Origin of the sequence: Aquisalimonas lutea (genome assembly GCF_030409225.1) — a bacterium.
Classification (GTDB): domain Bacteria; phylum Pseudomonadota; class Gammaproteobacteria; order Nitrococcales; family Aquisalimonadaceae; genus Aquisalimonas; species Aquisalimonas lutea.
The window spans coordinates 430,191-541,841 of record NZ_JAUFPK010000001.1 but is presented as its reverse complement, the minus strand read 5'-3'; the positions used below and the strand labels follow the sequence as shown (position 1 = coordinate 541,841).

The 111,651-nt window shown below is 70.6% G+C and carries 107 protein-coding genes, 1 tRNA gene and 1 riboswitch (1 of these 109 cut by a window edge); of the genes, 66 read left to right on the top strand and 42 right to left on the bottom strand.

Annotated features, from left to right (window positions below; genetic code table 11):
• The 5 genes from QWY84_RS02650 to QWY84_RS02630 all read left to right on the top strand — a co-directional run.
• On the top strand, positions 1–166 hold the end of the coding sequence (locus tag QWY84_RS02650; protein WP_290200898.1) for a c-type cytochrome. The gene continues 458 nt to the left of window position 1, outside the view; the window shows 166 of its 624 coding nt (coding positions 459–624); its start codon lies beyond the left edge, outside the window; its stop codon occupies positions 164–166.
• A gap of 133 nt (positions 167–299) precedes the next feature.
• A complete protein-coding gene (locus QWY84_RS02645; RefSeq protein ID WP_290200897.1) occupies positions 300–2,342 on the top strand; it encodes a cytochrome c biogenesis protein ResB in 2,043 nt (680 codons plus the stop codon).
• Positions 2,339–3,502, top strand: a complete 1,164-nt coding sequence (ccsB, locus tag QWY84_RS02640; RefSeq protein ID WP_290200896.1) for a c-type cytochrome biogenesis protein CcsB — start codon at positions 2,339–2,341, stop codon at positions 3,500–3,502. Before QWY84_RS02645 ends, ccsB begins: the two co-directional genes overlap by 4 nt.
• A 52-nt stretch (positions 3,503–3,554) precedes the next feature.
• Positions 3,555–4,184, top strand: a complete 630-nt coding sequence (locus QWY84_RS02635; RefSeq protein WP_290200895.1) for a thiol:disulfide interchange protein DsbA/DsbL — start codon at positions 3,555–3,557, stop codon at positions 4,182–4,184.
• Positions 4,181–4,996 (top strand): endonuclease/exonuclease/phosphatase family protein, encoded by an 816-nt coding sequence (locus tag QWY84_RS02630; RefSeq protein ID WP_290200894.1) that lies wholly within the window; start codon positions 4,181–4,183, stop codon positions 4,994–4,996. Before QWY84_RS02635 ends, QWY84_RS02630 begins: the two co-directional genes overlap by 4 nt.
• Before the next feature lie 20 nt (positions 4,997–5,016).
• On the opposite strand, the gene QWY84_RS02625 is transcribed toward QWY84_RS02630, so the two are convergent.
• Positions 5,017–7,254: a putative bifunctional diguanylate cyclase/phosphodiesterase gene (locus QWY84_RS02625; RefSeq protein ID WP_290200893.1), complete on the bottom strand. Its 2,238-nt coding sequence runs from the start codon at positions 7,252–7,254 to the stop codon at positions 5,017–5,019.
• Positions 7,255–7,491: 237 nt separating this feature from the next.
• Between QWY84_RS02625 and QWY84_RS02620 the strand changes: the two genes are divergently transcribed.
• Complete coding sequence (locus QWY84_RS02620) at positions 7,492–8,790, top strand: ATP-grasp domain-containing protein (protein ID WP_290200892.1); 1,299 nt, start codon at positions 7,492–7,494, stop codon at positions 8,788–8,790.
• A gap of 170 nt (positions 8,791–8,960) precedes the next feature.
• On the opposite strand, the gene QWY84_RS02615 is transcribed toward QWY84_RS02620, so the two are convergent.
• Complete coding sequence (locus QWY84_RS02615; protein WP_290200891.1) at positions 8,961–9,494, bottom strand: GNAT family N-acetyltransferase; 534 nt, start codon at positions 9,492–9,494, stop codon at positions 8,961–8,963.
• 114 nt (positions 9,495–9,608) lie between these two features.
• Between QWY84_RS02615 and QWY84_RS02610 the strand changes: the two genes are divergently transcribed.
• The gene (locus QWY84_RS02610; RefSeq protein ID WP_290200890.1) at positions 9,609–10,904 is read left to right on the top strand and encodes an ArgE/DapE family deacylase; all 1,296 of its coding nucleotides are present in this window, start codon (positions 9,609–9,611) and stop codon (positions 10,902–10,904) included.
• 100 nt (positions 10,905–11,004) lie between these two features.
• Entirely contained in the window at positions 11,005–13,038 is a 2,034-nt protein-coding gene (locus QWY84_RS02605) for a CocE/NonD family hydrolase (protein WP_290200889.1), read from the top strand.
• 435 nt (positions 13,039–13,473) lie between these two features.
• Here QWY84_RS02605 and QWY84_RS02600 read toward each other — a convergent pair whose 3' ends face one another.
• The 7 genes from QWY84_RS02600 to QWY84_RS02570 form a co-directional block, all read right to left on the bottom strand.
• Positions 13,474–14,499 carry a D-alanine--D-alanine ligase family protein gene (locus QWY84_RS02600; RefSeq protein WP_290200888.1) on the bottom strand — a complete coding sequence of 342 codons (1,026 nt, stop codon included), beginning with the start codon at positions 14,497–14,499 and terminating at the stop codon, positions 13,474–13,476.
• Positions 14,500–16,524, bottom strand: a complete 2,025-nt coding sequence (locus QWY84_RS02595; protein ID WP_290200887.1) for a CocE/NonD family hydrolase — start codon at positions 16,522–16,524, stop codon at positions 14,500–14,502.
• 10 nt (positions 16,525–16,534) lie between these two features.
• The gene (locus QWY84_RS02590) at positions 16,535–17,419 is read right to left on the bottom strand and encodes a transglutaminase family protein (RefSeq protein ID WP_290200886.1); all 885 of its coding nucleotides are present in this window, start codon (positions 17,417–17,419) and stop codon (positions 16,535–16,537) included.
• A complete protein-coding gene (locus QWY84_RS02585; protein ID WP_290200885.1) occupies positions 17,416–19,965 on the bottom strand; it encodes a circularly permuted type 2 ATP-grasp protein in 2,550 nt (849 codons plus the stop codon). Before QWY84_RS02585 ends, QWY84_RS02590 begins: the two co-directional genes overlap by 4 nt.
• Positions 19,966–20,030: 65 nt before the next feature.
• Positions 20,031–20,981: an alpha-E domain-containing protein gene (locus tag QWY84_RS02580; RefSeq protein ID WP_290202665.1), complete on the bottom strand. Its 951-nt coding sequence runs from the start codon at positions 20,979–20,981 to the stop codon at positions 20,031–20,033.
• Entirely contained in the window at positions 20,981–22,441 is a 1,461-nt protein-coding gene (locus tag QWY84_RS02575) for a circularly permuted type 2 ATP-grasp protein (protein WP_290200884.1), read from the bottom strand. Before QWY84_RS02575 ends, QWY84_RS02580 begins: the two co-directional genes overlap by 1 nt.
• Positions 22,442–22,910: 469 nt before the next feature.
• On the bottom strand, positions 22,911–24,545 hold the full coding sequence (locus tag QWY84_RS02570) for a 3-(methylthio)propionyl-CoA ligase (protein WP_290200883.1): 1,635 nt from the start codon (positions 24,543–24,545) through the stop codon (positions 22,911–22,913).
• Positions 24,546–24,765: 220 nt separating this feature from the next.
• Here QWY84_RS02570 and QWY84_RS02565 point away from each other — a divergent pair, with 220 nt between their 5' ends.
• The 8 genes from QWY84_RS02565 (at position 24,766) to yihU (ending at position 32,718) form a co-directional block, all read left to right on the top strand.
• Positions 24,766–25,941, top strand: coding sequence for an acyl-CoA dehydrogenase family protein (locus QWY84_RS02565; protein ID WP_290200882.1), 1,176 nt, complete (start codon positions 24,766–24,768; stop codon positions 25,939–25,941).
• Between the two features lie 9 nt (positions 25,942–25,950).
• Positions 25,951–27,093 (top strand): acyl-CoA dehydrogenase family protein, encoded by a 1,143-nt coding sequence (locus QWY84_RS02560; RefSeq protein ID WP_290200881.1) that lies wholly within the window; start codon positions 25,951–25,953, stop codon positions 27,091–27,093.
• A 29-nt stretch (positions 27,094–27,122) separates the two neighbouring features.
• Positions 27,123–27,977, top strand: a complete 855-nt coding sequence (locus QWY84_RS02555) for a crotonase/enoyl-CoA hydratase family protein (RefSeq protein WP_290200880.1) — start codon at positions 27,123–27,125, stop codon at positions 27,975–27,977.
• Positions 27,978–27,988: 11 nt separating this feature from the next.
• The gene (gene pcaD / locus QWY84_RS02550) at positions 27,989–28,771 is read left to right on the top strand and encodes a 3-oxoadipate enol-lactonase (RefSeq protein WP_290200879.1); all 783 of its coding nucleotides are present in this window, start codon (positions 27,989–27,991) and stop codon (positions 28,769–28,771) included.
• A 225-nt stretch (positions 28,772–28,996) separates the two neighbouring features.
• Positions 28,997–29,851 carry an ABC transporter permease gene (locus QWY84_RS02545; RefSeq protein WP_290200878.1) on the top strand — a complete coding sequence of 285 codons (855 nt, stop codon included), beginning with the start codon at positions 28,997–28,999 and terminating at the stop codon, positions 29,849–29,851.
• A 10-nt stretch (positions 29,852–29,861) separates the two neighbouring features.
• Complete coding sequence (locus QWY84_RS02540; RefSeq protein ID WP_290200877.1) at positions 29,862–30,692, top strand: ABC transporter ATP-binding protein; 831 nt, start codon at positions 29,862–29,864, stop codon at positions 30,690–30,692.
• Positions 30,693–30,721: 29 nt separating this feature from the next.
• Positions 30,722–31,738, top strand: coding sequence for an ABC transporter substrate-binding protein (locus QWY84_RS02535; RefSeq protein ID WP_290200876.1), 1,017 nt, complete (start codon positions 30,722–30,724; stop codon positions 31,736–31,738).
• A 77-nt stretch (positions 31,739–31,815) separates the two neighbouring features.
• Positions 31,816–32,718 (top strand): sulfolactaldehyde 3-reductase, encoded by a 903-nt coding sequence (yihU, locus tag QWY84_RS02530; RefSeq protein ID WP_290200875.1) that lies wholly within the window; start codon positions 31,816–31,818, stop codon positions 32,716–32,718.
• Between the two features lie 37 nt (positions 32,719–32,755).
• On the opposite strand, the gene QWY84_RS02525 is transcribed toward yihU, so the two are convergent.
• The gene (locus QWY84_RS02525; protein ID WP_290200874.1) at positions 32,756–33,787 is read right to left on the bottom strand and encodes a LacI family DNA-binding transcriptional regulator; all 1,032 of its coding nucleotides are present in this window, start codon (positions 33,785–33,787) and stop codon (positions 32,756–32,758) included.
• 99 nt (positions 33,788–33,886) lie between these two features.
• Here QWY84_RS02525 and QWY84_RS02520 point away from each other — a divergent pair, with 99 nt between their 5' ends.
• From QWY84_RS02520 to QWY84_RS02510, 3 genes are read left to right on the top strand one after another with little or no spacing between them, the layout of a single operon-like run.
• On the top strand, positions 33,887–35,332 hold the full coding sequence (locus QWY84_RS02520; RefSeq protein ID WP_290200873.1) for an aldehyde dehydrogenase family protein: 1,446 nt from the start codon (positions 33,887–33,889) through the stop codon (positions 35,330–35,332).
• A 3-nt stretch (positions 35,333–35,335) separates the two neighbouring features.
• Entirely contained in the window at positions 35,336–36,589 is a 1,254-nt protein-coding gene (locus tag QWY84_RS02515) for a mandelate racemase/muconate lactonizing enzyme family protein (RefSeq protein ID WP_290200872.1), read from the top strand.
• A gap of 6 nt (positions 36,590–36,595) precedes the next feature.
• Positions 36,596–38,371: a SulP family inorganic anion transporter gene (locus tag QWY84_RS02510; protein ID WP_290200871.1), complete on the top strand. Its 1,776-nt coding sequence runs from the start codon at positions 36,596–36,598 to the stop codon at positions 38,369–38,371.
• 10 nt (positions 38,372–38,381) lie between these two features.
• On the opposite strand, the gene QWY84_RS02505 is transcribed toward QWY84_RS02510, so the two are convergent.
• From QWY84_RS02505 to QWY84_RS02495, 3 genes are all read right to left on the bottom strand, one after another.
• Positions 38,382–39,653, bottom strand: coding sequence for an MFS transporter (locus QWY84_RS02505; RefSeq protein WP_290200870.1), 1,272 nt, complete (start codon positions 39,651–39,653; stop codon positions 38,382–38,384).
• An 86-nt stretch (positions 39,654–39,739) separates the two neighbouring features.
• Positions 39,740–40,984, bottom strand: a complete 1,245-nt coding sequence (locus tag QWY84_RS02500) for a flavin monoamine oxidase family protein (protein ID WP_290200869.1) — start codon at positions 40,982–40,984, stop codon at positions 39,740–39,742.
• The gene (locus QWY84_RS02495) at positions 40,981–41,724 is read right to left on the bottom strand and encodes an SDR family oxidoreductase (protein ID WP_290200868.1); all 744 of its coding nucleotides are present in this window, start codon (positions 41,722–41,724) and stop codon (positions 40,981–40,983) included. The genes QWY84_RS02500 and QWY84_RS02495 overlap by 4 nt, the downstream gene beginning before the upstream one ends.
• Positions 41,725–41,782: 58 nt before the next feature.
• A riboswitch (cobalamin riboswitch) is annotated at positions 41,783–42,001 on the top strand.
• A gap of 141 nt (positions 42,002–42,142) precedes the next feature.
• Between QWY84_RS02495 and QWY84_RS02490 the strand changes: the two genes are divergently transcribed.
• From QWY84_RS02490 to cobJ, 7 genes are read left to right on the top strand one after another with little or no spacing between them, the layout of a single operon-like run.
• Positions 42,143–43,246: a cobalt-precorrin-5B (C(1))-methyltransferase gene (locus QWY84_RS02490; protein WP_290202664.1), complete on the top strand. Its 1,104-nt coding sequence runs from the start codon at positions 42,143–42,145 to the stop codon at positions 43,244–43,246.
• Positions 43,243–44,178 (top strand): ABC transporter ATP-binding protein, encoded by a 936-nt coding sequence (locus QWY84_RS02485; protein WP_290200867.1) that lies wholly within the window; start codon positions 43,243–43,245, stop codon positions 44,176–44,178. The genes QWY84_RS02490 and QWY84_RS02485 overlap by 4 nt, the downstream gene beginning before the upstream one ends.
• Before the next feature lie 29 nt (positions 44,179–44,207).
• Positions 44,208–44,945, top strand: a complete 738-nt coding sequence (locus QWY84_RS02480; protein WP_435372979.1) for an ABC transporter permease — start codon at positions 44,208–44,210, stop codon at positions 44,943–44,945.
• A complete protein-coding gene (gene cobG, locus QWY84_RS02475) occupies positions 44,942–46,342 on the top strand; it encodes a precorrin-3B synthase (protein ID WP_290200865.1) in 1,401 nt (466 codons plus the stop codon). Before QWY84_RS02480 ends, cobG begins: the two co-directional genes overlap by 4 nt.
• On the top strand, positions 46,335–46,970 hold the full coding sequence (locus QWY84_RS02470; RefSeq protein ID WP_290200864.1) for a precorrin-8X methylmutase: 636 nt from the start codon (positions 46,335–46,337) through the stop codon (positions 46,968–46,970). The genes cobG and QWY84_RS02470 overlap by 8 nt, the downstream gene beginning before the upstream one ends.
• Before the next feature lie 3 nt (positions 46,971–46,973).
• Entirely contained in the window at positions 46,974–47,720 is a 747-nt protein-coding gene (locus tag QWY84_RS02465) for a precorrin-2 C(20)-methyltransferase (protein WP_290200863.1), read from the top strand.
• Positions 47,717–48,487: a precorrin-3B C(17)-methyltransferase gene (cobJ, locus tag QWY84_RS02460; RefSeq protein ID WP_290200862.1), complete on the top strand. Its 771-nt coding sequence runs from the start codon at positions 47,717–47,719 to the stop codon at positions 48,485–48,487. The genes QWY84_RS02465 and cobJ overlap by 4 nt, the downstream gene beginning before the upstream one ends.
• Before the next feature lie 176 nt (positions 48,488–48,663).
• Here cobJ and QWY84_RS02455 read toward each other — a convergent pair whose 3' ends face one another.
• A complete protein-coding gene (locus QWY84_RS02455) occupies positions 48,664–49,407 on the bottom strand; it encodes a cobalt-precorrin-6A reductase (RefSeq protein ID WP_290200861.1) in 744 nt (247 codons plus the stop codon).
• A gap of 164 nt (positions 49,408–49,571) precedes the next feature.
• On the opposite strand from QWY84_RS02455, the gene cbiE reads away from it, so the two are divergent.
• The 11 genes from cbiE to QWY84_RS02400 all read left to right on the top strand — a co-directional run bounded on the left by cbiE (position 49,572) and on the right by QWY84_RS02400 (position 58,667).
• Positions 49,572–50,795 carry a precorrin-6y C5,15-methyltransferase (decarboxylating) subunit CbiE gene (gene cbiE, locus QWY84_RS02450; RefSeq protein ID WP_290200860.1) on the top strand — a complete coding sequence of 408 codons (1,224 nt, stop codon included), beginning with the start codon at positions 49,572–49,574 and terminating at the stop codon, positions 50,793–50,795.
• The gene (locus tag QWY84_RS02445) at positions 50,792–51,205 is read left to right on the top strand and encodes a cobalamin biosynthesis protein (RefSeq protein WP_290200859.1); all 414 of its coding nucleotides are present in this window, start codon (positions 50,792–50,794) and stop codon (positions 51,203–51,205) included. Before cbiE ends, QWY84_RS02445 begins: the two co-directional genes overlap by 4 nt.
• Positions 51,202–51,957, top strand: a complete 756-nt coding sequence (gene cobM, locus QWY84_RS02440; RefSeq protein WP_290200858.1) for a precorrin-4 C(11)-methyltransferase — start codon at positions 51,202–51,204, stop codon at positions 51,955–51,957. The genes QWY84_RS02445 and cobM overlap by 4 nt, the downstream gene beginning before the upstream one ends.
• 133 nt (positions 51,958–52,090) lie before the next feature.
• Positions 52,091–53,104 (top strand): GTP 3',8-cyclase MoaA, encoded by a 1,014-nt coding sequence (moaA, locus tag QWY84_RS02435; protein ID WP_290200857.1) that lies wholly within the window; start codon positions 52,091–52,093, stop codon positions 53,102–53,104.
• Positions 53,105–53,199: 95 nt separating this feature from the next.
• Positions 53,200–53,907: a DUF3581 family protein gene (locus QWY84_RS02430; RefSeq protein WP_290200856.1), complete on the top strand. Its 708-nt coding sequence runs from the start codon at positions 53,200–53,202 to the stop codon at positions 53,905–53,907.
• Between the two features lie 21 nt (positions 53,908–53,928).
• Positions 53,929–54,480: a DUF84 family protein gene (locus QWY84_RS02425; protein WP_290200855.1), complete on the top strand. Its 552-nt coding sequence runs from the start codon at positions 53,929–53,931 to the stop codon at positions 54,478–54,480.
• A 121-nt stretch (positions 54,481–54,601) separates the two neighbouring features.
• Positions 54,602–55,093 (top strand): beta-class carbonic anhydrase, encoded by a 492-nt coding sequence (locus QWY84_RS02420; protein WP_290200854.1) that lies wholly within the window; start codon positions 54,602–54,604, stop codon positions 55,091–55,093.
• A 46-nt stretch (positions 55,094–55,139) separates the two neighbouring features.
• Complete coding sequence (locus QWY84_RS02415) at positions 55,140–56,099, top strand: arsenic resistance protein (RefSeq protein ID WP_290202663.1); 960 nt, start codon at positions 55,140–55,142, stop codon at positions 56,097–56,099.
• Positions 56,100–56,205: 106 nt separating this feature from the next.
• Positions 56,206–57,228, top strand: coding sequence for a DUF3179 domain-containing protein (locus QWY84_RS02410; protein ID WP_290200853.1), 1,023 nt, complete (start codon positions 56,206–56,208; stop codon positions 57,226–57,228).
• Positions 57,228–57,734, top strand: coding sequence for a hypothetical protein (locus tag QWY84_RS02405; RefSeq protein ID WP_290200852.1), 507 nt, complete (start codon positions 57,228–57,230; stop codon positions 57,732–57,734). Before QWY84_RS02410 ends, QWY84_RS02405 begins: the two co-directional genes overlap by 1 nt.
• 387 nt (positions 57,735–58,121) lie before the next feature.
• Positions 58,122–58,667 (top strand): DinB family protein, encoded by a 546-nt coding sequence (locus tag QWY84_RS02400; RefSeq protein WP_290200851.1) that lies wholly within the window; start codon positions 58,122–58,124, stop codon positions 58,665–58,667.
• A gap of 19 nt (positions 58,668–58,686) precedes the next feature.
• On the opposite strand, the gene QWY84_RS02395 is transcribed toward QWY84_RS02400, so the two are convergent.
• The 3 genes from QWY84_RS02395 to QWY84_RS02385 form a co-directional block, all read right to left on the bottom strand.
• A complete protein-coding gene (locus QWY84_RS02395; RefSeq protein ID WP_290200850.1) occupies positions 58,687–59,436 on the bottom strand; it encodes a C40 family peptidase in 750 nt (249 codons plus the stop codon).
• 313 nt (positions 59,437–59,749) lie between these two features.
• Positions 59,750–60,682 (bottom strand): sulfurtransferase, encoded by a 933-nt coding sequence (locus QWY84_RS02390; RefSeq protein WP_290200849.1) that lies wholly within the window; start codon positions 60,680–60,682, stop codon positions 59,750–59,752.
• Positions 60,683–60,817: 135 nt separating this feature from the next.
• Complete coding sequence (locus QWY84_RS02385) at positions 60,818–63,235, bottom strand: hypothetical protein (RefSeq protein WP_290200848.1); 2,418 nt, start codon at positions 63,233–63,235, stop codon at positions 60,818–60,820.
• A 206-nt stretch (positions 63,236–63,441) separates the two neighbouring features.
• Here QWY84_RS02385 and QWY84_RS02380 point away from each other — a divergent pair, with 206 nt between their 5' ends.
• Positions 63,442–63,684, top strand: coding sequence for a hypothetical protein (locus QWY84_RS02380; RefSeq protein ID WP_290200847.1), 243 nt, complete (start codon positions 63,442–63,444; stop codon positions 63,682–63,684).
• A gap of 90 nt (positions 63,685–63,774) precedes the next feature.
• Here the strand turns inward: QWY84_RS02380 and QWY84_RS02375 are convergent, their stop codons facing one another.
• The 5 genes from QWY84_RS02375 to QWY84_RS02355 all read right to left on the bottom strand — a co-directional run bounded on the left by QWY84_RS02375 (position 63,775) and on the right by QWY84_RS02355 (position 67,184).
• The gene (locus QWY84_RS02375; RefSeq protein WP_290200846.1) at positions 63,775–64,101 is read right to left on the bottom strand and encodes a hypothetical protein; all 327 of its coding nucleotides are present in this window, start codon (positions 64,099–64,101) and stop codon (positions 63,775–63,777) included.
• A gap of 14 nt (positions 64,102–64,115) precedes the next feature.
• Complete coding sequence (locus QWY84_RS02370; RefSeq protein ID WP_290200845.1) at positions 64,116–64,535, bottom strand: DoxX family protein; 420 nt, start codon at positions 64,533–64,535, stop codon at positions 64,116–64,118.
• A 203-nt stretch (positions 64,536–64,738) separates the two neighbouring features.
• Positions 64,739–65,974 (bottom strand): bifunctional alpha/beta hydrolase/OsmC family protein, encoded by a 1,236-nt coding sequence (locus QWY84_RS02365; RefSeq protein ID WP_290200844.1) that lies wholly within the window; start codon positions 65,972–65,974, stop codon positions 64,739–64,741.
• A 98-nt stretch (positions 65,975–66,072) separates the two neighbouring features.
• Positions 66,073–66,552, bottom strand: a complete 480-nt coding sequence (locus QWY84_RS02360; protein WP_290200843.1) for a YbhB/YbcL family Raf kinase inhibitor-like protein — start codon at positions 66,550–66,552, stop codon at positions 66,073–66,075.
• Between the two features lie 266 nt (positions 66,553–66,818).
• Positions 66,819–67,184 carry a hypothetical protein gene (locus QWY84_RS02355; protein ID WP_290200842.1) on the bottom strand — a complete coding sequence of 122 codons (366 nt, stop codon included), beginning with the start codon at positions 67,182–67,184 and terminating at the stop codon, positions 66,819–66,821.
• Between the two features lie 232 nt (positions 67,185–67,416).
• Here QWY84_RS02355 and QWY84_RS02350 point away from each other — a divergent pair, with 232 nt between their 5' ends.
• The 4 genes from QWY84_RS02350 to QWY84_RS02335 are packed head-to-tail and all read left to right on the top strand — an operon-like array spanning position 67,417 to position 70,836.
• Positions 67,417–67,863, top strand: a complete 447-nt coding sequence (locus tag QWY84_RS02350; protein WP_290200841.1) for a GtrA family protein — start codon at positions 67,417–67,419, stop codon at positions 67,861–67,863.
• Entirely contained in the window at positions 67,857–69,032 is a 1,176-nt protein-coding gene (locus QWY84_RS02345; protein ID WP_290200840.1) for a sulfotransferase, read from the top strand. Before QWY84_RS02350 ends, QWY84_RS02345 begins: the two co-directional genes overlap by 7 nt.
• A complete protein-coding gene (locus QWY84_RS02340; protein ID WP_290200839.1) occupies positions 69,029–70,156 on the top strand; it encodes a glycosyltransferase in 1,128 nt (375 codons plus the stop codon). Before QWY84_RS02345 ends, QWY84_RS02340 begins: the two co-directional genes overlap by 4 nt.
• A complete protein-coding gene (locus QWY84_RS02335) occupies positions 70,144–70,836 on the top strand; it encodes a polysaccharide deacetylase family protein (RefSeq protein ID WP_290200838.1) in 693 nt (230 codons plus the stop codon). The genes QWY84_RS02340 and QWY84_RS02335 overlap by 13 nt, the downstream gene beginning before the upstream one ends.
• A 9-nt stretch (positions 70,837–70,845) precedes the next feature.
• Here the strand turns inward: QWY84_RS02335 and QWY84_RS02330 are convergent, their stop codons facing one another.
• The 3 genes from QWY84_RS02330 to QWY84_RS02320 form a co-directional block, all read right to left on the bottom strand.
• Positions 70,846–71,829: a D-Ala-D-Ala carboxypeptidase family metallohydrolase gene (locus tag QWY84_RS02330; protein ID WP_290200837.1), complete on the bottom strand. Its 984-nt coding sequence runs from the start codon at positions 71,827–71,829 to the stop codon at positions 70,846–70,848.
• Positions 71,830–71,919: 90 nt separating this feature from the next.
• On the bottom strand, positions 71,920–73,593 hold the full coding sequence (locus QWY84_RS02325) for a L,D-transpeptidase family protein (protein ID WP_290200836.1): 1,674 nt from the start codon (positions 73,591–73,593) through the stop codon (positions 71,920–71,922).
• 63 nt (positions 73,594–73,656) lie between these two features.
• Positions 73,657–74,850, bottom strand: a complete 1,194-nt coding sequence (locus QWY84_RS02320) for a YbfB/YjiJ family MFS transporter (RefSeq protein WP_290200835.1) — start codon at positions 74,848–74,850, stop codon at positions 73,657–73,659.
• A 286-nt stretch (positions 74,851–75,136) separates the two neighbouring features.
• Between QWY84_RS02320 and QWY84_RS02315 the strand changes: the two genes are divergently transcribed.
• The 3 genes from QWY84_RS02315 to QWY84_RS02305 all read left to right on the top strand — a co-directional run bounded on the left by QWY84_RS02315 (position 75,137) and on the right by QWY84_RS02305 (position 76,194).
• On the top strand, positions 75,137–75,325 hold the full coding sequence (locus QWY84_RS02315) for a hypothetical protein (protein ID WP_290200834.1): 189 nt from the start codon (positions 75,137–75,139) through the stop codon (positions 75,323–75,325).
• A 46-nt stretch (positions 75,326–75,371) separates the two neighbouring features.
• Positions 75,372–75,545, top strand: a complete 174-nt coding sequence (locus tag QWY84_RS02310; RefSeq protein WP_290200833.1) for a DUF1328 domain-containing protein — start codon at positions 75,372–75,374, stop codon at positions 75,543–75,545.
• A 91-nt stretch (positions 75,546–75,636) separates the two neighbouring features.
• Entirely contained in the window at positions 75,637–76,194 is a 558-nt protein-coding gene (locus QWY84_RS02305; protein WP_290200832.1) for an outer membrane beta-barrel protein, read from the top strand.
• 64 nt (positions 76,195–76,258) lie between these two features.
• Here the strand turns inward: QWY84_RS02305 and phnL are convergent, their stop codons facing one another.
• From phnL to phnG, 6 genes are read right to left on the bottom strand one after another with little or no spacing between them, the layout of a single operon-like run.
• Positions 76,259–76,969: a phosphonate C-P lyase system protein PhnL gene (phnL, locus tag QWY84_RS02300; RefSeq protein ID WP_290200831.1), complete on the bottom strand. Its 711-nt coding sequence runs from the start codon at positions 76,967–76,969 to the stop codon at positions 76,259–76,261.
• 2 nt (positions 76,970–76,971) lie between these two features.
• Positions 76,972–77,748 (bottom strand): phosphonate C-P lyase system protein PhnK, encoded by a 777-nt coding sequence (gene phnK / locus QWY84_RS02295; protein WP_290200830.1) that lies wholly within the window; start codon positions 77,746–77,748, stop codon positions 76,972–76,974.
• Entirely contained in the window at positions 77,741–78,613 is an 873-nt protein-coding gene (locus QWY84_RS02290) for an alpha-D-ribose 1-methylphosphonate 5-phosphate C-P-lyase PhnJ (protein WP_290200829.1), read from the bottom strand. Before QWY84_RS02290 ends, phnK begins: the two co-directional genes overlap by 8 nt.
• Positions 78,610–79,701: a carbon-phosphorus lyase complex subunit gene (locus tag QWY84_RS02285; protein WP_290200828.1), complete on the bottom strand. Its 1,092-nt coding sequence runs from the start codon at positions 79,699–79,701 to the stop codon at positions 78,610–78,612. The genes QWY84_RS02290 and QWY84_RS02285 overlap by 4 nt, the downstream gene beginning before the upstream one ends.
• On the bottom strand, positions 79,686–80,282 hold the full coding sequence (phnH, locus tag QWY84_RS02280; RefSeq protein WP_290200827.1) for a phosphonate C-P lyase system protein PhnH: 597 nt from the start codon (positions 80,280–80,282) through the stop codon (positions 79,686–79,688). The genes QWY84_RS02285 and phnH overlap by 16 nt, the downstream gene beginning before the upstream one ends.
• On the bottom strand, positions 80,282–80,749 hold the full coding sequence (gene phnG / locus QWY84_RS02275; protein ID WP_290200826.1) for a phosphonate C-P lyase system protein PhnG: 468 nt from the start codon (positions 80,747–80,749) through the stop codon (positions 80,282–80,284). The genes phnH and phnG overlap by 1 nt, the downstream gene beginning before the upstream one ends.
• 111 nt (positions 80,750–80,860) lie before the next feature.
• Here phnG and phnF point away from each other — a divergent pair, with 111 nt between their 5' ends.
• Positions 80,861–81,595, top strand: coding sequence for a phosphonate metabolism transcriptional regulator PhnF (gene phnF, locus QWY84_RS02270; RefSeq protein ID WP_290200825.1), 735 nt, complete (start codon positions 80,861–80,863; stop codon positions 81,593–81,595).
• Between the two features lie 46 nt (positions 81,596–81,641).
• Here phnF and QWY84_RS02265 read toward each other — a convergent pair whose 3' ends face one another.
• Entirely contained in the window at positions 81,642–82,853 is a 1,212-nt protein-coding gene (locus QWY84_RS02265; protein WP_290200824.1) for an alpha-D-ribose 1-methylphosphonate 5-triphosphate diphosphatase, read from the bottom strand.
• A 211-nt stretch (positions 82,854–83,064) separates the two neighbouring features.
• Here QWY84_RS02265 and QWY84_RS02260 point away from each other — a divergent pair, with 211 nt between their 5' ends.
• The 6 genes from QWY84_RS02260 (at position 83,065) to QWY84_RS02235 (ending at position 87,829) form a co-directional block, all read left to right on the top strand.
• The gene (locus QWY84_RS02260; RefSeq protein ID WP_290200823.1) at positions 83,065–83,964 is read left to right on the top strand and encodes a phosphate/phosphite/phosphonate ABC transporter substrate-binding protein; all 900 of its coding nucleotides are present in this window, start codon (positions 83,065–83,067) and stop codon (positions 83,962–83,964) included.
• Positions 83,965–83,969: 5 nt separating this feature from the next.
• Positions 83,970–84,791, top strand: coding sequence for a phosphonate ABC transporter ATP-binding protein (locus QWY84_RS02255; RefSeq protein WP_290200822.1), 822 nt, complete (start codon positions 83,970–83,972; stop codon positions 84,789–84,791).
• Between the two features lie 2 nt (positions 84,792–84,793).
• Positions 84,794–85,594 (top strand): phosphonate ABC transporter, permease protein PhnE, encoded by an 801-nt coding sequence (gene phnE / locus QWY84_RS02250; protein ID WP_290200821.1) that lies wholly within the window; start codon positions 84,794–84,796, stop codon positions 85,592–85,594.
• Between the two features lie 2 nt (positions 85,595–85,596).
• Entirely contained in the window at positions 85,597–86,187 is a 591-nt protein-coding gene (gene phnN / locus QWY84_RS02245) for a phosphonate metabolism protein/1,5-bisphosphokinase (PRPP-forming) PhnN (protein WP_290200820.1), read from the top strand.
• Entirely contained in the window at positions 86,178–86,930 is a 753-nt protein-coding gene (gene phnP, locus QWY84_RS02240) for a phosphonate metabolism protein PhnP (protein WP_290200819.1), read from the top strand. Before phnN ends, phnP begins: the two co-directional genes overlap by 10 nt.
• 101 nt (positions 86,931–87,031) lie before the next feature.
• Positions 87,032–87,829 carry a dienelactone hydrolase family protein gene (locus QWY84_RS02235; protein ID WP_290200818.1) on the top strand — a complete coding sequence of 266 codons (798 nt, stop codon included), beginning with the start codon at positions 87,032–87,034 and terminating at the stop codon, positions 87,827–87,829.
• A 47-nt stretch (positions 87,830–87,876) separates the two neighbouring features.
• On the opposite strand, the gene fghA is transcribed toward QWY84_RS02235, so the two are convergent.
• Positions 87,877–88,725, bottom strand: a complete 849-nt coding sequence (fghA, locus tag QWY84_RS02230; RefSeq protein ID WP_353959865.1) for an S-formylglutathione hydrolase — start codon at positions 88,723–88,725, stop codon at positions 87,877–87,879.
• A gap of 11 nt (positions 88,726–88,736) precedes the next feature.
• A complete protein-coding gene (locus tag QWY84_RS02225; RefSeq protein WP_290200817.1) occupies positions 88,737–89,846 on the bottom strand; it encodes an S-(hydroxymethyl)glutathione dehydrogenase/class III alcohol dehydrogenase in 1,110 nt (369 codons plus the stop codon).
• A 198-nt stretch (positions 89,847–90,044) separates the two neighbouring features.
• On the opposite strand from QWY84_RS02225, the gene QWY84_RS02220 reads away from it, so the two are divergent.
• Complete coding sequence (locus QWY84_RS02220) at positions 90,045–90,971, top strand: LysR family transcriptional regulator (RefSeq protein WP_290200816.1); 927 nt, start codon at positions 90,045–90,047, stop codon at positions 90,969–90,971.
• Here the strand turns inward: QWY84_RS02220 and QWY84_RS02215 are convergent.
• Positions 90,948–91,754 carry a hypothetical protein gene (locus tag QWY84_RS02215; protein WP_290200815.1) on the bottom strand — a complete coding sequence of 269 codons (807 nt, stop codon included), beginning with the start codon at positions 91,752–91,754 and terminating at the stop codon, positions 90,948–90,950. The genes QWY84_RS02220 and QWY84_RS02215 overlap by 24 nt on opposite strands.
• Before the next feature lie 264 nt (positions 91,755–92,018).
• On the opposite strand from QWY84_RS02215, the gene QWY84_RS02210 reads away from it, so the two are divergent.
• From QWY84_RS02210 to QWY84_RS02200, 3 genes are all read left to right on the top strand, one after another.
• Positions 92,019–93,338: an NAD(P)/FAD-dependent oxidoreductase gene (locus tag QWY84_RS02210; protein WP_290200814.1), complete on the top strand. Its 1,320-nt coding sequence runs from the start codon at positions 92,019–92,021 to the stop codon at positions 93,336–93,338.
• A 115-nt stretch (positions 93,339–93,453) separates the two neighbouring features.
• Complete coding sequence (locus QWY84_RS02205; RefSeq protein ID WP_290200813.1) at positions 93,454–94,974, top strand: protein adenylyltransferase SelO; 1,521 nt, start codon at positions 93,454–93,456, stop codon at positions 94,972–94,974.
• 73 nt (positions 94,975–95,047) lie between these two features.
• Entirely contained in the window at positions 95,048–95,371 is a 324-nt protein-coding gene (locus QWY84_RS02200) for a HesB/IscA family protein (RefSeq protein ID WP_290200812.1), read from the top strand.
• Between the two features lie 34 nt (positions 95,372–95,405).
• Here the strand turns inward: QWY84_RS02200 and QWY84_RS02195 are convergent, their stop codons facing one another.
• From QWY84_RS02195 to QWY84_RS02165, 7 genes are all read right to left on the bottom strand, one after another.
• Positions 95,406–95,783: a DUF2237 family protein gene (locus tag QWY84_RS02195; RefSeq protein WP_290200811.1), complete on the bottom strand. Its 378-nt coding sequence runs from the start codon at positions 95,781–95,783 to the stop codon at positions 95,406–95,408.
• A 215-nt stretch (positions 95,784–95,998) separates the two neighbouring features.
• Positions 95,999–97,540: a cation:proton antiporter family protein gene (locus QWY84_RS02190; protein ID WP_290200810.1), complete on the bottom strand. Its 1,542-nt coding sequence runs from the start codon at positions 97,538–97,540 to the stop codon at positions 95,999–96,001.
• Between the two features lie 244 nt (positions 97,541–97,784).
• The gene (locus QWY84_RS02185) at positions 97,785–99,503 is read right to left on the bottom strand and encodes an NADPH-dependent assimilatory sulfite reductase hemoprotein subunit (RefSeq protein WP_290200809.1); all 1,719 of its coding nucleotides are present in this window, start codon (positions 99,501–99,503) and stop codon (positions 97,785–97,787) included.
• A gap of 57 nt (positions 99,504–99,560) precedes the next feature.
• A complete protein-coding gene (locus QWY84_RS02180; protein WP_290200808.1) occupies positions 99,561–101,363 on the bottom strand; it encodes an assimilatory sulfite reductase (NADPH) flavoprotein subunit in 1,803 nt (600 codons plus the stop codon).
• Between the two features lie 224 nt (positions 101,364–101,587).
• Positions 101,588–102,106 carry a DUF2721 domain-containing protein gene (locus tag QWY84_RS02175; protein ID WP_290200807.1) on the bottom strand — a complete coding sequence of 173 codons (519 nt, stop codon included), beginning with the start codon at positions 102,104–102,106 and terminating at the stop codon, positions 101,588–101,590.
• Between the two features lie 44 nt (positions 102,107–102,150).
• On the bottom strand, positions 102,151–102,822 hold the full coding sequence (locus QWY84_RS02170) for a phospholipase A (RefSeq protein WP_290200806.1): 672 nt from the start codon (positions 102,820–102,822) through the stop codon (positions 102,151–102,153).
• A 197-nt stretch (positions 102,823–103,019) separates the two neighbouring features.
• A tRNA-Arg gene (locus QWY84_RS02165) sits at positions 103,020–103,096 on the bottom strand.
• Between the two features lie 163 nt (positions 103,097–103,259).
• On the opposite strand from QWY84_RS02165, the gene QWY84_RS02160 reads away from it, so the two are divergent.
• The 10 genes from QWY84_RS02160 to urtA all read left to right on the top strand — a co-directional run bounded on the left by QWY84_RS02160 (position 103,260) and on the right by urtA (position 111,619).
• Positions 103,260–103,784 (top strand): c-type cytochrome, encoded by a 525-nt coding sequence (locus QWY84_RS02160; protein ID WP_290200805.1) that lies wholly within the window; start codon positions 103,260–103,262, stop codon positions 103,782–103,784.
• A 424-nt stretch (positions 103,785–104,208) separates the two neighbouring features.
• Positions 104,209–104,787: a HupE/UreJ family protein gene (locus tag QWY84_RS02155; protein ID WP_290200804.1), complete on the top strand. Its 579-nt coding sequence runs from the start codon at positions 104,209–104,211 to the stop codon at positions 104,785–104,787.
• A complete protein-coding gene (locus tag QWY84_RS02150) occupies positions 104,788–105,651 on the top strand; it encodes an urease accessory protein UreD (RefSeq protein WP_290200803.1) in 864 nt (287 codons plus the stop codon).
• A 10-nt stretch (positions 105,652–105,661) separates the two neighbouring features.
• On the top strand, positions 105,662–105,964 hold the full coding sequence (locus QWY84_RS02145; RefSeq protein ID WP_290200802.1) for an urease subunit gamma: 303 nt from the start codon (positions 105,662–105,664) through the stop codon (positions 105,962–105,964).
• Between the two features lie 13 nt (positions 105,965–105,977).
• Positions 105,978–106,295, top strand: coding sequence for an urease subunit beta (locus tag QWY84_RS02140; protein ID WP_290200801.1), 318 nt, complete (start codon positions 105,978–105,980; stop codon positions 106,293–106,295).
• Position 106,296: 1 nt separating this feature from the next.
• Positions 106,297–108,003, top strand: coding sequence for an urease subunit alpha (gene ureC / locus QWY84_RS02135; protein WP_290200800.1), 1,707 nt, complete (start codon positions 106,297–106,299; stop codon positions 108,001–108,003).
• A gap of 10 nt (positions 108,004–108,013) precedes the next feature.
• Positions 108,014–108,463 (top strand): urease accessory protein UreE, encoded by a 450-nt coding sequence (ureE, locus tag QWY84_RS02130; protein ID WP_290200799.1) that lies wholly within the window; start codon positions 108,014–108,016, stop codon positions 108,461–108,463.
• Positions 108,447–109,133 carry an urease accessory protein UreF gene (locus tag QWY84_RS02125; RefSeq protein WP_290200798.1) on the top strand — a complete coding sequence of 229 codons (687 nt, stop codon included), beginning with the start codon at positions 108,447–108,449 and terminating at the stop codon, positions 109,131–109,133. Before ureE ends, QWY84_RS02125 begins: the two co-directional genes overlap by 17 nt.
• A gap of 278 nt (positions 109,134–109,411) precedes the next feature.
• Positions 109,412–110,044: an urease accessory protein UreG gene (gene ureG / locus QWY84_RS02120; RefSeq protein ID WP_290200797.1), complete on the top strand. Its 633-nt coding sequence runs from the start codon at positions 109,412–109,414 to the stop codon at positions 110,042–110,044.
• A 303-nt stretch (positions 110,045–110,347) separates the two neighbouring features.
• Positions 110,348–111,619 carry an urea ABC transporter substrate-binding protein gene (urtA, locus tag QWY84_RS02115; protein ID WP_290202661.1) on the top strand — a complete coding sequence of 424 codons (1,272 nt, stop codon included), beginning with the start codon at positions 110,348–110,350 and terminating at the stop codon, positions 111,617–111,619.
• Positions 111,620–111,651: the final 32 nt, after the last annotated feature.

Below are 111,651 nucleotides of genomic sequence, written 5' to 3'. Positions count from 1 at the left end.
CGGTCAGCACGCCCAGTACGTCGCGACACAGCTGCGCGCCTATCGCAGCGGTGAGCGGGACACGGATCGCAACGCCATGATGCGCACGGTGGCCGAGCAGCTCTCCGACGAGGAGATCCAGGCGGTTTCGTCCTACGTTTCCGGGCTCTACAGGGCTCGCGACTGACTCCCGCAGGGTGCGCGGGCGTGCCGCCGGCGCAATAATCGCCGTGATCCGGTGAAGCAGTCCATGCATCACCCGCCTCCGGGGCGGGTGCCTCAAGCAGCCGGGTTCCCCGGCACCGGGTGATCCACGAGGTATGGCCACAGCCGCACAGTCCGTACGCAGGGAGCGGCGACCGCGCAGGGGCACGGCATCCATCCTGCTGACGTTCCTGGGGTCGATGAACCTCGCCATCACCCTGCTGGTGGCGCTGGCTGTCGCCTCGGTGATCGGGACCGTGCTGCAGCAGGGCCAGCCCTACCCGGACTACCTGCTCAAGTTCGGCCCCTTCTGGTTCGAAGTCTACAAGGCGCTGGGGCTGTACGACGTCTACTCCGCGCCCTGGTTCCTGTTCATCCTGTCGTTCCTGGTGGTGTCCACCTCCGTGTGCCTGGTGCGCCATACCCCGTTCATGTGGAAGGAGATGACGCGCTTCCGGGAGCACCAGCAGGAGCGCTCGCTGCGCGCGCTGTCCCATCGCAGCGAGTGGGACGTGGCCATGGACCCGGGCGCGGCCGCGGATACCGCCGAAGCGGCGCTGCGCCGCCACGGCTTTCGCGTGCGCCGCAAGCCCCGGAAGCGCGGCGAGCTGGTGGCCGCCATGAGTGGTGCGGCCAACCGGCTGGGCTACGTGTTCACCCACCTGGGGATCGTCGTCATCTGCGTCGGCGGGCTGATCGACGGCAACGTCCTGCTGCAGTGGCAGTACTGGACCGGCGATCTGACGGTGGAGACCCGGGATATACCGGTCTCGCAGGTGGACGAGAGCAGCCGGCTGCCGCCGCGGCCCGGTGCCTTCCGCGGCAATGTCACCATCCCCGAGGGCGGCAGTGCCGGGGTCGCGTTCCTGCGGATGGGGGAAGGCTACGTGGTCCAGGAGCTGCCGTTCCGCCTGAAGGTGGAGGACTTCCGTATCGAGCACTACGACACGGGCCAGCCGCAGTCCTTCGAGAGCGACGTCGTCCTGCAGGCGCCCGGCCTCGAGGAGCCCATCGAGCAGACCATCCGCGTGAACGAGCCGCTGGAGTACAACGGCTACGCCATCTATCAGGCCAATTTCGGCGACGGCGGCTCGCGGCTGGACCTGCGCCTGTGGCCCCTCGACGGCGGCGAGCCCGCCACCATGGAGGCGCGGGTCAACGGCGAGGCCCCTCTGCCCGATAGCGGCCCCCGCCTGGAGGTCACGGACTTCAGCGTATTCAACATCCATCCGCGCCCCGATGCCGTAAACAACCGGGACGTGCGCAACGTGGGCCCCAGCTTCACGTTCCGCCTGCGCCGGGAGACCGGTGAGGCCGTCGAGTACCGGAACTACATGCAGCCGGTGGCCATGGACGGCGGTCGGTACTATCTCAGCGGCATGCGCCGTTCGCCGGCCGACGAGTTCCGCTATCTCCACATCCCGGCGGATCCCGACGGCGAGCTGGACCGGTTCATGGCCTTGCTGGAGCAGCTGCGCGGCGAGGAGTCGGTGGCTGCGGCGGCGGACCGGGCCATGCAGGACATCGGCGTGGAGCAGGAGCAGGTGCGCCGGCAGGTAGCCCGGGAGGCCCACGGCATGATCGACACCCTGCTGGAGTCCGGCTTCGATGCCGTGCTGGAGCAGCAGCGGCAACGGGCCGAGGCGCGTGCGGGCGAGGCGCCGGAGCGGCTCATGGACTTCTATCGCTTGGTGCTGGAACGGACCCTGTGGGAGGCTTATGCTCGGGTGCTGACCCGGGAGGGCAGCGACCCGGCGGAACCCACGGAGGAGGATCTTGTCTTCTACCGTGACGCCATCACGGCGATGACGGCGCTGGCGGACTACGGCGCTCCGGTTTTCCTGGAGCTGACGAACTTCGATCATCGCCAGGCGACGGGGCTGCAGATCGCGCGCGCGCCCGGGCAAAATGTCGTCTACACCGGGGCGCTGATGCTCACCGTCGGGGTGTTCCTGCTCTTCTACGTGGCGCATCGGCGCATGTGGTGCTGGGTCCGTCCCGGCGCGAACGGCGCCCACGTGCTGCTGGCGGGCTCGAGCCATCGCGATCCCATCGGCTTCGCGCGGGTGTTCGAGCGCCTGCAGGCGGACCTGGCGCAGCGGTTCCGGCCCCACGGGCCGGCCGATTCAACCGGAGCGAGACCCGGAGAGAGACAATGAGCACGCAGCAGGTCCTGGGGCAGGACACCTACGATGACCGCAGCTTCCTGGCGCGCCTGTCGTGGTTCGACTGGGCCTGGGCGCTGGCCCTGATCGCCGGCACCGTCTATGCCAGCGTGCAGTACTCGCCGTGGATGGATGTCTACAACCAGGGCATTCTCTACATGGCCTGCGGCATGGTCCTGCTGGTGGGCTGGCTGTGGAAGCCCGCCCGCGTGTTCGTCCTGGCGGTGGCCGCGGCGTCGCTGTTCGCGGTGTTCCGCTATCCGGCGCTGGAGGCGGCGGAGACGGATTTCTTCCTGAACTACCTCCTGTCCAGCCAGGCCGCCATCATGTGGATGTGCGCGCTCTTCCCCGCTGCGACACTGGCCTACCTGGGCGGTCTCGTGGCGCGTGCCCCCTTCCCGCAGCAGGTGGGCTCGGCGCTCGCCTGGGTTGCCTGCGGCGCCGGCCTGGTGGGGCTTCTGGTGCGCTGGTGGGAGTCGTACCTGATCGGTCCCGAGGTGGGCCGTATCCCGGTGACGAACCTCTACGAGGTGTTCGTCCTGTTCGCCTTCACCACCGGGCTGATCTACCTCTACTACGAGTACCGCTACGGCACGCGTGCGCTGGGCGGCTTCGTCGGCCTGGTGATCAGTGCGGCCATCGGCTTCCTGCTCTGGTACCACTTCGCCCAGGATGCCCATCACATCGACCCCTTGATCCCGGCGCTCCAGAGCTGGTGGATGAAGATCCACGTGCCCGCCAATTTCATCGGCTATGGCTCCTTCGCCATTTCCGCCATGATGGGGGTGGCGTATCTCATCCGCGCCCGCAATCCGGGGGGCTGGGAGCGCCACGGGCTGCCGTCGGCCGAGCTGCTGGACGACCTCATGTACAAGACGGTGGCCCTCGGGTTCGCCTTCTTCACCGTGGCGACCATCCTCGGTGCGCTCTGGGCGGCCGAGGCCTGGGGCGGGTACTGGAGCTGGGACCCCAAGGAGACCTGGTCCCTGATCACCTGGCTGAACTATGCGGCCTGGCTGCACCTGCGCTTCAGCAAGGGCTGGCGCGGCACGCCCATGGCGTGGTGGGCCGTGGCCGGGCTGTTCGTGGTGACGTTCACCTTCCTGGGCGTCAATATCTTCCTCAGCGGCCTGCACTCCTACGGCGAGCTGTAACGCCGCCGGGCCGGTGCCGTGCTGCAACCGACGGGTTCAACGGAGGCAATCCATGCAAGGCATCCACAAACTGCTCGCGACGCTGCTGCTTGTCGTTCCCGCCCTGGCCTGGGGGCAGTCGTTCCAGGCGGGCGAGGACTACCGCGAGCTGGACGAGCCGGTATCCATGGATACCGGAGAAGTTGTCCAGGTGCGCGAGTTCTTCTCCTACGCCTGCCCGCACTGCAACAGCTTCAACCCCCGCATGCATTCGCTCATGGAGGACCTGGGGGAGCGCGCCGAGCTGGTGCGTACGCCGGTGGTGTTCAACCGCAGCTGGGAGCCGGTGGCGCGCGCCTATCACGCCACCGCCGCGCTGGACGCCGTCGAGGCGACGCACGATGCCCTGTTCCGGGCGATCCACGACGAGGGGCGCCGCCTGCAATCCGTCGATGCCGTCGCCGACGTGGTGGCCGAGCAGGGCGTGGACCCCGAGGCGTTCAAGGAGGCCTGGGATTCGTTTACCGTGGATGCGAGCATGCGCCGCGCCCAGCGCGTCGCCCGGACCTACGGCGTGCGGAGCACGCCCACCGTGGCGGTTGCCGGCAAGTATGTGGTGGACGTCCGCCAGGCCGGAGGCCAGCAGCGCATGACGGAGGTGATCCGGTACCTGGTGGATCGGGAATACGATGACGCCCAGTGACTGACGACGCCGCACCGGAGGCCAGGGAGCAGACTGCCGCAGCCGGCGACGTGCCGGGCCGGTTGCGCCTGCTCAGCTACAACATCCAGACCGGCATCCAGAGCAGCCACTACGGGCACTACCTGACCCGCAGCTGGCAGCACCTGTTCCCGCACGCCGATCGTCCGCGAACCCTGGAGCGCGTGGCGCGCCTGACCCGGCCCTACGATCTCGTCGGATTGCAGGAAGTCGACGGCGGCAGCCTCCGCAGCGGCTTCGTCAACCAGACGGAGTTCGTCAGCCGCGCCGGCGGCTTCCCGTACTGGCACGATCAGACCAATCGCCGTATCGGGCGCATCGCCCGCCACAGCAACGGCATGTTGAGCCGATTCCGGCCGCTGGCGATCCGCGAGCACGCGCTGCCGGGCATGATCCCGGGGCGCGGTGCGCTGCACATGACCTTCGGCGGCCCCGGCGAGCCCCTGCACGTCATCCTCCTGCACCTGGCCCTGGGGCCGCGCACCCGCATGCGGCAGCTCGGATACGTCGCCGACCTGATCGCTCCCCTGGAGCACGTGGTGGTCATGGGGGATCTCAACTGCACCGCGGACAGCCCGGAAATCCGGGCCCTTCTGGACCGGACCAGCCTCAGCGAGCCCGCGCTGACGCGGCCGACGTATCCGAGCTGGCGTCCCATGCGGCCGCTGGATCACATCCTGGTGTCGTCATCGCTGACCGTGGAACGGGCCGAGGTGGTGGACTACCCGGTCTCCGATCACCTGCCCGTGGCCATGGAGGTGCGCCTGCCGGAGTCCGTGATCCTGGTGCCCTGAGACCCGACAAGGCCTCAAGGTCAGGAGCACTTCTCTCCGGCGGCGTCGCGCAGCCGCTGCTCCAGAACCGCGGCGGTATCCGCTGCGCCGTGCAGATGGCCCTGGACCATGTCGCATCCCTGTTCCTGCAGGAACCGGAGCTGCTCGCGGCTCTCGACGCCCTCGGCGACCACCGGCAGGCCGAGCTGGTGCGCCATGGCGATAATGGCCGTGACGATGGCGCGATCGTCGGCATCCCGGAGGAGATCCTGGATGAAGGAACGATCGATCTTGAGCTTGGATACCGGAAGATGCTTGATCTGGCTGAGCGAGGAATAGCCGGTGCCGAAGTCGTCCACGGCGATGCCGACGCCCAGGGCGCGCAGCTGGTGCAGCAGCGCCACGGCCCCGTCGTCGCGGTCCATGAGCGCGCTCTCGGTGATCTCCAGCTCCAGCGCGCCGGGCGCGAGCCGGTGGCGACGCAGCTCCTCTTCCAGAACGGCCGGAAGGTGATCGCCCAGCAGCTGCTGGCCGGAGATGTTGATGGCCACCTGCGGAACGTCCAGTCCCTGGTGGTGCCAGCGCGCCAGCTCCGCACAGGCGCGCCGTGCCAGCCACTCGCCGATGGGCAGAATCAGGCCCGTGTCCTCGGCGAGCTCGATGAAGCGGTCCGGGGCGACATGGCCGAGCTCGGCATCGTGCCAGCGAATCAGGGCTTCCACGCCCAGCAGCCGGCCCGAGCGCATGCAGACCTGGGGTTGATAGTGCAGGTCGAAGGCCTCGGTCTCCACCGCCCGCCGCAGGCGATGCTCCATCCGTGACCGCTGCGCGGCCCGCTGCTGCATCTCCGTGGTGAACACGACCAGCGAATCCCGGCCCTGCTGTTTCGCCTGCCCCAGTGCCAGCTCGGCGAACCGGATCATCTCGTCGACGCTGCTGGTATCCCGGGGGTGGCGGGCCATGCCCATGCAGCACGACACGCGCAGCTCGCTGTGGTCGACCCGTACGGGCGCGGTCAGGGCCCGGCGAATGGCAGCGAGCGCCGCGGCCGTGTGCTCGCGCTCGTCTTCCTCCAGGGGCAGCGTCAGCATGAACGCGTCGCCGCCCCAGCGGGCCAGGATCTCGCCGTCGCCGACCAGCTCCTGCAGGCGCGCGCTGATGCTCTGCAGCAGCAGATCGCCCACGTCATGACCCATGAGATCGTTGAGGGTGCTGGCGTCGTCCAGATCGATGAGGACCAGGGCGAAGGGGCGGCGCCGATGGCGCAGCAGGGTGTGCAGATGGCTGCGCAGCAGCAGGCGATTGGGAAGCCCGGTCAGCTGGTCGTAGTAGGCCAGCCGGAAGATCCGCTGCTCGGACAGCTTGCGCTGCAGGGCGCTGGCCATGAGCTCGCCGACCCGGCCGGCCAGGTGCAGCGTATCCGCCGGCCATTGCAACGGCTCGCGGACGGTGTCGAAGCCGAGCATGCCCTGGAGCTGCCCGGAGTAGACGACGGGCACCAGGAGAGCCGACTGCACCTGCCGATCGGCCAGCATGCGCTTCTCGGCGTCCGCGGCCCCGGGCAGCGAGTCCGGATCGTCGATGCGCAGCGTCCGTCCCTGGCGCAGCGCGTCCATGAACCAGGGGATGTCCTGCACCGCGAGCCGTTGCAGCGGGCGGCCTCCCTGGCTCGCCCCCTTGCGGCGCCAGCCGTGGGTGTAGAGGAGTTGCTGATGCCCCTCGGCGAGCTCGTACAGATAGGCGCGGTCGGCACCGCAGTACCGGGCGGCCTGGGCGAGGGCGGCATCCACGGCGGCATCGATGCGGTCCGGGGCGACGTTGATGAACTCGCCGGAGACCCGGCCGATGAGGCGCTCCACGGCGTAGCGCGTCGCCAGCGCCGCCTGGGCGGAGCCGTGATTCGCGGCCTCGCCGATGGTCATCAGGGCGCGATCCGCATCGATGCGGCGCAGGCGGGCGGTCATGCGGCGCTGTCCCGCGGCGTGCTGCACGCGATAGTCGACCTGCCCGGGGGTTCCGTGCTGCAGGCAGGTGGCGATGGCGTCGACGAGCTGCTGCCGGTCCGCGAGGGGGACGGCGGTGTCCGTGGCGGGGGCAGGTGCGTCATCCCCGGGGCGGTACTTGCGGATGTGCCCTGCTGCGTCGACAACCAGGACGCGCTCGCTGGTGTCGGCGAGCAGCGCATCGAGCTCGTCGGCGTCGAAATCGGTGCCGGACGCCGTGTCACGATTCGATTGATCCGGTGATCCCATCCCCGACGCGCGGGATGCATCGTGCATAGGGTTGAGCGCTCCGTACCCGGTTTGTCGTTATGGGGCGTCGGCGTTCCACGGGAGTAGCCCGCGATGCCCTCTTGTTGATGGAGGACGCTACCGCAACTGGGGCGTTCTGTCGACTTGTTGCGCGCCCTTCGGTGTACGACACGTTCTGGTAACCGCCCCGGATGAATGTATGCTGGGACAGCGAAATCCATTCGGGCGCCTCCGGGCAACCGCAAGCGTCGGGAGCCAGCCAGCATGACCAAGCACATCTTCGTGATCGGCCTGGACGACTTCAATCTCGGTGAGCTCAAGACGGTCCACAACGCCGGCGAGTACACGTTCCACGGGCTGGTGGACTACGACACCATGGTCAACCCGCCGTCCTACCCCATGGACGCCATCATGGCCGAGGCCCGGGAGACGCTGAACAACGCTCCCGCTGTGGACGGCATCATCGGCCACTGGGACTTTCCGACGACGTCCATGCTGCCGATCCTGCGGCGGGAATGGGGGCTGCCGACACCGACCCTGGAGAGCGTGCTGTACTGCGAGAGCAAGTACTGGAACCGTCTCGCCGGGGAGCAGGCGCTGCCGGAGTGCACCCCGGACTTCCAGGGCCTGGACCCCTACAGCGACGACCCGCTGGGTGACCTGGACATGGCGTACCCGTTCTGGCTCAAGCCCTGCGTGGCGTTCTCCTCCTATCTCGGCTTCCGCATCGAGAACGAGGAGCAGTACCTCAAGGCCATGGCGACGATCCGGGACAAGATCCACGTCTTCGCCGAGCCCTTCGACAACATCCTGCAGTACTGCAACAACCGCCAGGCCCTGCCGGATCGCGGCAGCGGCGCCACCTGCATCGCCGAGGGGCTGATCAGCGGACGGCTGTGCACGCTGGAAGGCTACGTCTACAACGGCGAGGTGGTGGTCTACGCCATCATCGACTCCCTGCGCGCCTCCAACCAGGTGAGTTTCTTCAGCTACCAGTACCCGTCGCACCTGCCCGACGGCGTGCAGAACCGCATGGTCGCGAACGCGGAGAAGATCCTCGATCACATCGGCATGGATCACACTCCGTTCAACATGGAGTTCTTCTGGGACGAGGCCACGGACAAGCTCTGGCTGCTGGAGATCAATCCGCGCATCTCCAAGTCCCACTGCCCCATCTTCCAGATCGCCACCGGCGCCTCCCATCACGAGGTGGCCATCGATATCGCCCTGGGCCGCCGCCCGGATTTCCCGCGCAAGGAGGGGCGTTTCCGCATGGCGGGCAAGTTCATGCCGCGGGTGTTCGGCGACACGGTGGTCACCCGGGTGCCGCCGCCCGAGGAGATCGAGGCCCTGCACAAGCAGCATCCCGAGCTCATCGTCAACGTCGGCGTGGAAGAGGGCATGCGCCTGTCGGATCTGCGCGCCCAGGACAGCTACAGCTTCGAGATCGCCGATCTCTTCATGGGCGCTGATACCGAGGAAGAGCTCCACGAGAAGTTCCGCAACATCATGGAAATCCTCGACTTCCAGTTCGCCGACGTGGTGCCGACGAACTATAGTTAAAAGTTTTCAGTGTTCAGTTTTCGGTTTGCAGTTGCCGGTGCCGGTGCGCCGGTGTCGGTTGACGGGACCGAGGCGCGATCCATAGGGCCGTAGGAGCGGCCTCGGCCGCGACCTTCCAGGGCATTAGGTTCTCTGGAAAGTCGCGGCTGAAGCCGCTCCTACACCTGCCGTTACCGACGCGGCAGGGCCCGGTATTCCGGCTCCAAAAGGGACATCACGCACATGGACACGAAGCGCTCGCCCTTCTTGACGCTCTCGCGGGCGATACCCTCCTCGACGAAGCCGATGCGGCGGTAGAGGTTGTAGGCGCGGCGGTTGTCCCGGGCGACGTTCAGCCACAGGCGGTGGAAGCCCAGCACGTCGAAGCAGTAGCGCGCCACCAGCAGGACGCCGGCGCGGCCGTGCCCCCGGCCCTTGCTGAACAGCGCGATGCGGCGCAGCAGGAGGCTCTCGTTGGGGTCGTCGGCGTCCTCCAGCAGGGCGTAGCCCACCGCGTGTCCGCGGCTCTCGATGATCCAGTGAACCGAGCCCGGCCGCTCCAGGGAGCGGCGGTGCTGCCGCTCGCTCCAGTGCTCCACGTGGGCGGCGTTGTCCGGGTGGCGCTCCACCGCGACGACGAACGCGCAGTCCGCGGGCGTGGTGGGGCGCAGCGTCAGCCCATGGCCGGTGATCACCGGCCGGGGTGGGGCCTCGCGGGGATCCATGTCATGCATGTCCGCAAGGATACATTCCCCGGTGGCACATGACATCGGATGCTGAAGGCGTCATATTGGGGGAACCGGGCCACACCGCCCGCAGGCAGCCGAGGAAAGCGAGTCATGGCACGACGAACCTCGTATGTTGATATCGACCGCATCCGGGATCGACTGGTCTCGCTGATCCGCATCCCGTCCGTGACCGGCGAGGAGGACGCGGTGGTGTCGCACATCGCCACGTGGATGCAGCAGTTCGACGCCGAGATCGACTACTGGAACGACGGCATCGCCGCCCTGCAGCGTGATCCCCGCTATCCGGGCCACGAGGTCGAGCGCGCCTGGGCCCCGGTGGTTGTGGGCGTGCTGCGCGGTGAGCAGCCCGGGCCGACGGTCCTGCTGACCGGGCACGTGGACGTTGTGCCCCCCGGCGACTACTCGCGCTGGCGCGACGAGCCGTTCTCCGGCGTCACCCGGGGCGACCGCGTGTACGGCTGCGGAGCCTCGGACATGAAGGGCGGCATGGTCGCGGCCATGGCCTGTTTCGAGGCGTTCGCCGAGAGCGGGCGGAACTTCCCCGGGCGGATCATCCTGGCCGCCGTGCCCGCCGAGGAGGACAGCGGGCTGGGGACGCTGGCGGCCATCCGCGGCGGCTGGCAGGCGGACGCCTGCATCATTCCCGAGCCCACCACCGGGGCCAGCGGTGTCCCGGAACTGGTCGTCGCCCACGCCGGCGCCATGTCGCTGAAGATCAAGGTGCCCGGCAAGTCGGCCCACGCCAGCAAGCGGCTCCAGGGCGAGAGCGCCCTGGATCATTTCCTGACCATCTACCAGGCCATGCGCGAAGACGAGCGGGCGCTCAACGAGCGCGAGAATCATCCGCTCATGAAAGTCCATCCGCTGCCCTACGCCACCAACGTGGGCACCATCCACGGGGGGCTGTGGTCGTCCAGCGTCATGGACCAGCTGGAGGCCCAGGTGCGCGTGGGCGTGGCCCTGGACGAGACCATCGACCAGGCCGAGGAGCGCTTCCGCAACACCATCATGGAGTACATCAAGGACGACCCCTGGCTGCGGGACAATCCCCCCGTCATCACCCGGCTGGCGTCCGGCTTCGGCTCGGCCCAGACCCGCGAGGACCATCCCCTGGTTGCCGCACTGGCCGAGTCCGCCGAGGAGGAGTTCCGCGCGAGCCCCGGCATCGCCGCCGCGCCGTACGGTTGCGACATGTCCGGCTGGGTCCGGCTGGCGGGTGTGCCCACGGTGGTCTACGGCCCCGGCGAGATCGATCTGGCCCATGCGCCCAACGAGTCCATCTCGCTGGAGGCCACCTACAAGACGGCGCGCACCCTGGTGAAGACCACCGAGCGTCTGCTCGACATGGACCGCGAGTCGCTGAGCCTGCTCAAGAGCGAGGCGTGAGCCGGCCCGCTCCGTTGTCAGACAGTCGCTGCCGTGGGCTCCCCGGGATGTCCCGGCGGGGTCCGGTTCCGCCAAGGCAGCATTTCCGGGAAGGTGAGCAATGAAGGTAGTGGACTCGTTCCGCGAGGACGTGGAGGTCATCGAGAACGTCTGGATTCCCATGCGCGACGGCGTCCACCTGGCCGCGCGCATCTGGATGCCCGCGGACGCGGAGGCCCATCCGGTGCCGGCGGTGCTGGAGTACATGCCCTACCGCAAGCGCGACTTCACGCGCCTGCGGGACGAGCCCCTGCACCACTACTTCGCCGGCCACGGCTACATCGGGGTGCGCCTGGACGTGCGCGGCACCGGCGACTCCGAGGGCATTCTCCGGGACGAGTACCTGGTCCAGGAGCAGGACGACGCCGTGGACGCCATCGACTGGCTCACCCGGCAGCCGTGGTGCGACGGCAACGTGGGCATGATCGGCCTGTCGTGGAGCGGCTTCAACTCCCTGCAGGTGGCCGCGCGCCGGCCGCCGGCGCTCAAGGCCATCATCACCATGTGCTCCACCGACGACCGCTACGCCGACGATGCCCATTACAAGGGCGGGTGCCTGCTCAACGAGAACCTGGCCTGGGGCTCGGCGTTCTTCTCCCTGAACGCCTGCCCGCCGGACCCGGAGATCTCCGGTCCCGGCTGGCGCGATCAGTGGCTGGCGCGCATCGACAACAACCGTCTGTTCCCGGACCTGTGGATGCGCCATCCCACCCGGGACGACTACTGGAAGCACGGGTCCGTGTGCGAGGACTACGAGGCCATCCAGTGTGCCGTCTATGCCGTCGGCGGCTGGGCGGACGGCTATGTCAATGCCATCCCGCGGCTCATGGAGGGGCTCAGCGCGCCGCGCAAGGCCCTCATCGGCCCCTGGCCCCACGCCTTTCCCCATGCGGCCGAGCCCGGGCCGCAGATCGGCTTCTTCCAGGAGGCGGTGCGCTGGTGGGACTACTGGCTCAAGGGCATCGACACCGGCATCATGGACGAGCCCCGCATCCGCGTGTGGATGGAGGACTGGCTGCCGCCGGCGCCGTATCACCCCGAGCGCCCGGGCCGCTGGGTCGCCGAGGACGCCTGGCCGTCCACGCGGATCCACCAGCGGCGCTGGCACCTGAACGTGCTCTCCCTGGGCGACAAGCCCGACGCCGAGGACGCCGTGCGCGTGCGCTCGCCCCAGACCACCGGCCTGCGCGGCGGCGACTTCTACGGCTTCGGCGCCCACGGCGACGCGCCGCTGGACCAGCGCGCCGACGACGGTAAGTCGCTGGTGTTCGACTCGGACCCGCTGCCGGAGCGCATGGAGATCCTGGGGGCGCCGGTGGTGACCCTGGATCTGTCGGCGGATGCGCCGGTGGCCCACGTCATCGTGCGGCTCAACGACGTCGCCCCGGACGGCAGCTCCAGCCGGGTGAGCTACGGCGTGCTCAATCTCACCCACCGCAACAGCCACGAGCAGCCGGAGGCGCTGGAACCCGGCGTGCGCTACAGCGTGCCCGTGCGCCTCAACGACATCGGCTACGCCTTCCCCGCGGGCCACACCGTGCGGGTGGCGATTTCCACCACCTACTGGCCCATTCTCTGGCCCCCGCCGGAGCCGGTGGAGCTCACCGTGCACACCGGTGTCAGCACCCTGGACCTTCCCGTGCGGCCGCCGCGCGACGCCGATGCCGAGCTGGCGCCCTTCGCGGCGCCGGAGCGAGGGCCCGTGTCCGATCTCACGCCCCTGGAGTGGGCCCAGTCCCAGCGCCTGGTGGAGATGGACCTGACCACCGACGAGATGGTCTACACCGCCTTCGGCGACGGCGGCGATTTCGGCGGTGCGGCGCTGGCGCGGATCGAGGACATCGACCTGACCATCGGCTACACGCTGCGCCGCACCTTCCGCATCGGCGAGGACGACCCCAACTCGGCGCGGGCCGAGGTGGAGCAGAAGACGGTCTTCCGCCGCGATGACTGGTCCGTGCGCATCGAGGCCCGCACGGCCGTGTCGTCGGACCGGGACAACTTCCGCGTGCAGGCGACCCTGGACGCCTACGAGGGCCAGGAGCGGGTCAGGCGGCGGGAGTGGGACGAGGTGATCCCGCGCGCGTTCCTGTAGCGGGGGCCGCCCGTTCGCCGTAGGAGCGACGTCAGTCGCGACCGTTGCAGAGCGTCAGGTTCCCTGGAACGTCGCGACTCACGTCGCTCCTACGGCTGCCACTAGAGCCCGTGCCGCTGCCGCGCCTCTGCCGATCGGGGCTGAAGCCCCTCCCACAGCATCCTGCACCTGGCGTTACCGGAGCCGTGCAGGAGCGGCTTCAGCCGCGACCTTGCAGTGCCTCCGGTTCTCTGGAATGTCGCGACTGACGTTGCTCCTACGGCTGCCACTAGAGCCCGTGCCGCTGCCGCGCCTCTGCCGGTCGGGGCTGAAGCCCCTCCCACAGCATCCTGCACCTGGCGTCACCGGAGCCGCGTAGGAGCGGCTTCAGCCGCGACCTTGCAGTGCCCTCCGGTTCTCTGGAATGTCGCGACTCACGTCGCTCCTACGGGGTTCCTACAGCCCGTACCGCTGCCGTGCCGCGGCCAGGATCATGCCCAGCAAATCGCCGTAGCCGTAGCCCGCCCAGCCGGCCATGATCGCCATCTTGCCGTCATGGCTCCAGGTGGGGTTGAAGTTGGCATCCAGCAGCCGCGGAACGCCGTCGGCGCCGGCACGGAAATCGACACGGGCGTAGTCGCGGAAGCCCAGCCGCTCGAACAGCCAGGTCGCCTGCTCCACCATTGCCGCCTCGGTGGCCGTGTCCAGCTCCGCCCGGCGGAACTGCAGGGCCTGCCAGTAGGGCGAGTCCGGGTCCGCCTTGGAGCCGTAGGAGAGAATGGGCGGCAGCTCCGGGTCCAGGCGGCTGTAGTCGATCTCGAGCACCGGCAGGACCGTGAAGCCCGCCCCCGGGTTGCCCACCAGCCCGAGGGTGTATTCCGGCCCGGTGAGAAAGTCCTGGATCAGCGCCCGCGGATGGGTCGCCGGGCTGTCCGCGGCCAGCTGCCGCAGGCAGGCGTCGGCGGCGGCGGCGTCGTGAACCACGGAATCGGGGGTCACCCCGAGACTGCCGCAGCCCTCGTTGGGCTTGATCATGGCCGGATAGAGCTCCGGCAGCACCAGGGGGTCGGCCCGGAGGTCGACCACCGTCTCGCTGGGCACCGGAATGCCGTGGCTCGCCGCCAGCAGGCGGACCAGCGCCTTGTCGCCGCACAGGCTCATGCATCCGGGATCGGCGCCCGTGTACGGGATCTCCAGGAGCTCCAGCAGCGCCGGCACGTTGCGTTCGTTGGTCAGCAGGTTGCGGTAGCCGGTATCGCAGAAGTTCAGCGCCAGGTCCGGCGGCTCCCGCCGGAGGCCGTCCAGCAACGACGCGTGATCGCTGAGCTGCACCGCCCGGTAGCCATCCAGGCCGTCCACGGCGGCCACGGCCTGCCGCACGGCCTCCATGTCCTCCGGTCCGAAGCGCCCGTCGACCCCGTAGCTGTACGGCAGGTCCGGGTCGCCGCTGAGTACGCCGATGGTGAGAGTCCTGTTCGTCATCTAGACCAGATCCCGCGGTATGGACCGCTCGATGTTGTGGGAATGAACGCGCCGGTCCCCCTCGTAGCCATCCAGCTCGGCGCGCAGGTGGAAGTGGGTGGCATCGGAGGTGAGCACGGTGCGCGTGTGCACGTGGACTGCCCAGTCGCCGCGGGTCAGGCCGCGCTCGCTGCGGGTCTCGCCGCGCACGGAGCCGTAGTCGTTGCCCTGGTGGCTGTACCACTCGATGGTGCGGATGCGCATGTCCAGCTCCAGGGCGCTGATGCGGAAGGCGCCCTCGTCCTTCTTGACCTCCAGCGTGGAACGGTCCGCGGCGAGGTCGCGCAGCACCGTCCAGCCGTAGTCCCGCGGCTGCAGGAGCTCCGTCTCCGATTCCGGCGCGCCCCGGGCGGGACCGGGGTCGCGCAGGGCGGCATCGTCCGCCTCGCCGCCGCGTCGGATGGGCAGCTCTAGGCGGCTCTCGGCGGTGTCCACGGTCAGCTTGACCGGCCGCGGCGCCGGCCAGGCCAGGGGCCAGTAGGAGGTCGACAGCGACACGCGCAGCCGGTGGCCCACCGGGAACCGCTGGGCGATATCGTTGAGCTGGATGCGGACGGTGTAGAACGTGCCGGGCTCCAGCGGCTCGGGCTGGCCGTGACCGTTGCGATGGGTGAGATTCAGCAGGCCGTAGGTGACCCGGGTCGCCTCCTGGTTCTCGGCCACGTCGGACAGGCGCACCGCCACCATGGCCACCGGCTGATCCACCGCCAGGCGCAGCCGCACCATCGGGGCCCCGAGGATCTCCACCGGCGAGGTCAGCGGCTCGCTGTCGAACACCAGCGAGCCGCCGTCCTCCTCCCGCTGGTCATGGGGCAGGTCCGGCGTGGCGGTGAACGAGGCCCAGCGGCCGGCGAACAGCCCCACGGACAGGGGCGACTGCACCTCCAGATGGCCGCTGCCCTCGGGCGCGCCGGGGCCGCCCACCCGGCCGCGCAGCAGCGGGTGGGAGACATGCTCGATGCGCGGCGACGGCCAGGCGTTCTCCCCCACCCAGCGGCCGGGGCGGGTGCGCAGGTTGGGCTCCGGCGGTGCGCTGTCCTGCATCCAGGCCCGCAGCATGGGCTCGGCGTCGATGCCGGAGGCGGTGTCCTTGAGCCAGCGATCCCACCAGCGCACGGCCTCGCTCAGGAAGTCGATGGTGGGCCCGGGCCGGCCCTGGTGAGGGTACTTGTGCCCCCACGGGCCGATGAGGCCCATGCGGGGCCCGGACAGGTTCTCCAGCAGGCGGAACACGGCGTTGGAATAGCCGTCCGCCCATCCGGAGATGGCCATGACCGGGATCTGCACCCGGTCGTAGTTCTCATTGATGGAGCCGTGACGCCAGTACTCGTCGCGGTGCTGGTGGCGCAGCCACTGCTCCAGCCAGAAGCCGCTGCCTTCCATGCGCGCGTGCCACATCTCCCGCCAGCGGTCGCCGACAATGGCCGGGTCCGGCGGCAGTGCCGTGTGGCTGTACATGGTGGAGGCCCAGGAGAGGTTGTCCCCCAGCAGGCAGCCGCCCATGTAGTGGATATCGTCGGTGTAGCGATCGTCGGTGGAGCAGGCGGTGATGATGGCCTTCAGCGAAGCCGGCTGCCGGGCCGCCAGCTGCAGGCCGTTGAAGCCGCCCCAGGAGATGCCGATCATGCCGGTGCGCCCGTTGCACCAGGGCTGCTCGGCGATCCAGGCGAGAACGGCCTCGCCGTCGTCGAGCTCCCGCGGCAGGTACTCGTCGGTGAGCAGGCCGTCGGACTCGCCGCTGCCGCGCAGATCCACCCGCAGGCAGGCATAGCCGTGGCCCGCGAACCAGCCGTGCATGACATCGTCGCGCAGGCGCGTGAACTCCCGCTTGCGGTACGGGATGTATTCCACGATGGCCGGCACCGGGTGATCGTCGGCGTCCTCCGGGATCCAGGCCCGGGCGGCCAGCCGCGTGCCGTCCGGAAGGGGAATCCAGAGGTTCTCGATGGTGCGTACGCGATGCGGAAAACTGTGAACCGTCTGCAACTCGTCTCCCTCAATCCAGGCGTTCTACGTCCACGGCCACCTCGCTCTGCTGGCCCTGTCCTCCCCCGAAGATAATACCCTTCAGCGGCGAGATGTCGCCGTAGTCCCGCCCCCAGGCGGTGGTGACGTGCTGGTCCACGGGCACCACGTTGTTGGTGGGGTCGAAGTCCAGCCAGCCGAGACGGGGGTCATAGACGGCGAACCACGCGTGCGAGGCGTCCGCCCCGCGCAGCTTCTCCTGGCCCGGCGGCGGCACCGTCTCCAGGTACCCGGACACATAGCGCGCCGCCAGCCCCATGGCCCGCAGGCAGCCGATGGCCAGGTGCGCGAAATCCTGGCACACGCCCCGCCGCTCGCGGAAAACCCGGTCCAGCGGCGTGGTGACGGTGGTGGCGGTCGGGTCATAGGTGAAATCGGTGTAGATCCGGCCCATGAGATCCGCGACGGCATCGGCCACCGGCCGGCCCGTGGTGAAGGAGGCGCGGGCGTAGTCGCCGATCTCCGGCAGGTGCGGGACCAGCGGCGACGGCAGCAGGTGCTGGCGTGCATCCAGTCCCGCCGGGGAGTGGTCCTCGCGGGTGGCCGACACCGCCTGCTCCCAGGCCACGCTGGTCTCCAGGCCCAGCTCCGGCGCCGGGCGCACCAGCTCCACCTCGCTGACGGCGGTGACGGTGAGCCGGCTGTGCGGGTGCTGGATGGTGAAGTGGAGCACGCCGTTGCCGAAGTAGTCCGTGCGCTCGGAGTGGTAGGCCGGGTACGGGTGGATGGTCACCTCGTGGCGCAGCACGCGCTGGGCCGCCGTGGCCCGTGGCGCCAGGCGGGCCTCGTTGTACCCGCGGGTGATGGCCTGCGGGTAGGTGTAGTCGGTCCGGTGCGTGACCCGATAGCGCGTCATGCCGATTCCGTGGTCTCGGGACTCGCCGGCCCCAGCGGCCGCGGGCCCACAGGGTCGGTGAAGTAGGCCGCACCCAGGCTCCGGGACGCGCGGTCGAGCAGATGCGTGATACGGACCAGCAGCTGGTCCAGCTCGCCGCGGTAGTCGTCCGTCTCACGGCCCGCGGCCAGCGCACCCGGATCGCTCAGGCGCAGCGCGGTGTGCGCCTCCAGGACGAGTCGCTCCTGGGCGCTGAGGCGCTCGTCCCCGCTGGTCGAGGGCAGGGCCTTGAGCGCCCGCTTGAGTCGGGCCAGCTGGTAGCCCACCGAGCGCGGATTCGTCTCGCTGAGCAGCACCAGGTCGAGCACCGGCAGCACCCGCGCCCGCTCGTGGTACTGGCGCCGGTAGGCGTTGATGCTCTCCAGGTGGCTCAGCACGGCCTCCGGAACCCGGGCGTCGTCCCCGGTATCCCGGGCCGTGACCATGGTGGCCCGCAGGAACTGGCTGGTGAGCAGGCCGCGCTCGATGCAGCGGCCCATTTCCAGGAAGCTCCAGGCCTGGCTGTGCACCATGGTGTCTTCCTGCAGCCCGCGCAGGGCCGCCAGGAGCGTGATCACCTCGTCCAGCTCCGCGCCCGGCTCGGCGCTGCGGCCCTCGGCCAGGCGCGTGCGGATGGTGCCGAGGACCCGCCAGATGTCCCGGGACAGCCGGTCGCGGACGGCGTGGGAGGCCCCGAGCATGGCATGCAGGTTGAAGGCCACCGAGCCGGTGCGTGCGCCATCGTTGAGAACGGACAGCAGCTCCGGTACCGGGTCGCCGCGCAGCGTGGCGTCGTCCAGGAAGCCGGGACCGGTGGCCGTCACCCGGGTCAGCGCCATGAGCAGTTGTTCCAGGCACGACCGGTCCAGCGGGTCCTCGTCGTCGCGGACCGTGTGCAGGCGGTCGAAGATGAGCCGGATGAGCCGCAGCCCGTGCTCGGCGCGCTCCGCATAGCGGGCCATCCAGAACAGGTTCTCGGTGGCCGCCGGCGGCAGCGCCGCGGAGCGGTCCGTGGGCGCGTCCTCGCCCTCTTCGGTGGCCAGGAGGGAGGCCTCGCGCACGGGCTCCGAGGCGACCACCCAGGTATCCTTGGACAGGCCGCCGGCCTGGTTGGAGGCATTGACCTCGTCGGGGCCCGGGGCGATCCGGGTAAGGCCGCCGGGCATGACGGCGTAGCCGTCCGGCCGCCCGACCAGGAACGTGCGCAGCACCGCCGAGCGCGGCTCCAGGCCGTCGCGGCCGAGGGTGGGCACCGAGGAGAAGCGCCCCTGCTCCTGCGCCGCGAACTGGTGCGGGTTGCGGCGGATGCGCTCGGCCAGCTGGCGGCGGCCGTCCCGGTCCAGGGCGCCGCCGAAGGTAGTCGGCTCGCCGGAGCGGCGGTCCACGGGCTTGATCACCAGCTCGCCCAGGTGCGCCAGGACATGCTCGCGGCTGTCGGGATCGCCGCACCACCAGGTGGGCAGCCCCGGCAGGTCCAGCTCCTGGCCCAGGAAATGGCGCGCGATCCCGGGCAGGAAGGCGTTCAGCGCCGGGTTCTCCAGGATGCCCGAGCCCAGGGGGTTGACCACGGCGACGCGGCCGCGCCGCACCGCCTCGACCAGCCCCGGCACGCCCAGCAGGGAGTCCGAGCGCAGCTCCAGGGCGTCGCAGTAGTCCTCGTCCAGCCGGCGGAGGATGACGTCCACCGGCTCCAGGCGGCCCATGGAGCGCAGCCACACGCGGCCGTCGCGGACGGTGAGGTCGCCGCCCTCGACCAGGGTGTAGCCGAGGTAGCTGGCCAGGAACGAGTGCTCGAAGTAGGTCTCGTTGAGCGGCCCCGGCGTGAGCACGACGACGTTGGGCTCGTCCCGGTCCCGCTCCGGCGCCAGCGCGGCCAGGCTGCTGCGCAGGTTCTGGAAGAACAGCGCCAGCCGGTGCACGTGGGATTCCCGGAACAGGCTCGGCATGGCGCGGCTCATGACCACCCGGTTCTCCAGGGCATAGCCGGCCCCGGACGGCGACTGGGTGCGGTCGGCGACCACGTGGATCCGGCCCTCCGGCGTGCGCGCCAGGTCCACGGCATGGAGGGTCAGGGGATGGGCCGGCTCGGGGTCGAACGGGTAGCAGGGGCGCAGGAAGCCGCCGTGGGCGTAGACCAGCTCCGGCGGCAGCAGGCCGCGGCGGAGCAGCTCCTGGGGGCCGTAGAGGTCCTTGAGGATGAGGTTGAACAGCTCCGCGCGGCGCTGCAGCTCGGCCTCGAGCTGGGCCCACTCGTCGCTGCCGATGAGCACCGGGATCGGGTCCAGGTCCCAGCTGCGCTCCACGCCCTGGGAGTCGCCGTAGACGTTATAGGTAACGCCGCGCTCGCGCAGCAGGCGCCGTGCCTGCTCGTGGCGCTGGCGCAGGGTGTCGATGCCGAGGGTGTCCAGGGCCTCGGCGACGTACTGCCAGACGCCGTTCACCTCGCCCCGGGAGGAGAACATCTCGTCGGAAGGGCCCGCACGGCGCCGGTAGGCGTCCAGAAGCGGGGACTGCGGGATGGCAGACATGATGCTCCGTGGCGCAGCTACTCGTGCGTCAGCATAACGTGATGGGCGCCGTCGTGCATTGCGGGTCAGTCGGCGGAAACGGCCGTCTCCGGCTGGATGCGGAACCACACCTCGGCGGCCTGCTCGTGGATGGCACCGATGCCGCCCTGCAGCGTGTCGATGTAGGCGTGCAGGTCCTCCATGCGCATCTCGCGGGGCTGGGCCTCGTTGATGCGCCGCTGCAGGCGGCCGACGCGCAGCAGCGGGGCGTCGCTGCGCGGCAGCGCCTTGACGCAGCTCTCCGCCACGGCGATGTTGTACGCCACCGAGCGCGGGAAGTAGTGATCCTGCAACAGGAAGCGCACGGCGTCGTGGCCCACCACCCGCGGATGGACGTGCTGGCGGTACATCTGGAGGGCGGACAGCGAGCGCAGCACGTTCACCCAGAGGACATTGTCGTACTCGCCCGATTCGTCCTGCTGCGGCAGGAGAATGGCCACGGCGCTGTCGACGATGCGCGTGGTCATGTCCGCCCGCTCCAGGCTCTGCCCCAGGCGCACGAAATCGTAGGCGGAGTCGTGGCTCATGGTGCCGTCGAGCAGGCCGGAGAGCTGCTGGCAGCGGAAGATCACGGTATGCAGGAAGTCGAAGCGGTGCCGGCGCGCCAGGGATTTCTGCACGTACTCGCTGACGTAGAGGTACAGGCGGTTCATGTTCTCCCAGGCTTCCGCCGGCAGCAGCTCCCGGGTGGTGCGGGCGTTCTCCCGGGCCGCGCGCACGGAGGTGAGAATGGAGCCCGGGTTGAACGTGTCCGCGAGCAGGAACTTGATGACGTTGCGCTCGTCGTAGTTCTTGTAGTGGCCCGCGAAGGCGTCGCTGGCCCCGGTGATATCCGCGAGGCTGTACCAGCTCGGGCTGCGGCTGCGGGGCAGGTCCATGGCCTCGTTGGAGTACGCGCTCACCAGGCGCGCGGTGCTCTCGGCCCGCTCCAGGTAGCGCCCCATCCAGTACACGCGTTCGGCGACCCGCGAGAGCATCACGAAGTGTCCTTCCGGCTGTCGTCGACGATCCAGGTATCCTTGCTGCCGCCGCCCTGGGAGGAGTTCACCACCGTGGACCCGCGGCGCAGGGCGACCCGGGTGAGGCCGCCCGGGGTGACGTACATGTCGTCGCCCTGGAGGATGAACGGGCGCAGGTCCACGTGGCGCGGCTCCACCTGGCCGTCGGTCACCGTGGGCACCGTGGACAGGCGCACCAGGGGCTGCCCGATGTAGTTGCGCGGGTCCTTGCGGATGAGCCGGGCGAAGGCATTGCGGTCCTTCTTCGTGGCCGACGGCCCGATGAGCATGCCGTAGCCGCCGGATTCGTTGGCCGGCTTGACCACCAGCTCGTCCAGGTGCTCCAGCACGTAGTCGCGCTCGTCGTCCAGGTAGCACCGGTACGTGGGCACGTTGGGCAGGATCGGCTCCTCGCCCAGGTAGTAGCGGATGAAGTCGGGAACGAAGGCGTAGACGACCTTGTCGTCGGCGACGCCGGCGCCCGGGGCGTTGGCCAGGCCGACGTTGCCCTTGCTCCAGGCCCGCATGAGGCCCGGTACGCCCAGCACGGAATCCTTGCGGAAGACCTCCGGGTCCAGGAACAGGTCGTCGATGCGCCGGTAGATGACATCCACTCGCCGCGGCCCGTCGATGGTGCGCATGTACACGCAGTCATCGCCGCCCACCACCAGGTCCTTGCCCTCCACCAGCTCGGCGCCCATGTGCTGGGCCAGGAACGAGTGCTCGAAATAGGCGGAGTTGTAGATGCCCGGGGTGAGCACCACCACCTCGGGGTAGTCCATGGGACGGGGCGACAGCGCCGCCAGCATGTCGAACAGCCGCGTGGGGTAGTTGCCCACGGGCTGGATGCTGGTGTTCTCGAACAGCTCGCCGAAGACCCGCTTGGTGAGCACGCGGTTCTCCATCATGTAGGACACGCCGGAGGGCACGCGCAGGTTGTCCTCCAGCACCATGAAGCGGCCCTGGTGATCGCGGATGAGATCGGAGCCGCAGATGTGCGCCCACACCCCCTGGGGCGGCTTGATGCCGACGCATTCCGGGCGGAAGTTGGCGGAGTTGTCCAGCAGCGCGCGGGGGAAGACGCCGTCGCCGATGACCGCCTGCTCGCCGTAGATGTCGGCGATGAAGAGGTTCAGCGCCTTCACCCGCTGGCGCAGCCCGGCGTCGACCTCGTTCCAGGTGGCGGCGTCGATGATCCGGGGGATGATGTCGTAGGGCCAGGAGCGGTCGATGTTCTCGCCCTCGGAGTACACCGTGAACGTGATGCCCATCTCCAGGATCGCCAGGTCGGCGGCCCGCTGCCGCTCCCGGATCTCCTCGGTGGACAGGGAGTCCAGGTAGGTCATCAGCTCGCGGGCGGGGGCGCGGATGCGGCCTCTGGAGTCGACGAGCTCGTCGTAGAAGTCCTGGTTCCTGTATGCCTGCCAGTCGACGGCCATGCGGCTGCTCTGCGCTGTCGTGCGGGATAGTGATGATCGAGACTACCGAACGGAGGCGGGTGCGCCAACAGCAAAGCCCGGATTTTCCGGGCGACCGCGGCAGAAAGAGCGCTAGGGAAACGCTGAGCCATTCCCGCGTGCTTCTGCGCGCCGCAGCGGTGCTCTGGACTGCGTTGGCGTTCTTGTAAAGGGCGACGGCCATTCACGGCGAACGCCGCCTTGCCAGAGCACCGCTGCGGCGCGCCCTGCGGGGCCGAGCGGCACAGCCGCAGTCGGCGTTGCGCTGCTTGACTGTACCGCCAGTACAGCGCTGCGCAGCGCGCCTTGCCTGCAGCTGCGCCGCTCGGCCAGAAGCGCGTGTGAATGGTTCAGCGTTTCCCTAGTGCACCGTTCCGGGGCCACGGACAGGGGGCCTGCACCGTTTTCGTGCCCCGGACCGGCGGTTCCGGCGGGCGCCCACCCCGCCCGCTCAGGCGGTGGGCAGGGTGTAGTCCTTGAAGTCCTCCCGCAGCTTGGCCTTCTGCAGCTTGCCCGTGGCGCTGTGGGGCAGCTCCTCGACGAAGACCACGTCGTCGGGCAGCCACCACTTGGCCACGTGCTGCGCCAGGTAGTCCAGGACCCCGTTCTTGTCCACGCCGGAGCCTTCCTCGCGCACGCACACCAGCAGCGGGCGCTCGTCCCACTTCGGGTGCCGGGCGGCGATCACGGCGGCCTCGGCGATCTCCGGGTGGCCCACGGCGGCATTCTCCAGGTCGATGGAGCTGATCCACTCGCCGCCGGACTTGATGACGTCCTTGGTGCGGTCGACGATCTCCATGTACCCGTCCGGGTCGATCTTCGCCACGTCGCCGGTGCGGAACCAGCCCTCGTCGTCGAAGGCCTTGGCCGTCGCCTCGGGGTTTTCATAGTAGCCCGACAGAACGGCCGGCCCGCGCACCAGCAGCTCGCCGAATGCCTTGCCGTCGTGGGGCAGGCGCTCGCCGTTGTCATCGACGATCTTCATGTCCACGCCGAACATCGCGCGGCCCTGCTTGCACTTGATGTCCAGCTGCTCCTTCGCGGACAGGTTCCGGTCCTGCGGCCGCACCAGCGACACGGTGCCGATGGGGCTCATCTCCGTCATGCCCCAGCCCTGCAGGCCCTCGACGCCGTAGCTCTCCTTGAACTCGTTGAGCATGGCACGGGGCGCCGCCGAGCCGCCGATGAGCACGCGCCGGAGCGTGTGGAAGCGTTCGCCGGCGCTGCGCATGTGCGCGAGCAGGCCCAGCCAGACCGTGGGCACGCCCCAGGCATCGGTGACCCCCTCGCTGTTCATGAGCCCGGCCAGGCTCTCGCCGTCCAGGCGCGGCCCGGGGAACACCAGCTTGGCGCCGACCATGGGCCCGAAATAGGGCACGCCCCAGGCGTTGACGTGGAACATGGGGACCACGGGGAGCATGGCGCTGTCCTCGTCCATGGTCAGCCCGGGGATGGACAGGACGAACAGCGAGTGCAGCAGCGTCGAGCGATGGGAATACAGCACGCCCTTGGGGTTGCCCGTGGTGCCGGAGGTATAGCACAGCGACGAGGCCGTGTTCTCGTCCAGGTCCGGCCACTCGAACTCGCCGGGCTCGTCGGCGATGAGGTCCTCGTAGCAGTGCACGTTCGGCAGGCCGGTCTCGGGCATGTGTGCGCGGTCGGTCATGATCACGTAGCCCGCCACCTCCGGCAGCTGGTCCTTGAGCTTGTCCAGCAGGGGCACGAAGGTGAGGTCCACGAACACGAAGCGGTCGCGGGCGTGGTTGACGATATAGGTGAACTGGTCCGCCGGAAGCCGCGGGTTGATGGTGTGGCAGACGGCGCCGATCCCCGAGGTGGCGTAGTAGATCTCCAGGTGGCGGTAGGTGTTCCAGGCGACGGTGGCGATCCGGTCGGCCTCGCCCACGCCCAGCTTCTGCAGCGCGCGGGCGAGCTGCCGGGTGCGCCGGGCGGCATCGCCGTAGGTGTAGCGGTGGAGATCGCCCTCTACCGTCCGGGAGACCACCTCCTGGTCCGGGAAATTGCTGGCCGCATACTCGATGATCTGCGAGATCAGAAGCGGCCGGTCCATCATCAATCCGCGCATGTTCTCCTCCTCCGGTTCATTATTCGACTGGCAGGGAAGCACCCTGCGTGCAGTGTCGCCTCGTGCCGGCCGCGAGACAATATCGCGGTTCGTCCGCCACCCCCGGGCACCGCGCATTGCCGTCCCACCGCCCGCCACGGCGGCGCGGTCGCTCGCTGGCCCGGGTGTGCCCGGCCGTGGCATGCTCCGGGGACAAGCAAGAGGAGGAGAAGCACGGCACATGAGCGACCTGGAGACCTTCCGGCGGGAGACCCGGGCGTGGCTGGAGGCGAACTGCCCGGCGAGCATGCGCACGCCCATGACCGGCGATGACGATGTCTGCTGGGGCGGGCGCAAGTGGACCTTCAAGAGCACGGATCAGCGCCTGTGGCTGGAGCGCATGGCCGAGCGGGGCTGGACGGCGCCCGACTGGCCCGCGGAGTACGGCGGCGGGCTGGGCAAGGACGAGACCCGGGTGCTGCGCGAGGAGATGGACCGCATCCGGGCGCGGCCGCCGCTGCACAGCTTCGGCATCTGGATGATCGGCCCGGCCATTCTGCGCTTCGGGCCGGAGCACCTGCGGCGCCAGCATCTGCCGCCCATCGTGCGCGGCGAGATCCGCTGGTGCCAGGGCTACAGCGAGCCGGGCGCCGGCTCCGACCTGGCGGGGCTGCAGACCCGTGCCGAGGATCGGGGCGATCACTTCATCGTCAACGGCCAGAAGATCTGGACCTCCCACGCCGACCGGGCGGACTGGATGTTCTGCCTGGTGCGCACCAACCCGGATGCCAAGAAGCAGGCGGGTATCAGCCTGGTGCTCTTCGACATGAACACGCCGGGGGTCAGCACCCGCCCCATTACGCTCATCTCGGGCAGCTCGCCGTTCTGCGAGACCTTTCTGGACAACGTCCGGGTGGAGAAGGACCAGGTGGTGGGCGAGGTGGACCAGGGCTGGACCATCGCCAAGTACCTGCTGACCCACGAGCGGGAGATGATCGGCGGCTTCGGCCGCACCGCCGCCGGCGCCCGGACCGTGGGCGAGCAGGCCGTGGAGGCCGTGGGCCTGGAGGACGGCAGGCTCGCCGACGAGCTCCTGCGCGGCGAGGTCGCGCGCTGGGAGATGGACGCCCGGGCCTTCGAGCTCACCGCCGAGCGCGCGCGCGCCGAGGCCAGGGCCGGCCAGGGCGTGGGCAACAGCTCCGCCATGCTCAAGTACTACGGCACCGAGCTCAACAAGCGCCGCCACGAGCTGCTCATGGCGCTCAACGGCAGCGACGGGCTGCTGTGGCAGGGCAAGGACGGGCACGACGGCGCCCTCGCCCGGCAGTGGCTGCGTTCCAAGGGCAATTCCATCGAGGGCGGCACCTCGGAGATCCAGCTCAACATCATCGCCCGCAACATCCTCGGGCTCGGGTAGGGAACAGGCATGGCAACGTTGGTACTCACCGAAGAGCAGCAGATGCTCAAGGATTCCGCCCGGGGGTTCCTGCAGGAGAACGCCCCCGTCAGCGCCATGCGGCGGCTGCGTGACGAGGGCGACCCGGACGGTTTCTCCCGCGCCACCTGGGCGGCCATGGTGGAGCAGGGCTTCGCCGGCACGCTGATCCCCGAGGCCCACGGCGGCTTCGACTTCGGCCACGTGGGCATGGGCCAGATCCAGGAGGAGGCCGGGCGCACGCTGACGGCGTCGCCCCTGCTGGCCACGGCCATCGTCGGCGCATGCGCCCTGGTGCACGCGGGCACCGAGGCGCAGCAGCAGGAGCTCCTCGCGCCCATGGCCGCCGGCGAGCTGCTCACCGCCCTGGCGGTGGACGAGCGCCCGCGCCATCGGCCGGAGCTCGTGCACACCCGGGCGGAATACAACGGTGCCGGCTACACCATCAACGGCTGCAAGTCCTTCGTCATCGACGGCCACGTGGCCGATCGGCTGATCGTTACCACCCGGACCTCGGGCGAATGCCGGGGCCGCGACGGCATCACGCTGTTCCTGGTGGAGCCGGGGCTGCCGGGCGTGGAGATCGTCCCAATGGTGACCGTCGACAGCCGCCGGGCGGCCGAGGTGCGGTTCAACGACGTGGAAGTGCCGGCCGGGGCCGTTCTCGGGCACGTCGACGAGGGCGCCGACGTGCTGGACCGGGTGCTGGCCGTGGCCAACGCCCACCTGGCGGCGGAGCTCCTGGGCATTGCCCGGGAGGCCATGGACCGGACCCTGCAGTACCTCCGGGAGCGCAGGCAGTTCGGCGTCACCCTCGGCAGCTTCCAGGCCCTGCAGCACCGCATGGCGCAGCTGTTCAGCGAGATCGAGCTGCTGCAATCCGCGGTCCTGGCGGCCCTGTCCGCCCTGGACGAGGACGATGCCGAGGCCGAGGCGCTGTGCAGCGTGGCCAAGGCCCGCGCCTGCACGGTGGCGGAGCTGGCCACCAATGAGGGCGTTCAGCTGCACGGCGGCATGGGCATGACCGACGAGTTCGATATCGGCCTGTTTCTCAAGCGCGCGCGGGCTGCGCAGCAGACCTACGGCGATGATCGCCATCATGCGGACCGCTTCGCCCGGCTGCGCGGCTACTGACCCATGATACGACGACGGGGAATGCGGGCATGAGCTACACCTGTTTCGAGGTCACCATTACCGACCGGGTCGCCCACGTGGTGCTCAACCGGCCGGACAAGCGCAACAGCATGATTGCGGCGTTCTGGCGGGAACTGCCGGAAATCGTCCGGGACATCGACGACAACGCCCGCGCGCGGGTCATCGTGATCTCGTCCACGGGGCCGCACTTCAGCGCCGGGCTGGATCTCGCCGTATTCGATGCCATCGCCGCGGACGCCGACGATCCCGTGACCCGGCGCCAGGCGGGGCTGCGCTTCCAGGACACCGTGCGCGGCATGCAGGAGGTGTTCACCTGCCTGGAGCGCTGCCGGATTCCCGTGCTCGCTGCTATCCAGGGCGGCTGCATCGGCGGCGGCGTGGACCTGGTGACGGCGTGCGACATGCGCTACGCCACCGAGGATGCGTTCCTGACCATCCACGAGATCAATATCGGCATGACCGCCGACGTCGGCACGTTCCCGCGCATCTTCAAGCTCATGCCCGAGGGTGTGGCACGGGAGCTCGCCTACACGGGCCGGCGCATGCCGGCTGCGGAGGCGCAGGCGGCGGGACTGGTCAACCGGGTCTACGGCGGGCACGACGAGATGCTCGAAGGCGTCCTCGCCATCGCCCGGGAGATCGCCGCCAAGCCGCCCCTGGCCATCCACGGCTGCAAGCGCATGGCCAACCACGCCCGGGATCACTCGGTGGCGGAGACGCTTGACTACGTCGGGGTCTGGAACGCCAGCATGCTCCAGCACGACGAGATCCGGGAAGCCCTGCGGGCGAACGCCGAGAAGCGCCCGGGGGAGTTCGCCGACCTTCCCCCGGTGCGGCCGCCGCTTGCCGATCCGGATGAGTAGAGGAGACGACGATGCAATTCCTGCACAACGACGACGGCGTCATCCATTACGCCCTGGAAGGCCCGGCCGATGCCCCGGTGATCATGTTCGCCAACTCCCTGGGCACCGATTTCCGCATGTGGGACGCGATGGCCGCCCGGCTGGGTGACCGCTACCGGATCCTGCGCTACGACATGCGCGGCCATGGTCTCACCACCGCGCCCCCGCGCTCCTACAGCATGGCCGGCCTGGCCGACGACTGCATTGCCCTGCTGGACCACCTGGAGCTGGATCAGGTGCACTTCTGCGGCTTGTCCATCGGCGGCATGGTCGGCCAGCAGCTGGCCGGTGCCCACGGCGAGCGGCTGGCCAGCGTGACGCTGTGCGACACCACCATGCGCATGCCGGAGCCCGAAATGTGGCGGGAGCGCGCCCGCCAGGTGCGCGCGGAGGGGCTCGAGGGCCTGGCGGACGGCACCATGGAGCGCTGGTTCACGGCCGCCTTCCGCGATACGCCCACGGTCGCCGGTATCCGCAACATGTTCCTGCGCACCTCGCCCACCGGCTACGCCGGCTGCTGCGACGCCATCGCGGAGATGGATCTCGAGCCCATGGCCGCGGCCATCGACGTCCCCGCCCTGGTGATCGTCGGCGAGGACGACCCCGGGACACCGGTCTCCGCCGCCGAGGCGCTGGTGGAGAGAATCCGCGACGCGCGCATCCGTATCATCCCCGAAGCCGCACATCTGCCGTGCGTCGAGCAGCCCGCGCTGGTGGCGGACATGCTCACGGCTTTCCTCGCCGGGCAGCGCTGACAACCGCGGTGGCATTTCCGGTTGACAGCGCGCTTGTCCGGTTGCTAAATGTTTGCGCTAACATTCATTGCATGTCCGGCCGATCCGGAACAGCGGAGCCGGCATGAATCCGATGACGAAACGCGCCGCCCGGAGAGGCGACGGAAACGAATAACAATGTAATGTTAGCGCTGCCATCGAGGTGACGACAGATCGCCGGCGGTGCAGGGAGAGGAGGAGTTGCCCATGACCGTCAGCCCGTCCGCAGGCCACGGGAACGCAGAGCGCTCGGCCGCCCGCGACCAGGCACCGCACCGCCGCTCCCGGCCCGTGCCGGTGATGCGGTGGCTGCGGCGCGTCGCCATGTTCCTGGGGCCGTGGCTCATGGTCCTGGCCTTCTGGTACGCGATCCGCTACTCGGGGTTCTTCGAGCCCGGGCTCATCCCTACGCCCGGGCAGGTGGCCGCGCGCTTCTGGGACATGCTCAGCCGCGGCGAGCTGCTCATCGACATGTACATGTCCACCCAGCGCGTGTTCGTGGGTGTGGCGCTGGGAACCGCCTGCGCGGTTCCGGTGGGCTTCCTGCTGGGCTGGTACAAGGGCCTGCGCAGCTTCATGGACCCGCTCATCAACTTCTTCCGGGCGCTGCCTCCCATCGCGCTCATTCCGCTGGTCATCGTCTACTTCGGCATCGGCGAGACGGCCAAGGTCGTCATCCTCTTCTATGCCGCGTTCTTCGCCAGCGTCATCGTCATGTACGAGGGCATCAGCCAGATCTCGCCGCTGTACATCCGCGTGGCGCAGACCCTGGGCGCGTCGGACTTCGAGATCTTCTACCGGGTCATCATTCCGCTGGCCGTGCCGCACGCGCTGACGGCGCTGCGGGTGGCCCTGGGGGTCGCCTGGGCCACCCTGGTGGCCTCCGAGCTGGTGGCGGCGCAGGAGGGGCTGGGCGCGGTGATCCAGGACGCCTCCGCGTACTTCCAGCTGGACACCATCTACATGGGCATCATCTGCATCGGCTTCATCGCGCTGGCCATGGATCTCGCGCTGCGCAGGCTGACACGACGCCTGCTGAGCTGGCAGGAACGCAACGACTAGAGGGGGCGGCATGACGAGCAGTGACACACGCATTGTCTTCGACGGTGTCAGCAAGACCTTCGACACCGACAACGGCCCCCTCACGGTGGTCGACGACGTCTCGTTCTCGGTGGGTGACGGCGACTTCATCTCGCTGGTCGGCCCCTCCGGCTGCGGCAAGACCACCATGCTCAACATGGTGGCCGGTTTCATGCAGCCGAGCGCCGGCACGGTCACCCTCGACGGCGAGCCCATACGCGGGCCCGGGGCCGAGCGCGGCATGATGTTCCAGGACTATGGCGTCTTTCCGTGGCTCAGCGTCGAGGACAACATCGCCTTCGGCCTCAAGCTCAAGGCCAACCGTGTCAGCGCCGCCGAACGGCGCAGGACCGTGGACCACTTCATGGAGCTCATGGGGCTCGCCGAGTTCCGCAAGGCCTACCCCAAGACCCTGTCCGGCGGCATGCGCCAGCGCCTGGCCCTGGCCCGGGCCTACGCGGTGAATCCCCAGTTCCTGCTCATGGACGAGCCCTTCGGGGCCCTGGACGCCCAGACCCGCACGGCCATGCAGGACCTGCTGCTCAACGTCATGGGCGAGGTGCGCAAGACCGTCATGCTCATCACGCACTCGGTGGAGGAGGCACTCTACCTGTCGTCGCGGATGCTGGTGATCAGCGCGCGCCCGTCCCGCATCCGCCGGGTGATCGAGGTGCCCTTCCCGTTCCCGCGCACGGAAGCCCTGCGCGACGCACCGGAGTTCGCCGAGCTGCGCAGCGAGGTCCGCGACATGGTCATGCGGGAGTACGCCGCCCAGGAGGACCAGGCCCGCTCGGCCACGGCCGCAAGAACACAACAGGCGTAGCAAGCGCCCCATCGTGAGGAGGAGAAGCCATGAGCAATTCCACGACACGCCGTAACTTCCTGAAAGGCGTCGGTGCCGGTGCCTCGCTGTACGCCGTCGGCGGCGTACCGCCGCTGTTCGCCCAGTCCCGGCAGACCGTGCGGGTCGGCTATCTGCATACCCTTGCTGTCGACGGCCAGATCTGGCTCGCCGATCACATGGGTACCTGGCGCGACGAGGGGCTGGACATGGAGTTCACCCAGTTCACCACCGGGCTGGAGCTCTTCCAGGCCCTGGTGGGCGGCAGCCTGGACGTTCTCGCCACCGGCGCGGTGGTCTCCAACTTCCCCGCCCGGGGGCAGGGGGAGGTCTTCCTCATCAACAACGTCGAGCTGGCCACGGCGCAGCTCTGGGCCGATCCCGAGGCCGGCATCAACGACATCCAGGATCTCAAGGGCAAGCAGATCGCCACCACCGAGGGCACCACCGCCCATGTCTTTCTCCACCAGGCCCTGACCGAGGCGGGGCTGGACCCGGAGAACGACGTGGAGATCATCAACCAGCGCATGAGCGACGCGGTCACCGCGTTCATCTCCGGCGCCGTGTCCGCCGTGGCCCTGTGGGTTCCCTTCAACGTCCAGGTGCAGGAGCAGCGCCCGGAGGCCCGCATGCTGGTGGATGCCTCGGAATACTACCCGGAGGCGGCCATCGTCGGCGGCTGGGCCGCGCGGGGCGAGTTCTACCGCAACAACCCGGATGTCATCAGGAAGATCATCCGCGGCTGGGTGCCCGCCAACGACCACCTGGTCAACAACCCGGACGAGGCCCTGGCGACGCTGCAGCAGAACTACTACCAGAACGTCAGCCTGGAGCAGCTCAAGGCCCAGTACGAGGCCGAACGGGTGTTCACCAGCCAGGAATGGGTCTCCCGCTACAAGGACGGCACGGTGACCGAGTGGCTCGATCAGGTGACCGACTTCTTCGTCGAGTTCGGCGGCATCGACAACCCGCGCCGTGCCAGTGAGTACTTCCACACCGGGCCGTACCTGGACGTCGTCGCCCGATGAGCCGTTTCCCGTTCCGGGGCGCCTCGGCGTCCCGGAACGGGGTCCGAATTCGCTCGACCATCGACAGAGGAAAAGCAATGGCCACTACTCTTGGCTTCGTCGGACTGGGCACCATGGGCGCGCCCATGGCGCGCAACCTGATCCGGGCGGGATTCTCCCTGCGGGTCTACGACGTCAACGCCGATGCCGCGGCCGACCTCGGCACCGCCGGCGCGTACGTCGCCGGCTCGCCCGCGGATGCCGCCCGGGGCGCAGCGGCCGTGATCACCATGCTGCCCAACGGCAACGTCGTGGAAGCGGCCCTGTTCGGCGACGGCGGGGCCGTCGAGGGCCTGTCGGAGGGGGCGCTGTGCATCGACATGAGCACGGTGCTGCCGAGCCAGACCGATGCCTTCGCGCAGCGACTCGCGGAGCGCGGCGTCCAGCTGGTCGACGCGCCGGTGGGCCGTTCCTCCCAGCACGCGGTGGACGGCAAGCTGCTGATCATGGCGGGTGGCGAACAGGCGGACGTGGAACGCGCCCGGCCCTATCTCGAGGCCCTGGGCGATACCATCGTCCACTGCGGCCCCGTCGGCGCCGGCGAGCGCATGAAGCTGGTCAACAACTACATGTCCATCGCCCTGAACGTTCTCACCGCGGAGTCCCTGACCATGGCCGAGAGCTCCGGCCTGGACCCGGAGCAGGCCCGGGAGGTGATGATGGGCACCGTCGCCGGCCAGGGGCACATGGGCACGACCTATCCCGCCAAGGTCCTCAAGGGCGATCTGACGCCGGGCTTTATGGTCGATCTGGCGCACAAGGACATGGGTCTGGCCCTGACCATGGCGGCGGAGCTGGACGCGCCGTCGTGGATGGGCGCCGTGGCCCACCAGGCGTACGGGCTTGCACGCCGGGCCGGGCGCGGCCGCGAGGACTGGACCGCGCTGTACCCCACGCTGCGGTCGCTGGCCCTGGATGCCCCGTCGCGCCGGCGCGACTGACATGCGTACCGTGCCGCCACCCGGCAGGGAGAACGCCTCAGGCCGGGGCGGCAGACCCGGCCGGTGTGCTCGCCCGCTGGACGATCTCGAATCCCAGGTCCACCACCGAGGGATCCACCACGCCGCCCTCGATCCGGCGCAGGATCATGTGGGCCGCCTGCCGGCCGATGCCGTAGCGCGGGATGCGCACCGTGGTCAGCCCCGGGTTCACCTGGGCGGCGAGCTCCACGTCGTCAAAGCCGGCGATGGCGAGATCCTCCGGTACGCGGATGCCCCGTCGCTGGCACTCGAACAGCGCGCCCAGGGCCAGGATGTCGTTGGCGAAGAAGATGGCCTCCACGTCCGGGCGCGCCGCCAGCAGCTCCAGCAGGCGTTCGGCCCCCGCGTGGAAGGAGAACTTCGCCTCGCGCTCCAGCGCCGGGTCGGCGTCCAGGCCCAGGTCCCGCACGGCCCGGCGGTAGCCCAGCAGGCGCTGCTCCGCCCGGTCGTTGGCCGTGGTCGGAGCGCTGACGAACCCGATCCGGCGCGCGCCCTGTTCCGCCAGGCACGTGACCATGGCGTGGCACGCCCGGAAGTTGGAGAAGCCCACGGCCATGTCCACGGGGTCGCCGTCGACGTTCCAGGTCTCGACGATGGGGATCTCCGTGGCCCGCAGCAGCGTGTACGCCTGGGCCTGGTGCTGCAGGCCGGTGGCCAGAAGGCCGGCCGGGCGCTGCGCCAGCATGGCGCTGATCAGCCGGCTCTCCTCGTCCAGCGAGTAGCCCGTGGCGCCCAGCAGGAGCTGATAGCCCGCCGGCCGCAGGACATCGTCCATGCCGTCGATGGTGTCGGCGAAGATCGAGTTGGTAATGGTCGGAACCAGCGCCCCGATGACCCGGGTGCGCCGGGAGGCGAGACTGCCGGCCACGCTGTTGGGAATGTAGCCCGTGGCCTCGACGGCGGCCAGGACCCGCTCGCGGGTCCCCTCGGCGACCTTGTCCGGGTGGTTGAGCACGCGCGACACGGTAATCGAGGAGACCCCCGCGAGCCGGGCGACATCCTCCATTCGTACGGCAGACTTGCGTTCCATTGCGGGATTCCGGCGCTCGCAGGTTCAGGGAAGTCCGTTGCTTCGAATCCGGATGTTAGCGCTTACAACGTTCAGTGGAAATGATCAGGAGCCCTCGGCATGTATACCTTTCACTCTCTCATCGACGGCGAATGGCAGGCGGGCACGGGTGAGGCGTTCGCCACGTTCAATCCCGCCGCCCCGGACGAGACGGTCGGTACGTATCGGGCCACGTCGGCGGACGGCATCGGCGCCGCCCTGGATGCCGCGCGCCTGGGCCAGGCGCGCTGGGCGGCCTACCCGCCGGCGGAACGCGCCCGCCTGCTAAACCGCTTCCTGGATGCGGTCGAGCAGCAGACCGAGGCCATCGCTCATGCCGTGACCCTGGAGCAGGGCAAACCCCTGGCGGAAGGCCGGGGCGAGACGGGCAAGGCACTGCGCGAGGCGCGCTTCATGGCCGGCGAGGCCGTTCGCAGCCACGGCGGCGTGGTGCCGGCCCAGAAACCCGGCTGCCGGAACATGGTGCTGCGTCGCCCCCGGGGCGTGATCGCCGCCATCACGCCCTGGAACTTCCCGGTCCTCACGCCCATGCGCAAGATCGCGCCGGCGCTGGCCCACGGCAACGCCATCGTGCTGAAACCCTCGGAGCTCACACCCGCGGCCGCCTGCCTCATTGCCGAGGCCGCCAGGGGCATTCTGCCCGACGGAGTGATGCAGATCCTTCAGGGGGGCGGAAGCGTCGGCGGTGCGCTGGTGAGCGACCGCCGGGTGCACGGCGTGACGTTCACCGGGTCCGTGGCCACCGGCAAGGCGATCTACGCCGCCGCAGCCGGCAGCCTCGCCGAGCTGTCGCTGGAGCTGGGCGGCAAGAACGCCGTGGTCATCAACGATACGGACGACCTGGACGGCTGCCTGGACCAGGTCGTCGGCGCCGCCTTCCAGTGCGCCGGGCAGCGCTGCACCGCCATCAGCCGCGTCATCGTGGCGGCGGGCATGCACGACGCCGTGGCGGACGGCCTCAGGGCCCGCGCCGAGGCCGTGGTGCTGGGAAGCGGCCAGGACCCGGCCACCACCATGGGACCGTTGATCAACCGGGAGCAGCTGGAGCGCGTGGCCGGCTTCGTCGACCGGGCCCGGGCCGAGGGCGCGGCCGTGCTCACCGGCGGCGGGCATGCCCGGGTGGAGGCCTGCCCCGGGGGCCACTTCTATCAGCCCACGGTCCTCACCGACGTGACCCCCGGCATGGAAGCGGCCCGGGAAGAGATCTTCGGCCCGGTGCTCACCGTCACGCCCTACCGGGACTTCGATCAGGCCCTGTCGATCCTCAACGACGTCGACTACGGTCTCACGTCCTCGCTGTTCAGCAACGATGCCGCGTTGATCCAGCGCTTCCTGGACGAGAGCGACAACGGCATGCTCCACGTCAACCACGGCACCGTCCCGGACGATCACATGCCCTTCGGCGGCATCAAGAGCTCCGGTGTCGGTGCGTACTCGGTCGGGCCCTCGGCGGTGCAGTTCTACACCACCGAGCACTCGGCGTACGTCAAGCAGGCCGGAGGCTAGGGCATGCAGCCGACGGCAGGCCACGAGGCGGGCGGCGCAGGGCGGAGCGGTGACGCCGCCCTGCCCGCGGTCGTGCCCTCCCCGGGCGTCCCGCTGGAGGTCCCGCCCCTCACCCGCCTGGACGTGCACGTCTTCCGCGCGCCCATCGACACGCCCGTGCGTACGTCCTTCGGGACCATGACGGACCGACCCGCCGTGCTGGTCCGCATCGAGGACGAGGACGGCTGCCATGGCTGGGGCGAGATCTGGTGCAACTTCCCCACCTGCGGGGCCGAGCACCGCGGGCGCCTGGCGGCATCGGTGCTGGCGCCGAGGCTGCTGGGGCGGGCGTTCCCCTCGCCGGTGGACGCATTCGCGGCGCTGGAGCGGGAGACCCGGGTCCTGGCGCTGCAGACCCGCGAGTACGGTCCCATTGCCCAGGCCATCGCCGGGGTCGACGTCGCCCTCTGGGACCTGGTGGCGCGTCGCGCCGGGCAGCCGCTGTGGCAGTGCCTGGGCGCCGGCGGGGCGCAGCCGCGCGTCCCGGTGTATGCCAGCGGCATCAACCCGGACGGCGCCGTGGAGTCCGTGGCCCGGGCCCGCGAAGCGGGCTACAGCGCCTTCAAGATCAAGATCGGCTTCGACCCGGATGCCGACCGCGCCGTGATCGAGCGTCTCGCCGCCGCCATGGGACCGGGCGAGGGCTTCATGGTGGACGCCAACCAGGCCTGGACCCCCGCGCAGGCCCGCCGGCTGCTGCCGGCGCTGGCCGAGGCGGGCGCCGGCTGGCTGGAGGAGCCCATGCCGGCGGATACCCCGGTGGACGCATGGCGGGCCCTGGCCGGGGACAGCCCCGTGCCGCTGGCCGGCGGCGAGAACCTGGCCACCGAGGCGCAGTTCATCGACGCCGCGGACGGCGGCTGGCTGCAGGTCATCCAGCCGGATCTGTGCAAGTGGGGCGGGGTGAGCCGCTGCGTCCCGGTGGCCCGCTACGTGCTGGGTGCCGGCCGCCGCTACTGTCCGCACTATCTCGGCGGCGGCATCGGGTTGATCGCCTCGGGCCACGCCCTGGCCGCCGTGGGCGGCGACGGCCTGCTGGAAGTCGACGTCAACGCCAATCCCCTGCGTGAGACCCTGGCGCAGCCGTTCCCCCGGGTCGCAGACGGCGGCATGGCACTGTCCACGGTGCCCGGCCTCGGCGTCGAGCCGGATCTGGACGCAGCCGGCTCGTGGTGTACCCTGCGCCTCTCGCAAGCGGTAACCGATCGGAGCTGGTGAGTCCCCGTGGCGCGATTATTCTCCGCACGCATGCTGCCGTTCCTGGCGTGGCTGCCCGGGGTGACCGGGCGCACCCTGCGCGCCGACCTGCTCGCCGGGCTGACGGGGGCGGTCATCGTGCTGCCGCAGGGCGTCGCCTACGCCCTGATCGCCGGGCTGCCCCCGGAGTACGGGCTGTACACCGCGATCATCCCGCCGGTGATCGCCGGGCTGTTCGGCTCGTCCCGGCACCTGGTGTCGGGACCGACGGCGGCCATCTCCATCGTCGTTTTCAGCGTGGTCAGCGGGGTCGTGCCCCCGGACAGCCCGCAGTTCATCCCCTACGTGCTGACGCTGACCTTCATGGCCGGGGTGATCCAGTTCCTGCTGGGCCTGGTGCGGGTCGGCACGCTGGTGAATTTCATCTCCCACACGGTGGTCGTGGGCTTCACCACGGGGGCCGCCGTGGTGATTGCCGCCAGCCAGCTGCGCCACTTCTTCGGGGTCGAGCTCCCCAGCACGGGTTCGTTCCCGGCAACCGTGGCTTCCTTCGCGTCGTCGCTGGGCGAGACCAACCCGTACGCGGTGGCCATCGGCGCCGTCACCCTGGCCAGCGCCGTCCTGGTACGCATCCTTCGCCCGCGCTGGCCCGGGCTGCTCATCGCCATGGTCGCGGGCAGCCTCGCCGGGATGCTGCTGGGTGCCGAGCGCCACGGTGTCGCGCTGGTGGGGGCGATCCCCGGGGAGCTGCCGCCGCCGTCGCTGCATCTGCTGTCCTTCCAGGCCATGCCGGAGCTGGCATCGGGGGCGCTGGCGGTGGCCGTGATCGCCCTGATCGAGGCGGTGGCCATCGCCCGCGCCGTGGGCATGCAGTCGCGCCAGCGCATCGACGGCAACCAGGAGTTCATCGGCCAGGGCCTGTCCAACATCGTGGGCAGCTTGTTCTCCTGCTACGCGGCCTCGGGCTCGTTCACCCGCACCGGCGCCAACTACGAGGCCGGCGCCCGGACGCCGCTGGCCGCCGTATTCGCGGCCGGCATCCTGCTGCTGGTGGTCCTGGCCGTGCCGGGCGTGACCGCCTACCTGCCCATGCCGGCCATGGCGGCGGTGGTGCTGGTGATCGCCTGGAACCTGGTGGATTTCACCCGGCTGCGGCAGATCGTCCGGGTCAGCCGGGAAGAGACCATGATTCTCGCGGTCACCTTCCTGGCCACCCTGCTCCTGGACCTGGAGTTCGCCATCTATGCCGGCGTCCTGCTGTCGCTGCTGCTGTTCCTCAAGCGCAGCGCGCGCCCCTACGTCGTGGCCGTGGCGCCCATGCTGGACCGGCCGGGTATGCCCCTGCGCAACGCCGCCAAGCGGGAGCTGCCGGAGTGCCCGCAACTGCGCATCCTGCGGGTGGACGGGCCGCTGTTCTTCGGCTCGGCCGATCACATCCAGGGCCACCTGGCGCGGCTCACGGAGGCCGGCTATCGCCACGTGCTGCTGGAGGGCAGCGGCGTCGAGTTCGTCGATGTGGCGGCGGCGGAGATGCTGGCCCAGGAGGCCGAGCGCTTCCGCTCCCTGGGAGGCGGCCTGTGGTTCTGCAGCTTCAAGGACCCGGCCGTGGCCACCCTGCGGCACCCGGTCTTCCGTGAGGCCATCGGCGACGACCACATCCACAGCTCGCCGCAGCGGGCCATCGCCGCCGTGTTCAGCGTCACGCCCCTGTGTGCCGAGTGTCAGCGCCGCGAGCTTACCGCCTGCCGCCGGCTGACCCCCGGGGCCGATGCGGCGCCCACGCGCCCCTCGGGGCAGGGCTGATCCGCGCCCGTCACTCCCGGGCCTGGCACTCCGCGCCTTGCGGCGATCCCGCACCGGCCCCGTGTGCTCCCGCGTCCGCCTCCACGGCGAACCCCGCGGGGAAGCGCCGGATGCGCAGGGTCAGGTAGACGCCCACGACCAGCCCTGCCGAGGTGAACGCGAACGCCGAGCGGAAGTCGCCGGTGGTCTCGATGAGCCAGCCCGCCAGGGCGGGGCCGACGAACTGCCCGCCGGCGAAGAACAGCGTGGCGAAACTGAAGGCGATGGGTATGTAGCGGGGCGCTACCTGGTCGGTGGTGCTTGCCTGGGTGAGGGCGAACATGCCGTTCACCGAGCAGCCCATGATCAGGAAATGGAGGAAGAACGCCGGCAGCGTCTGGCTCGCCAGGGGCAGCGCCATGGCGACGGTGACCAGCGCCATGGCAGCGGTGAGGGCGTTGCCGCGGCCCCAGCGATCCGAGACCAGGCCCCAGAGCGGTCCGGCGGCCACGGACAGCAGGCCCATCATGGCCATGAAGGTGCCCGCGGTCGCCTCGGTGTAGCCGGACTCGACCATGAAGCTGACCATGAACACCGCCTGGACGATGTAGGTCAGGCCGATGATGCCGTAGACCGCGGCCACGGTGAGCACGCGCGGGTTGCCGTAGATGCGCCACTTGTCGGCTGACGGCGGCCGTTGCCCGCTGTCCGGCGCTGATACCGGCGGGTCCTGGACGAACGCCAGCACCAGGCCCGCGGCCGCGATCGCCGCGGCGGCGAACACGCCCCAGGCCACGCGCCAGCCATGGTCACCGAAGACGCTGTACAGCCACGGGACCAGCAGCCCCGTGAGCAGCATGCCCGCGCCGATGCCGCCGGTCATGCAGCCGATGACCAGCCCGCGCCGCTCCGGGAACCAGGTGGCGAGAAGCGAGACCATGGGGGCGAAGCTGAAGGCGGTACCGAAGCCCAGCAGCGCCATGAGGAACACGATCACCGGATAGCTCGCTGCTGCGCTCAGGCCCGCGAAGCCGGCGGTGACCGCGATCAGGCCGAACACCACCGTGCGGCGCGCGCCCCAGCGGCTCGCCGCCGCGCCGCCCACCAGCACGAAGCCGAGGTAGCCCAGGGCGGTGACCGTCCCCAGTCCGCCCGCCGCCTGGTAGTCCAGGCCCAGATCCGCGCGCATGGGCGGCAGGAGGATGCCGTAGGCGAGGCGGGCGAAGACGATCACCACCAGCGCCGTGAACGTGCCCGCGAGCACCATGAGAACGATGTTCGGGCGGGATGCGGTCTCGGCCATGGTGCGCTCCAGGGCGGAAAGGAAATCGATTGTATCCTATCGAATCGACCACTGGGACCCGACAGGACGTCCGGTAGAGGTCGGGATCATCCCGCCAGCGCGGTCATGGCCTCCCTGGCGGCGCGTCTGCCGGACTGCCAGGCGCCGTGAACGGTGGCGAAGTCCACGGGATCGGTGGCCTCGCCGGCGAAGAACAGCTGTCCGCCCACGGGCTCGGCCAGACTCTCCCGGACGCCGGCACCGGCGCCGGGCCGGGCGGCGGAGTAGCTGCCCAGGGTCAGGGGGTCGTGCAGCCAGCCCGTGCGGGTCGCGGCGAGGCATTGAGCTCGCAGGCGCTCGCCGAAGGCGCGGCAGAGGGAATCCAGGGCGAACGCGCGGGCGGTTTCGGTGGACTGATGGCCCAGCCATCGCGCCAGGGGACCGCCGGCATAGCCCACCGCCAGCGGGTGACCGCCGGGGCACAGGTGAAAGCCGAACGCCGGCCGGTCGGCACCGGGCTGGACCACCAGGTAGGTGTCGGGGGCGAACGGGAACGGGTTGCCGGGGAAGCGCAGGGCGATCTTCTCCGCCACCCCCATGGGCAGCCCGGCCAGTGCCCGTGTCTTGGCCGGCGGCAGGGCCGGACGGAACCGGATGGCGCCGGCGGCGAGAACCCCCGTGGAGACGGTCAGCACCGCCGCGCGTGCCGTCAGCGGCCCGTCCGGCGTATCGACCCGCACCCGGGCGCCGCCGGTGTCCACCGCGGTCACCGGGCGCCCGGCGTCGATGGCCAGGGGGCGCGCCAGCCGCTCCAGCAGCGTGCCGATGCCGTCCCGGGCGACCCAGTCCTGGCCGCTGTCGTCATCGGCGGCGGCCTCCGTGGTGGCGTACTCCTCCGGGGGCACGCCGTTGATGGCGGTGAGCAGGTAGTCGCGCACCGGGGCGTGGCCGGCGGCGGGGTCCAGGAGCTCGGCGGCGGGGACGTCGCGCCCCGCGCGCCCGGCGGCGCAGAGCCGCTCGGTGTCCCCGGCGACGGCGGCGCGCAGGGCCCGGGCCTCGGCATCGTCCAGGAAACGGCCGCCGACGTGATACACCAGTGCCGGATTGTCGCCGTAGGCGATGCCGTGCTCGTCCGCCAGGACGCGCAGGGGGTTGCGGTCGGCGCAGTGGAACCAGGCGCAGCCGCGGTCGAAGGGCACGCCCAGGCTGTCGTCCTCCGTCCAGGCGCGCCCGCCGACGCGGCGGCCGGCTTCCAGCACGCGGTAGCGCAGGCCGGCCGCGTCCAGCTCCCGCGCGGCCGCGATGCCGGCGGCGCCGGCGCCGATGACGAGCACATCGATTGCGTCGGTCATTCCGCGTACATCATCCTTCGGCTCATGCCGCCGTCGGCCACAATGTTCTCGCCGGTGATGAAGCCGGCGGCGTCGGAGAGCAGGAACGCGCACAGCCCGGCGACATCGTCGGGACGGCCCACGCGCCCGGCCGGATGCTGTGCATGGTCTTCCGGCGCGAGGTCGCTGTCCTCACTGATCCATCCGGGGCTGACGGCGTTGACGCGCACGCGGCCGGACAGGCTCACGGCCAGGGCGTGGGTCAGCGCCACCAGGCCGCCCTTGCCGGCGGCGTAGGCCTCGCTGTCCGGCTCCGACTGCAGCGCCCGGGTGGAGGCGATGTTGACGACGGCGCCGCGGTTCGCGGCCAGGTGCGCGGCAGTGTGCTTCACCAGCAGGAACGCCCCGGTGAGATTCACCGCCAGCCGGCGGTTCCACTCCTCCAGGGCGAGGGCCTCCACCGGCCCGGTAAACGCGTCGGCGATGGCGGCGTTGTTGACCAGGCCGTCCATGCGGCCGAAGCGGTTCATGACCTCGCCGACGGCGGCGCGCACGCTGGCCTCGTCGGCCACGTCGCCGTGGATCGGGGCCAGCCGGCCGGCGCCGTGGCCGAGGGTCCGCGGCAAGGCGGTCACGGCCTCGCTGTCGGCGTCGACGACGGCGACACGCCAGCCCTCGTGCAGCAGCCGCCGGGCGATGCCCAGGCCGATGCCGTTGGCGCCCCCGGTGATCAGCGCGACCGGCTGGTCGGATGCGTTCATGTGCAGTTCCTCGACGGTTCCGGTGGTATCTGTTGAAACCGGCAGGCCGGTCGCCTAAGGTACGAGTCGACCTCCAGGTGCCCCGGCGCAGTTCCCGGGGAGAATCGGGAAGCCGGTGCGCGGGCCAGGCTCGCAATTCCGGCGCTGCCCCCGCAACGGTAGGCGGACAGGACACTATGCCACCGGCAGCGCCGTCGCGAACGGCGGCCGGGAAGGCGGTCCGCCGGGGTGCTCCCCGTCCGCGAGCCCGGAGACCGGCCTGGAGAACCTGGTGCCGCGGGGCGCGGCGGAGCCGGGTGGAGCGCTCCTTTGGTCCTGAATCGTTCCCACCCAGTTCGTGCACCCCGTCGCGCAGCCGCTCGACGAGGGACTTCTGTTGGCGACCACCAATGATCAGGCAGAGCCGGGGCAGGCGTCCATGCGCCCGGAGACCCGTGACGGCGGTCCCGCTGCCCTGCGCACCGGGCTGACCACCGGCGTGTGCGCCACGGCCGCCGCCACGGCCGCCGCGCGCCTGATGCTCAGCGATACGGCGGCAACCGTGGAGGAGGTGGTGCTCCCCCGGGGCCAGCGGGTCCGGGTGGCCCTCGCCGATCTCCGGCGCGTGGCAGCGGGCGCCGAGGCGGGCGTGATCAAGGACGGCGGCGATGATCCCGATGCCACCCACGGTGCCCGCGTATGGGTGCAGATCGCGCTGACGCCTGCGGCCGGGGTGACGTTTCACGCCGGCGCCGGGGTGGGGACGGTGACGCGCTCCGGCCTGCCCGTGGCCGTCGGCGAGCCGGCGATCAACCCGGTGCCGCGGCGGATGATCACCGACCACCTGCTGGAGTGCGGCGCTGCCCACGGCCACGCCGGCGGCTTCGCCGTCACCGTGGGCGTGGACGGCGGCGAGCGCATTGCCGAGCGCACCATGAACGGCCGCCTGGGCATCCGGGGTGGGCTATCCATCCTCGGCACCACCGGGATCGTCCGGCCGTTCTCCTGCGCTGCCTACGTCGCCTCCATCCACCAGTCCATCGACGTGGCCCGGGCCAACGCGGTGCCCCACGTCGCCTGCTGCACCGGCGGCTCCAGCGAGGCCCTGGTGCGCGCGCGCTACGGCCTCGGCGACATGGCCATCATCGAGATGGGGGACCTGGTCGGCGGCACCCTCAAGTACCTCAAGCGCCACCCCGTACCCCGGGTCACGCTGGCCGGCGGCTTCGGCAAGCTCAGCAAGTTCGCGGCGGGCCACACGGATACCCACAGCCGCAAGTCCGCCATCGATCTGGACGGGCTGGCCGCCGAGGCCGGCGCCCTCGGCGCCGCGGAATCGCTGCAGGCGGCCGTGCGCGGGTGCAACACCAGCATCGAGGCCCTGGCCCTGTGCCGCGAGGCGGGCATCGCCCTGGGCGACCGGATCTGTGCCCGGGCGTTCGACCAGGCCCGGCGGCACCTGCCCCCGGACATCGCCCTGGACGTATGCGCCGTCGACCGCGGTGGCCGCCTGGTGGGAGCCGCGGAGGGCGGCGTCGCATGAGCACCCCGGCCATCACCATGGAGCAGCTGGCCAAGCGCTACGCGGGCGGCTGCGTCGGGCTGGACGGCGTGGACCTGGAGGTCGCCGCCGGCGGGTTCTTCGGCCTGCTCGGCCCTAACGGCGCCGGCAAGACCACGCTGATCGGCCTGCTGAGCTCACTGGTGCGGCTGGACCGTGGGCGCATCCGCGTGTTCGGCCATGACCTGGCCCGGGACCCGGTGGCCGCCAAGGCGCTCATCGGCCTGGTGCCCCAGGAGGTGAACTTCAACAGCTTCGAGCCCGTGGGCGAGATCGTCGCCGGCCAGGCCGCCTACTACGGCCTGTCGCCGCGGCGCGCGCGCCGCCGCACCCGCGCGGTGCTGGAGCTGCTGGGGCTGACGGATCGCGCCCGGCAGACGGCCTGGGGCCTGTCGGGCGGCTTCAAGCGCCGCCTGATGATCGCCCGGGCCCTGGTCCACGAGCCGCGCCTGCTGGTGCTGGACGAGCCCACCGCCGGCGTGGACGTGGAGGCGCGCCACGGGCTCTGGGCGCTGCTGCGCCGGCTCAACGGCGAAGGCATCACGGTGCTGCTGACCACCCACTACCTGGAGGAGGCCGAGCAGCTGTGCGACCACCTGGCGTTCATCGACGGCGGCCGCGTCATCGCCCGGGGTGCCACCGGCGAGCTCCTGCGCGGGCTGGATCACGACACCCTGGTGCTGGACCTGGCCGCCGACTGCCACAGCGCACCCGCGCTCGGCGACGTGGCCGCGCGGCGCGTCGACACCCGCACCCTGGAGGTGGACGTGCCGCGCGGCCAGCCGCTCAATGCCCTGTTCACCGAGCTCTCCCGGCAGGGGGTGCAGGTGACCAGCCTGCGCAACAAGAGCAACCGCCTGGAGCAGCTGTTCTTCCAGCGCGTCTACGGCGACGAACGGGAGGTGCGGGCATGAGCGCCGCCTACTGGTTCGCCTACCGGGGCATGGTGGTCAAGCAGCTCCGGCGCTTCCTGCGCACCTGGGTGCAGACGCTGCTGCCGTCGGTGGTCACCGCCGGGCTGTTCCTGGTGGTCCTCGGTGAGCTGGTGGGCCGTGAGGTGCGTGCCCTGGACGGCGTGAGCTACACCGAGTTCCTGGCGCCGGGGTTGATCATGCTGGCCGTGGTGACCAACGCTTACAACAACGTCACGCTGTCGTTCTTCGGCGCCAAGCTCCAGCGCCACATCGAGGAGCTGCTGGTGGCGCCGCTGCCCGCCTGGCTCATCGTTGCCGGCTTCGTCACCGGCGGGGTGCTGCGCGGCCTGCTGGTGGGTCTGCTGGTGGCCGCGCTGGCGCTGCCGCTCACCGGCCTGGAGCTGCGGCATCCCGGGGCCACCGCCGGCATGGCCCTGCTGGCGGCGCTGCTGTTCGCCTTCGCGGGGCTCATCAACGGCGTCTTCGCCCGCAGCTTCGACCACACCTCGGTTATCGCCACCTTCGTGCTCACGCCGCTCATCTACCTGGGCGGGCTGTTCTATCCCGTGGGCCGGCTGGCCGAGCCCTGGCAGACGCTGTCCCTGGCCAATCCCATGCACTACATCATCGAGGGCTTCCGCCACGGGCTGCTGGGTACCAGCGCCATCGCCTGGCCGGCCACCTTCGCCGTGCTTGCCGTGGTCACGGCGGGCACGGGCGCGGCGGCCTGGGCCCTGGTGGCGCGGGGGGTACGGGTGAAGCCATGAACGATTCCTCGCGCACCATCGCCGGCGGGCGGCCGGTGCCCCGGGGCGCCTGCCCCGGTGTGGCCGCGCCGCTGGCCAGCGGCGACGGGCTGCTGCTGCGCCTGCGCCATCCCGTCGGCGGCCTGACCCCGGCGCAGGCCCGGGCCGTCGCCGATACGGCCCGGCGTTGCGGCAACAGCGCCCTGGAGCTCACCAGCCGCGGCAATCTGCAGCTGCGCGGTGTCGCCGGCGACGCCCTGCCCGCGGCGCAAGCCCGGCTCGTCGCGGCCGGCGTGGCCGACGACGACCCCGGGCGGGAGGCCGTGCGCAACGTGCTGGTGGCGCCGGCAAGCGATCTCGACCCGCAGGCCCGGGCCGACGTGACCGGCCTCGGTCGCGCCGTCGCCGGGCGCATCGCCGGGGATCCGGCGCTGCGCGGGCTGCCGGCCAAGACGGGCGTCGTGATCGACGGCGGCGGCGTTGCCGGCATCCCCGGGGTCTACGCGGATGTGCGTGTCGACCCCGTCGCGGTGCCCGATGGTGTAGGCTACCGCGTCGCCGCGGCCGGCCGCGGTGCCGATGCCGTGATCCTGGGATGGGCCCGGGCGGAGGACGTGCCCGGGGTCGTCGCCGGCGTCCTGGGGCGCCTGGCGGGCATCGGCGGGGCGACGCCGCCGCGCATGGCGGCCGCCCTCGCCGAGCGGGGCGCGGACGCGTTCCGCGGCGTGCCGGGTCTGCAAACGCTGGACGCTGACACCCACGGGATGACGACGGCGTCCGGCCCCTGTGCGCCCGGTGTGGGTCCCGCGGGCGCCTGGGTGCACGCGGTGTTCCCGTTCGGCGCCCTGGATGCGGACACGCTCGACGGCCTGGCGGCCATCGCCGAAGGCCATGCCGGCGCGGCATCGGCGAGCCTGCGGCTGACGCCCTGGCGCAGCGTCATGCTCGCCGGCGCGGGGGACGACGCCCTGGCGCCGTTGAACGCGCTGGGTGCGATCACCGCCGCCGACGATCCGCGCCTGGGCCTGGGCGCATGCGTCGGCGCCCCGGGCTGCGCCTCCGGCAGTACGCCGACCCGCGGCGATGCCGCGGCCATGGAGCGCATGGCCCCGACGCTGCTGGCCGCCGGCGAGCGGCTGCACGTATCCGGCTGCGGCAAGGGCTGCGGTGCCCCGCCGACGGCATCGATCATGCTCGTCGCCGCCGAGGGCCGCTACGCCATGGCAGTCACCGGCTCCGTCGCCGGGGCGCCGGACTGGCCGCCCGCCCCAGCGGCCACCGTGCGTGCCCGCATTGCCGCCCTGGACGCCGTCTACGCGCGCCGGCGGCAGCAGGGGGAGTCCCTGGAACAGCTGATCCATCGCCTGGGCCGCGCCACCGTGGTCCGGGCCGTGAACGAGGAGAGCGAACGTGGCTGAGCAACAGGACCTGGTCTACGAGCGCGACGGCGCCGCCATCTACCGGCAGTCCTTCGCCATCATCCAGGCCGAGGCCGACCTGGGCCGGTTCCCGGACACGCTGGTGCCGGCGGTGGTGCGGATGATCCACGCCTGCGGCATGACCGACGTGGCGGCGGACGTGGGCTTTGCCCCGGGGGTCGCGGAGGCGGCCCGCCGCGCCCTGGACGGGGGCGGGCCCGTTCTCTGCGACAGCGAGATGGTGGCCCACGGCATCACGCGCGCCCGGCTGCCGGCGGCCAACCCGGTGGTCTGCACCCTGCGCGACGAGCGCGTCGCTGCACTGGCGCAGGAGCTGGGCACCACGCGCTCGGCGGCGGCCCTGGAGCTGTGGCGCGACCGCCTGGAGGGCGCGGTGGTGGCCATCGGCAACGCCCCCACGGCGCTCTTTCGTCTCTTGGAGATGCTGGCCGACGGCGCCCCGCGCCCGGCGGCGATCATCGGTATCCCGGTGGGTTTCGTGGGCGCCATCGAGAGCAAGGAGGCGCTGGCGGCGCGCCCGTTTCCCTATCTGACGGTGTTCGGCCGGCGCGGCGGCAGCGCCATGGCGGCCGCCGCCGTGAACGCCCTGGCAACGGATCGGTGGTGACCCATGGCGACCCTGCAGGCAATCGAAGGCGGACGATTCTACGGCGTGGGCACCGGGCCCGGCGATCCCGAGCTCATGACCCTCAAGGCGGCGCGGCTGGTGAGCGGCTGCGACGTGGTGGCGTACTTCTGCAAGAAGGGCAAGCGCGGCAATGCCCGCGAGTCGGCCGATCCCCACATCCGCGACGGCCAGCGCGAGGAGCCCATGGTCTATCCCGTGACCACGGAGCTGCCGCATACGTCCACGGCGTACCGTGACAGCATCGAGGGCTTCTTCGATGCCTCCGCGGAGATGCTCGCCGGCCACCTGGCGGCCGGGCGCTCGGTGGCGGTGCTCAACGAGGGCGATCCCTTCTTCTACGGCTCGTTCATGCACGTCTATCTACGGCTCAAGGACCGGTTTCCGTCCACCATCGTGCCCGGCGTCGCCTCGGTGATGGGCAGCGCCGCCCTGCTGCCCATGCCGCTGACCATGCGCGACGATGTCCTGACCGTGGTGCCCGGCACGCTGCCCGATGCCGACCTGCGCGGCCGCCTCGCCAACGTGGATGCCGCGGTGATCATGAAAGTGGGCAGCAACCTCGCCCGCGTCGTCGCCATCCTCGACGCCCTGGGCATGAGCGAGCGCGCCTGGTACGTGGAACGCGCCAGCATGGAGGCCGAGGTGGTCCAGCCCCTGGCGGAAGCGCGGGTCAGGAAGGCGCCGTATTTCTCCATGATCGTGGTCCCGGGCACGGGGGAGCGGCGATGAGCGCGGCGGGCAGCCTGTGCGTGGTGGGCGTGGGCCCGGCGGGGCCGCAGTGGCAGACGCCCGAGACCGCGGCGGCCCTGGAGCGGGCCACGGATCTGGTGGGCTACGGGCCCTACGTCGACCGCGTCCGCGGCGAGGGCCAGCGCCGCCATGTCTCGGACAACCGCGAGGAGCTGGCCCGGGCCCGCCAGGCGCTGGATCTGGCCGGCGCCGGGGGCCGGGTGGCCGTGGTCTCCGGCGGCGACCCGGGGGTGTTCGCCATGGCGGCGGCGGTGATGGAGGCCCTGGACGGCGATGCCGACGGCCGCTGGGCGGGGGTGGATGTCACGGTGCTGCCGGGTGTCTCCGCCATGCAGGCGGTTGCGGCCCGGATCGGCGCGCCGCTGGGCAACGATTTCTGCGTGCTGTCCCTGTCGGACAACCTCAAGCCCTGGGCGGCGATCGAGCGGCGCATCCGCCTGGCCGCCGAGGCGGACTTCGCCATGGCCTTCTACAATCCCGTCTCCCGCGCCCGCCCGTGGCAGCTGGGCGCGGCGCTGGACGCGCTCCGCGACGTGCGTGCGGCGGCGACGCCGGTGGTGCTGGGCACCGCCGTCGGCCGGGGCGAGCAGGAGCGCATCCATGTGACCACCCTCGCCGGGGTCGACCCGGCCGAAGCGGACATGCGCACACTGGTCCTGGTGGGGGCGTCCACCACCCGGGTGATGGAGCGCGGCGGCCGGACGTGGGTCTACACGCCGCGCCAGTACCGGCCGGAGGCCACATGACGGAGCTGTCCGCCGAGCGAACGCAACCGTTCAGGGGCGGGGCGGGGGCCCGGATAGCGGCGTCCGGTCGCGGACACGCTGTGAATACATCCCTGTACGCTCGACTGCGGCCGTCCTGGCCGCAGACGGTCCGCAACCGGACCCCGCCATCCGCGCGGAGCCCGGTCAACGGTCATTCAACCCCGGACCTGCTGTTCCAGCCACGTGACCACGTCCGCCGGGTCCGTGAACGAGACGACGCCCTCCGGTGGCGGCGGGCGCTCGACCATGACCACGGGAATGCCGCATTGCCGGGCGGCATCGAGCTTCGCCCGGGTGGCGCCGCCGCCGCTGGCCTTGGTCACCAGGACGTCGATGGCGTGCTCCCGGAGCAGCGCCAGCTCGTCCTCCAGCCGGAACGGGCCGCGGGACTGCAGGTAGACGGCGTCCGGCAGCGCCGGCCGCGGTTCCGGCGGATCGATGGTGCGGATGACGTAGCGCTTATCCGGGACGCGCTCGAAGGCGGCCAGCTTGCGGCCCGTGGTGACCAGAACGCGCCGGCCCAGGGGGTGCAGGGCTTCCGCCGCGCCCTCCAGGTCGGGCACCCGGAGCCAGCGGTCGTCCGGCGCCGGTGTCCAGTCCGGGCGCGCGAGAAGCGCCAGCGGCACGCCGGTTGCCCGGGCCGCCGCGGCGGCGTTGGCCGTCATGCCGGCGGCGAACGGGTGGGTGGCGTCCACCAGGGCATCGATGCCCTGGTCGCGCAGGTACTGCACCAGCCCCTGGACCCCGCCGAAGCCGCCGACGCGGCTGGGCAGCGCCTGGGCCTCCGGCTGCCGCGTGCGGCCGGCCAGCGACATCCGCGCGCGGATGATCGGGTGGTCGGCCAGCCGGTGGGCCAGCGCGGAGGCCTCGCCGGTGCCGGCCAGGATCAGGACGTTCATTGGTTGCCTCTGTGTCCGGAGACGGATGGTCCGGGAGGGTCGCGGCTGAAGCCGCTCCCACAGCGAGGGCGCCCCGACCGGCGATCACGGCCGTGTAGGAGCGGCTTCAGCCGCGACCCTGCTGGCGCGTCGGCATTGTCACCGAGTCTCCGGCGGGAGGCCCCATGACCCGGAGCGCCGCATCCCCCTGGCTCACCATTATCGGCATCGGCGACAGCGGCGTCGACGGCCTGGCGCCGCAGGCCCGGCAGGCGCTGGACGAGGCGGAGACGGTGTTCGGCGGCGAGCGCCACCTGGCGCTGGTGCCCGAGAGCGACCGCCAGGAGCGGATCCCGTGGCCATCGCCGCTGGAGAAGGCCCTGCCCTGGGTGACCGGCCGCCGGGGCCGGCGCGTGTGCGTGCTCGCCAGCGGCGACCCCTTCTGGTACGGCATCGGCGCCACCCTGGCCCGGCACATCCCGGCGCAGGAGATGACCGTCCACCCGGCGCCGTCCGCCTTCAGCCTGGCCGCCGCGCGCATGGGCTGGCCGCTGCAGCACAGCCGCTGCCTGTCGGTCCACGGCCGCTCCCTGGACCGCGTGCGCCCCTGGCTGCAGCCCGGGGCCCGGCTCCTGGTGCTGAGCTGGGACGGTACCACCGCCGCGGCCCTGGCAGCCCTGCTGCGGGAGGCGGGATTCGGGCCGTCCACGCTGACGGTGCTGGAGCACCTGGACGGCCCCCGCGAGAGACGTCTGGAGGCCACGGCCGACGCCTGGGAGACGGCGCGGACCGAGGACCTCAACACCATCGCGGTTGCCTGCCGCGCCCGCACGGATGCGCGCGTGCTGGCCGCGGCCGCCGGCCGCGACGACGACCTGTTCGCCCACGACGGCCAGATCACCAAGCGCGAGATCCGTGCGGTCACCCTGGCGAACCTGCGACCGGGCCGCGGCGAGCTGCTCTGGGACATCGGCGCCGGCTCCGGCGCCATCGGCATCGAGTGGATGCTCGCCGACAGCGGCAACCGCGCGGTGGCCGTGGAGGCCGACCCCGAGCGCGCCGGGCGCATCCCGGCCAATGCCGGCGCTTGCGGCGTCCCGGATCTGCAGTGCGTCACCGGCGCCGCCCCGGATGCCCTGGACGGGCTGGCGACGCCGGATGCCGTGTTCATCGGCGGCGGCCTGACCACCCCGGGGCTGCTGGCGTCCTGCCACGACGCGCTCCGGCCCGGGGGCCGGCTCGTGGCCAACGCCGTCACCGTGGAGGGCGAGGCGGCCCTGGCGGACGCGATGGCTGCCTGGGGTGGTGAGCTGACCCGGCTGCAGGTGAGCCGCGGCGAGCCCCTGGGCGGGTTCACCGGGTGGCAGCCGCTGCGCCCGGTCACCGTCTGGACGCTGGTGCGGTCGTGATCGCCCTGGGCGTGGGATTCGCCGGCCGCTGCACCGTGGACGAGCTCGCGGCCCTGGTGGTCTCCGTGCTCGCCGAGCTGGAGGCCGAAGGGTGGGCCGTGCCGCCGGGCGGGCCCATTGCCGCGCCCGAGCGCAAGCGCGGTGCGGGGCTGCTGGAGCCGGTGGCCGCGCGGTTCGGCCTGTCGCCGGTGTATGTCGACCACGATCGCCTGCAGGCGCTGCAGCCGGCCGCGTCCAGCCGATCCGCGGCGGCCGTGGAGGCGACCGGCCTGGCGTCCGTGGCGGAGGCGGCGGCACTGGCGGCCGCCGGCGGCTACCCCCGCCTGCTGGTGCCGCGGCGCGCCCGGGGCCCCGCCACCTGCGCGGCGGCGACGGATGCGGCGGAACAACTTCAGGAGGAGACACCGTGACGGTTCATTTCATCGGCGCCGGCCCGGGCGCGCCGGATCTGCTCACCCTGCGCGGACGCGACCGCATCGCCGCGTGCCCGGTGTGCCTGTATGCCGGCTCCCTGGTGCCCGCGGAGATCCTGGCCCACGCCCCGCCCGATGCCCGCGTGGTCGACACGGCGCCCATGACCCTGGACGGCATCATGGCGGAGATCACCGCCGCGCATGCCCGGGGACTGGACGTGGCGCGGCTGCACTCCGGCGATCTGTCGGTGTACAGCGCCGTCGCCGAGCAGCTGCGCCGGCTCGATGCCGCGGGCATCGCCTACACGCTCACGCCGGGCGTTCCCGCGTTCTCGGCGGCGGCCGCGACCCTGGGCTGTGAGCTCACGATACCGGAGGTGGCCCAGTCCCTGGTGCTCACGCGCACCCAGGGGCGCGCGTCGTCCATGCCGCCGAAAGAGACCCTGGAAGCGTTCGCCGCCACCGGTACCACCCTGGCGCTGCATCTGTCCCTCCACGCCCTGGAGGACGTGGTGGCGCGGCTCGTGCCGTGGTACGGCGAGCAGTGCCCGGCCGCCGTGGTCCTGCGCGCCTCCTGGCCCGACGAGGCGGTGGCCCGTGCCCCGCTGGCGGAGCTGCCGGCGGCCGTGGCCGAGTGGACCCTGCGCCGCAGCGCCCTGATCCTCGTCGGCCCGGCGCTGGAGCCGGGGCTCTTCCGGGACAGCGCCCTCTATGACCCGGCCCACGTACGTCGCTACCGCGACCCGTGAGCCGCAGCCTCGGGGTCGGGATGGTGCTTTCCTAGGGTCCACAGCCCGCAATCTGGTAATCTGGAAAATCATGTATGTGACCGGCCTGTTCTGCCCGCGGGGCGGAGCAGCGACGCCGAGGAGGAGCAGGATCTTGGCAACCGAAGACGTATTCCATCGTCCGCTGCAGGACCTGCGGATCTCGGTGACGGACCGCTGCAACTTCCGTTGCGTCTACTGCATGCCCAAGGAGATTTTCGGCTCCGACTACCCGTTCCTGGCGCGCCGCGAGCTGCTGACCTTCGAGGAGATTACGCGCCTGACGCGGATCTTCGCGGGGCTCGGGGTACGCAAGCTGCGCATCACCGGCGGCGAGCCCCTGGTGCGCAAGGACCTGCCCGAGCTCATCGAGATGCTGGCGAGCATCGACGGCATCGACGATATCACGCTGACCACCAACGCCTCGCTGCTGCCCCAGCATGCCCGGGATCTGGTCAACGCCGGCCTGAACCGGGTCACCGTGAGCCTGGACGCCATCGACGACGATGTCTTCAAGGCGGTCAATGACGTCAACTACCCGGTGGGGCCCGTGCTGGAGGGCATCGAGGCCGCCTCGCGCGCCGGCCTCGACCCGGTGAAGGTCAACATGGTGGTCAAGCGCGGCATGAACGAGGGCCAGATCGTGCCCATGGCGGAGTACTTCCGCAACACGCCGCACATCCTGCGCTACATCGAGTTCATGGACGTGGGCAACAGCAACGGCTGGCGGCTGGACGACGTGGTCACGGCGGCCCAGATCCGCGACGAGCTCAACGCCGTCTGGCCCATCGAGCCCCTGGATCCCAACTACACCGGGGAAGTGGCCAGCCGCTATCGCTACGTGGACGGCGCCGGCGAGATCGGCATCATTTCGTCGGTGAGCGAGCCGTTCTGCAGCACCTGCACACGGGCGCGGCTGGCCTCCCAGGGGCAGCTGTTCACCTGCCTGTTCGCCGGCCACGGGCACGACCTGCGCACGCCGCTGCGGGACGAGACCGTGGACGACGAGCAGCTCGCCGACATCATCCGTGGTATCTGGCGCCAGCGCGAGGACCGCTACTCCGAGCAGCGCACCAACGAGACCGCGCCGCTGCAGTGGAAGGTGGAGATGTCCCACGTCGGGGGGTGACCGGCGGGCGTCGGCGATCGGCGTCATTTGCAACCGAGGGCTCGGGTGATTACTGTTCGTGGCGCCTGCCACGATCGACCGGGAGCTGTAGCGCCGTGTTTCTCGATGACTTTCACACCCTCGCCTCCGGCGTGGCCACGATCACGCCGGAGCAGGCGAGCCGTTTCGCCAAGGTGGTTGCCGGCGATTTCAACCCGATCCACGATGCCGATGCGCGCCGTTTCTGCGTTCCCGGGGATCTGCTGTGCGCCCTGGTGCTGGGGCACTACGGGTTGTCGGAGCACATGGCGTTCCGCTTCCGGGGCATGGTCGGCCGCGACGTGCCCCTGAGCCTGCCCGACTCGGACGCGCCGCTGCTGGCCATCGCGGGGCAGGACGGCAAGGTCTACCTGGACGTGGAGCGCACCGGGGAGACCATCCGGGAGCTGGCCGTGGTCGAGGCCTTCATCCGCCGGTACTCGGCGTTCTCCGGGCGCAACTTCCCGGAGTTCCTGGAGCCGCTCATGCGCGACAAGGGTGTGATGTTCAATCCCGACCGTCCCCTGGTGCTGTATGACAGCATGACGTTCGACCTGCAGGAGCCCCCGGGGACGGCGCTGGACATGGAGCTGGTGGACGCCAGCCTGAACGTGCAGGGCAAGCGCGGCGAGGAATGGGTGCGTTTCCGGATTACCGACGGCGGCCGCGTGATCGGCGCCGGTGCCAAGAAGGTGGTCATCAGCGGCCTGCAGGCCTACGACGACAGCCGGATGCAGCCGTTCATCGCGGACTATACGGCGCGCCGCGCGCGGTTCTCCCCCTAGCCCCTTCCGGATCGGCACAGCGTGGACACAGGCATGCGGGCGACGACGCGGATCTGCGCAGGCTCGGCGAACCCCGCCAAGGTGGCCGCCGTGCGGCAGGTCTTTACCGCCGCGGAAGGATTCCGGGTCACATACCGGGAGGCGCCTTCCGGAGTGGCGGCGCAGCCATGGGGGGACGACGAGACCCGTGCCGGCGCGATCCACCGCGCGCAATGGCTGATCCGGCAGGGCGCCGCCCCGGTCGCCGTCGGCCTGGAGGGCGGCGTGCAGGAGGGCGGCGGGTCCCTGTGGCTGTGCACCTGGGGTGCGCTGGCAACGTCCGGGGACACCGTCGTGACCGCCGGCGGCGGCCGCGTCGCCCTGCCCGGGCCGATCGCGGATGCGCTGTGCCGGGGCGTCTCCCTGGGCACGGCCGTGGACCGGTGGATGGGCCGGCAGGGTATCAATCGCGATGAAGGAGCCATCGGCGTGCTGACCGCCGGCACGGTCACGCGTACGGAGCTTTTCGCGCACGTGGCCCGGCTTCTCCTGGGGCAGGCACGGTGCGCCGGTATCCTGCCGGCATGGGAGTAAGCGGGGACGTGCGCTTTACCAACCTCTGAGGAGGTATCGCCCCTTTGGCGCCGTTGGCCCGCCGCGGGGGTGGTGCTAGTTTGGTGGTCAAGACACTCGGCTCGAGCTGGAGGGAGAGATCATGAGCGCTACAGACGACCTGCTCGCCAACAATGGCGGCTACGCGGACGGCTTCGACGCCTCCGGGCTGCCGGCGCCGCCATCCCGGCAGGTGGCGGTGGTGACCTGCATGGATGCGCGCCTGGACGTCTACCAGCTGCTGGGACTGTCCCCCGGTGAAGCCCATGTCATCCGCAATGCCGGCGGCGTGGTCACGGAGGACGTCATCCGCTCCCTGGTCATCTCCCAGCGGTTGCTGAATACCCGGGAGATCATGCTCATCCACCACACCAAGTGCGGCATGCAGAGCTTCCGGGACGACGAGGTCAAGGCGGACATCGAGGCCGACACGGGGATTCGCCCGCATTTCGCGCTGGAGGCATTCCCGGACCTGGAGGGTGATGTGCGGCAGTCCATGGAGCGCATCCGGGTGAACCCGTTCATCCCGCACAAGGACGCCGTGCGCGGGTTCGTCTACGATGTCGATTCCGGCCGCCTCAGCGAGGTGCGGTGACGGCAGCCGACCCGCGCGCGGGCGTCGCGGAGGCGTGGTGTTGAGCCTGGCAGCGCTGGAGCGCTGCCAGGTGCTCGTCTATGCGGCCGCCCTGGCCTTCGGTGTGGCCCTCGGGCACGGGGCGCCCGTGCTGGGTGCGTCCGGCGAGGCGCTGCTCTGGCCCCTGCTCGGTGCGTTGCTCTACGCGACGTTCACCCAGGTCCGCCTGGCCGGGCTGACCGAAGCCTTCGCCGATGTGCGGTTTCTTGCCGCCGCCCTGGCCGGCAACTTCCTGGTGGTGCCGCTGCTGGTCTGGGGGCTGCTCGTCCTGCTGCCGGCCTCGCCGGCGCTGCGCCTGGGCGTGGCCCTGGTGCTGCTGGTGCCGTGCACCGACTGGTTCCTCGCCTTCGTGCAGCAGGCCGGGGGCGCCACCCGGCGCGCCATCGCCCTGGCGCCCGTCAGCCTGCTGCTGCAGCTCGTTCTCCTGCCCGCCTACCTGGCCCTGTATTTCGGCGGCGAGACGGTGGTGGCCCTCGGCGGAGGCGAGGTCCTGCGGGCCTTTGCCGGGCTCATCCTCCTGCCGCTGGGGCTGGCCTGGCTGACCCAGCGAGCCGGCCCGGCGGCGCCGCGCCTGGTCGCCGGCCTGGCCTGGCTGCCGGTGCCCCTGCTGGCTGCCGTGATCTTCCTGGTGAGCGCCTCCCAGGTGGACCTGGTGCGTGAAGCCGCCGGTGCGCTGCCGCGACTGTTGCCGGTATTCGTCCTGTACCTGGTCGCCGCGGCGTGCCTGGCGTGGCTGCTGGCGGGATGGCTCCGCCTGCCGGCGGCACAGGGCCGGGTCCTGGCCTTCAGTTTCGGCACGCGCAACTCCTTCGTGGTCCTGCCGCTGGCGCTGAGCCTGCCGACCGCCTACCAGGTCGCCGCCGTTGTCGTGGTGTTCCAGTCCCTGGTGGAGCTGGCGGGCATGATCGCCTATCTGTGGCTCGTCCCGCGCTGGCTCTTCCCGGACGACGGCGGCGCCGGGACGTGAACGGTGCGGCCTGGTCGGGGGCGGCTTCGGCTCCGTAGAAGCCCCGATTGCGGGCTGCCTGCCGCTGCGGCGTAGTGGAGGGAAACGCTGCGCGCAGGAGAATCCCATGGCTCGTTGGTCCGCTTCCGTGCTGCTTGCCCTCGCACTCATGGTTCCGGCCCGCCTGGCGGCGGACGGGCTGCCCACCCGGGACCCTGTGCTGGTGCCGCTGGAGGCCGAGCGTTATGTCGATGCCATGCGCTCCGGGGGGCCGTCCAAGGACGGCATTCCGTCCATCGACGACCCGGCGTTGTGGTCCGCGGCGGAGGCCGCGGCGTTCCTGGATGCCGGCGACCGGGTGATCGGCGTCTACCGCAACGGCGAGGCGCGGGCGTATCCCCAGCGGGTGCTCGTCTGGCACGAGATCGTCAACGACGAAATCGGCGGCGAGCCCGTGAGCATCACCTATTGCCCGCTCACCGGGACGGCGCTCGGCTTCCGCCGCGGCGACACCGAGCTGGGCGTCTCGGGCCGGCTGATCAACAGCAACCTGGTCATGTACGACCGCGAAACCGACAGCTTCTGGCCGCAGATGCTGGCGGCGGCCATCAACGGGCCCCGGCGGGGCGCCGGGCTGCAGGAGTTCCGCGTGGTCTGGACGACCTGGGAGCAGTGGCGGGCCCGGTACCCGGAGACCCGGGTGCTGTCCACGGACACCGGCTACATGCGCAACTACCGGCGCGATCCCTACGGCTCGTACAACCCGCCCTCCGGCTACTACGAGCCCGATTCGGGCCCGCTCTTTCCGCTGCAGAACGAGGACGACCGCTATCCCGACAAGCGGGAGATCTTCGGCTTCCGGACGCAGGCGGGCGCCGTTGCCGTCGATGGCGAGCATCTGGCGGAGACCGGCGGGGTCGTGATCGAGCACGGCGGCCGGTATTACCTGATCCTCCACGATGCGGGCCTGGGTACGGCGTGGGTGTTCCGCGGCGACGAGGCGATGGACGTCCCCGAGGGGGTGACCTACGGCCGCGACGGACCCCGCCACGAGGCCCTGGATGCGCTGGAGTCGGTCAACGGGTTCGAGGCCATGTGGTTCGCCTGGGCGGCGTTCTATTCGGACACGCGGGTGGTGGACGGTTCGTGATGCGCGCGGCCTCGGCACTGGTCGGCGGGCTCTACGCGCTGGCCTACCTGTTCGGCATCGGCGACCTGGCGTTCGAGCCCGGTGCCGGCTGGCTCGTTCGCACGGCAGCGGTGAGCCCGGAGCGCATCTTCAGCATGCGCGCGCCCTTCCTGTTCGAGGCGGTCGCCATGGCCGAGGCGGGATGGTGGGTGGTGCTCGTCAGCCCGGTCAACGTCGCCATCGCCGCGCTGCTCGGCACGTTGCTCGCCCTGAATGTCCACGGGGTCATCGCCCTGTGGCGGGCGCCCCGGTCCTGCTCGCTGTCGGGTCTCGCCGGTGCCTGGGGCGCCCTGCCGGCCCTCCTGGCCGGCTCGGCCTGCTGCGCGCCGAGTGTCCTGCTGCTGCTCGGCGTGCCGGCCCTGGGCGTTGTCGCCGCGTTCTTCGGCTACCTGGTGCCGCTGTCCGTCGCGGCCCTGGCGGCGTCGCGGCTGTGGCAACGTCGCGTGGGCGCGCCGCCGTACGCGTGACCCGGTCGATGCCCGCTCGCCGCGATAACGCAAAAAAAAGCCCATGGGGTATGGGCTCAAGGGGAAGCAGAGCCTTGCGCTCTGACGAGACGCACAACGACAGGTGATGCGTCTGCTCCACAACATCGGTGACGCCTGTACCAGTGACGATAGTCCTTCCGGCGGGCCGGGGGTATCGGCGTTTCTACGTAGTGCCCGTCGCCCGGGCGCGATGCGGCGTTATCCGGAAGCCGTCCCGGATTCCGTATTATTACGCATGCGATTCGGGGCTCGTCGCCGCTATCCTGATAACTGCACAACCGGGGGGCGTCGGGTGCCGTCACTGCTGCGATCCGGGCGGACCCGGGAATCGGTGGATTTTTGCGATATAACGCGGCGGAGGATGCAATGGCCGGGTATCTGGATGATCTCGTGGAGCAGAACCGCCGTGCCCTCGTGGAGCTGAACAGCCTGATCGAGCGGCTTTCGGACAGCGACTTCGTGGCGCCGGCCGATCCCTGCCACGGCAGCTCCATCGGGCAGCAGGCGCGCCACATCATCGAGCATGGCGAGGCGGTGGTTGCCGCCGTTGACGGCGATGCGGACTACCATCACCGCAGCCGCGACCGTGCAACGGAGCGGTCGCGGGCCCATGCCGGCCGCCGCCTCCAGCGGCTGATGTACGCCCTGGCCGAGCTTGCCGGGACCGTGGACGGCGATCCGCCGATAACCGTCCGGTACGCCGTGGCCGATCCCTCCGAGCCCGCAGAGGCGTCGCTGGCGTCCAGCCTCGGGCGCGAGCTCATGTTTCTCCAGAGCCACACGATCCACCACATGGCACTCATCGGCATCATGGCCCGTCTCCAGGGCGTCACGGTCCCGACGGGCTTCGGTGTGGCACCTTCCACGCGCCGCTACTGGGCGGAGCAGGAAAGCGCACGGCACACCGGGTAGCGCCACCGGCCCCGCGGCGTCAGCGTGACGTTTCGGCGGGATCGGCCCAGGGAAGGGTGCTCGGGTCGAACTCGTGCTCGAGTACGGGTTTGACGACGGCGAAGTAGGGCGAGATGTCGAAATCACGCGGCGTGAACAGCGTATGGTGACGGCGACGCATGGTTCGCTGGACGCATTCGCCCGGCGCGCTTCCGGGGCAGGGTACGTACTCCACGACCGGGAGTATGGGGTAGTGAACGGCCTGGAACGCCTGGGCAATGAGCGACGAGCAGATCGCCCGCGTCGGATCGCCGCTGCCCAGGGTCAGCATCCGGCGGCGCCAGCGAACCGGCACGGGCGGTGTCGGCAGGAGGTAACGCGCTAGATCGATGATGTGCCGGAGATCATACTGGTGACCGACCCGGGCGGTGAGGTACGCGAGCACGCTGTCGAGATCCTCCGCCCGCAGCGCCGCCGGCCGGCAGATGCGGGTGTGGTAGCCGGCGTAGGTCTCCAGCGGGACCCGTCGCACCCCGGTGTTGAGATCCGCCTCGAGCAGCTCCGCATCGGCCCCGCCGGAGAGGCATATCGCCGCATGCGACCACGTGGACTGGGTCAGGTACTTGATGGCCGTACTGAAGCGGCTGGTGCCCTCCACCAGGAGAACATCGCCGGGGCGGAGGCAGGCCCGCAGCAGTGACAGGTCCGAGGTGGGGCCGTCGCCCAGTCCCGGGCGATCACGCGAGAGAAAGCGGGCCAGCGCCCCGCCGATGCGTTGGCGTATTGCCATGCCTGTCTCCCTTCCCGCGTCGTTGCGAGCCCCCACGTTGCCCGCAGTGTGACGCGCGTTCCTGTTGCACCGGCCAGTGTAAGGCGTCAGGAATGGAAACGCCCTCTGAGAATTCAGGTTAATGAAAACGGGAAAAGGCACCAACGGCGAATGTACGTACGTAGCTCGACGAACGGGAGATACGTAGGTTCATTCGGGCGGGGAATCGTGCGATGGAAACGGGATGGTTGTGTTCGGAAAGGGTTTCGTTATTCCATGAAAAAGGCCGGCAGATATCGATCTGCCGGCCTCCTGTGTTCCGTACGTTCGGCGATCAGTTGCCGAACAGGCCGCCGCTGGCCAGCGGGCGGTTCTCGTCCCGGGACCAGTCGACCATGGAGCCGTCGTACATGGCCACGTTGTCCTGGCCGCCGACCTCGCTCAGGGCGAACCAGCCCAGGGCAGCCCAATGGCCCGTGTTGCAGAACGTGATGGTCTGCCGGTCGTCGCTGACATTCGCCTGCGCCATGAGATCGTCGAGCGTCTCCCGGTCGACCATGAACGCGGTCCCTTCCCGGGTGAGCGTCTGCTGCTCCAGGTTCAGGGCGTCGGGAATGGTTCCCGCTGCGCGCGCGGCGGGATGCTTTTCCTCGCCGCGATACTGCGGCGCCGGGCGGTTGTCCACCAGCTGGATACCCGCCTCCCGGGCGCGGGAGACTTCGTCGGCGTCGGCAATGAGCTCCGGCCGGAAGTCCGGCTCGAAACGGGCAGTTTCAGGCTCGTTCCAGCCGCTCTCGAGCGGCTTGCCGGCCTCCACCCAGGCCTTGTGGCCGCCGTTGAGGATCGACACCCGGTCATGGCCCATGACCTTGAAGGTCCAGTACACCCGCGCGGCGCTGCCGAAGTCCGTGGACCCGACGCCCGCCGGCACGATGACCACATCCGTTTCGTTGTCGATGCCCAGGGAGCCGATGAGCGCGGCGACGTCCTCTTGCGGGGGAAGCTTCCCGGGGACGCCGTCCTCGCTCTGGCGCCAGCCCGCCTCGACGTAGTTGCTGTAGACGGCGCCGGGGATGTGGCCGTCCTCGAAGGTGGCCCGGTCGCTGCCGTCGATGCCGCTGCGGACGTCGACCACCACCAGGTCATCCCCGCCGAGATGGCGTTCCAGCCAGTCCACCGATACCAGCGGCTCCATGGACCGGGCGCCGGCCATCAGCGGCAGCGCCACCAGCACCAGCGCGAGCAGCTGCATGAATCGCTTGTGCATATGTCACCTCGTGGCGATTACGGAATAGTGGTTCCAGTATAGGGGCGAGAGGCCGCGAACAGGAGGCTGCAGCGGATACCGATTCCTCATAACCATATATGGAATCCGCGTCAGTGCATTCGCTGCAGCGTTTTCCTAGGCATCGTGCGGTCCACCGGAAGCAATCGCGTTCGCCAGGGCGGCGCCGGCATCCGGGCTATCGGAACGCACCTTCAGCAACCTGCAATCACCCAGCCACTCGAGCAGCCGGGCCACATCCGCGCCGTCGGGGGGCTCGCCGGTGCCCGTGCCGATCAGCGGGAGCAGCACCGAGAGCACGTCGAGCCCCGCGATCCGGTGGAGGGCTGTGTCTGCGGCATCATCATCCCCCCGCGCCACGACAATGACCGTGTCCACCGTGAAGACGTCGTCGCCGGCGTTGTCGCCGGCCGGCGATAGCCGTGCCGGGGACCGGTCGCGCATCTCGTGGATGGGGGGCTCCCGGTCCGAGCAGGGGAGCGGAACGGGGAGCTGTGCGCCGTGGAAGCGCTCGGGGGTCTCTGCCATGACGTAGGCGCCGCTGTAGCACGGCATGGCGAGCGTCGCCGCCAGATCCGCGCCGGCCTTGCCGGCGGCTGTCGCTTCATCGCCGACGAGCAGCGCGGCCCGGCGGGACTGCGTGCCGCCGGCAAGCGGCACCACCACCCCGTCCACGCTCCACGCGGCGGGATCGGGCACCGAATCCCGGAGCAGGATGCCCCGCAGGGCGGGAGCGAGGCGGGCGAGCCGCACCCCGTCGGCGCGGACGGCATGCTCGTCGGCCAGCGCATAGCCGCGCCGCGCCCGCCGGATCACCAGGGTACGCGCCGGCGACGCGCCGTCCGGGGTCCGCCGGAACAGGCCGGCGAGCCGCTCGCGGGTGGCCATGTCGGGAAGGTCGACACGCCAGACGATCGTGCCGGCGCGGATGTCCATGACGGAGGCTTCCGGGGTCTCCGGCACCACGCCGGCGGTGGCGCGGGTATCGTCGTCGCCCGTGGTGTCGTCTCCGCAGCCGTGCTGGAGGAGGAGCCCGGATGCCGCCGAGTCGGCGAGCACGTCCCAGACCTGCTGGCGCACCTGCCACGGATCCGGTGCCTGGCCCGCCTGGTGGCCGGTATCGATCAGGGCATCGGCAATGGCGTCCGGGTCGGTGCCGTCGGCCGCCTGCAGCCAGATCCACGATGCGGTCTCGTTGGGCGTATACAGGGTGCCCGTGTGGCGGCAGTACAGCCCCAGCCGCTGCTCGTCGATGAGCTCCTCGGTGGCCCAGGGCGTCACGCGCGGGCGCTCGACGCTCCGGCCCGCCGCGTCGTCCGCCAGAACCAGGTCCGCCAGGCGCGGCAGCGGGAAGAAGGGGAGGTAGGCATCGGCCTCGGCGACCGGGTAGACCCGCGTGTAGTCCCCTGCCCGGGCGTGCTCGGCGCGCGCCTGCTGGCGGAGGCGTTCCGCGGGGTCAGCGCTCGCGAATTCCTCCTGGTCGCGCTGGTTGAGATCGAGCAGGCGCACCATGTCGGCCACCAGCCGACGCTTCATTTCCTCCTCCACGTCGCCGCCGTCCGCGGGCGCGGCGCAGACGTCCAGCGACGGGCTGAGGTTGCATTCCAGGATCCACGGGTTGAGGTCGGCGTCCACGAGGCAGTCGAGGCCGAGCAGCTCGTAGCAGCCGCCGGTGTCCCCGGGCGTGTCCTGGAGCCGTTGCCGCATGGGCTCCCGCGCCGCGATCGCTGTCAGCGCCACCATGTCGCGCAGGCGGGCGAACAGCGCGGCGTCGTCATGCCCCTGGGCGCGCAGCCATTCGCGGTAGCGGGCGAAGCTGCGGAACACCACCGGCGAGGCGCTGGCGGTGTTGGTGGCGTTGATGTCCGGGTTGGTCAGGTGCGCATAGACATTGTCGATGGAGCCCGGGTCATAGGGTTCCGAGGCCAGCTTCACCGAGCCCTCGTTGTACAGGTAGACCCGCAATGGCTCCACGGAGCTGATCAGTACGTACAGCCGCAGCACGTACTTGTGCCCGTCCATGATATGGGGGGTATCGATGTACTCCTGGACCATGGAGGCGTTGTCCACCGGCGCGGTGGCCGCGTCGCGGATCACCGAGATGCCCTTGCCGCGGGCGGAGTTCTTCGGCTTGACGATCCAGGGCTTCTCCGGCGCCAGCCGGGCCGCCTCCTGCAGCGCGTGGTAGTCGTCCGGCATGGCGTAGACACGCGGGAAGAAGGCCATGCGGCGTGCCGCCCGGCTGCCTTCGCCCTCCTGTGCGACGATGCGACGGTATGCCCCGGCGAGGGTCGCGTGCAGGTTGCTCTTGATGGTCAGCACGCTGTTGCCGGGGATGTGATTGATGGACTGCCCGGCCGTGAGTCCGGTGAAGACCGATTTCTCCGGCATGCCGGTATACCAGCAGGCATGCCAGTCATCCGGTCCGCCCTCGGTCCAGATACTGTCGTCCAGGGCCTCCAGGAAGTACCGGTCCTGTTCCGGCTCCCGCTTGCCGCCCAGCCAGAACCGCCTGTTGGTGTCCTCTTCCGCCATGCCGTTGACTTCTCCCTTTCTCCGCGAGGGCATGCCTGATTGCCGGAATTGTTCGGTGCTTGCGTGAGAGAACGTACCATTGCGCGGTGTGCGCGCATGTACGTTGAATTGCGTATATCGTCGCCCGCAGGTGCGTCCGATACTCGGAGGACGTCGTCCTGAACGGCGTATGCTGTAGTCAGCCTGGTACAGGAAAGGAGGATTCTATGCCCCAGACCAGTGATACACGCAGATCCCTGATGAGTCATCTCTCCCGCGGCCTTCTGTACTCGGCCCCTCTCATGATCGTCGCCGCGGCCGGCGCCGGTCACGCGGTGGCCGCCGACGCCGGCTCGGCAGAGCTGGCGACCGGCGACTACGAGGTGGCCGAGGAGACGATCCTCGCCGAGGGCGAAGGTGAAGGCGAGGGTGAAGGGGAAGGTGAGGGCGAAGGCGAAGGCGAAGCCTGAACCTTCCCCGAACGAATTGCCCCCGCGGCCGGATGGCTGCGGGGGCAATTCGATTTCAGGCGATGCACTCGCGGCTGCTTCCGCCCGGGGTCAGCTGCCCTCGGCTTCTCCCTCCGCCTCACCTTCGGACGCCCCTTCGCCTTCACCTTCCGCTTCGGCCTCTCCTTCGGCCTCCGCCGCGCCCTCGGCTCCTGCCTCGCCTTCCGCTTCACCTTCGGGTGCGCCTTCGGCCTCGCCCCCGGCTTCCGCCTCCCCGGCAGCTGCCATGTAATAGCCGCTCTCTGCCGAGGTCGCGTCGCTGACGATCGCGTGCACGGCCGCGACGCCCGCGACCGCCGCGATCAGCGGCGCGGAGTAGGCGACGCCCCTGGACAGCGTCCGGAGGAGCTGCTCCCTCTTTTCCTGGTTACTTGCCATGGGTGTTCCCCCTTTCAGACGTCGTTGCCGCGAACGAACAGATACAGTGCGACGAGCAGCAGCGTGACCTGGAACTGCATGCCCCCGAGCGGATGGCTGGCCGTGGCCATGAAATGCCATTGGCCCCAGTGCTCCATGACGATCGCGCCCAGCATGACCGGCACGACCAGCAGTGCGCCCAGCCGCGTTATCCATGGATTGGTGCATGCGCCCGCGACCACCAGTACGCCGGCGGCAATCTCGGTCAGCGCCACCAGCAGCCCCAGGATCCATGGCAGCTCCATGGCAGTGGCGAAGCCGGCGATGCCGGCCCCCATGAACTTGTCCACGCCCTGGTAGATGAAGACGCTGGCCAGGGCCAGGCGCAGAGCCCAGTGCGCGTGTCGATACACGGGCCCCAGTACGTCGGCCCCGGCTTCTGCTCGTCCAACCATTGCGTCTCTCCTCGTCGTTCCCGTGTGCATGGCTTGGCGCCCGCTGGCATTCGGCGTGGCGAGCCACTGTTCCCAAGCTAGCTTCCGGGGGTGCGCGGGGCTATTAGGGGTATTACGGAAGTCCCGGGCGGACATGGCGCAGGGGCGAGCTCCGGCGACGGCCGGATGCTAGGGAAGGCCCCGGGGGGGGTGCGGAGCGCCGGTCAGGCGCTGGAGTGGTCGCTCTCGGTCGTCTGCACGTCCACCTCGGAGTGCAGCGTGCGGTGGACGGGGCAGCGATCGGCGATGGCCAGCAGGCGCGCGCGCTCGGCGTCGGTCAGCTCGCCGTCGAGGCGAATGGTGCGCGTGATGCGGTCGATCCGGCCTTCGCGGGTCTCGCAGTGCTCGCAGTCCTCGGCGTGGATCTTCTCGTGCCGGAGCGTGACCTGCACGGACCGCAGATCGATGCCCTTGTGCCGGGCGTACATGCGGATGGTCATGCTGGTGCATGCACCGAGGCCGGCGAGCAGGTAGCCGTACGGGTCCGGTCCGGAGTCGTCGCCGCCGTTGGCTACGGGCTCGTCGGCAAGCAGCCGGTGGGGCCCGGCCTCCACGCGCTGCTGGAAGCGGCCTGTGCCGGTCTCGGTCACGCGCACCGTGCCCGGCTCGGTGCCCTGGCTCGCCGCGTCCTCGCCGGCGGGCTCCGGCAGATACCGCGCCGCCCAGGCCGCGATGACCGTGGCCGCGTAGCGGGCATCGGCCGGATCGCTCAGCAGGTGGTCCGCGCTGTCCAGGGAGACGAAGCTCTTGGGATGCTTCGCCGTCTCGAAGATCCTGCGCGCATTGTCGATATCCACGGTCCGGTCGAGAGGGGCGTGCAGGACCAGCAGCGGGCGGTGGAGATGCGCGATGCGTGCGCCCTGATCCTGGTTGCTGGTCTGCTCGATGAACGCGCGCCGGATCCGGAACGCCCGCCCGCCGAGGTTCACGGTCGCTTCCCCTTCGGCCTCGATCTCCGCGCGTTGCTCGCCGAGATGGGCGAGCACGTGGTCGGCGTCGAACGGCGCGGCGATGGTGCCCACGGCGCGGCACTCGGGAATGTCGCCGGCAGCGGCAAGGACCGCGGCGCCGCCGAGGCTGTGGCCGATGGCAATGGCGACGGGCCGCCCGGTCTCGCGCATGAACGCGGCGGCGGCCGTGAGATCCTCGATGTTGGAGCGGAAGCCGGTATTGCCGAACTCGCCCTCGCTGCCGCCCAGGCCGGTGAAGTCGAACCGGAGGGTGGCAATGCCCTCCTCGGCCAGGGCGGATGCGATGCGGCTGGCGGCCTTGATGTCCTTGCCGCAGGTGAAGCAGTGGGCGAACAGGGCGTAGGCCCGCGGTGGCGTGTCGGGCAGGTCGAGCCGTCCGGCCAGCGTCTGGCCGGAGGCGCCGGGGAAGTCCAGTCGTTGCGTCTGCATGGCGTGTCCCTCCTGTCGGGTCCGTACCCATGCGGGCTGTCCCCGGCCTGCTGCTGCTCAGCAACGGGGCCCGACGGGCCCCGCGCCGGTGGGACGGCTCAGCCGCGCTCGTACGTTCCTACGAGCCGGTTCATGCCGATGATATGCGGCTCCAGCCGTTCCAGGAGCTCCCACAGGCTCAGCCCGGCCTCCAGGTTCGGGGCCTGGTTCAGCGCCAGGACCCAGAAATAGTACTGGTGGACGCCGTGGCCTTCCGGGGGCATGGGCCCGCCGTAGCCCGTGTTGCCGAAGTCGTTGGGCCCGGTGGTGTAGTCGGAGACCCCCTCGGGCAGGTCATGCACCGAGGCAGGAATGTTGTAGAGCACCCAGTGGACGAATCCGTACGTGCCGCGTCCCGTGACCAGCGGGGCGTCGGGGTCGTGGCAGACGATGGCGAAGGACTGGGTCTCGCCGGGTACGCCGCTCCAGGACAGCGCCGGGGAGACGTCCTCGCCCTCGCCGGTGAACTTCTTGGGGATGGGCTCACCGTGGTCGAACGCGGGGCTGATGATCTGCATGTTGGATAGCGCGAATCCCATGACTGCCTCCTTGGTATTGTTGCGAGTGCCGAGTGTCCTGTAACCCAGGTTCGTTGGATTTCGAGCGTCTGTGCGGTGCCAGGGCTTCGTTGCGCCTCTTGCCAAGGGCGACGGCCATTGCCTGCGAGCCGCGCCTCGCCCTGGCGAACCCGGGTTGCAGGACACTAGTACAGGTCAGGATAAGGCCGATGGGTCGGAATTGACCACCGGGGCGAAGTACCCCTTCGGCCCCGGTGGGCGGGATTCGCCTTTCCGCTCGGGCGGGTTCATTCGCTGCGCGCGATGGCCTCGCTGTCCGCTTCCAGGCCGGCGCGAAAGCCCAGGGTCTCCGCGGCGAAACCAAGCTTGCGCAGCTGCTCCTGCGTTGCCGAGAGGTCGCCGTCGTCACTGATGCGCATGAATTCGCTGCTGCTCACCACGCGTGTCTCCGGCTGCGCCAGGCCCAGCTGGATCGCTTCGGCCAGCCCGGCGCTCCGGGGATCGACGGCGACCGTGTGCACCACCGTGGTGGGCTCGATGGGCGCCGCGGCGAAGCCGTCGTCGATCAACCGCTCGCGGGTCGTGTCGGCGACCGCGGTAGATGACGCAATGGCACCCATGAGAAGACTTGCTGTCACGACTCGGATATGCATGATGGACCTCGCTTTGCGTTGCTTCGGTTCTGTCCCCCCTTGTGGGGTGAACGCCTGATGATCAGTGTACGGAGCCGGAATTTATCGACTATTCGCGGAGTTACGTACGTATTAACGCGGAGTGGGGCATGCCGGCCGGGGACGGCCGCGAGCAACGGGGGCGGGGTATGGCAGCTTTCAGGGCAGCGGCGACGGTGATCGGTGGGTTGTACGAGAGGGCAGGGAGACGGTCATGTTGCAGCGCGTGATGCGCTCGGCCGGGGCGGCCCCGACTTTCGCCCGCTTCGCGGCGGTCGCGTGCGCGATCTCGCTGATCGATGCCGGCGGTCTCTACGCCCTGCACGAGGGCATCGATATCAACGTGTACCTGTCCCGGCTGTTCTCCTATCTGGCGGCGATCACCGCCGGCTATTTCCTCAACAGCCGCTTCACGTTCCCGGGGCGCGCGGGCGACCGGGGCGTGGCCGCCCAGCTGCTGCGCTTCTACGGCGTCCACGGAACCGGGGGGCTGATCAACTACGGCGTGTTCCTGCTGACGCTGTTCGCCGGCCGGGAGATGGCCCTCGGCATCGGGGCCGCCTTCTGGCTGCCGCTGCTGGGCGTCTGGCTCGGCGGGGTGGCCGGGATGTGCTTCAACTTCCTGTTCTCCAGCCGCATGGTGTTCGAGCGCCGATGGTGACCATCGCCGGCTGTCTCCAGGGTCTGGTCCTGCACCTGGGCTGGTGGGCCGGGGCGTTCCTGCGGCCCCGTGATGCCCGGGCGCCCCTGCGGGTGCGTCGCGCGCTGGTGCTGCTGGGTGGTCTGCCGGTGTTCCTGGTGGTGCAGCTGGTCCACATGCTGTGCCTCGTCCTGGATGACCTGCTGTTCCCGCGCTATCGGCGCGTGACGGTGGGGCGCGCCGTGTTCATCACCGGCATCCCGCGCAGCGGGACCACCGCTCTCCACCGCGCGCTGGCCGTGGACCGCGAGCGCTATACAACGCTCACCACCTGGGAGGCGCTGTTCGCACCGTCGATCCTCCAGCGCCGCATGGTGCGCGGGCTGGCGTGGGTGGATGCGCGGCTCGGCGGGTATCTGCGCCGTGGGCTGGCGGCCGCGACGCAACGGCTCACCGGCGATCTCGCGGCGGTCCACGACGTGGGCCTGGACGCGGCCGAGGAGGACTACCTGGCGCTGCTGCCGACGGGCGGCTGTTTCCTGCTGCTGCTGGTCTTTCCCGGTGCCCGGGGCCTGCAGGCACTGGGACACTTTGACACCGCCGTGGCCGCCGGCCGCCGTCGCCGACTCCTCGCCTTCTACGAGCGGGTGCTGCAACGGCACCTCTACGCCGACGGCGCACGGCGCGTGCTGCTGTCCAAGAATGCCGCGTTCGGCTCCTGGGTCACCGGTCTGCGCGAACGCTTCCCGCAGGCGCGGTTCATCATCTGCACGCGCGAGCCGGTGGCGGCGCTGAGCTCGCAGATCAGCTCCGTGGCGTCGGCCCGGGCGCTGTTCGGCACCCGTGTCGACGATGCCGGCTTCCAGGCGCTGTTTGTCGACATGTACGCCGAAACCCTGCAGCATCTGGCGGATACTCTGGCGCAATGGCCCCGGGAGCGCGTGGCCGTGGTGGATATGGCCGACCTGCGAAGCAAGCCCGAAGAGACGGTGCGCGGTGCCCTGGCGCAGCTGGATGAGCCGGTGAGTGCCTCGCTTCGTGCCGGCCTGGACGCCCTCGCCGGTGGTGGCGGCGGCCACCGGCACAGCGTCGACGCCCTCGCCGTCCCCCGGGCGACGCTGGAGGAGCGGCTGCTGCCCGCCTATCAGCGGCTCCGCGCCCTGCCTCACTGCATCCGGCCGGCATCATGAGCGACCTTCCCACGGAGCAGCAGGCGGCGTCCGGTCTCCGCGTCGCCTTCTTTTCGGATTCACTGCCGGAGCGCAACGGCACCGGGGCCTATTACCACGATCTCGTGGAATACCTGCGCCCCCGCCTGGAGGCCGTCCAGGTGATCCAGCCGCGGCCGCGCACCGGGCGGTGGCGGCTGGCCATGCCGCTGCCCGGGGACTCGACACAGACCCTGGTGGTGCCCAATCTGTGGCGCGTCCGGCGGGCGATGCGGCAGCTGCGCCCCCACCTGGTGGTCACGGTCACGCCGGGCCCCTTCGGCCTGCTGGGCCTGTGGCTGGCGCGCCGGCATGGCTGCGGCTTCATCTCCGCCTATCACACCAACTTCGAGGGCCTGGCGGACCTGTACTGGGGGCCGCTGCGCCGACGCCTGATCACCGGCGCCATGCGCGGGGTCAACCGCTTCATCGGCCGCCGCAGCGCTACCGTGCTCGGCAACAGCGACGGCCTCACCGGGACGCTGGAAGGGCTGGGCGCCCCCCGGGTGGATATCGTCGGCACGCCGCTGGATCCGCGCTTCCTGGAAGCCCCGCAGGGGCTGGAGCCCGGGCCGCTGGACACCATCTGCTTCGCCGGGCGCCTGGCGGCGGAGAAGAACCTGGAGGCGGTGCTCGACGCCGCCCGCGAGCACCCGGATATCCATTTCGTCATCGGCGGTGACGGCCCCCTGCGGGACCGCGTGGAGGCCGCGGCCCGCGAGCTGGGCAACGTCGAATACCGGGGCTGGCTGGACCGGGCCCGGCTGCGGGCCATGATCGACGGCGCCCGGCTGCTGGTGCTGCCCTCGCACCTGGAGACGTTCGGCTCGGTGGCGCTGGAGGCCATGGCCCGCGGGCGGCCCGCCCTGGTCTCGGAGAACGCCGGCATCCGGGACTGGCCCGAGCTGCGCCCGGGGCTGTTCGCCTACGGCCGGGACGAGTCCCTGGCCGGGGCCATCCACCGCCTGCGGGGGCTGACGCCCGGGGAGCTGGCCGCGGCGGGCGACGCGGCCCGGGCGGCGGCGGTCGCGTTCAACGAGCGCACCATCGACGACTGGCTGCGGGTGCTGGGCCGGCATGGGCGGGGGAACCCGTGCGGTCGCTGATCTCCATCCACGATGTTATGCCCGAGACCCTGGAGCGGGTCCAGGCGCTGATCGATCGGGTCCGGGAGCACGGCCACACCGCGATCACCCTCCTGGTTGTCCCCGGCCGCGCGTGGACCCCGGAGCAGGTGCGCACGCTCGCGCAATGGCACGCGGCGGGCATGGAGCTCGCCGCCCACGGCTGGTTTCACCGCGTCGACGCCGTGCGCGGCCTCTACCACCGCATCCACGCGGCGCTGATCTCCCGGGATGTCGCCGAGCACCTGGCCCGGGACGAAGACGGCATCGTCCGGCTGATGCGTGCCTCGGCCGAGTGGTTCCCGCGCAACGGGCTGCCGGCGCCCGCGACCTACGTGCCGCCCGCCTGGGCGCTCGGCCGCATCCGCCGCGAGCGCCTGCGCGAGCTGCCCTACCAGCGCGTGGAGGTCCTGGGCGGGCTGCTGGACACCGCAACGGGCCGTGTCGAGCGTCTGCCCCTGGCCGGGTTCGAGGCGGACAGCCGCCCTGTGGCGGCGTTCCTGCGGGCATGGAACGCCCACCAGGCGCGCCGGGCGCGGGCGAGCGGGAGGCCGCTGCGGATCGGCATCCACCCCCGCGACGGCGAGCTGCATCTGCGCACGGATCTCGACCGGTTCCTCGCCGCGGCTGAGGCCTCCCGGTGTACCGGCGACTTCCCGTGACGGGGCCGTTTACGGCGCCTCCCAGCGCGCGCGGTAGCCGCGCACGTCCACGTGGACGAACGGTCCGCGGTGGGCCCGGGGTCCGTAGATGCCCAGTCCGCCGGTGAAGTCCACGGGCTCCCGCCGGCGCTGCACCCGCGCCACGATCCGCGCCAGCACACGGGCGTCCTCCAGGTCGCTGCGGCCGTCGCCGTTGAGATCGTCCATGCGGCCCCGGGGGGCGCGCTGGTCGATATAGATATCGGCGGCGCCGCCCCAGAGATGGCGGCTGTGGCGCCCCTGGCCGATGTGCGCGTTGTACCAGGGCGTGCGGAAGCCGCTCATGATGGTGAGGGTCTCCGCCGGGATCCCCTCGGCCCGGACCTCCTCCAGGATCGCCTCCAGGGCCAGCAGCATGCGCTCGCGCAGCACCATGTAGCGCGGATAGGCCCCGCCCTGCTTGGACACGAACTGCCCCAGGGTGAAATGGGGTGATACGTGGACGTCGCGATTCTCCCGGGTCACCCGGATGAACCCGCGCGGCGGCCGGTACGCGGGGAGCCCGCGAAACGGCTCCGCCGGATAGCGGCCGATGCGATAGCCGTCGATGATGCCGGGGCCCGTGCTCGCCGCCCGCGGGACGGTGACGAAGACGTTCAGCGTCATGGTCTCCCCGGTGTCCAGCCGCGCCACCTCGAGCACGTGCAGGCCGGGGTCTTCGGGGGCTCGCCACTGCCAGCGGCCCCGCCCCGTCTCGCGGGACCGTGCCTCCGGGGCCGCGAGCCGGTACGTGCCGTCCCCGCCCGCGACGATGGCCAGGTCGAGCCGCTCCCCGGGCAGGGCAAAGATGCCCTGGACGCGGTACGGCGTCACCTCGTTGCGGAACTGCAGGGAGAAGCCGAGCTTGTGTCCCGTCGCCGCTGCCGGCAAGGCCACCAGCAACCCGGCGACGAGTAGGGCCAGCAGACACCGGCGCGCCGGCCCGGGCGCGCGGTCGGGGAATCGTTGATCCAAGGTGCGGTCCTCGTGCCGGGGGCCGGCAGGCATCCTGCAGCCGGCCGGCAACTGAATGATAGACCGGTGCGCGGGGGAAAGCAGCCGCGACTACGGCAGGTCCCCGCGTTCCGGGGGCGGGGCGTCCAGGGCCTCGGCGACCCGGCCGTCGCGATTATAGATGTCCTTGCGCAGGTGCACGCGGCCGTCGTCGTCCACCCAGGCCGTCATGTACTGCAGGTGGACGGGAATGGGTTGGGGCAGGGGCACCGTCTGCTCGCGCTTGCCGTCGAGCGCCTCGCGGACGGCGTCCGGCGGCCAGCGCGGGCTGTCCGCCAGCAGCAGATCGATGAGTTCCCGGGGCTGCTCGACACGGATGCAGCCGGAGCTGAAGGCCCGGTCCGCCCGCTGGAACAGGTCGCGTGCCGGGGTGTCGTGCAGGTAGACCGCGTGCTCGTTGGGAAACATGAACTTGACGGTGCCCAGGGCGTTCAGGGGGCCGGGACGCTGGCGGAAGCGGTAGGGGAAGCGGGGGTCGGCAACGTTCTGCCAGTCCACTGTCGCCGGGTCGATCTCCTGCTGCCCGGCGCCCCAGCCCTGGAAGAGCTGGAAGCCCATGCGGTGGAAGTACTCCGGATCCTGGCGGATCTGGGGCAGCAGATCGCGCACGGCGATGGAATGCGGCACCTCCCAGGCCGGGTTGAGCACCAGATAGGTCATGCGTCCGGAGAACACCGGCGTCTGGCGGTAGTCCCGGCCGACCACCACCCGCTGGGTCATCACCGGCTCGCCGTCGTCCACGACCGTCATGTCGAAGCCGGCGATGTTGACCATGATGTAGCGCTCGCCCAGCTCCTGCGGCAGCCACCGCCAGCGTTCCATGTTGACCCGGATCTGTTGCACGCGCTCGCCGGCGGGCACGTTCAGGGCGGCGAGGGTGTTGCGGCCCACGACCCCGTCCTCTTCCAGCCCGTGGCGGGCCTGGAACCGGCGTACGGCCTGCTCCAGGCCGGCGTCGAAGCGGTCCGGCTCGCCGGCGGCCGCGGATTCCGTGTCATCGGTCATGGCCAGGCGGCGGCGCAGCAGTGCAACCCGCTCCCCCTGGTCGCCGCGACACAGTGTCGGCCCGGCCGGGATCTCCTCGAAGCCGCCTTGTTCCGCGATGCCTCGGTAACGCGCCAGCGCCCGGCGCAGCCGCGCGTAGCCGTCGGCTTGCGGCAGGAGCCCGCGCAGATCTCGGTAGACGGCGCCGTCGTCCACGGCCTGCTGGAGCAGGCCCGGCAGGTCGCCGCCGCGGCGGGCGATCCGCCACTGCGGATCCGCCGACTTCGGGTCCGTGCGGCCGAGCAGGCTGTGGGATCCCAGGGTCATCCACGTGCCGCTCAGGATCAGCTCGGCGTCCACCACGTGCCGCGGCGCAAGCGCGTCCCGCTGGCGGAGGGCGGCGAGACGGTCCAGGACGGCGTTGACGCGCTCGATCCGGTAGTCCTCCGGGGGCAGGCCGTCGCGGTTCGCGTGCATCAGCGCCCGCACCAGCTGCCGGCCGTACGGGACGCTGCCGTCCGGCTGGACCCAGGCCGGCTCGTAGAGGCGCTGCTGGTAGAACTGGCGGACCGCCTGCGAGGCCGGGATCGGCTCCGTGCCCGCCATCAGCGGCCGCTCGGGCGGGATGGACTCCAGACGGTAGCGCAGCGCCTCCCGGGCCGCGTCGGTCTGCGCCGGCGCGGGCGTGAGCACCAGGCCCAGGATGACCAGCAGGACGAGTTGTACGGGCAAACGCTTCATGGCTTCTCCCGGTGTTGGCGGGCGACACGGACGCGCCCCGCCGCGCGCCCGCCGGCGATGGCCTCAGGTGCGCTCGGTCGCGGCCGAGCGCGCGCGCCCTGCTGACGGCGCGGCCACCGCCAGGCCGCAGAGCAGGAACGCGCCGCCGATGAGGAACACGGGCTGGTACGAGCCCGCGTAGCCGAACACGGCCGCCAGCGCGTACCCGCCGATGGCCTGGGCCAGCGCGAACGACGTGGTGGCCCAGCCCCAGGCGCGCCGGTGCTGTTCCAGCGGCACCAGGCGCGAGAGGTAGCCGGACGTCAGCGAGACCAGGCCCGGAATCATGGCGCCGGCGATGAACGAGCAAAGCGACGCCAGGATCACGGTATCGGCAACGCTGGACAGCGGCACCGCGACGGTCATGAGGGCCACCGCCAGCATCAGCGCGCCGTACCAGCCGATGCGGCCGGCGACCCAGCCGGACAGAACCGGCCCGGCGATGGCGCCCGCCGCGAACACGCTCCACTGCGCGGAGGCGAACACGGTGCCCAGGTTCTGCTCGCGGGCGAGGAAATCCACCCAGAACAGCGTGTGCGGAACGTAGCCCACGGACTGCAGGCCGTAGCCGATGACCACCAGCAGCGCCGCGAAGGGCAGCGCCTTGCCCGCGGGGGTGCCCGCGGCCGTGCCGGCTTGCCCGCCGGTGGCCGGAAGCCCGCGCCAGCCCCGCCAGGTGGCCAGGGTCAGCAGCAGGCACAGCAGTCCCTGGGACGCCCAGCCCCAGCCCACCGACAATGCGCCCAGCCAGGGCACGGCGTTGGCCGCGAACAGGACGCCGAAGCCGACACCGCTGAACACCAGCGCGCCGGCCATGGGACGCCTGTCCGCCGGGGTGGTGGTCAGCACCGTGGAGGCGGCGACCACCATGAGAATGCCGCCCGCCCATCCGGACAGGAAGCGCCACAGGAAGAACCAGGCAAAGCCCGCCGGCCAGGAGCACAGCAGAAAGCTCAGGGTCACCACGATCAGCCCGGTGCGGATGGCCGGCGCCGCGCCGACCCGTTCCGAGAAGCGTGCCGCCGTGACCGCGCCGAACAGGTAGCCGAGCAGGTTGGCGGCACCCAGGTAGCCGGCGGCGGCCGCGCTGAACCAGCCGGCATCCACCATGAGCGGCACCAGCGGTGTGTAGCCGAAGCGCGCCAGGCCCAGGCCGACAATCAGCGCTGCGGTACCGGAAAGCACCCGGTCCATACGCATGGTTCCGGCAGCACCCATGCCACCCCCTGTCTCCTCGTTCGTGGTGTCGACGGTGCCCGCACCCGGGCGTCGACGCATCGCCCGGCACGCTGACCGGACCCCGTCACGGTAGCAGAAGCCGTCGCCTTCGGCTCATGCGTCACGGCCTTCCCGCCCGCCCGGAGATCCCCGCGTGGACTCGTGCCGGGAACTCTTCCCGGCCCCCGTGCGTATACGCAATAGACGGTGGCGCGGGGCATCCCTGGTCACCGTCGACACCGGCCCGCCCGGGCCGGCCATGCACCGGTACGGAAAGGATGCTCACATGCTGAACACACGCCACACCCTGCTCATGTTGTGCCTGACGCTCCTGCTGGGCGCAGGGGCACTGGCCGGCTGCGAAGACCAGGGTCCCGCCGAGGAGGCCGGCGAGCAGATCGACGAGACGGCCGAGGAAGCGGGAGACGCCATGGACGACGCTGCGGACGATGTCGAGGAGTCGCTCGACCAGTGACTCGGCAGGCCGTCCATCCTGAACACGCGGCCATGGAGAACAGGACATGATTGGCTGGATCGTTACCTTCCTGGTTATCGCAATCATTGCCGGCGTGCTCGGCTTTACCGGTATCGCGGGGGTCGCCACCGAGATCGCGAAGATCATCTTCTTCGTCTTCCTGGTGCTGCTCGTGATCTCGCTGATCGCCAACGCGGTACGGGGTCGGCCGCCGCTGTAGCCGGAGCAATGTCCACTGGAGAAGCCGACCTTGGCCCTGCGGCCCGCTCCGCAGGGGTAAGGGAGGTGCGTGCAAGCAAAAGGAGTGAATCATGCGATTGATGAAACTGCTCCCCGCCGCCGTGACCGCCGCCGGCCTCGTGGCGGCGCCGATCGGCGCCTCCGCGCAGGGGACCGGCAATCCCGAGGTGCGGGGCTACGTCGGCGGCGGCCTGGGCTACTATCGGCTGGACGAGGAGGACTTCCTGGAAGAGGACGACGACCTCAAGGACAACCGCTGGTCCTGGCGGGCCTTCGGCGGCATGGAGGTCAACCGGGTCTTCGCCCTGGAGGTTGGCTACCGGGATTTCGGCGAGACCGAGGACGGCAACGCCGAGATGGAGGCCGACGGCTGGACCATCGCCGGCATCGCGGCCCTGCCGGTGACGGACTGGTTCGCGCCGTACGGCAAGGTCGGCCAGATGTTCTGGGACCGCACCCGGAGGTACGGGCCGCTGAGCGAAAGCGACGACGGCAACGACCTGTTCTACGGCGTCGGCGCCCGCATGACGGTCTCGCCCCGCACCGATCTGCGGCTGGAGTACGACCGCATGGCCATGGACGATACGGACGTGGACATGGCCTCGGTGAACCTCCAGTACCGCTTCTGAGCCCCGGGAACCCGGGCTCTTCAATGCGCCCCTTGCGCCCCCGGGACCGCTCCCGGGGGCGTCGTCATCCGGCGCACGTCTCCGGGCGCGCGGCCGTCATGTCGTAGGCGCGGTCGCACAGGGCGTCTCTCGCTGCCGTGTCATGGAAGATGCCGATGATGGCCGCGCCCGCCGTCTTCGCCTCCTGTACGCACTCCAGCACCACGGCCTTGTTGTCCGGGTCCAGGGAGGCGGTGGGCTCGTCCAGCAGCAGCACGGGGAGGCGGCCGATGAGCCCCCGGGCGACGTTGACGCGCTGCTGCTCGCCGCCGGAGAACGTATCCGGCGGCACGGGCCAGAGCGCCTCCGGCAGCCGCAGGCGCCGCAGCATGTCCTCGGCCCGGGCCCGTGCATCCTGCGGCGCGACGCCCCGCGCCACCAGCGGCTCGGCGACCAGCTGCAGGGTGCTGACCCGGGGTACCGCCCGCAGGAACTGGCTGATGTAGCCGAGGGTCTCGCGGCGCACCGCCAGGACCTGCCGGGGATGGGCGCGGGCCAGGTCCAGCCAGCCGCCGCGGTGGCGAACGCGGATGCTGCCCTGCTCCGAGCGGTAGTTGCCGTAGAGGCAGCGCAGCAGGGTGGACTTGCCGGTACCGGACGGCCCCGTCAGCGCCAGGCACTCGCCGGCGCGCACGTCCAGGGACACGCCGGCGAGCACCGGCAGCCGCAGCCGGTCCCGCAGGTGCAGGGTGAAGCCCTTGTGCAGGTTGCGCACCGCGAGCATGTCTTCCTCCATGGTCAGCACCTCAGCTCCGAGGCGACCAGCAGCTGGCTGTATGCGTGCTGCGGGTCGTCCAGCACCTGATCGGTGAGCCCCTGCTCCACGATCCCGCCCTGCTGCATGACCACGAGGCGGTGCGCCAGCAGCCGCACCGCGGCCAGGTCGTGGGTGACCAGCACCACGGCCACCTGCAGGCGCGCCACCAGCTGGCGGATCAGGTCCAGCAGCCGCGCCTGGACGGAGACGTCGAGGCCCCCGGTGGGCTCGTCCAGGAACAGCAGCCGGGGCTCGGTGACCAGGTTGCGCGCCAGCTGCACGCGCTGCTGCATGCCCCCGGAGAAGGTGCGCACGCGGTCGTCCATGCGCACGGGATCCAGCTCCACCTGCTCCAGCCAGTGGCGCGCCGCGGTGCGGATCCGTCCGTAGCGGGTCTCGCCGCACCGCAGCAGCGGCTCGGCCACGTTGGCCCCGGCCGACAGGTGGGGACGCAGGCCGTCGTGGGGATGCTGGTGCACGAATCCCCAGTCCGTGCGCGCCAGGCGGCGCAGTGCGCTGTCCTCCAGGGCGTGCAGCGGGTGTTCCCGGCCCCCGGCGTCGGTGTAGGTCACGGTTCCGGACGCCGGCCGCACGACCCCGGCCAGGCACCGCAGCAGCGTGGACTTGCCGGCGCCGGACTCGCCGACGATGCCCAGGATCTCGCCGGCGTGCACCGCCACGTCGATGTCGCGGCAGGCGGTTACGCGGCCGAAGCGGCAGGTGACGGCCTCGGCCTCCAGCAGCGGTGCGTCACTCATGGTCCGGGCCTCCGTCGCGATTGCGCCGACAGAAATCGGTGTCCGAGCACAGGTACCGGCGGGTGCCATGGTCGTCCAGAACGATCTCGTCCAGGTACGTGTCGGTGGCGCCGCACAGGGAGCAGGCGGTGTCATCGGCATCCACGGTGAACGGCACATCGTCGAAATCCAGGCTGTGCACCGGCGTGTGCGGCGGAATGGCATAGACCCGCCGCTCGCGGCCGGCGCCGAACAGCTGCAGTGCCGGGCTGTGGTCCAGCTTGGGATTGTCGAAGCGCGGGATCGGGCTCGGGCTCGCAAGGTAGCGGCGGTTGACGATCACCGGGTGGTTGTAGGCCTGCCGCACGCGGCCGTAGTGGGCGATCTGCTCGTACAGGGCGACCCGGGCGAGGCCGTAGTCCGCTGCGGCGTGCATCCGCCGGGCCTCTGCCTCGCGGGTCTCCACCCCGCGCAGGGGTTCCGGGTCGGGCACCTGGTAGACCAGCACCTGGTCCGGCCGCAGCGGGGTCTCGGGGATGCGGTGACGGGTCTGGATGATGCTCGCCGCATCCGTGCGCTCCGTGGTCGCCACGCCGGCGGTGCGCGCGAAGAACCGGCGGATGCTGGTGGCGTTGGTGGCGTCGTCGGCGCCCTGGTCGATGACCTTGAGCACGTCGTCGCGGCCCAGCAGAGCCGCCGTGATCTGCAGCCCGCCGGTGCCCCAGCCGTAGGGCAGGGGCATCTCCCGGGCGGCGAAGGGCACCTGGTGCCCCGGAATGGCGACCGCCTTGAGCAGGGCGCGGCGGATCATCCGCCGGGTCTGCTCGTCCAGATAGGCGAAATTGTAGCCGGGCAGGGGCCCGGCCCCGGGGGATGCTGCGCTCACGGCTGGTCGCCTCCGTCGTCGTCGCGATCGTTGCGTTGCTGCAGGGCCCGCAGGGTCGCCAGCTCGGCCTGGAAGTCCACGTAGTGGGGCAGCTTCAGGTGCTCCAGGAAGCCGGCGGCGTGCACGCTGTCCAGGTGGCCGAGGACGTACTCCTCGTCCTGGGCCGGCGCCTGGATGCGCTCGCCGCGCTCGCGGGCCTGCAGCGCCCGGTCCACCAGGGCCATGGTCATGGCCTTGCGCTCGCTGCGGCCGAAGGCCAGGCCGTAGCCGCGGGCCAGCCCCGGACCGCGGTCGCTGTCCGCCTGCTCCGGGGTGAGCACGTGGCACTCGCTCACGGTCATGCGGCCGATCTCCACCGGGAAGCCCAGCTCCTCCGGCACGAACGACACCGTGACCTCGCCCTGCCGGACCTCGCCGGCGTAGACCTTGTGCCCGCCGTGCCCCCGCTGGGTGGAATACGCCAGCCCCAGGAGAAACCCCTCGTCGCCCCGGGCCAGGGCCTGCAGCCGGGCGTCCCGGCCCGCCGGAAGGCGCAGGGGCTCCCGGGTGATGTCCGCCACCGGCTGCGTGTCGTCCGCGAGGTCGGGCTCGGTCAGCCCTTCCCGGACCAGCTGTTCCGTGATCGGGGTGACGGCGCCGTCCGCCGCCGGCTCGGCCTCGGCCGCCGGGGGCGGGTCGTCGTTGCCGGCCAGGGAGAAATCCAGCAGGCGATGGCTGTAATCGAAGGTCGGCCCGAGCATCTGGCCCCCGGGCGTGTCCTTGAACACCGGCGTGATCCGGCGGTCCAGGCGCATGGCGCCGGTATCCAGCGGTTCCGTGCGGCCCAGCCGCGGCAGGGTGTTGCGGTAGGCGCGCAGCAGGAACACCGCCTCGTTGATGTCGCCCTGGGCCTGCTTCAGGGCCACGGCGGCGAGCTCCGGGTCGGCCAGGGAGCCCTCGCTCATCACCCGGTCCACGGCACGCCCCATCTGCTGGCGGATCTGCGCCAGGTCCAGCTCGGCGACGCCGCGGTCGCCCCGCCGCTGGTCGGCGAGCCAGCGGTGGGCGTTGTCGATGGCCTGCTCGCCGCCCTTTACCGTTGCGTACACGGGGCCTCCTGCAATTCCACGGTGCGCGGCAGGGCGGCCAGACGCCGGCCCGCCAGGAGGAAGACATCCACCCCGCACGGCAGCCTGCCGGCCTGCCGGCGCCACTGGGCCGCGAACGCCGGGGGCAGCCCGCGGCAGCGCAGCGGGGTCGGAGCCGCCAGCCCCGGCCCGGAGCACAGCAGCCCGGTCTCGCCTTCGTGGTCGTCCACCTCGACAACGAGGGTGGCGGAGGTCTCCGGGGTCGTATCGCTGCCGGCGGCGAACGCGGACAGATCTCCCAGCTCGGCGGCGGCGGCAAAGGCGAAATCGGCCTGCCCCGGCGCCTCCGTGATAGCCACGCCGCAGGCGAAACGCAGGCCGGGACCGGCGGCGCGCGCGCCGGGGCCGAGCCAGGCGGTGACCTCGTGATCCAGCAGGGTCAGCGCCAGGGCCGTGGCGCCCGGGCCCAGGCCGGGCAGCGGCTCGGGCGCCGCCGGCAGCGCCTGCCAGGTCGCCGGCCGGGCCATGGCCTCCAGGGCGCAGCGGAAGGTGCGCTGGGCGTCGTGCACGGGATCGCGGAATACCGTGGTTGCCGTCGCCATCAGCCCTCCCGGACCAGGGTGCTGAAGTCCACCCGGGTGGCCTCCGCCCGCTGCCGGGCCGCGGCGTCTTCCGCTTCCACGTGCCGGGCGGCCGGATCCAGGACCGCGCGCTGGACCTCGGCCGCCCACGAGCCGTCAGCGGCCATGGCGTCGAAGCAGGCGGCCAGCTCGGCGTGCCGGGACCGCTGGCCCAGGACGTAGCCGTAGCCGGCCGTGCCGTCGGGCAGGCACACGGCTGCCCGGGTGACGGCGACCTCGCCCAGGTGGAACTGCCGGCCGGTACCGCCGGCCCGGCCCCGGACCATGAGCAGCCCGGTCTCCGGGGGGCGCAGGGGCGTAAGGCGCGGCTTGCCGGGCAGTTCCTGCCAGGCTGCCTCCAGCAGTTCCTCGGGGGCGCGCGCCAGGAGCGCGAGCCGCTCCTGGCGCTCCCTGGGCTCCGGGGCCGGCGATGTGGAGTGCGCGGTCATGGAAATTGATCCTATACATCTAGATGTCTGGATGCTATGAATGCCATTGCAACGTACTGCCTTGACCCTTTGATGACAGCGGGGCCGTCGGCCTCCGGGGGAGCACCAGCCATGCCTCACGCCACCGGCCGTCCACGCTGGCGCCGCATCCGCGATCAGCTCGCCGACGAGATCGCCGCCGGCGAGCACGCGCCCGGCGCGCGCCTGCCTACGGAAGCCGCACTGGGGCGCCGGTTCGGGGTCAATCGCCACACGGTGCGGCACGCCATGGCCGCGCTGGCCGATGAGGGCCTCGTGCGCATCGAGCAGGGCCGCGGGACCTTCGTGCAGGAGCCCGTGCTGGACTATCCGGTCACCGGGCGCACCCGGTTCTCGGACATTCTCATCGGCGCCCGCCACGACCCGCACAGCCATCTGCTGCGCTCCGGCCAGGAGGCGGCGACGGAGGAGATGGCGGACGCCCTGCTGATCGCCGTCGGCGCCCCGGTGCTCCTGCTGGAGACCATCCGCTTCATGGACGAGATGCCCCTGGCGGTGACGGCGCACTACTTCCCCCGGAACCGCTTTGACGGCCTGGTCGAGGCCTTCCGGGAGAGCGCGTCCCTGACCAGCGCGCTGTACCGCTTCGGCGTGCGGGACTACTTCCGCCAGGTCACCCGGGTGCGCGCCCGGCTGCCCGACGACGACGAGGCCCATCTGCTGCGCCAGCCGCGCTCCCAGCCGGTGCTGGAGCACCGCAGCGTCAACGTGGATCCGGACAGCCGCCCCATCGAGTTCGCCATCGGCCGCTACGCCGGCCAGCGCGTGCGCTTCGTGTTCGAGCCCCACCAGATGAGCGTGGGCTAGATGTCCCTGGGCTAGGCTCCGTGGCTGCATGGGCCCTCCCCGGCGCTCAGGAGGCGCTGAACGCCCGCAGGCGCCCTGCGGTGTCGTGCACGTGGACCAGCTCGCCGCCGGCGACGGTGGCCACCACCTGCGGTCCCAGGGGCGAATCCGGGTCCACCAGCAGCACATCGGCGCGGCGGCCCGGCGCGATGGCGCCGCGGTCGTCCAGGCCGGCGGCCCGCGCCGGGCCGCCGGAGACGAGATCCCAGGCGGCGGGGAACGGCAGCACCTCGTAGCGGCTGAGCTGGAACGCCGCGTGCAGGGCGGCGGGGTAGTAGTAGTCCGACGCCAGCGCCGTGCAGAGCCCGTCGCTGATCGCCTCGGTGGCGTGCAGGCGCGCATCGTGGCTGCCGCCGCGCAGGACGTTGGGCGCGCCGAGGATGACCGCCTCGCCCGCGCTCACCGCCTCGCGCGCCGTTTCCGGGTTGCACGGGAACTCGCACAGCGCCGCACCCAGGCCGCGGTAGTCCGCGCGCATGGCCGGCGTCTCGTCGTCGTGGGAGGCCACCGGCAGGCGCGCCGCCACCGCCTCGCGGCACAGGCTCGCGGTGGTGGCGGGGACCTCGCCGGTGCGTGCCGCCACCCGCTCGACCAGCGCCCGGTAGTCCTCCGGCCCCAGCCCGGAGCGCTCGGTGTACTGGGAGAGCTTCTCCGTGCGGTCCAGGCGCGCCTGGATCATGTCCAGGTGGTCGTTGAGGGCGAGCAGCCCGATGCGCCCGGCCCGGATCCAGTCGCGGATCTCGGCCTCGGCGTCGACATTGTGCAGCTCGTGGCGCAGGTGCACGCGGGTGTCGCAGCCCAGGCGCCCGCCGATGGTCTCCAGGGCATCCAGTACCGCGACCACCGTGTCGCGCCCGCGGAGCCCCGGCTCCCAGGAATAGGTGATGCCGTGGTAGGCGGTGGTGATGCCGTTGGCCAGCAGCTGCCGGTCCACCTCGGCCAGCGCGACGCCGACGGGGAAGCGCACCCCGGAGCGGGGCATGAGCAGGTGCTCGAAGGCGTCGCCGTGGAGATCGACAATGCCCGGCAGCGCCAGCAGCCCGCCGGCGTCCAGCGTGGTGCCGGCCCCCCGCCCGGAGGCGGCGCACTCGGCGATGCGGCCGCCGGCGATGCGCAGATGCGTCTCCTGGAGACCGTCGCCCGGAAGAAGCGCCCGCGCGTTGCGGATGTCCAGATCGGCTTCGGCGGCCGGTTGCGCGCCCGCGGCTGTCATGTTCATGCAATGCTCCTTGCCGTTGAATGATGCCAGCAGGTTAGTCGCGCCCGGTTGCGCGGGAATGAAGGCGCAACGCGGATTTCCGCACCACCACGGTCATTGGTGGGGTTTTCGGTCAGGAAAACTTTTTTCAATCTCAACAGGAACATAACGATCCTGTAACGGGGTGCCGTCAGCATGGGTCCCGTTCAATCGCCAACCAGCGGAGGCATCGATGAACGGCAAGACTCTGGTAACAGGCACGCTATGCACGGTAACGGCCCTGGCCCTGTCGGCGGGCAGCGTGCAGGCCCAGCAGGACACGCTCACCATGACCGTGACCGACGTATCCGGGCTGGAAGAGCTGCGGCGCGACTGGGCGCCTTTCAAGGAGGAGCTGGAAGCGAACACCGACTACACCGTCGAGTTCGCGCCCGTGACCAGCCGTACGGCGGCGGTGGAGCTGCTGCGCTCCGAGCGGGTGGACCTGGTTCTGACCGGGCCGGCCGAGTACGTCGTCATGCGCCACCTCACCGATGCCGAGCCCATCCTCGGCTTCAGCCGGCCGGACTACTTCTCCGGGGTCATCACCATGGCCGACAGCGGCATCACCTCGGTGGAGGACCTGGAGGGCCGCAAGGTGGCCGTGGGCGACGTCGGCTCCACGTCTTCGCACCTGGCGCCGCTGCAGGTGCTCGCGGACTACGGCATCGACCCCCAGGAGGACATCGAGCTGGTGCACACCAAGGCGCGGGTCGCCTTCGAGTCCCTGCTCCGGGGCGACGTCGCCGCCTGGGGCACGAACTACATGGACGACTACATGCGGCTCCGGGAGCGGGCGGACGAGGTCTCGCCGGGGGCGTTCCGGGTCATCGCCCGCGGGCCCGACCTGCCCAATGACGTGCTGGTGGCCGGTGATCACGTGAGCGACGAGGTCGTCGAGGAGATGCAGACGGTCATCGTCGACAACTCGGACGCCCTGGTGCGCGCCATCGTCGACGAGGGCGGCGAGGAGAACCAGAAGTACGAGGGCATGCGCTTCATCCGCAATATCGATGACAGCGACTACGAGTATGTCCGCAAGGCGTACCGCAGCATCGGTCAGGAAGACTTCGGCCGGTTCCCGGGGGAGTGACATCCATGGCCACCGAGCCAGCAACCTTGGCTTTCCGGGGCGCCGCCCCGGAGGCCGTGACGGCGCAGCGCTCCGCCGAGCTTGCCGTGAACGGCCTGAGCAAACGCTACAAGGGCGAGCCGGAGCCCGTCCTGAGCGACATCTCGTTCCGCGTGGAGCCCGGCGAGCGGGTGGCGCTGCTGGGCGCCAACGGCAGCGGCAAGTCCACGCTGCTGCGCTGCTGCCTGCGCCTTGTGGAGCCCACGGCGGGGCAGGTGCAGCTGTTCGGCAGCGACGTGCTGGGCCTGCCCCGGGGCGGCCTGCGCAGCCTGCGCGCGCGCACCGGCTTCGTGTTCCAGCGCCACAACCTGGTGGGCCGGCTGTCGGTGCTCTCCAACGTCGTCCACGGCGGCCTGGGCCGCGCCCGTCACCCCGGGGCCTGGTTCCAGGCCACGGCCGGCCGGCAGTGCCGGGACGAGGCCATGCACTGCCTGGAGGAAGTCGGCCTGGCAGAGCATGCCGCGCGGCGCGCCGACCGCCTCTCCGGCGGCCAGTCCCAGCGCGTCGCCATCGCCCGGACGCTGATGCAGCGCCCGCAGATGGTGTTTGCCGACGAGCCTGCGGCGAGCCTGGACCCGGCCGCCGGCGAGGAGGTCATGGAGCTGTTCTCGCAGCTGATCTGCTGCCGCGGCATGACCCTGGTGTTCAGCTCGCATGATCTCGACCACGCCCGGCGCCACGCCGACCGGGTGATCGCGTTGCGGGCCGGCGAGGTGGTGTTCGACCGGCCGGTGGCGGCGGTGGACTTCAGCGGGCTGGATGCCCTGTACCAGCGGGAGGCGGGTTGAGCATGGCGTACCGATCGGCCACCAGCGCGCTGCCGCCGCGCCTGCCGCGAACCGGGGTGCTGTCGTTCCTGGCCTATCTCATGGCCGCGGCGATCATCCTCTGGTCGCTGGGCAACAGCGAGCTGTCGCTCGCCAAGCTGGCCCGCGGGGTGCCCGAGATCGGGCGCCTGGTCGGCGAGATGTTCCCCCCGGCCCTCGACCGCATGCCCTCCATCGGCACGACCCTGCTGCAGACGTTCCAGATGGCGGTGGCGGGCACCTTCCTGGGCGTGGTGCTCAGCCTGCCCCTGGCGGTGCTGTCCGCGCGCAATACCTCGCCCCACTGGAGCGTGCAAGTCGCCACCCGCGGCATCGTCACGGCCTGCCGCACCGTGCCCGACCTGATCTGGGCCATCATCTTCGTGATCACCGTCGGGCTGGGCCCGTTCGCCGGCGTGCTGGCCCTGATGGTGGATACCACCGGCTTCTGCGCGCGCTTTTTCGCCGAGGCCATGGAAGAGACCGACGAGGGCCCGCCCGAGGCCCTGCGGTCCCTGGGCGCGACCCCCACGGCCACGGTGGTGAGCGCCGTGTTCCCGGCGACGCTGCCGTCGATGATCGCCACGTCCCTGTTCGCCTTCGAGAAGGCGACGCGCTCGTCGGTGGTGCTGGGGCTGGTGGGCGCCGGCGGCATCGGCGTGGAACTCATGGCCGCCATGGACATGTACGATTACCGTAACGTCTCGACGATCATCCTGTGCGTGTTCGTGATGGTGCTCGCCGTCGAGCACCTGAGCTCCGCGCTGCGGCAACGGATTCTCTAGCGATGGCGGAATCGCCAAGAATCGACGGGACCGCGAAGCTGTTCTACCTGATCGGCCCGTCCGGGGCCGGCAAGGACAGCCTGCTGGCCGAGCTGCACCGCCACCTTGCCGCGGACCTGCCGGTGATGGTGCCCCGCCGGTACATCACGCGGCCCGCGAGCGCGGGCGGCGAGGACCACGTTGCGCTGAGCCGCGACGCATTCCGGCAGCGCGAGGCCCGCGGCTCGTTCGCCGTGACCTGGGAGAGCCACGGCTGCCTCTACGGCATCGGACATGAGGTCGATCACTGGCTGGCCCGGGGGCTGAGCGTCGTGGTCAACGGCTCCCGGGCCGCGCTGGAGCAGGCCGACCGGCACTGGGGGCCGGCCCTGGTGCCGGTGGTGATCCGCGTCGACGAGGCGGTGCTGGAAGAGCGCCTGCGGCTGCGCGGGCGGGAGGACCCGGACGCCGTGCGCGCGCGCCTGGCGCGAGCGCGGGCACTGGGCGAGCCGGAACACCCGAGCCGGGTGGTCGTCGACAACAACGGCCCGCTGGACCGGGCCGCCGCCCGCCTGGCGGCACTGGTCGCGGGCAGGGGGAGCGGATGCGGCTGACCTTCCTGGGTACCGGTGCGGTGGACGCCGCCCCGTTGCGCGGCTGCGGCTGTGCGGCCTGCGAGCGGGCGCGCCGTGCCCCGGAGCGCGGACGCGCCCCCGCCAGCGCGCGGGTGGACGCACCCGGCGTGTCGCTGATGCTCGATGCCGGGCGCACGGACTTCGGGGCGCTGCTCGACGCCGCGCCTGCCGACGCCCTGCTGCTCACCCACTTCCACGTCGACCACGTGCAGGGCCTGTTCCCGTTCCGCTGGGGGTTGTCGCCGCTGCTCCCCGTGCATGCGCCGGACGATCCCGAGGGCTGCGCCGACCTGCTGCGCAACCACGGCTGCCTGCGCTTCTCGACCCTGGAGCCCTTCGGCCGCCTGGCGTTCGGGGATCTGGCCGTGACCGCGGTGCCGCTGTGCCACTCCCGGCCGACCCTCGGCTACGTGTTCGACCACGGCGGCAAGCGACTGGCCTATCTCACGGACACGCTCGGGCTCCCCGAGGAGACGCGGCGTTTCCTGGCGCAGCGCCCGCCGGACGCCATGGTCCTGGACTGCACCCATGCCCCCGGCGCGGGCCGCGGCAACCACAACGACCCTGACGACGCCCGCGCCGCGCATACGGCCGTGAAGCCCGGCCGGACGCTGCTCACCCACGTCAGTCACGGCCTGGACGACTGGCTACGGGCCGGTGCCGGGGCACTGCCCCCGGGCATGGAGGTTGTCGCGGACGGCGGGGTCCTGGACCTGGATTAGGCGGCCCCGGAGCTTCCTGTTGGCGCGGACGGATTCTCGGCCATACTGTTGCATGATGGTCATGCCCTGCATTTCCCCGGCGAAGCAACAGGAGCCGAACCATGACACGCTGGATTGCAGCCTTTTCCGCCTGTCTGCTGCTTGCAGCCGGCGGTGCCCAGGCCGTCGACATCCGCACGGAAACCGTCACCTACACGGCCGGCGGGACCGAGTTCGAGGGCTATATCGCCCATGATGCCGACGTCGACGGCAAGCGCCCCGGCGTGCTCGTGGTCCACGAGTGGTGGGGCCTGGACGCGCACGCCCGCGACCGCGCCGAGGCGCTGGCCGAGGCCGGTTACACGGCCCTGGCCCTGGACATGTACGGCCAGGGCCGGGTGGCGGATCATCCCGACGAGGCCGGCGCCATGGCCGGGGCCGTCCGGCAGAACATGGAGCGCATGAAGCGGCGCTTCACTGCCGCCGAGGCCGTCCTGCGCGAGCACGACACCGTGGATGCCGACCGGGTCGCCGCCATCGGCTTCTGCTTCGGCGGCGGCGTGGTCCTGGAGATGGCCCGCCAGGGCGCCGACCTGGAGGCGGTGGTCAGCTTCCACGGCACCCTGACCACCGAGAACCGGGCCCGTCCGGGGGATGTCGAGGCGGCCATCCTGGTGCTCCACGGCGAGGACGATCAGCTGGTGCCGGAGGAGGACGTGGACGCCTTCCGCAAGGAGATGGTGGCCTCGGCCACGGACTTCCGCCTGGTGACCTACCCCGACGCCCAGCACGCGTTCACCAACCCGGAAGCGGACCGCTACGCCGAGCGCTTCGATCTGCCCATCGGCTACAACGAGGAAGCGGCCGAGGCGTCGTGGCAGGAGATGCTGGGCTTCCTGGAAGCCGAGCTGCGCGAGTGACCCGACCCCCGGCGCCGGCGAATGCGTTGCCGGCACCGGGGCGCCGCTCAGGTCTGCAGATGGCGCGCGTGGTAGCGCAGGTGCTCCTCGATGAAGGTGGCGATGAAGAAGTAGGAGTGGTCGTAGCCCGGCTGGTAGCGCAGCGTGAGCGCCACGCCGGCCTCCTCGCACGCCGCTTCCAGTGCTTCCGGGCGCAGCTGGCCGTCGGCGTAGAAGTTGTCGGCATCCCCCTGATCCACCAGCAGGGCATGGGACGTGCCGTGGGCGCGGATCAGCTCGCTGGCGTCCCAGGCCGTCCAGGCGCTGCGGTCGTCGCCCAGGTAGCCGCCGAACGCCTTCTCGCCCCAGGGGCAGCTCACCGGGTTGGCGATGGGCGCGAAGGCGGAGACCGACGTGTACGCGTCCGGGTTGCTCAGCGCGCAGATCAGGGCGCCGTGGCCGCCCATGGAGTGACCGCTGACGGCCTGCCTGCCGGACAGGGGGAAGTGCTCGTGCACCAGCGCCGGCAGCTCGCTCGCGACGTAGTCGTACATGCGGTAGTGGCGGTTCCACGGCGCGCGGGTGGCGTTGACGTAGAAGCCCGCCCCGGAGCCGAAGTCGTAGCTGTCGTGCTCGCCGGGCAGGTCGGTGCCGCGCGGGCTGGTGTCCGGGCAGACGATGGCGACGCCCAGCTCCGCGGCCACGCGGTGGGCGCCGGCCTTCTGCATGAAGTTCTCGTCGGTGCAGGTCAGACCGGACAGCCACCACAGCAGCGGTACCGACCGGTCCCGGGCCTGCGGCGGCAGGTAGATGCCGAAGATCATGTCGCAGCCCAGGACCTCGGAGCGGTGGCGGTAGCGCTTGAGCCAGCCGTCGAAGCTCTTGGTCGCCGAGACCAGTTCCAGGGAATCCGTCATCGCGGGCTCCTTCAGTAGTGCAGTACGGTGCGGATGCTCTCGCCCCTGTGGAGGAGCTCGAAGGCCTCGTTGATCTCCTCGAAGGGCATGTCGTGGGTGATGAACTCGTCGATGCGGATGCGGCCCTGCATGTAGTCGTCCACATAGCCGGGCAGCTCGCTGCGGCCCTTCACCCCGCCGAAGGCCGAGCCCTTCCACACCCGGCCGGTGACCAGCTGCACCGGGCGGGTGTGGATCTCCTCGCCGGCGCCGGCGACGCCGATGATCACCGACTCGCCCCAGCCCTTGTGGCAGCACTCCAGCGCCGAGCGCATGACGTTGACGTTGCCGATGCACTCGAAGGAGTAGTCGACGCCGCCGTCCGTGAGGTCGATGATCACCTGCTGGATGGGGTCGTCGTAGTCGTTCGGGTTGACGAACTCCGTGGCGCCGAACTGGCCGGCGAGCTTGAACTTCTCCGGGTTCACGTCGATGGCGATGATGCGCTCGGCGCCGACCATCTGCGCGCCCTGGATCACCGCCAGGCCGATGGCGCCGAGGCCGAACACCGCGACGGTGGCCCCCGGCTCTACCTTGGCGGTGTTGCGCACCGCGCCGATGCCGGTGGTCACGCCGCAGCCCAGCAGGCAGATCTTGTCCAGCGGCGCGTCCTTCGACACCTTGGCCAGGGATACCTCGGGCAGCACCGTGTACTCGCTGAACGTGGAGCAGCCCATGTAGTGGTGCAGGGGCTTGCCGTTGAGCGAGAACCGCGAGGTGCCGTCGGGCATGACGCCCTGGCCCTGGGTTGCGCGCACGGCGCTGCAGAGATTGGTCTTGCCGGAGCGGCAGAACTTGCACTCGCCGCATTCCGCCGTATACAGCGGGATGACGTGATCACCCGGCTGGACGCTGGTGACGCCCTCGCCGACCTCCTGCACGACGCCCGCTCCCTCGTGGCCCAGGACCGAGGGGAACAGGCCTTCCGGGTCCGCTCCCGAGAGCGTGTAGGCGTCGGTATGGCAGACGCTGGTGGCGACCATACGCACCAGCACCTCGCCCTTGCGGGGGCCGGCGACGTCGATCTCCTCCAGGACCAGGGGCTGGTTCGCTTCCATGGCCAGTGCAGCACGTGACTTCATCTCGTCTCCTCCGGGGTCGCGTTGATGGCTGTTGCAGAGGGCAGTCTAGGCGACACGAATCGCACCATTAAGGCATCATGCGACAAGAGATTGTTGTCGCAGAGCAATAATGAGTATCGCCACGCCTGCGCTCGCGCGCCTTGCCGGCAAACCGCGCAACGACGCTGCGACCTGGCTCGACTTCCTGAGAGGTTCGCAATGCAGCACTGGGACCGGATCGAGGCTTTCGTGGAGGTGGTCCGCCGCGGCTCGTTCGCCGGCGCCGCCCGGCACCTGGGGGTGTCCAGCTCCCATGTCAGCCGCCTGGTGGCGCGCCTGGAGACGCAGCTCGACACCCAGCTCCTGTACCGCACCACGCGCCAGCTGCATCTCACCGACGCGGGTGAGGTCTATTTCGACCACTGCGCTCATGTCTTCGACGGCTTCCAGGAGGCGCTGCACGCCATCGGCGACTACCAGCAGCGCCCCACCGGCGTGCTCCGGCTGACCTGTGCGGCGACCTTCGGCGAGCTCTACATCGCGCCGCTGGTGAACGATTTCCTGCTGCGCCACCCTCAGCTCACCGTCCACCAGGAGTTCACCAACCGTCGCGTGGATATCGTCAGCGAGGGCTTTGACGTGGGCATCCGGGCCGGCGCCCTGCCGGACTCGTCGCTGATCGCCCGGCGCCTGTGCTCGCGCCGCGAGTATGTCGTCGGCTCGGCGGACTACTTCCGGCGCCACCCGTGCCCCCACACCCTGGAGGAGCTGGCCGGCCACAACTGCCTGCTGGGCTCCACCGATTACTGGACCTTCGACGTCGACGGCCAGCACCGGCACGTCCGCGTGCACGGCAACTGGCGCGGCAATTCCGGGCGCGCCCTGCTGGACGGCGTGCGCAAGGGCCTGGGCCTGGCCCAGCTGCCGGACTACTACGTGCGCGAGCACCTGGATACCGGCGAGCTGGTGTCCGTGCTGGACCCTTATGCCTGCACGCACACCGCCGTCTGGGTGGTGTACCCGCGGCACCGGCACCTGTCGCCCAAGGTGCGGCAGTTCGTGGATTTCCTGGTGGAGCGCATGGCCGGCGACCCGGCAGGCGGCCCCCGCGCCCGCCCGGTATCAGAAGCCGATGCCGAGGCGTAGCCCGATCTCCACGGTCTCGTTCTCCGGCTCGATCACGGCGACGAGGTTCTGTCCCTGCTGGACCACGCCGGTTTCCGAGTCGTTGAACGACCACCCCTGTAGGTACGCCTCGGCGCGGATCCGCACGCCCGCCGCGTCGTAGCGGGTGGCGCCGGTTTCCAGGCGCACCCCGTAGCCCTCGTCCATGAGGAAGCGGCGCTGCTGGTCGCCTTCCAGCTGTGCCCAGGCGTAGCCGGAGATCACGTGCTGGTAACGGGCGCCCAGGTGCCAGCTCCAGTCGCTGCCGGCGGGGCGGACCTCCCAGGTCGCCCCGAGCGGCAGGTAGTAGTAGCGGTGCCCCCGATCGTAGCCGGCCACGGGCGCCCCGGTGTTCGTGGTGCCGTCCTTGAGATCCTGTCGCCAGTCCCGCACCGCGAGCCCGCCCTCCAGGTAGACCGCGCCGTCCGGCAGGGACAGCCGCCGGGCGAGCATCGCCGAGGCGCGGCCGATGGCGTCGTCCGCCTCGCTGGTCGTCGGGATACCGCTCTGCGTCTGGCCGTCGTAGTCGGTGCCGCCGACGCGGTAGTCGCCGGAGAAGCGGACGAACAACGCATCCACGGGCTCGAAGGTGTAGCTGCCGCCGGCCCCGGCGAGCTCGCCTTCCTGGGTCATCAGGCCGGGCTCCTCGTAATCGAAGGCCGTGGCCTCCAGCCAGAGGTCGGCGCCCGTGCCGTAGGGCGCGGCGGCAGCCGTGGTCGTCGTCAGCAGCAGGGCGGCGGCAGCGGCGTACAGGTGGTGTTGCATGATCTGGCTCCTTTCCCGCGTGTGCATGCTCCATGCGATCCGGACGCCGTGGGGCGCGACAGGGGCTCTTCCCCGAGCCGGCGAACGGAGAACGAGTCTCTCACGTTGCGGCCGCACGGAAAATCCTCTGCCGGCCGCGGCGCGCGCCGCTTCGCGATCCCTGCGCGGGACCTGCTACGCTCACAAGCATTGAACGCGGCCGCCACCGCGCCCACGACGGCATCATGCGGCGGCCGCCTGTCGCGAACGGAAAGGGACGGACGCATGGCAGACCAGGAAACACCGCACCGCATCGTTGTCGTCGGCGGCGGCGCCGGCGGTCTCGAGCTGGCCACCCGCCTGGGGCGGCGGCTGGGCCGCAAGGGGCGCGCCCGGATCACGCTGGTGGATGCCAAGCTCTCCCACGTGTGGAAGCCGCTGTTCCACGAGCTCGCCGCCGGCACGCTGTACTCCTACGAGGACACGGTGGACTATCTGGCGCAGGCCAAGCGGCACAGCTTCCGCTTCCAGTACGGCTACATGAGCGGCCTGGATCGTGCCAACCGGCGCATCAGCCTGGCCCCGGTGTTCGACGAGACCGGCGACGAGCTGGCCCCGGAGCGGACACTGGACTACGACACCCTGGTCATTGCCGTGGGCAGCGTCAGCAACCACTTCAATACCCCCGGTGCCGCGGAGCACTGCATGTACCTGGACTCCGTCAGCGAGGCGGAGCGTTTCCAGCGCTCCATGGCCAAGGCGTACTTCCGCGCCCAGGTGCAGGAGCAACCCCTGGGCGAAGGGCAGCTGTCGGTGGCGATCATCGGCGCCGGGGCCACCGGCGTCGAGCTGGCGGCGGAGCTGCGCAGCGCGGCCCGCAAGGCAGTGCACTACGGTCTCGACCGCATCGACCCGGAGAACGACCTGAAGCTGACGCTGGTGGAGGCGGCCGACCGGGTTCTGCCGGCGCTGTCCCCGGGGCTGTCGCAGCGGACCCATCAGCAGCTCGAGGAGCTGGGCGTGCGCGTGATCACCGGCAAGAAGGTGGTCGCGGTCACCGGCGAGGGCGTCGAGCTGGACGGCGGCGAGTTCATCCCCGCGGACACCCGGGTGTGGTCGGCGGGCATCAAGGCGCCCGAGTGGCTGGCGGATCTGGACGGCCTGGAGACCAACCGCGCCAACCAGCTCCAGGTCACGCGCAGCCTGCAGACCACCCGCGACGCCAACGTCTTCGCGCTGGGCGACTGCGCGGCCTGTCCGCTGCCGGACGGCGAGGGGATCGTACCGCCCCGGGCGCAGGCCGCCAGCCAGCAGGCGGCGTTCCTCACCAGGGCGGTGGAGCGCCGGCTTCGCGGGCAAGAGCCGGGTTCCTACGCGTATACCGATTACGGCTCGCTGATCTCCCTGAGCGAGGATCACGCCGTCGGCCGGCTCATGGGCAACGTCGTGGGCACCCGCATGATCGAGGGCAACATCGCCCGGCTGGCCTATGCCTCGCTCTACCGCAAGCACCTCACGGTGCTCCACGGCCTGCCCCGGGTCATGCTGACCACGCTGGCCCAGGGTCTGACGCGGCACATGCGGCCGCGGCTGAAGCTGCACTGAGGCGTCCCAGCGTCTCCGGCAAGCCCCCGGATGGTTCTCTGCCTTCTTAATATGTATCATTCATACATTGTAGAATGACCGCGTCATCCGGCAGCCCACGCTTTGGTGCCTCATTATGGTAGAGACAACCCCGTCCGCTGCGCTTCAGTCCGGGGCTTCGCAACCGGAGCTCCGGCTGGACAACAGCTATGCACAGCTCCCCGACCGGTTCTTCGCGCGCTGCCGGCCGGCGCCGGCCAGCGCGCCGACGCTGATCCGGTTCAACGAGCCGCTGGCGGACGAGCTGGGCCTGGATCTGCGTGGGTACGACGAGACCGGGCTGGCGGCGCTGTTCTCCGGCCAGGCGCTGCCGGAAGGGGTGGAGCCCGTGGCCATGGCCTACGCCGGGCACCAGTTCGGCAACTTCGTGCCCCAGCTCGGGGACGGGCGGGCGCTGCTGCTGGGGGAGGTCACGGACCGCCAGGGCGTCCGCCGGGATATCCAGCTCAAGGGCGCGGGGCGCACGCCGTTCTCCCGGCACGGCGACGGCCTCGCGCCGCTCGGGCCGGTGCTCCGGGAGCATCTGGTCAGCGAGGCGATGCACGCCCTGGGCGTGCCGACCACGCGCTCCCTGGCCGTCGTCCTCACCGGCGACGACGCCTTCCGGGAGCGGCCGGTGCCCGCGGCGGTGCTGACCCGGGTGGCCCGGAGCCACGTGCGTGTGGGGACGTTCGAGTACTTCGCGGTCCGCGGTGACCACGAGGGCCTGCGGCTGCTCGCCGACTACGTGATCGACCGCCACTACCCGCACCTGCGGAGCGCGTCGAATCCCTGCCTGGCACTGCTGGAGCAGGTCTGCGACCGCCAGGCGGCCCTGGTGGCGCAGTGGCTGAGCCTCGGCTTCATCCACGGCGTGATGAATACCGACAACCTGTCCATCGCCGGCGAGACCCTGGATTACGGCCCGTGCGCCTTCATGGACGCCTACAACCCGCGGACCGTGTTCAGCTTCGTGGACCAGACCGGGCGCTACGCCTACGAGAACCAGCCCGCGATGGCCCAGTGGGGTCTCGCCCGATTCGCCGAGTCGCTGCTGCCGTTGCTCGCCGATGACGAGGAACGCGCCGTGAGCGAGGCGCAGGCGGTGCTGGAGGGGTTCATGCCGGCGTACCGGGCGTACTGGCTGCGCGCCATGCGGGCCAAGCTCGGCCTGTGCCGGGAGTGCGATGGCGACGACGCCCTGGTCGACGATCTGCTGGAGATCATGAGCCGGGGCCGGGCGGATTTCACGCTGTTCTTCCGGCACCTGTGCGACGCCGCCGAGTCGACCGGGGCCGATGACGGGCTGCGATCACTGTTGCAGGCGCCGGAGGCGCTGGATGACTGGCTCGCGCGCTGGCGCCGGCGCCTGGAAGCCGAATCCGGGCCGGGCCGGGCCATCGCCGAGCGCATGCGGGTGGTCAACCCGGCGGTCATCCCGCGCACGCATGCCATCGAGAACGCCATACGGGACGCCGAGGATCGCGGTGATTTCGCCGCCTTCCACCGGCTTGCCGATGCCCTGGCCAGGCCCTTCGACGCGCCGCCGGAAGAGGCCGACTACGCGCGGCCGCCGCAGCCCCACGAGCGCGTCCCGCAGACATTCTGCGGAACCTGAGGCGAGCCGGCGTTGAATGGACCGGTGGGCAAGCCATGCTACTGACAGTCGTCGTTCATCCGGAGGTACGGCCATGACCGTGACGATCACCGAAGCCGTCGCCCGTCATGTGAAATCCCAGGCCGAGAAGACGGGCAACGCGCCCCGCATCCGCCTCGGCGTGCGCACCAGCGGCTGCTCCGGTTTCATGTACACGGTGGATTATGCGGCCGAGGTCGGCGAGGCCGATACGGTGCATGAGCAGTACGGCATCCAGGTGGTGGTGAGCCGCAAGAGCCGGCCGTTCCTCGAGGGCACGGAGGTGGATTTCGTCCGCGAGGGAATCAACCAGCGCCTGGCGTTCCGCAACCCGAACGTCAAGGACGAGTGCGGCTGCGGAGAGAGCTTCACGGTCTGATGCAGCCGGGCCTCCGGGGGAACGTGGACGGGCCCTAGCCGGGATCCAGCGCGTACTCCCGGAGCGTGGCGAGCCCGATCACCGCCAGGGTTTCCTCGTGGGTGGCATCCAGATCCACCGGCGGCGCCACGCCCGCCCGGTACGCCTCGACCCAGCGCGACGCGCACAGGCACCAGCGGTCGCCGGGACGCAGGCCGGGGAAGCCCGCCTCCGGAAAGGGCTGCGTCAAGTCGTTGCCGCACGCCTTTGAGAACTCCAGGAACGCACGGGTTACCTGTGCGCACACCGTGTGCATGCCGCCGTCCTCGTGCCCGGTGTTGCAGCAGCCGTCCCGGAAAAAGCCGGTGACCGGGTCGTGACCGCAGGGCGCCAGCGGTTCGCCGTGGACGTTCGTGGACGCGAACTTGCTCATGATTGCGTGACCTCGTTGGACGCGCGGGTTCGGAACGCGGGTTTCGTGGCCCCGACAGCCTCGTCCATTACGGTATCACCCGGGTGCAACCGCGGGGCACGGCAGCGGACGAGCCGGCCCGCTCGGCACCCGTGCCCGCAGTGAAGCGGCTGCCCCGCGTCGCGCCGGTCCGCCCGGGGATGCCTGCCCGGAAGAACGGCCTTCGCGGCTCGGGGTCACAGGGCCTGCCGCACCTTGTCCGCCAGGCCGTGCCCGGCGCCGGTCATGGTCAGGTAGACCTCGTCCGCTCCCGCCGCCCGCACCTGTTCCGCGTCGTCAGCGAACAGGGCATTGGCGACGATGGGGCCGGTGAAGCCGAGCCGGCGCAGGTGGCGCGTGGCGATGAGCTTGCCCTCGATCTCCGGCATGGCAAGGATGGCTGCGCGGACGTTGCCCAGGATCACGCGGTCCCAGAAGCCGACGTCCTCGACATCGGCGTAGAGCACGTTGCGGCCCTGGCGGACATGGTCCGCCACCTTGCTCGGGTCGGCGTCGACACCCACGGTGCGCAGGCCACGCTCGCTGAGGAAGTCGAGGGCGGCCGTGCCGGTGCGGCCCATGCCCATGACCAGCACGTCCGCGTCGCCGAACGAGGTGGGCTGCTCGTCCGGGTGGTGGGTTCGCCGCTCGAAGGGCTGCAGCTGGCCCTGGACCCGGCCGTAGAGCGCGTGGGCGATGCGGTTGACGGGGGCGGCGATGACGAACGACAGCGCCACGGTCAGCGCCAGGGGCACGACCCATTCCTGGAGCACGCCGGCGGCGACGATGAGGCCGAACTCGCTGTAGCAGGTGAGCGTGAGGCCGCCGAGAAAGGCGTTGCGCGCCCGCAGCCGGAACCGGGTGAGCAGGAAGAAGAACAGCGCGCCCTTCAGGGGCAGGACCAGGGCAAAGATCACGGCGAAGGAGATGGCCTGCGCGTCCGGCAGCCCTTGCATGCCGATCTGCAGGAAAAAGCCGATCAGCAGGACCTCCTTGAGTCCCCAGAGCGAGGCCGACAGCTCGTGCGCGCGCGGATGCCCCGCCAGCAGGACACCCATGAGCAGGGCCCCCAGTTCCGGGCTCACGCCGACCAGCTCGAAGCCGGCGCCGCCGGCGACCACCGCCAGCACCACGCCCATGAGCACGAGAAGCTCCTCGTGCCCGGCGATATCAAGCAGGCGGTAGAGCACTGGGCGCAGTAGCGGCAGGGCGAACAGCAGCAGTGCCCAGGGGCTCGGCGAGTGCCCGCCGGCGACGCTGAGCACGGCCAGGGCAATGAGGTCCTGGATGATGAGGATGCCGATGGCGATCCGCCCGTGGAGGGCGCGGAGCTCGCGCTTGGCCTCCAGCACCTTCGCGGCCAGCACGGTGCTCGAGAACGCCAGCGCGCTGGCCAGGAGCAGGGCGGTGCGCTGGTCCACGTCGAGCAGGAAGGAGATGCCGATGGCGAAGATCGCCACGGTCACGGCGAAATGTACCAGGGCACCGCCGATCACCGCGGGCTCGACGAGATTGCGCAGCTTGAGCTTCAGCCCGACGGTGAACAGGAGCAACAGTACGCCCAGGTGCGCGATGTGATCGAGCACCGGCCGGGCGTCCGCCATCGGCACGCCCAGGGCGGGGCCGAACGCATGGATGGCGAACCCGGCGGCGAGGAAGCCGACCAGCGGCGGCAGGCCGATCTGCTTGATCAGCATGCCGAAGACGAAGGCAAAGCAGAGCGAGACGACTTCGATCACCGCGGTCGATTCCTTCCCGATCGTTGGGGGATGCCTGGCGACACCGTAGTTGGTCCGCGGGGACTTGCTGCCGCCGTGCCCGGCTCGGAATGACTCCCGGCGCCAGGGAGCGCGGAGCGACTCCCCCGGCGACGAGCGCATTATCCGCTGCTCTCCCGGTGCCCGCCCCGAACGGAACACCAGCGCTTCGCATCTTCTCAGAAAACGCGGCCGCTTTCAGTCGGCAGTTCTTGTCAGGCGCGTGCTACAGGTTGAACTCCCGCCCGGCGGTCACCTCGGGCACGTAGCCCGCGCGGATCACGAAGTCGCCGAAGGGCTCGCCGTCCTGCCGCTCGCGGCCGTAGTGGTGGAGCATGCCCCCGAGCTCCTCCAGGATGCGGTCCTCGCCGACATTGTCCAGGTAGGGCTTGTTCAGGCGCTGCCCGTGGAACCCGCCGCCCAGGTAGAGGTCGTACTTGCCCGGCCCGCGGCCGCTGAAACCGATCTCGGCCAGGTACGGCCGCGCGCAGCCGTTGGGGCACCCCGTCATGCGGATGACGATGGGCTGATCGCCGACGCCGGCGCTCTCGGCGATGGCCTCGATCCGCGAGATCAGCGACGGCAGGTAGCGCTCGCTCTCGGCCATGGCCAGGCCGCAGGTGGGGAAGGCGACGCAGGCCATGGAATTGCGCCGCAGCGCGCTCTGCCGCGCGGGATCCAGGAGCCCGTGCTCGTGCATGAGGCGGTCGACGGCGGCCGTCTGCGCCTCGGGTACGTTGGCGATGATCAGGTTCTGGTTGGGGGTGAGCCGGAACTCGCCCTCGTGGACCTCGGCGATCGCCCGGAGCCCGCTCATCAGGCCGTAGTCGTCCCAGTCGCGAATGCGCCCGTTCTCGATGAACAGCGTGTAGTGCCAGCGGCCGTCGCTGCCCTGCGCCCAGCCGTAGCGGTCGCCGTTGTGGTCGAAGCGGTACGGCCGGGCGGCCTCCAGGGACCATCCCAGGCGCCGTTCCACCTCGGCACGGAACCAGTCCGCGCCGCGGTCCTCGACGGTGTACTTCATGCGCGCGTGGTTGCGGTCGATGCGATCGCCGTAGTCGCGCTGCACGGTGACGATGGCCTCGGCCAGCTCCACCGCCTGCTCCGGCGCGCAGAAGCCGATGAGGTCCCCGAGCCGGGGGAACGTCGCCGGCTCGTTGTCGGTACGGCCCATGCCGCCGCCGATGAGCACGTTGAAGCCCTGGAGCTCGCCGTCCTCGGCGATGGCGACGAAGCCGATGTCCTGGCTGTAAACGTCGATGTCGTTGACCGGCGGCACGGCGAAGCCGATCTTGAACTTCCGCGGCAGATAGGTCGGGCCGTAGATGGGCTCCTCGTTGCTGCCGGGGTCGACGCGCTCGTCATCGAGCCAGATCTCGTAGTAGGCGCGCGAGCGGGGCGCCAGGTGGTCGCTGACTGCCTTCGCCTGCTCCTGGACGGCCGCGTGCACCGCGGACTCGTGCGGATTCACCGACGCCATGACCGTGCGGTTGACATCGCCGCAGGCCGCCAGTGTATCCAGCAGCGCCTGGTTGATGCCGCGCATGGTGGCCTTGAGGTGATGCTTGAGCACGCCGTGGAGCTGGAAGGTCTGGCGTGTGGTCAGGCGCAGGCCGCCGTCGCCATAGCGGCGCGCCAGGTCGTCGATCTGCAGCCATTGCCCGGGCGTGCACACGCCCCCCGGCAGGCGCAGCCGGATCATCATCTGGTAGGCCGGCTCGAGCTTCTGCCGCCGACGCTCGTCCCGCAGGTCGCGGTCGTCCTGCTGGTAGAAGCCGTGGAACTTCGTCAGCTGCGGGTCGCCGTCCCGCAGCGCACCCGTGATCGGGTCGGCCAGGCTTTCCTCGATGGTGCCCCGCAGGAACCGGCTTTCCGCCTTCAGGCGCTCGTTGGCATGGAGCGCTTCCAGGGGCTGGGTGATATCCCGACTGCGATCATTGGTCATGTCCGCATCCCCGCTCGCTGCTTCCGGAACGGCCCATGAATCGGCCGGCGCAGGCGCTCAATAGACGTCGCGCTGGTAGCGCTTGTCCCGTTGCAGCTGCTTGACGTATTCCTCGGCGTCCTCCTGGGAGTGACCGCCGTGCGTCTGCACGATCTCGTGCAGGGCTGCGTGCACGTCCGGCGCCATGCGCTCGGCGTCGCCGCAGACGTAGAAATGCGCGCCCTCCTCGAGCCAGCGGTAGACCTCGGCCCCGCGCTCCCGGAGGCGGTCCTGGACGTAGACCTTGCCCTCGCCGTCCCGGGAGAAGGCGACATCCATGCGGTCCAGCAGGCCGTCCTTCAGCCAGCGCTGCCATTCGGTCTGGTAGAGGAAATCCGTGCGCAGGTGGGGGTTGCCGAAGAACAGCCAATTGTCGCCGCCGGCGCCGTGCTCCTCGCGCTCCTGCAGGAAGGCGCGGTAGGGCGCGACACCGGTGCCCGGGCCGACCATGATCACGGGTGTGTCGGGATCCGCGGGCAGCCGGAAGTTCTTGTTGCGGCGCACGTAGACCGGCACGGTCGTGCCCGGCTCGGCGTGGTCGGCCAGGTAGGTCGACGCCACGCCGTACCGCGCCCGCCCGTGACTCTCGTAGCGCACGGCCGCCACGGTGACGTGGACCTCGTCCGGGTTGGCCGCGTGGCTGGAGGCGATGGAGTACTCCCGCGGCTGCAGCCGCCGCAGCATGCCGAGGAACGTCGTGGCATCGAGCCCGCTAGCCGGGTAATCCGTGATCACATCGATGACGTGCCGGCCTTCCAGGTAGCGCATGAGCTCGTCGCGCTCCCCGGCAAGCTCCCGGAGCTCCGGGGCCTGCACGAGCTCGGCCCAGGCGGCGACGAACGCCGGCGTCAGCGTCGTGATCTCGTACTCATGGCGCAGCGCGTCGATCAGCCGGACGTCGCCGGACGGGGCCGAGACGGCTTCCTCGGGGTCCAGGGCGAGGGCCTGCAGGACGTCCCCGACCACCTCTTCCCGGTTGCGGGGCACCACGCAGAGGATGTCGCCGGGCTCGTAGGTGATGCCCGAGCCTTCCAGGGACAGCTCCACGTGACGGGTCTCCTTGTCCGAGCCACGGCCGTTGAGAACCAGGTTCTCGAGCACCTCGGCGTCGAAGGGGCTGTTGCGGTCGTAGCTCGCCTGCTGCTGCCTGGGCGCGTTGGCGAAGGCGACCACGTTGCTCGGGGGCGAGGTGATATGCTGCTCGAAGCCCTCCAGCGCACTGGCGATCCACTGCTCCGCGGCCTCCTCGTAGTCCACGTCGCAGTCCACGCGCCCGGTGAGGCGCTCGGCCCCCAGCGCTTCCAGCCGGGCGTCCAGGTCGCGGCCGGTCTGGCAGAAGTGCTCGTAGCTCGAATCCCCGAGCGACAGCACGGCGAAGCGGACCCCTTCGAGGCGCGGCGCCTTGCGGCCGTGCAGGAACTCGTAGAAGTCGGCGGCCGGGTCCGGCGGATCCCCCTCGCCGTGGGTGGCGGTGACGATCATGAGCAGGCCCTCGTCCCGCAGCTCACGCATCTTGTAGTCCGCCATGTCGATCACGCGCACCGGAATGCCGCGCGCCTCCGCCTGCTGGCCGGCCTGCTCGGCGACGGCTTCGGCGTTGCCCGTCTCCGAGCCGTACAGAATCGTCAGGCGCCGCTGCCCGGCCTCGCCGCCGGCCGGGGCCGCGGCCTGGGCCTCGCCCTGGGCGCTGCGAAGGCCGGCCAGGTAGCCGCTGACCCAGGTGAGCTGGTCCGGGGACAGGGCAGTGATCAGGTGATTGACCTGCTCGGCCTGCTCGCGGGTCAGTGGGCTGTTGGTCGTGTCGAGGGCTGCTCCCTGCATGTCGTCACCGTCGAACCGCGGAGTAATGTGCTGCGGTCGGAATCTTGCAGCCAACGATAAGTCTTTCGGTTGAAAAGAAAAAAGAATAATGTCCTATTTATTTATGCGCTTTGGTGATGAGAGAGGGGCATGTCCGCACCCGCGAACCGGGCCCGGTCGGCAAGGCGTTCGGGATGGAGTCAACCGGGGGAGGGGCTGACGGCACTGCCGGTGGACCGGGGCGACTACGGTGCGGCGGGCGGATCCCCGTCCCGGCGCTCGCCGGGCTCCGGGGCGCTGCCGGCGGCCATTCCGCGCAGCTGGATGTTCAGCGCCTCCACGGAGATCTGGATCTCGCGCAGCGACAGCGCCAGGGACAGCAGCATGAGCAGCAGGCTCACCACGAACAGCACCAGCGCGGCGCCCTGCCAGCCAACCAGCAGCACCAGCATGCACACCACGCACAGGAACAGGCTGGCCACGCCCATGACCTGCATGTTGCGGATCAGCACCACCCGCCGCCGAAGGTTCTCGATCTGCTGAAAGAGGCTGCTCTCGTGGGTATCCCGGTAGCGGGACTGCAGGTCCCGGATCAGCGCCGCCAGGGCCAGGAACCGGTTGGTGTAGGCCAGCAGCAGCAGCGAGATGGCCGGGAACAGCAACGCCGGCGTCGCCAGGGTGAGCTCCATGGCGGGAAGGTTGTCCTCGATGGCGGCGAAGGGGATCAAGACGGGCTCCATCATGCGGTCGGCGGATGACTCCATGCAAGCACCTGCGCCTCCCTGAAGCGCACGGCGCGCCCGCCCGCTCAGCGCGTGAGCGAGTAGCCGATGCCCACCCGGGTAAGCTCGCGGTCGTAGTCGATCAGGCTTTCGCCGTAGCCGTGGAAGACCTGCAGGAACCAGAAGCCGTCGCCGCCGGTCGGGCGGGTTACGCGCAGCCGGACGGCCCCGCGCTCGCCGCTGAAACTGTACCGGCTCATCCAGGACAGGCGTGTCGCCTCGGTGACGTGCCAGTCCACTTCCAGCTGGTGGTGGCCCATGAAATCGGTGATGTCCCGGTTGTTCTCCTGCCGGTCCACCGGTGCCCAGAGCATGAGACCGACGCGCAGCTGCGGGGTAGTGTACTCGGGGCGCACGTACACCCGGTCCCAGCCGCGGGATTCCGGGTCGGACTGGCCGTTGGAGGTATGGTCGTAGCCGAAGTCCACGGCGACGGGGCCCAACGGGTTGGCGGCGCTGTCGAGGCGGTAGAACGCCTGCGGGTTGTGGGTGACCTCGCGGAACGGCCGCTTGTTCTCGGCGTCGTAGACCTGCCAGAAAGAGGTCTGGGTATAGGCGACGTGGACCGGCGAGCGCAGAAGCTGCTGCTTCAGGCTGATCTGGAACTGCGCCTCCGTGTTGTCCGGGTGGGCGTCATCGGGTGTCCAGGACACGGGCAGGAGGTAGTTCATGCGGTAGACGCTCAGGCTGTCCGTCAACAGCGTGGGCGGCTCCCACGGGCCCGGTCCCTGGGCGGTGGCCCGGACGGACACGAGCAGTGCCAGGACGGCGAGGCAGAGCAAGCCAGCGGAACGTGGTCTGCGGTTCGGCGGGCGCAAGGATCGGTTCCCTTCATCCGGCGCGGCACTCACCGTCGTGGTGAGTCCCCGTCTTGGCTACAGACCTTGCAGAATAATGGTGCGCCCGGCAGGACTCGAACCTGCGACCTTCGGCTTCGGAGGCCGACGCTCTATCCAGCTGAGCTACGGGCGCTGCGATCTGCAAGTGACACAGGATAGCGATTCCAGGCGCCTCCGTCCATGAGCGTGCCAGGGTGAACTTTTGCGGGTAGGGTCTTTCCGATATACTTCACGCCCGGTAAAGCCGCCCGGCGGGCCGAGCGCCATGGGCAGCAGACGACGGTATTGGGGGAAGCGTGAGCAGCGAGCAGGACGACAAGGCCTTCATGAAAAGCTTCGGCGGGGTGATTCTGCTCCTCGTCGTGGGCGCGATCATCATTGCTCTGCTGGCGGTTTTTGCCAGCACCTTCGAGCCTTCGCGCAACCAGGCGCGGATCGAGCTGGAGCGCGAGCGCATGGAAGAGCGGCTGCAGCCGGTGGGCCGCGTGCGGGAGGACGGCGATCCGGCGCCCATCTCCATGGGCAGCGACGAGGAAGAGGATGGCGGCGGCGATGAAGGCCCGATGGCGGCCGCGGACGTGTACGAGTCCACCTGCATGGCCTGTCACGACAGCGGCGTCATGGAGGCGCCGATTACCGGCGAGAACGAGCCGTGGGCCAGCCGTTATCAAGAGAAGGGCCTGGATACGCTCGTGGAGCACGCGATCAACGGCTTCAACGCGATGCCGGCACGGGGTGGCGACTCCAGTCTCAGTGACCAGGAAGTCCACGACGCCGTGGTCTACATGCTCGAGCAGAGCGGCGTCGAGGTGAACGAATAGCGCGCCGCGATCGCGGCCGTTCCGGTTTCGTCCTGAAAGCCGCCTTCGAGGCGGCTTCTTTTTTGCACCGAAGTCGTGCAGGTGGCCGAGGTGCCCGGGCCGTCCGCGGGACACCTCGATGGGCACCCGGCAACCGAGGCTCGCCGCCCTTCTGTCTCGTTCGTCGCCTCCCGCATCTGCGCCTCCCGGCTTGACCCATCGTCCACGCACGCTTCTGGTGCGTTCGCCTCCTCGTGGCGCACATCCCTGGTGCAGGTGGATAACCGCATCACCGGCGTCCGTCTCCTGATTCACTGATTCTCCCGGGTTTTTTCTTCTGGCACGCCTTCTGCACCAGCAGTGCGCAAGCGGGACGGACGGCAACGTCCGTGTGTCATCCGGACGGCTTCTGTCCCCCTGCCTTCACCCGACAGGAGAGCTGACCATGTCTATTCGCGTGATTGCCGCCTTGTTGCTGCTGGTTCCCGCGGCTGCGCTGGCGCACCCGGGCCACGGCCCGGGAGGCCTCGTGGCCGGGCTGCTTCACCCGCTGCTGGGGGTGGACCACCTGCTCGCCATGCTCGGCGTCGGGTTCTGGGCGGCGCTGCACCGAGGCGCGGGGACGGTCGTCCTGATCGGCGGGGCCTCCCTGGTCGCGGTCCTCGCCGGCTTCGCGGCGGGCGTCGGCGCGGCGCCGGCACAGGTCGTCGAGTTCGGCATTCTCGGCTCGCTGGCCGTCATCGGTGCGCTGATGCTCGCCGGCCGGCGGCTGCCCCTGCCGGTTGGCGCCGGGGTGGCCGCGCTGTTCGCGCTGTTCCACGGCCACGCGCACGGCGCCGAGATGGCGGCCGGCCTGTCCACGGTCGCGTTCGCGTCCGGGTTCCTGGCGACCACCGCCGCTCTGGTGGCGGCCGGTGCGGCCGCGGCGCAGATGGCGGCGCGCAGCCCCTGGCCCCGTCCGGTGGAACGCGGCCTCGGCGGCGTGCTCGTGGCCAGCAGCGTCTACCTGCTGTTCGTGGTCTGAATGGCCGCTGTCGCGATCCAACCCGAGGACGTGTCCGGCCCGCCGGTCGGGGCCGGCTGGCTCGGCTGGCTGGACCTCGACTATCAGGTGCGCGGCGGCCGCACGGTTCTGGTGCGCCGGCGCCACGAGGGGCCTCTGCTGGTGCAGCGCAGCTTCCACCCGGAAGGGCCGGTCTGCCACAACTACGTCATCCATCCGCCGGGCGGGCTGGCGGGTGGCGACCGGCTCAACCTGGACGTGCGTATCGGGCCCGAGGGGCACGCGCTGCTGACCACCCCCGCGGCGGCGAAGTTCTACCGCACCGAGCGGGCGGCCGCCGTGCAGGAGCAGACGTTCGACGTCGGCGACGGGGCCGCCCTGGAGTTCCTGCCCATGGAGAGCATTCTCCACGGGCGCTCGGACACGGTGCTCCGCAATCGCTTCCGCCTGGCGCCGGACGCGCGCCTGTGCACTTGGGACATCCTGTGCCTGGGGCGCCCGGGCAGCGGCGATCACTTCGAGGGCGCGCGCTGCCGGCAGGAGCTGGTGATCGAGCGCAGCGGTGCGCCGCTGCTCCACGAGTGCCTGAACCTGGCCCACGGCGACCCGCTGCTGGAGCGTCCGTGGGGCCTGGACGGCCATTCCGCCATTGCCACGCTGGTGGCCACCCCGGCGCCGGACGATCTGGAGGCCCGGCTGCGGGAGGCGCTTGTCGGCGTCGAGGGCGTGCGCCTGGGCGTGACCCGCATGAACGACGTGCTGGTACTGCGCTGCCTGGCGCCCGGGACGGAGGTCGCCCGCGGCGTTCTGGAGCGGGCCTGGCGTGTGCTGCGCGAGCCGGTTCTGGGCCGTGCCCCGAGCCCACCCCGAATCTGGAAGACCTGAGGAGTCACCCATGGAGCTCACACCCCGCGAGAAAGACAAGATGCTGGTCTTCACCGCCGCGCTGCTGGCGGAGCGGCGCCAGGCCAAGGGCCTGAAGCTGAACTATCCGGAGGCCATGGCCATGATCTCCGCCGCCATCATGGAGGGCGCCCGGGAGGGCAGGAGCGTTGCCGAGCTCATGAGCCTGGGCGGCGAGGTGCTCACCCGGGACGACGTCATGGAGGGTGTGCCCGAGATGATTCCCGACGTCCAGGTGGAGGCCACGTTCCCGGACGGCGTGAAGCTGGTCACCGTCCACGAGCCCATCAAGTAGCGGAGGAACGGCCATGATTCCGGGAGAGATTCTGCCCGCCGACGGCGACATCACCCTGAACGCCGGGCGCGAGACCACCACGGTGGCCGTGACCAACACCGGCGACCGGCCCGTGCAGGTGGGCTCGCACTACCACTTCTACGAGGTCAACGACGCGCTGGACTTCCCGCGGGAGCAGGCCCGGGGGTTTCGCCTGGATATCCCGGCGGGCACCGCCGTGCGCTTCGAGCCCGGCCAGGAACGCACCGTGAACCTGGTGCGCTATGCCGGCGACGGCGTCGTCTACGGATTTCAGGGGCGGGTCATGGGCCCGCTGTCGGAGGGCAAGTGACATGAGCAATACCATCGCGCGCACCGCCTACGCGGACATGTTCGGCCCCACCACCGGCGACCGCGTTCGCCTGGGCGATACCGAGCTGGTCATCCAGGTGGAGAGCGACCACACCAGCTACGGCGACGAAGTGAAGTTCGGCGGCGGCAAGGTGGTCCGCGACGGCATGGGGCAGAGCCAGCGCACCGCCGACGAGGTGGTGGACACGGTGATCACCAATGCCCTGATCCTGGACCACTGGGGCATCGTCAAGGCGGACATCGGCATCAAGAACGGCCGCATCCACGCCATCGGCAAGGCCGGCAACCCGGATACCCAGCCAGAGGTGGACATCGTCATCGGCCCCGGCACCGAGGCCATCGCCGCCGAGGGCAAGATCGTCACCGCCGGCGGCATCGACGCCCACATCCACTTCGTGTGCCCGCAGCTCATCGACGAGGCGCTGACCTCCGGCATCACCACCATGATCGGCGGCGGCACCGGGCCGGCCACCGGCACCAACGCCACCACCTGCACGCCTGGGCCGTGGAACATCCACCGCATGCTGGAGGCCGCCGAGGCCTTCCCCATGAACCTGGGCTTTCTCGGCAAGGGCAACGCCAGCCGGCCGGAGGCGCTGCGCGAGCAGGTCGAGGCCGGCGCGCTGGGGCTCAAGCTCCACGAGGACTGGGGCACCACGCCCGCGGCCATCGACTGCGCCCTGGGCGTGGCGGACGACTACGACATTCAGATCTGCATCCACACCGACACGCTGAACGAGTCCGGCTTCGTGGAGAACACTCTGGCCGCGTTCAAGGGCCGCACCATCCACACCTACCACACGGAAGGCGCCGGCGGCGGCCACGCCCCGGACATCATCAAGGCCTGCGGGCAGGCCAACGTGCTGCCGTCGAGCACCAACCCGACGCGGCCGTTCACGATGAACACCATCGACGAGCACCTGGACATGCTCATGGTCTGCCACCACCTGGACCCGCGCATTCCCGAGGACGTCGCCTTCGCCGAGTCGCGCATCCGCAAGGAGACCATCGCCGCCGAGGACATCCTCCACGACCTGGGCGCGTTCTCCATGATCGCCTCGGACTCCCAGGCCATGGGCCGGGTGGGCGAGAACGTTATCCGCACCTGGCAGACCGCGCACAAGATGAAGGTCCAGCGCGGCCCGCTGCCCGGCGACGACAGCGGCAACGACAACCTGCGCGCCCGCCGTTACGTGGCCAAGTACACCATCAACCAGGCGCTGGCCCACGGCATTTCCCACGAGGTGGGCAGCGTGGAGCCGGGCAAGCTCGCCGACCTGGTGCTGTGGCGGCCGGCGTTCTTCGGCGTGAAGCCGTCGCTGATCGTCAAGGGCGGTTTCATCGCCTCGGCGCCCATGGGCGACCCCAATGCCTCCATCCCGACGCCGCAGCCGGTGCACTACCGGCCCATGTTCGGCAGCTACGGCCGCGCCATGACCGGCACGTCGCTGACCTTCGTGTCGCAGGCCGCCGCCGACGCCGGCATCGGCGACCGTCTCGGCCTGCAGCGCCGCGTGGTCGGCGTGCGCGGCTGCCGCAGCGTGTCCAAGAAGGACATGGTCCTCAACGACTGGCTGCCGTCCATGGAGGTGGACCCGGAGACCTACGAGGTGCGCGCCGACGGCGAGCTGCTGACCTGCGAGCCGGCGCCGACGCTGCCCCTGGCCCAGCGCTACTTCCTGTTCTGACGAGGCTCCCATGCTGCAGCTGACCGAACGCGTCGAGTCCGCCAACAGCGAGGGGGTGCTGCGGCTGCCCTTCGATACGCGCCAGAAGAGCCGGTTCCGCGGCCGGCTCACCGACGGCACCGAGGTGGGCGTGATGCTGGAGCGCGGGCAGATCCTGCGCCACGGCGACTGCCTCGCCGGCGAGCAGGGCCGCGTGGTGCGGGTGGAGGCTGCCCCCGAGACCGTGAGCACGGTGCGCGCCGACGACGCCACGCTGCTCGCCCGGGTCTGCTACCACCTGGGCAATCGCCACGTGCCGCTGGAGATCGGCGCCGGCTACGCCCGCTACCGCCACGACCACGTGCTCGACGACATGGTGCGCGGCCTGGGCCTGGAGCCGGTGGCCGAGGAAGCCCCGTTCGAGCCCGAGGCCGGTGCCTACGGCGGCGGCCACGGACACGGGCATGACCATGCGCACTGAACCGGGGCTCGCGCGCCGGCGGCTGTGGCAGCTCATGAGCCCGACGCTGCCGGTGGGCGCCTACAGCTACTCGGCGGGCCTGGAGTACGCCATCGAGGCCGGCTGGGTCCGGGATGCCGGTGGTACCGCCGACTGGCTGGAGGGCCAGCTCCGCCACGGCCTCGCGCGCGTGGACATCCCGCTGCTGGCCCGCTTGCACGGATGCTGGCAGCGGCACGACCACCCCGGGGTGGAGCGCACGGCCCGCTGGCTGCGGGCCAGCCGCGAGACCGCGGAGCTGGCCGCGGAGGATCACCACATGGGCCGCGCCCTGGCACGGCTGCTCAACGAGCTGGGCATGCCCGAGGCGGAGCCGTGGAGCGCCCGCGAAGACACCAGCTGGGCGTGCATGTTCGCCCTGGCCCTGGCGCGCTGGGGGATCCCCCTGGACCAGGGCGCCGAGGCGTATCTCTGGGCCTGGTGCGAGAACCAGGTGGCCGCCGCCATCAAGCTGGTGCCGCTGGGCCAGACCGCCGGCCAGCGCATGCTCCTGGACCTGGCCGGCCCGGTGGGCGAGGCGGCGGCCGCCGGGCTGGTCCTGGAGGACGATGCCATCGGCGGCACGGCCCCCGGCCTGGCCATCGCCAGCAGCCTGCACGAGACCCAGTACTCGCGGCTGTTCCGGAGCTGAGTCGGGAGGCGGGTTGCAAGCCGCCTTGCCGCGGCTGCCGTACGAGCGTTGTAGGAGCGGCCATAGGAGCGACGTAAGTCGCGACCGTTGCAGAGAACCTGACGCCCTGGAAAGTCGCGGCTCACGCCGCTCCTACGGCTCCAATGGCGACCGGGGAGCAGTCACGGTTCAAGTCGGGGCTGAAGCCCCTCCTACGGCGACGCCGGTTTCGGCGGTGCTTCGGGGGCTGTCACAGCCGAAGCCGTTTCCCTATCACCATGAACAGGAGGATGAGGACCATGTCCACCAATACCCAGGCACTGCGCGTCGGGATCGGCGGCCCGGTGGGCTCGGGCAAGACGGCGCTGCTGGAGGCCCTGTGCCACGCCATGCGCGAAGAGTTCAGCATCGCCGTGGTCACCAACGACATCTACACCCGCGAGGACGCGGAGTTCCTCACCCGCCGCAATGCCCTGGAGGCCGAGCGGATCATGGGCGTGGAGACGGGCGGTTGCCCGCACACCGCCATCCGCGAGGACGCCTCCATGAACCTGTCCGCGGTGGCGGACCTCAACGCCCGCTTCCCGGGCCTGGAGGTGGTGTTTGTGGAAAGCGGCGGCGACAACCTCTCGGCCACCTTCAGCCCGGAGTTGTCGGATCTCACCATCTACGTGATCGATGTCTGCGCCGGCGACAAGATTCCGCGCAAGGGCGGCCCCGGGATCACCCGCTCCGACCTGCTGGTGATCAACAAGACCGATCTGGCCGACGGCGTCGGGGCGTCGCTGGACGTGATGGAGCGGGACAGCCGCAGGATGCGCGGCGAGCGGCCCTTCGTGTTCACCAACCTCAAGACCGGCGACGGCCTGACCACCGTGCGCGACTTCATCGTGCACCAGGGCATGCTGCGCGCCCCGGCGCAGACCGGCTGAGTGCACGCTGCTGGTGCGCGCGCCTCGCAATCGTGCAGCCGGCGGCTCCGTTCAGGCGCGTCCGCCCGGCCGTGGTTTTCCAGGAGGTTGTTCTTAAAGAATAAAAAGAGCTGGCACGTGGCTTGCTGTAATCCTCCCGGTGCCGGCTGCAACCGCGGCCGGCATACCGCAACCGCTGCCCCGGGCCGGTGCACGGCCCGGCGGGGTTCACGAATCACCAGGAGGCATCCGATGCGTACACGGACCAACACAGATAACGGGGGCGCGCGTTTCGCGTGGCCGGGCCGGCTCGCCGGCGGCGCCATGGCACTCGGCCTGGCCCTGACCGGGACGGTGCAGGCGCAGGAGGAAGAGCCCATCAAGGTGGGCATCCTGCATTCCCTGTCCGGAACCATGGCCATCAGCGAGACGTCACTGCGTGACGTGGCGCTCATGACCATCGAGCACATCAACGAGCAGGGCGGCCTGCTGGGCCGCGAGCTGGAGCCGGTGGTCATGGATCCGGGCTCCGACTGGCCCACCTACGCCGAGCAGGCCCGCGAGATGCTGGAGCGCGAGGACGTGGCCGTCATCTTCGGCTCCTGGACCTCGGTGTCCCGCCAGTCGGTGCTGCCGGTGCTTGAGGAGCTCAACGGGCTCATGTTCTACCCGGTGCAGTACGAGGGCGAGGAGTCCTCGCGCAACATCTTCTACACCGGCGCGGCGCCGAATCAGCAGACCCTGCCGGCGGTGGACTACCTCATGAGCGACCAGGGCGGCGGCGCCGAGCGCTTCTACCTGGTGGGCACGGACTACGTCTTCCCGCGCACCACCAACCGCATCGTGCGGGCCTACCTCAACGAGCACGGCATCGGCGACGAGGACATCGAGGAGGTCTACACGCCCTTCGGCCACGACGACTTCCAGACCATCGTCAACAACATCGGCGACTTCGCCGAGGGCGGGCCCACCGCGGTGATCAACACCGTCAACGGCGACGCCAACGTGGCCTTCTACCAGGAGCTCGCCAACCAGGGCATCGACCCCATCGACGTGCCGGTGCTGGCTACCTCGGTGGGCGAGGAGGAGCTCCGCGGCATGGACACGGACCCGCTCACCGGTCACCTGGCGGCGTGGAACTACTTCATGTCCCTGGATACGCCGGAGAACGACAAGTTCAAGGAGCGCTGGGCCGAGTACGTGGACGAGAACGACCTGCCCGGCGGCGACGACCGCGTGACCAACGACCCCATGGAGGCCACGCACATCGGCATCCGCATGTGGGCCCAGGCGGTCATGCAGGCCGGCACCACCGACGTGGACGCGGTGCGCCAGGCGGTCTACGGCCAGTGCGTGGACGCACCCTCGGGCTTCGAGGTCTGCATGGACGAGGAGAACCACCACCTCCACAAGCCGGTGATCATCGGCGAGATCCAGCCCGACGGCCAGTTCTACCCGGTGTGGGAGACCGACGAGGTGGTCCGCGCCGAGCCCTGGAGCAAGTACGTCGAAGAGAGCGAGGACAAGATCGCCGACTGGACGTATCCCTGGGTCTGCGGCAACTGCGAGGAGGCGCAGCACGACCTGGGCTTCTGAGGTCCCGTCGGGCCGGCGGGCGCGGGGTTCCC

Coding starts and splice junctions, on each gene's coding strand:
- QWY84_RS02465 (WP_290200863.1), top strand. CDS start 46,974: ATGGCGACCCTGCAGGCAATCGAAGGCGGACGATTCTACGGCGTGGGC.
- QWY84_RS02585 (WP_290200885.1), bottom strand. CDS start 19,965: ATGTCTGCCATCCCGCAGTCCCCGCTTCTGGACGCCTACCGGCGCCGT.
- QWY84_RS02215 (WP_290200815.1), bottom strand. CDS start 91,754: ATGCAACACCACCTGTACGCCGCTGCCGCCGCCCTGCTGCTGACGACG.
- QWY84_RS02610 (WP_290200890.1), top strand. CDS start 9,609: ATGGCACGACGAACCTCGTATGTTGATATCGACCGCATCCGGGATCGA.
- yihU (WP_290200875.1), top strand. CDS start 31,816: ATGGCCACTACTCTTGGCTTCGTCGGACTGGGCACCATGGGCGCGCCC.
- phnE (WP_290200821.1), top strand. CDS start 84,794: ATGGCGTACCGATCGGCCACCAGCGCGCTGCCGCCGCGCCTGCCGCGA.
- cobG (WP_290200865.1), top strand. CDS start 44,942: ATGAACGATTCCTCGCGCACCATCGCCGGCGGGCGGCCGGTGCCCCGG.
- QWY84_RS02570 (WP_290200883.1), bottom strand. CDS start 24,545: ATGCGCGGATTGATGATGGACCGGCCGCTTCTGATCTCGCAGATCATC.
- urtA (WP_290202661.1), top strand. CDS start 110,348: ATGGCACTCGGCCTGGCCCTGACCGGGACGGTGCAGGCGCAGGAGGAA.
- QWY84_RS02565 (WP_290200882.1), top strand. CDS start 24,766: ATGAGCGACCTGGAGACCTTCCGGCGGGAGACCCGGGCGTGGCTGGAG.
- QWY84_RS02125 (WP_290200798.1), top strand. CDS start 108,447: ATGACCATGCGCACTGAACCGGGGCTCGCGCGCCGGCGGCTGTGGCAG.
- QWY84_RS02370 (WP_290200845.1), bottom strand. CDS start 64,535: ATGGTTGGACGAGCAGAAGCCGGGGCCGACGTACTGGGGCCCGTGTAT.
- QWY84_RS02350 (WP_290200841.1), top strand. CDS start 67,417: ATGTTGCAGCGCGTGATGCGCTCGGCCGGGGCGGCCCCGACTTTCGCC.
- QWY84_RS02340 (WP_290200839.1), top strand. CDS start 69,029: ATGAGCGACCTTCCCACGGAGCAGCAGGCGGCGTCCGGTCTCCGCGTC.
- QWY84_RS02140 (WP_290200801.1), top strand. CDS start 105,978: ATGATTCCGGGAGAGATTCTGCCCGCCGACGGCGACATCACCCTGAAC.
- QWY84_RS02235 (WP_290200818.1), top strand. CDS start 87,032: ATGACACGCTGGATTGCAGCCTTTTCCGCCTGTCTGCTGCTTGCAGCC.
- QWY84_RS02200 (WP_290200812.1), top strand. CDS start 95,048: ATGACCGTGACGATCACCGAAGCCGTCGCCCGTCATGTGAAATCCCAG.
- fghA (WP_353959865.1), bottom strand. CDS start 88,725: ATGACGGATTCCCTGGAACTGGTCTCGGCGACCAAGAGCTTCGACGGC.
- phnK (WP_290200830.1), bottom strand. CDS start 77,748: ATGAGTGACGCACCGCTGCTGGAGGCCGAGGCCGTCACCTGCCGCTTC.
- QWY84_RS02145 (WP_290200802.1), top strand. CDS start 105,662: ATGGAGCTCACACCCCGCGAGAAAGACAAGATGCTGGTCTTCACCGCC.
- QWY84_RS02605 (WP_290200889.1), top strand. CDS start 11,005: ATGAAGGTAGTGGACTCGTTCCGCGAGGACGTGGAGGTCATCGAGAAC.
- QWY84_RS02320 (WP_290200835.1), bottom strand. CDS start 74,850: ATGGGTGCTGCCGGAACCATGCGTATGGACCGGGTGCTTTCCGGTACC.
- QWY84_RS02525 (WP_290200874.1), bottom strand. CDS start 33,787: ATGGAACGCAAGTCTGCCGTACGAATGGAGGATGTCGCCCGGCTCGCG.
- QWY84_RS02520 (WP_290200873.1), top strand. CDS start 33,887: ATGTATACCTTTCACTCTCTCATCGACGGCGAATGGCAGGCGGGCACG.
- QWY84_RS02410 (WP_290200853.1), top strand. CDS start 56,206: ATGGCTCGTTGGTCCGCTTCCGTGCTGCTTGCCCTCGCACTCATGGTT.
- ccsB (WP_290200896.1), top strand. CDS start 2,339: ATGAGCACGCAGCAGGTCCTGGGGCAGGACACCTACGATGACCGCAGC.
- QWY84_RS02635 (WP_290200895.1), top strand. CDS start 3,555: ATGCAAGGCATCCACAAACTGCTCGCGACGCTGCTGCTTGTCGTTCCC.
- phnH (WP_290200827.1), bottom strand. CDS start 80,282: ATGGCGACGGCAACCACGGTATTCCGCGATCCCGTGCACGACGCCCAG.
- QWY84_RS02255 (WP_290200822.1), top strand. CDS start 83,970: ATGGCCACCGAGCCAGCAACCTTGGCTTTCCGGGGCGCCGCCCCGGAG.
- QWY84_RS02485 (WP_290200867.1), top strand. CDS start 43,243: ATGAGCACCCCGGCCATCACCATGGAGCAGCTGGCCAAGCGCTACGCG.
- phnP (WP_290200819.1), top strand. CDS start 86,178: ATGCGGCTGACCTTCCTGGGTACCGGTGCGGTGGACGCCGCCCCGTTG.
- QWY84_RS02225 (WP_290200817.1), bottom strand. CDS start 89,846: ATGAAGTCACGTGCTGCACTGGCCATGGAAGCGAACCAGCCCCTGGTC.
- QWY84_RS02575 (WP_290200884.1), bottom strand. CDS start 22,441: ATGGCCGTCGACTGGCAGGCATACAGGAACCAGGACTTCTACGACGAG.
- QWY84_RS02505 (WP_290200870.1), bottom strand. CDS start 39,653: ATGGCCGAGACCGCATCCCGCCCGAACATCGTTCTCATGGTGCTCGCG.
- QWY84_RS02645 (WP_290200897.1), top strand. CDS start 300: ATGGCCACAGCCGCACAGTCCGTACGCAGGGAGCGGCGACCGCGCAGG.
- QWY84_RS02365 (WP_290200844.1), bottom strand. CDS start 65,974: ATGCAGACGCAACGACTGGACTTCCCCGGCGCCTCCGGCCAGACGCTG.
- QWY84_RS02260 (WP_290200823.1), top strand. CDS start 83,065: ATGAACGGCAAGACTCTGGTAACAGGCACGCTATGCACGGTAACGGCC.
- ureG (WP_290200797.1), top strand. CDS start 109,412: ATGTCCACCAATACCCAGGCACTGCGCGTCGGGATCGGCGGCCCGGTG.
- QWY84_RS02195 (WP_290200811.1), bottom strand. CDS start 95,783: ATGAGCAAGTTCGCGTCCACGAACGTCCACGGCGAACCGCTGGCGCCC.
- QWY84_RS02390 (WP_290200849.1), bottom strand. CDS start 60,682: ATGCACAAGCGATTCATGCAGCTGCTCGCGCTGGTGCTGGTGGCGCTG.
- QWY84_RS02385 (WP_290200848.1), bottom strand. CDS start 63,235: ATGGCGGAAGAGGACACCAACAGGCGGTTCTGGCTGGGCGGCAAGCGG.
- QWY84_RS02555 (WP_290200880.1), top strand. CDS start 27,123: ATGAGCTACACCTGTTTCGAGGTCACCATTACCGACCGGGTCGCCCAC.
- QWY84_RS02400 (WP_290200851.1), top strand. CDS start 58,122: ATGGCCGGGTATCTGGATGATCTCGTGGAGCAGAACCGCCGTGCCCTC.
- QWY84_RS02155 (WP_290200804.1), top strand. CDS start 104,209: ATGTCTATTCGCGTGATTGCCGCCTTGTTGCTGCTGGTTCCCGCGGCT.
- QWY84_RS02205 (WP_290200813.1), top strand. CDS start 93,454: ATGGTAGAGACAACCCCGTCCGCTGCGCTTCAGTCCGGGGCTTCGCAA.
- QWY84_RS02210 (WP_290200814.1), top strand. CDS start 92,019: ATGGCAGACCAGGAAACACCGCACCGCATCGTTGTCGTCGGCGGCGGC.
- QWY84_RS02305 (WP_290200832.1), top strand. CDS start 75,637: ATGCGATTGATGAAACTGCTCCCCGCCGCCGTGACCGCCGCCGGCCTC.
- QWY84_RS02540 (WP_290200877.1), top strand. CDS start 29,862: ATGACGAGCAGTGACACACGCATTGTCTTCGACGGTGTCAGCAAGACC.
- QWY84_RS02180 (WP_290200808.1), bottom strand. CDS start 101,363: ATGCAGGGAGCAGCCCTCGACACGACCAACAGCCCACTGACCCGCGAG.
- QWY84_RS02310 (WP_290200833.1), top strand. CDS start 75,372: ATGATTGGCTGGATCGTTACCTTCCTGGTTATCGCAATCATTGCCGGC.
- QWY84_RS02490 (WP_290202664.1), top strand. CDS start 42,143: ATGCGCCCGGAGACCCGTGACGGCGGTCCCGCTGCCCTGCGCACCGGG.
- phnN (WP_290200820.1), top strand. CDS start 85,597: ATGGCGGAATCGCCAAGAATCGACGGGACCGCGAAGCTGTTCTACCTG.
- QWY84_RS02480 (WP_435372979.1), top strand. CDS start 44,208: ATGGTGGTCAAGCAGCTCCGGCGCTTCCTGCGCACCTGGGTGCAGACG.
- QWY84_RS02220 (WP_290200816.1), top strand. CDS start 90,045: ATGCAGCACTGGGACCGGATCGAGGCTTTCGTGGAGGTGGTCCGCCGC.
- pcaD (WP_290200879.1), top strand. CDS start 27,989: ATGCAATTCCTGCACAACGACGACGGCGTCATCCATTACGCCCTGGAA.
- QWY84_RS02375 (WP_290200846.1), bottom strand. CDS start 64,101: ATGGCAAGTAACCAGGAAAAGAGGGAGCAGCTCCTCCGGACGCTGTCC.
- QWY84_RS02495 (WP_290200868.1), bottom strand. CDS start 41,724: ATGAACGCATCCGACCAGCCGGTCGCGCTGATCACCGGGGGCGCCAAC.
- phnL (WP_290200831.1), bottom strand. CDS start 76,969: ATGGAGGAAGACATGCTCGCGGTGCGCAACCTGCACAAGGGCTTCACC.
- QWY84_RS02185 (WP_290200809.1), bottom strand. CDS start 99,503: ATGACCAATGATCGCAGTCGGGATATCACCCAGCCCCTGGAAGCGCTC.
- phnF (WP_290200825.1), top strand. CDS start 80,861: ATGCCTCACGCCACCGGCCGTCCACGCTGGCGCCGCATCCGCGATCAG.
- QWY84_RS02590 (WP_290200886.1), bottom strand. CDS start 17,419: ATGACGCGCTATCGGGTCACGCACCGGACCGACTACACCTACCCGCAG.
- QWY84_RS02175 (WP_290200807.1), bottom strand. CDS start 102,106: ATGGAGTCATCCGCCGACCGCATGATGGAGCCCGTCTTGATCCCCTTC.
- QWY84_RS02380 (WP_290200847.1), top strand. CDS start 63,442: ATGCCCCAGACCAGTGATACACGCAGATCCCTGATGAGTCATCTCTCC.
- QWY84_RS02405 (WP_290200852.1), top strand. CDS start 57,228: ATGCGCGCGGCCTCGGCACTGGTCGGCGGGCTCTACGCGCTGGCCTAC.
- QWY84_RS02420 (WP_290200854.1), top strand. CDS start 54,602: ATGAGCGCTACAGACGACCTGCTCGCCAACAATGGCGGCTACGCGGAC.
- QWY84_RS02265 (WP_290200824.1), bottom strand. CDS start 82,853: ATGAACATGACAGCCGCGGGCGCGCAACCGGCCGCCGAAGCCGATCTG.
- QWY84_RS02345 (WP_290200840.1), top strand. CDS start 67,857: ATGGTGACCATCGCCGGCTGTCTCCAGGGTCTGGTCCTGCACCTGGGC.
- QWY84_RS02580 (WP_290202665.1), bottom strand. CDS start 20,981: ATGCTCTCGCGGGTCGCCGAACGCGTGTACTGGATGGGGCGCTACCTG.
- QWY84_RS02600 (WP_290200888.1), bottom strand. CDS start 14,499: ATGACGAACAGGACTCTCACCATCGGCGTACTCAGCGGCGACCCGGAC.
- QWY84_RS02360 (WP_290200843.1), bottom strand. CDS start 66,552: ATGGGATTCGCGCTATCCAACATGCAGATCATCAGCCCCGCGTTCGAC.
- QWY84_RS02560 (WP_290200881.1), top strand. CDS start 25,951: ATGGCAACGTTGGTACTCACCGAAGAGCAGCAGATGCTCAAGGATTCC.
- QWY84_RS02515 (WP_290200872.1), top strand. CDS start 35,336: ATGCAGCCGACGGCAGGCCACGAGGCGGGCGGCGCAGGGCGGAGCGGT.
- QWY84_RS02625 (WP_290200893.1), bottom strand. CDS start 7,254: ATGCACGATGCATCCCGCGCGTCGGGGATGGGATCACCGGATCAATCG.
- cobJ (WP_290200862.1), top strand. CDS start 47,717: ATGAGCGCGGCGGGCAGCCTGTGCGTGGTGGGCGTGGGCCCGGCGGGG.
- QWY84_RS02315 (WP_290200834.1), top strand. CDS start 75,137: ATGCTGAACACACGCCACACCCTGCTCATGTTGTGCCTGACGCTCCTG.
- QWY84_RS02455 (WP_290200861.1), bottom strand. CDS start 49,407: ATGAACGTCCTGATCCTGGCCGGCACCGGCGAGGCCTCCGCGCTGGCC.
- QWY84_RS02325 (WP_290200836.1), bottom strand. CDS start 73,593: ATGAAGCGTTTGCCCGTACAACTCGTCCTGCTGGTCATCCTGGGCCTG.
- QWY84_RS02545 (WP_290200878.1), top strand. CDS start 28,997: ATGACCGTCAGCCCGTCCGCAGGCCACGGGAACGCAGAGCGCTCGGCC.
- cbiE (WP_290200860.1), top strand. CDS start 49,572: ATGACCCGGAGCGCCGCATCCCCCTGGCTCACCATTATCGGCATCGGC.
- QWY84_RS02150 (WP_290200803.1), top strand. CDS start 104,788: ATGGCCGCTGTCGCGATCCAACCCGAGGACGTGTCCGGCCCGCCGGTC.
- QWY84_RS02395 (WP_290200850.1), bottom strand. CDS start 59,436: ATGGCAATACGCCAACGCATCGGCGGGGCGCTGGCCCGCTTTCTCTCG.
- QWY84_RS02535 (WP_290200876.1), top strand. CDS start 30,722: ATGAGCAATTCCACGACACGCCGTAACTTCCTGAAAGGCGTCGGTGCC.
- QWY84_RS02615 (WP_290200891.1), bottom strand. CDS start 9,494: ATGGATCCCCGCGAGGCCCCACCCCGGCCGGTGATCACCGGCCATGGG.
- ureC (WP_290200800.1), top strand. CDS start 106,297: ATGAGCAATACCATCGCGCGCACCGCCTACGCGGACATGTTCGGCCCC.
- phnG (WP_290200826.1), bottom strand. CDS start 80,749: ATGACCGCGCACTCCACATCGCCGGCCCCGGAGCCCAGGGAGCGCCAG.
- ureE (WP_290200799.1), top strand. CDS start 108,014: ATGCTGCAGCTGACCGAACGCGTCGAGTCCGCCAACAGCGAGGGGGTG.
- QWY84_RS02355 (WP_290200842.1), bottom strand. CDS start 67,184: ATGCATATCCGAGTCGTGACAGCAAGTCTTCTCATGGGTGCCATTGCG.
- QWY84_RS02620 (WP_290200892.1), top strand. CDS start 7,492: ATGACCAAGCACATCTTCGTGATCGGCCTGGACGACTTCAATCTCGGT.
- QWY84_RS02500 (WP_290200869.1), bottom strand. CDS start 40,984: ATGACCGACGCAATCGATGTGCTCGTCATCGGCGCCGGCGCCGCCGGC.